Origin of the sequence: Xanthomonas sp. CFBP 8443 (assembly GCF_025666195.1) — a bacterium.
GTDB lineage: Bacteria > Pseudomonadota > Gammaproteobacteria > Xanthomonadales > Xanthomonadaceae > Xanthomonas_A.
Genome location: NZ_CP102592.1, coordinates 2340908 through 2456250, shown reverse-complemented (window position 1 = coordinate 2456250; position 115343 = coordinate 2340908). Strand labels below are relative to the sequence as shown.

The 115343-nt window shown below is 68.8% G+C and carries 84 protein-coding genes (2 of these 84 running past the window's edge); 53 read left to right on the top strand and 31 right to left on the bottom strand.

All coding sequences use genetic code 11. The features are described from left to right. The 38 genes from NUG20_RS10440 to NUG20_RS10245 form a co-directional block, all read left to right on the top strand. Positions 1–953, top strand: the final stretch of a protein-coding gene (locus NUG20_RS10440; protein WP_263398241.1) for a ligand-binding sensor domain-containing diguanylate cyclase. The gene continues 1993 nt to the left of window position 1, outside the view; only the last 953 of its 2946 coding nucleotides appear in the window; its start codon lies off the left edge, out of view; the stop codon is at positions 951–953. 182 nt (positions 954–1135) lie between these two features. Then, a complete protein-coding gene (gene flhB / locus NUG20_RS10435; RefSeq protein WP_263398240.1) occupies positions 1136–2266 on the top strand; it encodes a flagellar biosynthesis protein FlhB in 1131 nt (376 codons plus the stop codon). 17 nt (positions 2267–2283) lie between these two features. After that, positions 2284–4347 carry a flagellar biosynthesis protein FlhA gene (gene flhA, locus NUG20_RS10430; RefSeq protein WP_263398453.1) on the top strand — a complete coding sequence of 688 codons (2064 nt, stop codon included), beginning with the start codon at positions 2284–2286 and terminating at the stop codon, positions 4345–4347. Between the two features lie 189 nt (positions 4348–4536). After that, complete coding sequence (flhF, locus tag NUG20_RS10425) at positions 4537–6189, top strand: flagellar biosynthesis GTPase FlhF (RefSeq protein ID WP_263398239.1); 1653 nt, start codon at positions 4537–4539, stop codon at positions 6187–6189. Continuing rightward, positions 6176–7060, top strand: coding sequence for a MinD/ParA family ATP-binding protein (locus NUG20_RS10420; protein ID WP_263398238.1), 885 nt, complete (start codon positions 6176–6178; stop codon positions 7058–7060). Before flhF ends, NUG20_RS10420 begins: the two co-directional genes overlap by 14 nt. After that, on the top strand, positions 7057–7806 hold the full coding sequence (locus tag NUG20_RS10415) for an RNA polymerase sigma factor FliA (protein ID WP_263398237.1): 750 nt from the start codon (positions 7057–7059) through the stop codon (positions 7804–7806). The genes NUG20_RS10420 and NUG20_RS10415 overlap by 4 nt, the downstream gene beginning before the upstream one ends. A 17-nt stretch (positions 7807–7823) precedes the next feature. Next, positions 7824–8216, top strand: coding sequence for a chemotaxis response regulator CheY (gene cheY, locus NUG20_RS10410; protein ID WP_010341542.1), 393 nt, complete (start codon positions 7824–7826; stop codon positions 8214–8216). After that, on the top strand, positions 8216–8824 hold the full coding sequence (locus NUG20_RS10405; RefSeq protein ID WP_263398236.1) for a protein phosphatase CheZ: 609 nt from the start codon (positions 8216–8218) through the stop codon (positions 8822–8824). The genes cheY and NUG20_RS10405 overlap by 1 nt, the downstream gene beginning before the upstream one ends. Positions 8825–8828: 4 nt before the next feature. Further along, on the top strand, positions 8829–10565 hold the full coding sequence (locus NUG20_RS10400; protein WP_263398235.1) for a chemotaxis protein CheA: 1737 nt from the start codon (positions 8829–8831) through the stop codon (positions 10563–10565). 343 nt (positions 10566–10908) lie between these two features. Beyond that, a complete protein-coding gene (locus tag NUG20_RS10395) occupies positions 10909–11649 on the top strand; it encodes a flagellar motor protein (protein ID WP_263398234.1) in 741 nt (246 codons plus the stop codon). Positions 11650–11659: 10 nt separating this feature from the next. Next, on the top strand, positions 11660–12664 hold the full coding sequence (motD, locus tag NUG20_RS10390) for a flagellar motor protein MotD (protein ID WP_263398233.1): 1005 nt from the start codon (positions 11660–11662) through the stop codon (positions 12662–12664). Then, complete coding sequence (locus tag NUG20_RS10385) at positions 12664–13446, top strand: ParA family protein (protein ID WP_263398232.1); 783 nt, start codon at positions 12664–12666, stop codon at positions 13444–13446. The genes motD and NUG20_RS10385 overlap by 1 nt, the downstream gene beginning before the upstream one ends. After that, on the top strand, positions 13443–14810 hold the full coding sequence (locus NUG20_RS10380) for a chemotaxis protein CheW (protein ID WP_263398231.1): 1368 nt from the start codon (positions 13443–13445) through the stop codon (positions 14808–14810). The genes NUG20_RS10385 and NUG20_RS10380 overlap by 4 nt, the downstream gene beginning before the upstream one ends. Positions 14811–15080: 270 nt before the next feature. Continuing rightward, positions 15081–15389, top strand: coding sequence for an STAS domain-containing protein (locus tag NUG20_RS10375; protein ID WP_263398230.1), 309 nt, complete (start codon positions 15081–15083; stop codon positions 15387–15389). Then, positions 15386–15751 carry a response regulator gene (locus tag NUG20_RS10370; RefSeq protein WP_263109418.1) on the top strand — a complete coding sequence of 122 codons (366 nt, stop codon included), beginning with the start codon at positions 15386–15388 and terminating at the stop codon, positions 15749–15751. The genes NUG20_RS10375 and NUG20_RS10370 overlap by 4 nt, the downstream gene beginning before the upstream one ends. 34 nt (positions 15752–15785) lie before the next feature. Further along, complete coding sequence (locus NUG20_RS10365) at positions 15786–17786, top strand: chemotaxis protein CheA (protein WP_263398229.1); 2001 nt, start codon at positions 15786–15788, stop codon at positions 17784–17786. A 378-nt stretch (positions 17787–18164) separates the two neighbouring features. Continuing rightward, a complete protein-coding gene (locus tag NUG20_RS10360; protein ID WP_263398228.1) occupies positions 18165–20288 on the top strand; it encodes a methyl-accepting chemotaxis protein in 2124 nt (707 codons plus the stop codon). A 394-nt stretch (positions 20289–20682) separates the two neighbouring features. Then, entirely contained in the window at positions 20683–22893 is a 2211-nt protein-coding gene (locus NUG20_RS21850; protein ID WP_286038046.1) for a methyl-accepting chemotaxis protein, read from the top strand. A gap of 205 nt (positions 22894–23098) precedes the next feature. Beyond that, complete coding sequence (locus NUG20_RS10345; protein ID WP_263398227.1) at positions 23099–25762, top strand: methyl-accepting chemotaxis protein; 2664 nt, start codon at positions 23099–23101, stop codon at positions 25760–25762. 316 nt (positions 25763–26078) lie between these two features. Then, on the top strand, positions 26079–26843 hold the full coding sequence (locus NUG20_RS10340; protein ID WP_263398226.1) for a transporter: 765 nt from the start codon (positions 26079–26081) through the stop codon (positions 26841–26843). A 14-nt stretch (positions 26844–26857) separates the two neighbouring features. Beyond that, entirely contained in the window at positions 26858–29218 is a 2361-nt protein-coding gene (locus NUG20_RS10335; protein ID WP_263398225.1) for a methyl-accepting chemotaxis protein, read from the top strand. A gap of 237 nt (positions 29219–29455) precedes the next feature. Continuing rightward, positions 29456–31699 (top strand): methyl-accepting chemotaxis protein, encoded by a 2244-nt coding sequence (locus tag NUG20_RS10325; RefSeq protein WP_286038047.1) that lies wholly within the window; start codon positions 29456–29458, stop codon positions 31697–31699. A gap of 786 nt (positions 31700–32485) precedes the next feature. Continuing rightward, positions 32486–34723, top strand: coding sequence for a methyl-accepting chemotaxis protein (locus NUG20_RS10320; RefSeq protein ID WP_263398224.1), 2238 nt, complete (start codon positions 32486–32488; stop codon positions 34721–34723). A gap of 473 nt (positions 34724–35196) precedes the next feature. Then, positions 35197–37788, top strand: coding sequence for a methyl-accepting chemotaxis protein (locus tag NUG20_RS10315; RefSeq protein WP_263398223.1), 2592 nt, complete (start codon positions 35197–35199; stop codon positions 37786–37788). A gap of 422 nt (positions 37789–38210) precedes the next feature. Further along, a complete protein-coding gene (locus NUG20_RS10310; RefSeq protein WP_263398222.1) occupies positions 38211–38711 on the top strand; it encodes a hypothetical protein in 501 nt (166 codons plus the stop codon). Continuing rightward, the gene (locus NUG20_RS10305; protein ID WP_263398221.1) at positions 38708–40915 is read left to right on the top strand and encodes a methyl-accepting chemotaxis protein; all 2208 of its coding nucleotides are present in this window, start codon (positions 38708–38710) and stop codon (positions 40913–40915) included. The genes NUG20_RS10310 and NUG20_RS10305 overlap by 4 nt, the downstream gene beginning before the upstream one ends. 61 nt (positions 40916–40976) lie before the next feature. Beyond that, positions 40977–41759, top strand: coding sequence for a flagellar brake protein (locus NUG20_RS10300; RefSeq protein ID WP_263398220.1), 783 nt, complete (start codon positions 40977–40979; stop codon positions 41757–41759). A gap of 256 nt (positions 41760–42015) precedes the next feature. Continuing rightward, complete coding sequence (locus NUG20_RS10295; protein ID WP_206258023.1) at positions 42016–42507, top strand: chemotaxis protein CheW; 492 nt, start codon at positions 42016–42018, stop codon at positions 42505–42507. Positions 42508–42690: 183 nt separating this feature from the next. Further along, positions 42691–43071, top strand: a complete 381-nt coding sequence (locus NUG20_RS10290; RefSeq protein ID WP_263398219.1) for a hypothetical protein — start codon at positions 42691–42693, stop codon at positions 43069–43071. 101 nt (positions 43072–43172) lie between these two features. Beyond that, positions 43173–45560, top strand: coding sequence for a methyl-accepting chemotaxis protein (locus NUG20_RS10285; protein WP_263398218.1), 2388 nt, complete (start codon positions 43173–43175; stop codon positions 45558–45560). 181 nt (positions 45561–45741) lie between these two features. Next, a complete protein-coding gene (locus NUG20_RS10280; RefSeq protein ID WP_263398217.1) occupies positions 45742–48009 on the top strand; it encodes a methyl-accepting chemotaxis protein in 2268 nt (755 codons plus the stop codon). 170 nt (positions 48010–48179) lie between these two features. Continuing rightward, on the top strand, positions 48180–48749 hold the full coding sequence (locus tag NUG20_RS10275) for an MCP four helix bundle domain-containing protein (RefSeq protein ID WP_263398216.1): 570 nt from the start codon (positions 48180–48182) through the stop codon (positions 48747–48749). A 57-nt stretch (positions 48750–48806) separates the two neighbouring features. After that, positions 48807–51053 (top strand): methyl-accepting chemotaxis protein, encoded by a 2247-nt coding sequence (locus tag NUG20_RS10270; protein WP_263398215.1) that lies wholly within the window; start codon positions 48807–48809, stop codon positions 51051–51053. 90 nt (positions 51054–51143) lie between these two features. Next, entirely contained in the window at positions 51144–52010 is an 867-nt protein-coding gene (locus tag NUG20_RS10265; protein ID WP_263398214.1) for a CheR family methyltransferase, read from the top strand. Continuing rightward, positions 52007–52609, top strand: coding sequence for a chemoreceptor glutamine deamidase CheD (gene cheD / locus NUG20_RS10260; protein WP_263398213.1), 603 nt, complete (start codon positions 52007–52009; stop codon positions 52607–52609). Before NUG20_RS10265 ends, cheD begins: the two co-directional genes overlap by 4 nt. Beyond that, the gene (locus tag NUG20_RS10255) at positions 52606–53682 is read left to right on the top strand and encodes a protein-glutamate methylesterase/protein-glutamine glutaminase (protein WP_263398212.1); all 1077 of its coding nucleotides are present in this window, start codon (positions 52606–52608) and stop codon (positions 53680–53682) included. Before cheD ends, NUG20_RS10255 begins: the two co-directional genes overlap by 4 nt. 185 nt (positions 53683–53867) lie before the next feature. Then, positions 53868–56510 (top strand): sensor domain-containing protein, encoded by a 2643-nt coding sequence (locus NUG20_RS10250; RefSeq protein WP_263398211.1) that lies wholly within the window; start codon positions 53868–53870, stop codon positions 56508–56510. Between the two features lie 56 nt (positions 56511–56566). After that, a complete protein-coding gene (locus NUG20_RS10245) occupies positions 56567–59488 on the top strand; it encodes a ligand-binding sensor domain-containing diguanylate cyclase (protein ID WP_263398210.1) in 2922 nt (973 codons plus the stop codon). Positions 59489–60058: 570 nt separating this feature from the next. Here the strand turns inward: NUG20_RS10245 and acnB are convergent. From acnB to NUG20_RS10230, 3 genes are read right to left on the bottom strand one after another with little or no spacing between them, the layout of a single operon-like run. Then, positions 60059–62650, bottom strand: coding sequence for a bifunctional aconitate hydratase 2/2-methylisocitrate dehydratase (acnB, locus tag NUG20_RS10240; protein ID WP_263398209.1), 2592 nt, complete (start codon positions 62648–62650; stop codon positions 60059–60061). Between the two features lie 52 nt (positions 62651–62702). Beyond that, positions 62703–63110, bottom strand: a complete 408-nt coding sequence (locus NUG20_RS10235; protein ID WP_263398208.1) for a type II toxin-antitoxin system VapC family toxin — start codon at positions 63108–63110, stop codon at positions 62703–62705. Beyond that, entirely contained in the window at positions 63107–63364 is a 258-nt protein-coding gene (locus NUG20_RS10230) for an AbrB/MazE/SpoVT family DNA-binding domain-containing protein (RefSeq protein ID WP_263398207.1), read from the bottom strand. Before NUG20_RS10230 ends, NUG20_RS10235 begins: the two co-directional genes overlap by 4 nt. A 147-nt stretch (positions 63365–63511) precedes the next feature. On the opposite strand from NUG20_RS10230, the gene acnA reads away from it, so the two are divergent. Next, positions 63512–66280 carry an aconitate hydratase AcnA gene (gene acnA / locus NUG20_RS10225; protein ID WP_263398206.1) on the top strand — a complete coding sequence of 923 codons (2769 nt, stop codon included), beginning with the start codon at positions 63512–63514 and terminating at the stop codon, positions 66278–66280. 181 nt (positions 66281–66461) lie between these two features. On the opposite strand, the gene NUG20_RS10220 is transcribed toward acnA, so the two are convergent. Further along, positions 66462–66884, bottom strand: coding sequence for a nuclear transport factor 2 family protein (locus NUG20_RS10220; RefSeq protein WP_263398450.1), 423 nt, complete (start codon positions 66882–66884; stop codon positions 66462–66464). Between the two features lie 119 nt (positions 66885–67003). Between NUG20_RS10220 and NUG20_RS10215 the strand changes: the two genes are divergently transcribed. Together NUG20_RS10215 and NUG20_RS10210 are read left to right on the top strand one after the other, a co-directional pair. Then, the gene (locus tag NUG20_RS10215) at positions 67004–68686 is read left to right on the top strand and encodes a fatty acyl-CoA ligase RpfB (protein WP_263398205.1); all 1683 of its coding nucleotides are present in this window, start codon (positions 67004–67006) and stop codon (positions 68684–68686) included. A gap of 155 nt (positions 68687–68841) precedes the next feature. Then, the gene (locus NUG20_RS10210; protein WP_263398204.1) at positions 68842–69711 is read left to right on the top strand and encodes a crotonase/enoyl-CoA hydratase family protein; all 870 of its coding nucleotides are present in this window, start codon (positions 68842–68844) and stop codon (positions 69709–69711) included. Between the two features lie 62 nt (positions 69712–69773). Here the strand turns inward: NUG20_RS10210 and NUG20_RS10205 are convergent, their stop codons facing one another. The 19 genes from NUG20_RS10205 to NUG20_RS10115 form a co-directional block, all read right to left on the bottom strand. Continuing rightward, positions 69774–71936, bottom strand: coding sequence for an ATP-binding protein (locus tag NUG20_RS10205; RefSeq protein ID WP_263398203.1), 2163 nt, complete (start codon positions 71934–71936; stop codon positions 69774–69776). 1 nt (position 71937) lies between these two features. Beyond that, a complete protein-coding gene (locus tag NUG20_RS10200; RefSeq protein WP_263398202.1) occupies positions 71938–73074 on the bottom strand; it encodes a cyclic di-GMP phosphodiesterase response regulator RpfG in 1137 nt (378 codons plus the stop codon). A gap of 165 nt (positions 73075–73239) precedes the next feature. Then, positions 73240–74757 carry a lysine--tRNA ligase gene (lysS, locus tag NUG20_RS10195; RefSeq protein ID WP_263398201.1) on the bottom strand — a complete coding sequence of 506 codons (1518 nt, stop codon included), beginning with the start codon at positions 74755–74757 and terminating at the stop codon, positions 73240–73242. Between the two features lie 97 nt (positions 74758–74854). Continuing rightward, positions 74855–75980, bottom strand: a protein-coding gene (gene prfB / locus NUG20_RS10190; protein WP_263398200.1) for a peptide chain release factor 2 whose coding sequence is annotated in 2 segments (ribosomal slippage) — positions 74855–75904 and positions 75906–75980 — 1125 coding nt in all. Because the reading frame shifts where the segments join, the coding sequence is not laid out codon by codon here. 115 nt (positions 75981–76095) lie between these two features. After that, entirely contained in the window at positions 76096–76992 is an 897-nt protein-coding gene (locus NUG20_RS10185; protein ID WP_263398199.1) for a LytTR family DNA-binding domain-containing protein, read from the bottom strand. Positions 76993–77043: 51 nt separating this feature from the next. Continuing rightward, a complete protein-coding gene (locus NUG20_RS10180) occupies positions 77044–79980 on the bottom strand; it encodes a DUF2135 domain-containing protein (protein WP_263398198.1) in 2937 nt (978 codons plus the stop codon). Between the two features lie 1063 nt (positions 79981–81043). Next, complete coding sequence (recJ, locus tag NUG20_RS10175; RefSeq protein ID WP_263398197.1) at positions 81044–82774, bottom strand: single-stranded-DNA-specific exonuclease RecJ; 1731 nt, start codon at positions 82772–82774, stop codon at positions 81044–81046. Further along, positions 82771–83691: a phosphoglycerate mutase gene (locus tag NUG20_RS10170; RefSeq protein ID WP_263398196.1), complete on the bottom strand. Its 921-nt coding sequence runs from the start codon at positions 83689–83691 to the stop codon at positions 82771–82773. Before NUG20_RS10170 ends, recJ begins: the two co-directional genes overlap by 4 nt. Before the next feature lie 4 nt (positions 83692–83695). Continuing rightward, positions 83696–84160, bottom strand: coding sequence for a transcription elongation factor GreA (gene greA, locus NUG20_RS10165; protein ID WP_170867603.1), 465 nt, complete (start codon positions 84158–84160; stop codon positions 83696–83698). Positions 84161–84168: 8 nt separating this feature from the next. Further along, on the bottom strand, positions 84169–87411 hold the full coding sequence (carB, locus tag NUG20_RS10160) for a carbamoyl-phosphate synthase large subunit (RefSeq protein WP_263398195.1): 3243 nt from the start codon (positions 87409–87411) through the stop codon (positions 84169–84171). 1 nt (position 87412) lies between these two features. Then, positions 87413–87817 carry a four helix bundle protein gene (locus tag NUG20_RS10155; RefSeq protein ID WP_263398194.1) on the bottom strand — a complete coding sequence of 135 codons (405 nt, stop codon included), beginning with the start codon at positions 87815–87817 and terminating at the stop codon, positions 87413–87415. Further along, complete coding sequence (carA, locus tag NUG20_RS10150) at positions 87814–88968, bottom strand: glutamine-hydrolyzing carbamoyl-phosphate synthase small subunit (protein WP_263398193.1); 1155 nt, start codon at positions 88966–88968, stop codon at positions 87814–87816. The genes NUG20_RS10155 and carA overlap by 4 nt, the downstream gene beginning before the upstream one ends. Before the next feature lie 161 nt (positions 88969–89129). Continuing rightward, positions 89130–89846, bottom strand: a complete 717-nt coding sequence (gene dapB / locus NUG20_RS10145) for a 4-hydroxy-tetrahydrodipicolinate reductase (RefSeq protein WP_263398192.1) — start codon at positions 89844–89846, stop codon at positions 89130–89132. Positions 89847–90273: 427 nt separating this feature from the next. After that, positions 90274–90984: an MOSC domain-containing protein gene (locus NUG20_RS10140; protein WP_263398191.1), complete on the bottom strand. Its 711-nt coding sequence runs from the start codon at positions 90982–90984 to the stop codon at positions 90274–90276. Between the two features lie 22 nt (positions 90985–91006). After that, positions 91007–92215, bottom strand: a complete 1209-nt coding sequence (locus NUG20_RS10135) for an aminotransferase-like domain-containing protein (RefSeq protein ID WP_263398190.1) — start codon at positions 92213–92215, stop codon at positions 91007–91009. A gap of 216 nt (positions 92216–92431) precedes the next feature. Continuing rightward, on the bottom strand, positions 92432–92803 hold the full coding sequence (locus NUG20_RS10130; protein WP_263398189.1) for a hypothetical protein: 372 nt from the start codon (positions 92801–92803) through the stop codon (positions 92432–92434). A gap of 5 nt (positions 92804–92808) precedes the next feature. After that, the gene (locus NUG20_RS10125; RefSeq protein WP_263398188.1) at positions 92809–93069 is read right to left on the bottom strand and encodes a DUF6587 family protein; all 261 of its coding nucleotides are present in this window, start codon (positions 93067–93069) and stop codon (positions 92809–92811) included. Between the two features lie 3 nt (positions 93070–93072). After that, complete coding sequence (locus NUG20_RS10120) at positions 93073–94932, bottom strand: ferrous iron transporter B (protein WP_263398187.1); 1860 nt, start codon at positions 94930–94932, stop codon at positions 93073–93075. After that, a complete protein-coding gene (locus NUG20_RS10115) occupies positions 94929–95174 on the bottom strand; it encodes a FeoA family protein (protein WP_263398186.1) in 246 nt (81 codons plus the stop codon). Before NUG20_RS10115 ends, NUG20_RS10120 begins: the two co-directional genes overlap by 4 nt. Positions 95175–95298: 124 nt before the next feature. On the opposite strand from NUG20_RS10115, the gene NUG20_RS10110 reads away from it, so the two are divergent. From NUG20_RS10110 to NUG20_RS10085, 6 genes are all read left to right on the top strand, one after another. Continuing rightward, entirely contained in the window at positions 95299–96087 is a 789-nt protein-coding gene (locus NUG20_RS10110) for an enoyl-CoA hydratase-related protein (RefSeq protein WP_263398185.1), read from the top strand. After that, positions 96084–96485, top strand: a complete 402-nt coding sequence (locus NUG20_RS10105) for a VOC family protein (RefSeq protein ID WP_263398184.1) — start codon at positions 96084–96086, stop codon at positions 96483–96485. Before NUG20_RS10110 ends, NUG20_RS10105 begins: the two co-directional genes overlap by 4 nt. A gap of 169 nt (positions 96486–96654) precedes the next feature. Then, positions 96655–97548, top strand: coding sequence for a hydroxymethylglutaryl-CoA lyase (locus NUG20_RS10100; protein ID WP_263398183.1), 894 nt, complete (start codon positions 96655–96657; stop codon positions 97546–97548). A gap of 289 nt (positions 97549–97837) precedes the next feature. Beyond that, positions 97838–98608, top strand: coding sequence for an SDR family oxidoreductase (locus NUG20_RS10095; protein WP_263398182.1), 771 nt, complete (start codon positions 97838–97840; stop codon positions 98606–98608). Positions 98609–98720: 112 nt separating this feature from the next. Next, a complete protein-coding gene (gene yeiP, locus NUG20_RS10090) occupies positions 98721–99287 on the top strand; it encodes an elongation factor P-like protein YeiP (RefSeq protein ID WP_263398181.1) in 567 nt (188 codons plus the stop codon). A gap of 4 nt (positions 99288–99291) precedes the next feature. Further along, entirely contained in the window at positions 99292–99681 is a 390-nt protein-coding gene (locus tag NUG20_RS10085) for a hypothetical protein (RefSeq protein ID WP_263398180.1), read from the top strand. Positions 99682–100240: 559 nt separating this feature from the next. Here NUG20_RS10085 and NUG20_RS10080 read toward each other — a convergent pair. From NUG20_RS10080 to NUG20_RS10070, 3 genes are all read right to left on the bottom strand, one after another. Then, positions 100241–102289, bottom strand: coding sequence for an Lnb N-terminal periplasmic domain-containing protein (locus NUG20_RS10080; protein WP_263398179.1), 2049 nt, complete (start codon positions 102287–102289; stop codon positions 100241–100243). Further along, positions 102286–102603, bottom strand: a complete 318-nt coding sequence (locus NUG20_RS10075) for a DUF2388 domain-containing protein (RefSeq protein WP_263398178.1) — start codon at positions 102601–102603, stop codon at positions 102286–102288. The genes NUG20_RS10080 and NUG20_RS10075 overlap by 4 nt, the downstream gene beginning before the upstream one ends. 113 nt (positions 102604–102716) lie before the next feature. Continuing rightward, a complete protein-coding gene (locus NUG20_RS10070; RefSeq protein WP_263398177.1) occupies positions 102717–104105 on the bottom strand; it encodes a D-2-hydroxyglutarate dehydrogenase in 1389 nt (462 codons plus the stop codon). A gap of 310 nt (positions 104106–104415) precedes the next feature. Between NUG20_RS10070 and serA the strand changes: the two genes are divergently transcribed. Beyond that, positions 104416–105657, top strand: coding sequence for a phosphoglycerate dehydrogenase (gene serA, locus NUG20_RS10065; RefSeq protein ID WP_263398176.1), 1242 nt, complete (start codon positions 104416–104418; stop codon positions 105655–105657). A gap of 198 nt (positions 105658–105855) precedes the next feature. On the opposite strand, the gene NUG20_RS10060 is transcribed toward serA, so the two are convergent. After that, positions 105856–106137, bottom strand: coding sequence for a hypothetical protein (locus tag NUG20_RS10060; RefSeq protein WP_263398175.1), 282 nt, complete (start codon positions 106135–106137; stop codon positions 105856–105858). Between the two features lie 109 nt (positions 106138–106246). Continuing rightward, a complete protein-coding gene (locus tag NUG20_RS10055; protein ID WP_263398174.1) occupies positions 106247–106798 on the bottom strand; it encodes an NUDIX hydrolase in 552 nt (183 codons plus the stop codon). A 170-nt stretch (positions 106799–106968) separates the two neighbouring features. On the opposite strand from NUG20_RS10055, the gene NUG20_RS10050 reads away from it, so the two are divergent. From NUG20_RS10050 to mtnC, 5 genes are all read left to right on the top strand, one after another. Further along, entirely contained in the window at positions 106969–108441 is a 1473-nt protein-coding gene (locus NUG20_RS10050; RefSeq protein ID WP_263398173.1) for an amino acid permease, read from the top strand. 95 nt (positions 108442–108536) lie between these two features. Then, on the top strand, positions 108537–109973 hold the full coding sequence (locus NUG20_RS10045) for an amino acid permease (protein ID WP_263398172.1): 1437 nt from the start codon (positions 108537–108539) through the stop codon (positions 109971–109973). A 9-nt stretch (positions 109974–109982) separates the two neighbouring features. Continuing rightward, entirely contained in the window at positions 109983–110624 is a 642-nt protein-coding gene (locus NUG20_RS10040; protein WP_263398171.1) for a methylthioribulose 1-phosphate dehydratase, read from the top strand. Positions 110625–110731: 107 nt separating this feature from the next. Continuing rightward, positions 110732–111298 (top strand): 1,2-dihydroxy-3-keto-5-methylthiopentene dioxygenase, encoded by a 567-nt coding sequence (locus tag NUG20_RS10035; RefSeq protein WP_263398170.1) that lies wholly within the window; start codon positions 110732–110734, stop codon positions 111296–111298. Positions 111299–111301: 3 nt separating this feature from the next. Then, a complete protein-coding gene (mtnC, locus tag NUG20_RS10030) occupies positions 111302–112000 on the top strand; it encodes an acireductone synthase (protein WP_263398169.1) in 699 nt (232 codons plus the stop codon). 70 nt (positions 112001–112070) lie between these two features. On the opposite strand, the gene NUG20_RS10025 is transcribed toward mtnC, so the two are convergent. The 3 genes from NUG20_RS10025 to NUG20_RS10015 form a co-directional block, all read right to left on the bottom strand. Continuing rightward, on the bottom strand, positions 112071–113498 hold the full coding sequence (locus NUG20_RS10025; protein WP_263398168.1) for a glycoside hydrolase family 47 protein: 1428 nt from the start codon (positions 113496–113498) through the stop codon (positions 112071–112073). 184 nt (positions 113499–113682) lie between these two features. Next, positions 113683–114726, bottom strand: a complete 1044-nt coding sequence (locus NUG20_RS10020) for a LacI family DNA-binding transcriptional regulator (RefSeq protein ID WP_263398449.1) — start codon at positions 114724–114726, stop codon at positions 113683–113685. 105 nt (positions 114727–114831) lie between these two features. Beyond that, positions 114832–115343, bottom strand: partial view of a GH92 family glycosyl hydrolase gene (locus NUG20_RS10015; protein ID WP_263398167.1) — the 3' end only. The gene runs 1963 nt beyond the window's last position; only the last 512 of its 2475 coding nucleotides appear in the window; its start codon lies off the right edge, out of view; it ends in the stop codon at positions 114832–114834.

The window sequence follows — 115343 nt, the reverse complement described above, 5'->3', positions numbered from 1 at the left end:
GCCATCCGATCGCCGCCGGCGCGCGACTGCCCTGGAGCGAGGAGCCGCTGCACATCGAAGTGGCCTCGCCGAACCTCTACGACGACCGCAACCGGGTCTCGTTCCGCTATCGCTTCCAGGGCGCGCACACGCGCTGGATCCACACCCCCAACTTCGAGATCGAGCACCCGCCGCTGGCGCCGGGCGACTACGTGTTCGAGATCCAGATGCTCGATGCCTACCGGCGCAGCGCCTCGGCGCCGACCCGGGTGGCGTTCTCGGTGGCGCCGGTGTGGTGGCGCAGCCAGGCCATGCTGGCGCTGTACGCGCTGCTCGGCGGCGGGCTGGCGATCGCCGCGCTGCACTGGCGCGAGCGCCGCCTGCGCCAGCGCCAGCGCGAACTGGCCGACCTGGTCGCGCTGCGCACTCAGGAGCTGGAACACGACAAGCGCGAGCTGGAGATCGCCCGCGCCGCGCTGGCGGTGAAGGCCTCGCACGACTCCCTGACCGGCCTGCTCAACCGCGCCGGCATCCTCGATGCACTGGCCGCGCAGATGCAGCGCAGCCAGGCCGAGGGCCAGCCGCTGGCGGTGGCGATGATCGACCTGGACCATTTCAAGCGCATCAACGACGCGCACGGCCACCTGGTCGGCGACGCGGTGCTGATCAAGGTCGCGCGGCGCCTGAACGCCAACCTGCGCGGCTCGGACCTGATCGGCCGCTACGGCGGCGAGGAACTGCTGGGCGTGCTGCCGGGCCTGCCGATCCCGTCGCAGGAGCGGCTGCAGCACCTGCGCAGCGCGATCGGCAGCCGGCCCTTGCAGATCGGCACGCAGCAGCTGGCCGTCACCGCCTCGATCGGCGTGGCCTGGTACCGCCCGGGCGAAAGCCTGCAGCAACTGCTGACCCGCGCCGACGAGGCCCTGTACCGGGCCAAGCACCTGGGCCGCAACCGGGTCGAACTGCAGCAGTAGCGCTTGCGCTTGTCCTGCCGGCCGGCCGCGCAGGCCGGCATCCGCGCGGTGCGGCGGCAGCGCCATGCCGTAGGCCGTGCGCGCGGCGGCACGCAACAGCACAGCGCCCGCCAGGCCGCGACGAACGGAACGGTCCTTGCAAGAGGCTGGGTCGAACCCCCTGCCCGGCTCGTCCCACCGCCATGTCCGAAAACGAAGAAGGCACCGAAAAGACCGAACAACCTACCGAAAAACGGCTGCGCCAAGCGCGCGAGCAGGGCAACATCCCGCGCTCGCGCGAACTGGCCACGGCGGCGGTGTTCAGCGCCGGCATCTTCGCGTTGATGGGCATGTCCGGCTCGCTGACGGCCGGCGCGGTGAACTGGATGAAGGGCGCGCTGCGCCCGGACCCGAGCCTGTACGGGCACCCCGACGCCCTGTTCGGCCACTTCGGCGAGCTGCTGCTGGGGCTGCTGTGGGTGGCGCTGCCGCTGGTCGGCATCTGCCTGGCGGCCGGCTTCGTCGCGCCGATCCTGATGGGCAGCCTGCGCTTCTCCGGCAGCGCGTTGGTGCCCAAGCTCGAGCGGCTCAACCCGATGGCCGGGCTGACCCGGCTGTACGGCATGGAGAGCCTGGCCGAGCTGTTCAAGTCGATCCTGCGCATGGGCTTCGTCGGCGGCGCCGCCGCCCTGTGCATCTCCAACAACGTGGACGGCCTGCGCAACCTGATGCGGCAGCCGCTGGAACAGGCCATCGGCGACGGCCTGGGCTTCACCCTGCGCCTGCTGCTGTACACCGCCGGCGCGCTGGCGCTGCTGGCCGCGATCGACGCGCCGTACCAGAAGTGGAACCACATCCGCAAATTGATGATGACCCGCGACGAAGTGCGCCGGGAAATGAAGGAGAGCGAGGGCAGCCCGGAGGTCAAGGGCCGCATCCGGCAGATGCAGATGCAGCTGTCGCAGCGGCGGATGATGGAGGCGGTGCCCAGCGCCGACGTGGTGGTGGTCAACCCCACCCACTACGCGGTGGCGCTCAAGTACGAGGGCGGGCGCATGCGCGCGCCGACCGTGGTCGCCAAGGGCGTGGACGAGCTGGCCTTCCGCATCCGCGAGATCGGCGAGCAGCACCGCGTCGCAGTGGTGTCTGCGCCACCTTTGGCACGCGCCTTGTATCGGGAAGGGGAACTCGGCAAGGAAATTCCCGTGAGACTGTATTCGGCGGTGGCGCAGATCCTCTCCTACGTGTACCAGCTGCGCGCCTGGCGCACTGGCCCGATGCCGCCGCTGCCGCCGCTGGAGGTCGATGAATTCGCCCCCGGGAGCAAGCCATGAGCCAGCCGGCCGCGCAGATGAACACGCGCAAGATGATGGACATGATCAAGCACGGCCTGGGCGCGCCGGTGATCGTGATGGCGATGCTGGCGATGGTGGTGGTGCCGCTGGCCGCGCCGGTGCTGGACGCCCTGTTCACCTTCAACATCGCGATCTCGCTGATGGTGCTGCTGGCCGTGGTCTACGTGAAGCGGCCGCTGGAGTTCAGCATCTTCCCGATCGTGCTGCTGATGACCACGATGCTGCGCCTGGCGCTGAACGTGGCCTCCACCCGCGTGATCCTGATCAACGGCCAGGACGGCCACGGCGCCGCCGGCAAGGTCATCGAGGCCTTCGGCGAGTTCGTGATCGGCGGCAACTACGCGGTCGGCATCGTGGTGTTCGCGATCCTGACCATCATCAACTTCGTGGTCATCACCAAGGGCGCCGGGCGCGTGTCGGAAGTGACCGCGCGCTTCATCCTCGACGCCATGCCCGGCAAGCAGATGGCGATCGACGCCGACCTCAACGCCGGCCTGCTGACCCGCGAGGAAGCCAAGGCCCGGCGCGAGGAGGTCCGCGAGGAAGCGGACTTCTATGGCTCGATGGACGGCGCCAGCAAGTTCATCCGCGGCGACGCCATCGCCGGCATCCTGATCCTGTTCATCAACCTCATCGGCGGCATGGCGGTCGGCGTCCTGCAGCACGGCATGCCGGTCGCCCAGGCCGCGTCCACCTATACGCTGCTGTCGATCGGCGACGGCCTGGTCGCGCAGCTGCCGGCGCTGCTGGTGTCCTCGGCGGTGGCGATGCTGGTCACCCGCGCTTCGCGCTCGCAGGACATGGGCGCCTCGATGATGGGCCAGGTGTTCGGCCAGCACAAAGCGCTGGCGGTGGCCGCGGCGATCATGGGCCTGGTCGGCCTGGTCCCGGGCATGCCCAACGTCGCTTTCTTGACGCTGGCGCTGATCCTGGGCCTGCTGGCCTGGAAGATGTGGAAGCGCAGCCTGCTGCCGGAAGAGGCCACGCCCGATCCGGTGCAGCAGGCGGCCAGCGCCGGCGCGCAGGCCAATGCCGAACTGGGCTGGGACGAACTGCGCCCGATCGATCCGCTGGGCCTGGAGGTCGGCTACCGGCTGATCCCGCTGGTGGACAAGGCCCAGGGCGGCGAGCTGATGGCGCGGATCAAGGGCGTGCGGCGCAAGCTGACCCAGGACATCGGCTTCCTGATACCGCCGGTGCACATCCGCGACAACCTGGAATTGCCGGCGAACGCCTACCGCCTGCTGGTGCACGGGGTGCCGGTGGCCACCGCCGACATCCATCCGGACCGCGCACTGGCGCTGGACCCGGGCGGCGCGCTGGGCAAGATCGACGGCATCGCCGGCAAGGACCCCGCCTTCGGCCTGGACGCCATCTGGATCCAGCCGCACCAGCGCGCCCAGGCCGAGACCATGGGCTACACCGTGGTCGACCCGGCCACGGTGATCGCCACCCACCTGTCGCACCTGATCCGCGAACACGCCCCGGAACTGCTCGGCCACGAGGAAGTGCAGCAATTGCTGGCCACCCTGGCCAAGAGCGCGCCGAAGCTGGTCGAGGACCTCACCCCCAAGGCGCTGCCGCTGTCGGTGGTGGTGCGCGTGCTGCAGAACCTGCTGATCGAGAAGATCCCGGTGCGGCAGCTGCGCAAGATCGTCGAGGCGCTGGTCGAACAGGCCCCGCAGAGTCAGGAACCCGGCGTACTCACCGCCGCGGTGCGCAATGCGCTGGGCAGGTTCATCGTCCAGGAAATCGCCGGCATGTCCGCCGAACTGCCGGTGTTCACCCTGGCCCCGCAATTGGAACGTGTCTTGCAAGACTCTACCCAAGGCAACGGTGCCGCGCTGGAACCCGGCCTGGCCGAGCGACTGCACCAGAGCCTGGCCGAATGCGTCAGCAAGCAGGAAGCGCGCAACGAACCGGCCGTGGTGCTGGTCCCGGCGCAGGTCCGCGCCGCGCTGGCCAGGCTGGTCCGCCACAGCGTCCCCTCGCTGTCGGTGCTGTCCTACAGCGAAGTACCGGAAGACAAGCGGCTGAAGTTGGTGGGAACGATTAGTTGATGGATTGCCGGGACCGGGGACCGGGGACCAGGGACCCGGAAAAGCGAAGAGCGACACAGCGGTACCGACGCAACGATTGGATGGTTAGGCACTTATGAACTTGGCAGCACATAGGCAATCGCTGGGCACCGGGACATCGGCTCTTGCCGGGTCCCTGGTCCCCGGTCCCCGGTCCCGGAGAACTCACGCATGAAAATCAAACGCTTCGTAGCCCCCGACATGCGCACCGCGTTCCGCATGGTGCGCGACGAGCACGGCCCGGATGCGGTGATCCTGTCCAACCGTCGCACCGACGAGGGCATCGAGATCGTCGCCGCCAGCAACTACGACGAGGCGCTGGTGCAGCAGGCGCTGGACGCGGTGCGGCCGGACGAGACGGCGCGGCTGCCGGTGTCGGCCGCCAACCCGGCGCCGCGTGCGGCCAAGGCCGGCGCCGCAGGCAACTCGGCGATGGCGATGATGGCCGCGATCAGCGACCGCCGCGCGCCGGCCGCCAGCCCGGCGACGGCGGCGCAGGCCGCCCCGGCGCGGCCGCTGACCCAGCCGGCCGCGATCGCCGCCTCGGCGATGCCGGCCGGCGCGGCGACCCCGCCGAGCCGACCCGCCGCCGCACCGCGTGCCCCGGCCCCGGCCGCGGCCCAGGCGCCTGCCGAATTCCGCATTCCCGAGGACGTGTTCCGCAACGCGCCGATCAGCGTGCCGATGCCGAGCCCGTTCGCCGCCCCGGCCGCCGCTGCCGAAGCGGCCGCCAGCGCCGCGGCGGTGCCGAGCTGGCTCGAAAACATCGCCGCGGTGTCGCTGACCCCGGCGGCGCCGGTCGCAGCGGCCGCCGCGTCGGCCGCGGCCACCACGGCGCCGGCAGCGGCAGCCGCCAGCGCCGGGATCCCGGCGCCGGCCACGCTGACGCCGGTGCCGAGTTTCCCGGCCGTGCAGAACGACGAACAATTGACTCAGCTGCGCGACGAACTGGCGCTGATGCGGCAGATGATCGAGCGCGAGATGAACCGGCTCACCGACGAACGCCTGCGCGGCTCGCCGGTACGCGCCCAGGCGCTGGAGCTGATGGACGACTACGGCTTCGACAGCGGCCTGACCCGCGACGTGGTCATGCAGATCCCCGCCGACCTGGAGCTGCACCGCGGCCGCGGGCTGATGCTGGGGCTGCTGTCCAAGCGCCTGCCGATCGCCCCGCTGGACCCGATCGAGGAAGGCGGCGTGATCGCCCTGATCGGCCCCACCGGCGCCGGCAAGACCACCACCATCGCCAAGCTGGCCTCGCGCTTCCTGGAACGCCACGCCGCCCGCGACGTGGCCCTGGTCACCACCGACACCATCCGCGTCGGCGGCCGCGAACAGCTGCACAGCTATGGCCGCCAGCTCGGCATCGCCGTGCACGAGGCCGACAGCGACGCCGCCCTGCAGCAGCTGCTGGAGCGCCTGCGCGACTACAAACTGGTGCTGATCGACACCGCCGGCATGGGCCAGCGCGACCGCGCGCTGGTCGCGCAGCTGCACTGGCTGCGCGCCTCGCGAGTGGTCCGGTCCTTGCTAGTACTCCCTGCCAACGCGCATTTCTCCGACCTGGACGAGGTGGTGCGCCGGTTCGCCGGCGCCGATCCGCAGGGGGTGATCTTGACCAAGCTGGATGAAACCGGGCGTTTTGGCAGTGCTCTGTCGGTGGTCGCAGACCACCGGCTTCCCATCACCTGGGTGACCGATGGTCAGCGCGTGCCGGACGACCTGCACCGCGCCAACGCCGCCAGCCTGGTATTGCGCCTTGAAGATTTGCGGCGCGCTGCCGATAAGCCCTGTACTCCGGAGCAGAACCATGCCGTCGCGTGATTACGCCAATCTGACCAATGCCTTCCCCCTGTCGGCCACCCGCAGCGAACCGCTCGGCCCGGTGCGTACCATCGCCGTGACCGGCGGCAAGGGCGGCGTCGGCAAGACCAACATCTCGGTCAACCTGTCGATGGCGCTGGCCGACATGGGCAAGCGCACCCTGCTGCTGGACGCCGACCTGGGCCTGGCTAACGTCGACGTGGTGCTCGGGCTGACCCCCAAGTTCACCCTTGGCGACCTGGTAGCCGGCCGCTGCACGCTGGAAGAGGTGATCATCGACATGCCCAACGGCCTGATGGTGGTGCCCGCCGCCTCCGGCCGCCGGCACATGGCCGAGCTGCCGCCGGCCCAGCACGTCGGCCTGGTCAACGTGTTCTCCGAGCTGCAGCGCGAGCTGGACGTGATGGTCATCGACACCGCCGCCGGCATCACCGACAGCGTGCTGACCTTCTGCCAGGCCGCGCAGGACGCGGTGGTGGTGGTCTGCGACGAGCCGGCCTCGATCACCGACGCCTACGCGCTGATCAAGGTGCTGTCGCGCGAACGCGGCGTGGACCGGGTGCAGATCGTCGCCAACATGGTCCGCGACCTCAACGAAGGCCGCCTGCTGTACGACAAGCTGAGCCGGGTCTGCGAGAAGTTCCTCGGCGACGTGTCGCTGAACTACCTGGGCTGCGTGCCGCAGGACGACTGGCTGCGCCTGGCGGTGCAGCGCCAGCAGCCGGTGGTCAAGGCCTACCCGTCCAGCCCGTCGGCGCAGGCGATCGCCGAGATCGCCCGGCGCACCGCGCGCTGGCAGGCGCCGACCGCACCGCGCGGCAACGTCGAGTTCTTCGTCGAACGGATCATCCAGCGGGGGGTCGCCGCATGAACGTCGCCGCCCAATACCGCGCCGTGCAGCGCAACAGCTCCAACGACTACATCGCCCAGCACTCGGACCTGGTGCGGCGCATCGCCCACCACCTGGCCGCGCGGCTGCCGGCCAGCGTCGAGATCGACGACCTGATCCAGGCCGGCATGATCGGCCTGATCGAGGCCTCGCGCAGCTACGACGCCGACCAGGGCGCCTCGTTCGAGACCTACGCCTCGATCCGCATCCGCGGCTCGATGATCGACGAGATCCGCCGCGGCGACTGGGTGCCGCGCTCGGTGCACCGCCGCGCCCGCGACGCCGCCTCGGCGATCCGCAAGATCGAGCAGAGCACCGGCCGCGCCGCCGCCGCCAACGAAGTGGCCGCGGCGATGGACATGCCGCTTCCCGAATACCTGCGCTTGATGGAAGATGCCGCGCGCGGCCAGGTGCTGAGCCTGGAATCGCGGGTCGAGGACCACGGCGAGCTGGACACCATCGCCAAGGGCGGGCCCAATCCGCAGCAGATGCTGGAACGCAGCGAATTCGGCCGCGAGCTGGGCAAGGCGATCGCGCAGTTGCCCGAACGCGAGCAGCTGGTGCTGTCGCTGTACTACGAACAGGAATTGAACCTGAAGGAAATCGGCGCGGTGCTCGGTGTCAGCGAGTCGCGCGTCTGCCAGATCCACGGCCAGGCCACGGTACGGTTGCGCGGGCGCTTGAAAGCGTTCGAAGCGGCCGACGCCGGCCTGGAAGACGAAGAATAAGACCCAAGGAGTTAGCGGTGAACAAGAACATGCGGATTTTGATCGTGGACGATTTCTCGACGATGCGGCGCATCGTCAAGAACCTGCTCGGCGATCTCGGCTTCACCAACACTGCAGAGGCCGAAGACGGCAACAGTGCATTGGCTGCACTGCGCTCGGCACCGTTCGAGTTCGTGGTCACCGACTGGAACATGCCCGGCATGACCGGCATCGACCTGCTGCGCAACATCCGCGCCGACGACAAGCTCAAGCACCTGCCGGTGCTGATGGTGACCGCCGAGGCCAAGCGCGAGCAGATCATCGAGGCGGCGCAGTGCGGCGTGAACGGCTACATCATCAAGCCGTTCACCGCGCAGACCCTGCAGGAAAAGCTGGGCAAGATCTTCGAGCGCCTGGGAGCGACCGCCTGATGGAAGCCACCGCCGAACGCAGCGCCCTGATCGAACGCCTGCAAGGTGCGCTGGACGCACTGGAAAAAGGCGACGAAGCCGGCTGGCGCAAGGAAATCGACACGCTCGCCGCCTGGCGCACGCGGCCGATGATGCAGGGCCTGAGCCGGCTGGCGCGCGACCTGGGCCAGGCGCTCGGCGAACTGCCGACCGTGCCCACCGAGGCCGGCGAGCTGGACGATGCCTGCTCGCGCCTGGACCACGTGGTGGCGATGACCGAAGAGGCCAGCCACCGCACCCTGGACCTGGCCGAGGAATGCCGCGCGCTGGCCGAACAGCTGCGCGCCGGCGGGCTGACCGGCGACCAGGGCGAGATCCTCGACAAGATCCGCCACAACCTCACCGAGATGGCCCTGGCGCAGAGCTTTCAGGACCTGACCGGGCAGATCATCCGCCGCGTCGCGACCATCGTGCGCCGCGTCCACGAAGGCTTCGGCGCGCTCGGCCTGCCGCCGAAGGAAGACAAGAAACCCGACGGCAGCCTGGCCGGCCCCGCACTGGCCGGACTGGACCGTCACGGCGTGTCGCAGAACGACGCCGACGACCTGCTGTCCGGACTGGGATTGTAATTTTATGAGCGCCGTACCCGACGACATCGCTGCCGACTTCATCATCGAAGCCCAGGAAATCCTGGACCGGCTCGGCGAGCAGCTGGTGTCGCTGGAGCAGGCGCCCGAGGACAGCGACCAGCTCAACGCGGTGTTCCGCGGCTTCCACACGCTCAAGGGCGGCGCCGGCTTCCTGGCGATCAACGCCATGGTCGAGCTGTGCCACGCCGCCGAGGACACCCTGGGCCAGGCCCGCGCCGGCCAGGCCACGTTGCAGGCGCGGCACTTCGACGCCGCGCAGCAGTCGCTGGACTACCTGCAATCGATGCTCGACGCGTTCGGCAGCGGCAACGAGCCGCCGCGCGCGCCGCAGCAGTTGATCGCGCAGTTCGCGACCAGCGGCGAAGAGACCGCCGCACCCAGCGCCAAGGCCGCTGCGGTCGCCGCGCCGGCAGCGGCCGCGGGCGGCAACAGCGAGATGATCGACGACGACGAATTCGAAGCGTTGCTCGACCAGTTGCACGGCGGTGCCGCACCGGCCGCGCTGCCGGTACCGGCCGCCGCGCCGCGGCCGGCACCCAGCGCCAAGCCCGCCGGCGCGCCGGCCAAGGCCGCCGAACCCGAACACACCGTGCGCGTGGACACCAAGCGCCTGGACGCGATCGTCAACCTGATCGGCGAACTGGTGCTGTCGCGCAACCGGCTCAAGACCCTGCGCGTGCGCCTGCGCGACGAGGAACTGGACCGCGCGGTCAGCAGCCTGGACATCGCCACCGCGCGCCTGCAGTCGGCGGTGATGCGCACCCGCATGCAGCCGGTCGGCAAGGTGTTCTCGCGCTTCCCGAAGGTGGCGCGCGACGTCGCCCGCTCCCTCAACAAGGAAGTGGACCTGGAACTGATCGGCGCCGAAACCGAACTGGACCGCAACCTGGTCGAGGCGCTGGCCGATCCGCTGGTGCACCTGGTGCGCAACGCGATCGACCACGGCATCGAAACCCCGGCGCTGCGCGAGGCCACCGGCAAGCCGCGCGGCGGCCACGTGCGCCTGTCGGCGCAGCAGGAAGGCGACTACGTCAGCATCGAGGTGCAGGACGACGGTGCCGGCATCGACCCCGAACGCCTGCGCCAGAAAGCGCGCGAGAAGGGCCTGATCGATCCGGAAGCCGCCGCGCGCCTGACCACCGAGGAATGCCTGCACCTGGTGTTCCTGCCCGGCTTCTCGACCAAGTCCGAAGTCACCGACATCTCCGGCCGCGGCGTCGGCATGGACGTGGTGCAGTCGCGCATCCGCGAACTCAGCGGGCAGATCCAGATCCAGTCCGAACTGGGCCGCGGCAGCCGCTTCCTGATCCGCGTGCCGCTGACCCTGGCGATCCTGCCGACCCTGCTGGTGCAGGCCGGCGACACCGTCTATGCGCTGCCGCTGGCGCGCGTGGTGGAAGTGCTGCACGCGCCGAGCCGCTCGCTGGGCTGGTTCGACGGCCGCGCCGTGCTCGACCGGCAATCGCACACCCTGCCGCTGGTCGACCTGCGCCAGTGGCTGAACATCGAGGCGCCGCAATTGCCGCTGCTCACCGTGGTGGTGCTGCAGGCCGGCGAATCGCGCATGGGCCTGGTCGTGGATCAGGTCCGCGGCCGCGAGGAAGTGGTGATCAAACCGCTGCCGCGCGCCCTGCGCGGCCTGCCCGGCTACGCCGGCGCGACCCTGATCGGCGACGGCCGACTGGCGCTGATCCTGGATGTGGATGGGTTGAAGAGCTGAGGACTCGGGACTCGGGACTCGGGACTCGGGACTCGGGACTCGGGACTCGGGACTCGGGACTCGGGACTCGGGATGATGTCCCGGGCCAAATCGCTGTCAAGCGATTTGATGAAAAAAGTGCCGATTTTTCTGAAGAAAAAGCGGCTTTTTTTTAACCCAGCCGCTTTTCTGTAGGAGGGGCTTCAGCCCCGACGCCGTACCGATAACGCCTCGGGGCTGAAGCCCCTCCCACAGAAAAGCAAAAACGCAGCGCACTCGCGACCACCCTCCGAGTCCCGGGTGCCCAGTCCCGAGTCCCGAGCTCCACCATCAAGTCCCTCCCCCATCTGCCGATAGATCCTGCATGGACAAACTCAGTCTCATCGGTCTGCTGTTGGCGATCGCCTCGCTGGTCGGCGGCAGCATCCTCAAGGGCGCCGGCATTTCGGCGCTGTGGTCGCCGGCCGCGTTCGTGATCGTGATCGTCGGCACCGTCGCCGCGATCCTGGTGCACACGCCGCCGGCGGTGTTCCGGCGCGCGTTCCAGATCGCCAAGTGGATCCTGCATCCGCCGGCCAGCGATCGGCAGCAGCTGCTGCAGCAGATCGTGGAGTGGAGCAACATCGCCCGCCGCCAGGGCCTGCTCGGGCTGGAGAACCAGGTCCAGCACCAGAGCGACCCGTTCGTGCGCAAGGGCCTGCAGATGCTGGTCGACGGCGTGGAGCCGGAGTCGATCCGGCACATGCTGGAGATCGACCTCGACGGCCAGGAGCACTGTGACCTGGCCGCGGCCAAGGTGTTCGAAGGCATGGGCATCTACGCGCCGACGCTGGGCATCATCGGCGCGGTGCTGGGCCTGATCGCGGTGATGAAGAACCTGGCCGACCCGAGCAAGCTCGGCCACGGCATCGCCGCCGCGTTCACCGCCACCATCTACGGCATCGCCTCGGCCAACCTGCTGTTCCTGCCGATGGCCAGCAAGCTCAAGAGTGTGATCAAGCACAGCAGCGGCGAGCGCGAAATGATCATCGAAGGGCTCATCGCCATCGCCCAGGGCGAGAACCCGCGCAACATCGAATCGAAGCTGGCCGGCTTCTTGCATTGACCCGACCACTATGGCCCGCAAGCGTCAGCACGAAGATCACGTCAACCATGAGGCATGGGCCATCCCCTATGCCGATCTGATGACGTTGCTGCTCGCCTTCTTCGTGGTGATGTACGCGCTGTCCACGGTCAACGAGGCCAAGTACCGGGTCATGGCCGACGCGATGAGCACCGCCTTCGGCGGCGCGCCGCGGACGATGAGCCCGGTGCAGGTCGGCGAGCGCCTGATGCAGGGCCAGGGCGGCGCGCGTCCGACCCCGATCAAGTCCAGCCCGGCGCTGTCCCTGCCCGACCCGAACCGGCTGCCGTCGGCCTCGCCGCTGCGCGCGGCCGACGCGCTGCGCAACGAAGAACAACTGCGGCGCGCGCAGCGCCAGCTCGACGGCATCGCCGCCCGGCTCGGCGCCGCCCTGGCGCCGCTGATCGACAAGAAGCTGATCAGCGTGCGCCATGCTGGGCTGTGGATCGAAGTGGAGATCAACAGCGACATCCTGTTCGGCTCCGGCTCCGCGTCGCTGGACCACAGCGCCCGCGCTACCCTGACGCAACTGGCGCAGGTGCTGGTGCCGGTGCCCAACGGCGTGCGCGTGGAGGGCTATACCGACAACAGCCCGATCGCCACCTTGCAGTTCCCGTCCAACTGGGAGCTGTCGGCGGCGCGCGCGGCCAGCGTGGTGCACCTGTTCGCCGACCAGGGCCTGCAGCCGTCGCGGCTGTCGATGATCGGCTACGGCGAGTTCCGCCCGCTCGCCGACAACGACAGCCAGGCCGGCCGCAACGCCAACCGCCGCGTGGTGCTGGTGATCCTGGCCGATGCCGGCGGCGCCGAGGCCGACAGCCTCGACGCCGGCCGCGGCACCGCGCCCGTCGCCGCGGCGGCCGGTACTCCGTCGCCGCAAGACCGATTCAGCAGTGCCGGCACCGCGCCGGCGTCCCCGATCCAACCCGCCGCGGCGGCTGCCGGCGCTGCCGGCGGGCCCCGCGCCGTACCTGCCGCAATTGAAGGAGTGAACTGATGCGCATCTGGGCGATTGCCAACCAGAAGGGTGGCGTGGGCAAGACCACGACCACGCTGGCGCTGGGCCGCGGCCTGGCCATGCTCGGCCACCGGGTGCTGATGCTGGATCTCGATCCGCACGCCTCGCTGACCCGCGCCTTCGACGTGCCGCAGGACCCGCCGCCGAGCGGCGTGCTCGACCTGTTCGCGACCCCGCCGGGCGACCTGGCGTCGCTGGCCCACAACAGCCCCATCGACCGCCTCAGCTACGTCTGCGGGCAGACCGCGCTGGCCACGCTGGAGCGGCGCAGCGCCAACCAGCCCGGGCTCGGCCTGGCGCTGCAACAGGCCATGGCCCGCCACGTCGGCCAGCACGACTACATCCTGCTCGATTGCCCGCCGACCCTGGGCCTGCTGATGATCAACGCGCTGGCCGCGGCCGACCGGGTGATCATCCCGACCCAGGCCGAACCGCTCGCGCTGCACGGCCTGGCCAGCATGGTCCGCACCGTGGACATGGTCGAGCGCTCGCGCCGCCGGCCCCTGCCCGCCTCGATCCTGCCGACCCTGTTCGACAAGCGCACCCGCGCCGGCAACGACAGCCTGCGGCACATGCAGGACAGCTACGGCGAGCGGGTCTGGGAAGACGCGATCCCGGTCGACACCAAGATCTGCAACGTCAAGGCCTTGACGGTCGCCGGCGTGCCCGGCGACTACCCCGGCCGCGGCCTGGCCGCCTACCGCCGCGCGCTGGAATGGCTGATCGCCAGCGACGCCACGCCGATGGAGCAGGCCGCATGAACACGCCCGGCGTGATCGACGACTATCTGGAAGGCCTGCTGCACGACGTGATCGCCGAAGAGCAGAACGCCGAACGGCTGGCAGCGCTGGCCGCGGCCAGCGCCGCGCCGACGCCGACGCCGGCGCCGCAAGCGGAACCGGTCGCCGAGGCGCCCGCAGCGGCCGGCCCTACACCTGAAGAAATCGCCGCCGCGGTGCTGGCCGAAGCCGATTCCGATCCGGCCCTGGCCGGGATCATGTCGCAGCAGGCGCCGAAACCTGCGCCGGCCGGTCCCACCCCGGAAGAAATCGCCGCCGCGGTGCTGGCCGAAGCCGATTCCGATCCGGCCCTGGCCGGCATCATGTCGCAACAGGCACCGAAACCTGCGCCGGCCGGCCCCACCCCGGAAGAAATCGCCGCCGCGGTGCTGGCCGAAGCCGATTCCGATCCGGCCCTGGCCGGCATCATGTCGCAACAGGCGCCGAAGCCCGCGCCGGCCGGCCCCACCCCGGAAGAAATCGCTGCCGCGGTCCTGGCCGAAGCCGATTCCGATCCGGCCCTGGCCGGCATCATGTCGCAGCAGGCACCGAAGCCTGCCGTGGCCGGCCCCACTCCGGAAGAGATCGCCGCCGCGGTGCTGGCCGAAGCCGATTCCGACCCGGCCCTGGCCGGCATCATGTCGCAGCAGGCGCAGCCCGACGCCGAGCGCCAGGCCGACCTGGAAGTGGTCGCGGCGATGGAGATGGAACGCGCCGTCACCACGCCGCGCAACCTGGCCGCCGAGGACGATGCCGCCGAAGCGCGTGCGATCAAGCGCGCGCCGATGGCGGTGCCGCCGGAGCGTCGCGCCGAGGCCGAGCGCGCACTGGCCGGCGGAGCCTCGCGCTTGCCGCCCAACCTGGAGGCGTTCATGGCCCCGAGCGCGGCGCACGAAGCCTCCCCGCACCAGCGCCGCGCGCCGGACCGCAGCACCCGCTGGCTGCGCCTGCGCTGCGGCGAACAGGCCTACGCGCTGGAACTGCTGAAGGTGCAGGAAGTGGTGCTGCCGGTGCCGCTGTTGGCACTGCGCGGCACCCCGACCGCGATGCTGGGGATCATGAACCTGCGTGGCCAGGTGGTGCCGGTGATCGACCTGGGCATCCATCTGGGCGCCGCGCCGATCGAGATGGACATGCTCACCCGGGTGGTGGTGCTGGAAGAGAACGGCGAGACCCTGGGCCTGCGCGTGTCCGCGGTCGAGGACGTGGCCAGCCTCACCGACCAGCAGATCGAGCCGCCGGACAACGCCCGCATCTGCCGCATCTCCAACCATCTGTTCCGCGGCGTGGCGCGGCTGGGGGCGCAGCCGATGATCCTGCTCGACGCCGAGCAGCTGCTGCACTGACGCGCCCGACGCGTCGCCGCCGGCAAGGCTCCTCGCCCGCGCCTCGGTGCGCGCGCGGGCACCAGGAACCCAGCAAACGCAGCGCGTGCGGCGAGGTCGCCACGGCGGCGTCCAGGCTCGCCGCGGACCGCCATGGCGCCGCCGCATGCCCCGCGCGCCGCGGCCCGGCCGCGCGGCGACTGCCAACCCCGCAGCATTTTCCCGATGCGCCGCTAAAGCTTCCCGCGCATTGGCCGTTATCTGCCCTAGAACCATTCGTGCGGAGCAATGATGAGCACAGTCACCCTTGGCGAAGATCTCGGCATCGAGACCAGCGCCGACCTGAAACAACGGCTGACCCCGTTCCTGGCGTCGGACGACGAGCTGCGGCTGGACGCCGGCGAGGTCCGCCGCATCCACACCGCGTCCGTACAGGTGCTGTGCGCATTCGTCGATGCACGTCGCCAGGACGGCAAACGCACCGTGTTCGACGCCTGCAACGACACGTTCCGCGATGCGGCACGCCTACTGGGGGTCAGCGAATCGCTGGGCCTTCCTGCAACCTCTGACAACCTGAAATCTGTGGAGAACGCCGCATGAGCGCACGTATCTTGGTGGTGGACGATTCGGCGTCGATGCGCCAGATGGTCGCCTTTGCCCTTACCTCGGCCGGTTTCGCGGTGGAGGAAGCCGAAGACGGCCAGGTCGCCCTCGGCCGCGCGCAGGGCCAGCGCTTCAACGCGGTGGTGACCGACGTCAACATGCCGAACATGGACGGCATCTCGCTGATCCGCGCGCTGCGCCAGCTGCCGGACTACAAGTTCACGCCGATGCTGATGCTGACCACCGAGTCGGCGGCGGACAAGAAGTCCGAAGGCAAGGCCGCCGGCGCCACCGGTTGGCTGGTCAAGCCGTTCAACCCGGAACAGCTGATCGCCACCGTCCAGAAAGTCCTGGGCTGATTCCTTTCCACCCCTTTTTCCGGATTCCCCGCCCATGAGCATGGACCTGCAACGTTTCCACGCCACCTTCTTCGAGGAAAGCCGCGAAGGGCTGGACGCGATGGAAGCCGGATTGCTGTCGCTGGAAGAAGGCAACCGCGATCCCGAAGTGATCAACTCGGTGTTCCGCGCCGCGCACTCGATCAAGGGCGGCGCCGCCACCTTCGGCTTCGAGGCGATGGCCGGGCTGACCCACGTGCTGGAGACGCTGCTCGACGAGCTGCGCTCGGGCAAGCGCGAAGTGGAAGCGCACGCGATCGATGCGATCCTGGGCTCGGTGGACGTGCTGCGCGCGCTGCTGCGCGAAGCCGAGCACGGCACCCTGGCCGATCCGGTCGCGGTCAAGGCCGTGCACGACCGCCTGCAGCAGGCCCTGAACGGCACCGCCGCCGCCGCGCCCGCGGCGACCCCGGCCGCCAACCAGCCGGCCGAGCCGGAAGCCTGGCAGATCGGCTTCACCCCCGCGCCGTCGCTGTTCATGAGCGGCAACGACCCGCTGCGCATCATCCGCGAACTCGAACACCTCGGCCCGCTGCAGATCGCCTGCCGCAGCGGCCGCCTGCCCGGCTTCAACGACCTCGACCCGCTCGAGGCCTACCTGGCGTGGGACCTGGGCCTGGTCGCCAAGGTGCCGCGCAGCGCGATCGAGGACACCTTCGCCTGGGTGATCGACGATTGCGAACTGGACATCCGCGCGGTGCCGCCGCCGAGCCTGGCCAGCGCGCCGGCACCGGTGCTGGCGCAGGCTCCGGCCAGCGCCACCGCCGCACCGGCCGCCGCCGTGGCCGCCAATGCGCCGGCCGGCAATGCCGCCGCCGCGCACGAAGCGGAAAGCTCGATCCGGGTCAGCGTCGACAAGGTCGATGCGCTGATCAACCTGGTCGGCGAACTGGTCATTACCCAGGCCATGCTCAAGCAGGTCTCCGGCGATCTCGACCCGGCCCATGCCGAACGCCTGTTCGCCGGCCTGGACCTGCTCGAACGCAACACCCGCGACCTGCAGGAAGCGGTGATCGGCGTGCGCATGCTGCCGGTGGATGCGGTGTTCCGCCGCTTCCCGCGCCTGGTCCGCGACCTGTCCAGCCGCCTCGGCAAGCAGGTGCGGCTGCGCACCATCGGCGAAGGCACCGAGCTGGACAAGGGCCTGATCGAGAAGATCGCCGATCCGCTGGTGCACCTGGTGCGCAATTCGATCGACCACGGCCTGGAAATGCCCGAAGCGCGCCGCGCCGCCGGCAAGGACGAGACCGGCACCATCACCCTGGCCGCCTCGCACCAGGGCGGGCACATCGTCATCGAAGTCAGCGACGACGGCGCCGGCCTGAACCGCGAGCGGATCCTGGCCAAGGCCGCCGAGCGCGGCCTGAGCGTGCCGGACAACCCGACCGACGCGCAGGTGTGGGACCTGATCTTCGCCCCGGGCTTCTCCACCGCCGACGCGGTCACTGACCTGTCCGGCCGTGGCGTGGGCATGGACGTGGTCCGCCGCAACATCCAGGGCCTGGGCGGCGAAGTGCAGCTGGAAAGCAATTCCGGCCGCGGTACCCGCGTGCTGATCCGGCTGCCGCTGACCCTGGCGATCCTGGACGGCATGACCGTGTCGGTCGCCGGCGAAACCCTGATCCTGCCGCTGGCCTACGTGCTCGAGGCGCTGCAGCCGCAGCCCGACGACATCCGCACCATGGCCGGCGAAGGCCGCGTGCTGCGGGTCCGCGGCGAGTACCTGCCGATCCTCTCGCTCAGCGACTCCTACGGCTACGGCCGCACCGAGCAGGCCGAGCCGCTGGTGGTGGTGGTGGAAGCCGACGGCCAGAAGATCGCGCTGGAAGTGGACGAACTGGTCGGCCAGCAGCAGGTGGTGGTCAAGAACATCGAGAACAACTACCGGCGCATCGGCGGCATCTCCGGCGCCACCATCCTCGGCGACGGCCGCGTCGCGCTGATCGTGGACATCGGCGGACTGGTGCGCTCGCTGCGGGTACCGCAGGCCGCCTGATCGCTCCTCCCACCGCGCCGCGCATCGCGCGGTCAGCAAGGAAAACCGAGCCCCGGCAGCGATGCCGGGGCTTTCTTTTTTTGGATGCCGTGCCTTAGCCCCTCTCCCAGCGGGAGAGGGGTTGGGGTGAGGGTACGGCGCGAAAGCGTCTCGCTGAAGCGGATGCGCGAGGCTGCGCTCGCCAAAGGGCCGCGACACAACCCGACGACGCATCGCAACCGGATGCCGGTCCGCAGGTGGATCCCAAAACAGGGCTGAACGATTAAAGATCCCGGCAGCGCCGCCGCTACGAAGTAGACAAATCGTGGCGAAAGTCACAATTTCAAATAAATACTATTGCGAAATGAATCGAATCGAACATTCAACGGAGCCAACCAAATGAACGCATTTCTACAGCGCTACAGCGTTGGCAATCGACTTTCCGCCGCATTCGGCATCCTGATCCTGATTTCCGGCATGTTGGTCGCCGCCGGGTTGTTCGCGATGTCCGGCGCGCGCAAGCAGCTGGACGGCATCGTCAACTCCAACATCCAGAAGATCAACCTGTCCAACAGCATGCTGGACGCCAATTCCGCCATCCTGGGCGCATTGGGAACCTACGCGATGCAGGTCGGCGAAACCGAAGCCGAAAAGGCCCTGGCGCTGATCCAGAGCGAACGCGCTCACTACGACCAGGAGCGCGCCAAGCTCTACGCGATGCCGACCAACGAGGCAGGCAAGCGCACGCGCGCGGAGATCGAACAATTGCTGGAGACGGCAAGGCCGCTCAACAACGCGGTGATCGACGCGGTCAAGGCCGGCGACTACGCCCTGGCGCAGAAGATTTTCCACGAAAAGTCGCGGCCCGCCACGCTTGCATGGCAAGCCAAGATCCGCAGCAACGTCGTCCTGCAGAACGAACTCAGCCAGGAAGCCTATGCGACCGCGATCGCGCATACCGACCGCGGCCGCAGGATGCTGATCGGCGGCGGCATCGCCGCGGTCCTGGCCAGCAGCCTGCTGGCGTGGCTGATCACCCGCAGCCTGACCCAGCCGCTGAACCGCGCCACCCGCGCCGCCGAGGCGATCGCAGAGGGTCGCCTGGACAACAACGTGCATACCGACGCGCGCGACGAGCCGGGCCGCCTGCTCAACGCGATGGACCGGATGCAGACGCAGTTGCAACGCTTCTCCCGCGAGACCGCGCAGATGATCGAATTGCATGCGGACAAGGACATGACCCATCGCATGCCGCAGGACTTCCCCGGCGTGTACGGCGAGCTGAGCCAGGGCATCAACACGATGATGTTCGAGCACCTGGATGCGATCGTCGACGCGATCGCGGTGCTCAACGAGTACGCCAACGGCGACCTGCGCCGCGACGCGCGGCGCCTGCCCGGCAGCCGTGCTGTACTGCACGAATCCATGGATGCGGCCAAGGCCAGCCTGCTGGCGATCAACACCGAGATCAAGCGCCTGGCCGCCGCGGCCGCTGCCGGCGATTTCAGCGCCCGCGGCGATGCGGCGCACTTCCAGCACGATTTCCGGCTGATGGTGCAAGGCCTCAACGCGATGATGGAAGTCAGCGACCATAACCTGGGAAAACTGTCGGCGCTGCTGCAAGCCATCGCCGCCGGCGACCTGACCGCACGCATGCGCGGCGAGTTCCAGGGCGTGTTCGCGACCATGCGCGACGACGCCAACGCCACCGCCGATCAGTTGACCGGCATCGTCGGCCGCATCCAGACCGCCGCAGTCAGCATCAATGCGGCCGCCACCGAGATCGCCACCGGCAACGACGACCTGTCGCGCCGCACCGAGCAGCAGGCGGCCAGCCTGGAAGAAACCGCCGCGTCGATGGAAGAGCTGACTTCCACCGTGAAGCAGAACGCAGAGCATGCGCGCCAGGCCAACCAGCTGGCGGTCGGCGCGGCGGCTGTCGCCTCGCAGGGCGGCCAGGTGGTCGCCCAGGTGGTGAGCACGATGAGCGGCATCGAGACCTCGTCCAAGAAGATAGCCGACATCATCTCGGTGATCGACGGCATCGCCTTCCAGACCAATATCCTGGCGCTCAACGCCGCGGTGGAAGCCGCGCGTGCCGGCGAACAGGGCCGCGGTTTCGCGGTCGTCGCCAGCGAGGTGCGCACCCTGGCCCAGCGCTCGGCCGGCGCGGCCAAGGAAATCAAGGGCTTGATCGACGAGTCGGTGACGCGCGTCGCCGAAGGGGCGACCTTGGTCCAGCAGGCGGGTCAGACCATGACCGAGATCGTGTCTTCGGTGCAGCGCGTGACCGACATCATGAGCGAGATCTCGGCCGCTTCGCAGGAGCAGTACGCGGGCATCGAGCAGGTCAACCAGACCGTGACCCAGATGGACGAGGCCACCCAGCAGAACGCCGCGCTGGTCGAGGAAGCCACTGCCGCCGCGCGCTCGATGGAGGACCAGGCCGGGCAGCTCACCGAGGCGGTGGCGGTCTTCAAGATCGAGCCGAGCAACGCCGCGGCGACACGCCGGGCCGCGTAGTGCGCCGGCACAGCCGGCGCGGCCAGAATCTGCGGAGACGACAAAGATCCAGGTCAAGCCGCGCGTAACGCTCCGACATGACAGCAAAGGGCCGCGACTTCCGCGGCCCTTTGCTTTGCGACGCGAAAGCCGGCTGCCTACATTGCCATGTCGGCTCATCGCTCGCGACAACTGTGGAATACAGGCGACAGGTCGAGGGCGACGGGCGACCCAGGCGTGACCTTCTCCAACGTATCTACCCGCCGGGTTCGCACATCTCCATTGGCCACGCCTATCTATCGGCGTCTAAAAATAGATTGAACTTAACGATGTCCCGGCCGTTACAGAGGACATGGATGCCACGCCACGTGGCCTCCGCCTATCCATAGCCATTCCTCTCAGCTCCGGGATCACGATGAAGACCAAGAATCTGCCCCTGTCTACGCAACTCGCCCTGGGCTTCGGCGCCGTCGTGCTGGTGCTGCTCATCGTCGGGGCGATCAGCCTGCGCAGCCAGTTCCAGCTCAACGACGCGGTCGCCATCAACGAACACACCTTCAAGGTGCTCGCCACCGGCGAACTGATGCAGGCCAATGCGCTGAACGTACAGACCAGCACCCGCGGCTATCTGCTGTCCAGCAACAAGGACTATCTGCAGCCGTTCGCCCTCGGCCAGGCCGGCTTCGAAAAGAACTTCGCCGAAGCCAAGCGCCTGACCGCGGACAACCCGCGGCAGCAGGCGCGCCTGGCGCAGCTGCAGACCGTGTATCAGGAGTTTCTGCAGATCGAGCAGCGGATCATCGCCCTGCGCGAGCGTCCCGATAGCCAGGAACAGGTCCTGTCCGGGTTCGCCGAAGGCCGCGACCGCAAGACGATGGGGGAGATCCGTTCACTGCTGAGCGCGTTCGCCGATGAGGAAAGCGGCTTGCTGGTCAAGCGCAGCCAACAGCTGGAGATCGTACGCGCGCAAGGCAAATGGTCGGTGCTGCTCGGCAGCCTGATCGCGGTCCTGGTCGCGGTGGGCATGTGCCTGCTGATCCGCCGCCAGTTGCTCAAGCGCCTGGGCCTGGCGATCGGCGTCGCCGATGCCATCGCCGCGGGCAAGCTGGACAACCACATCGATGCCCAGTCGCGCGACGAGACCGGACGCCTGCTGGCCAGCATGAGCACCATGCAGACCCAGTTGCGCGACGTCCTGGCGGCGCAGACGGAAATGGCGCAGCGCCACGAGGCCGGCCAGATCAGCTTCCGCATGGACGAAACCGCGTTTCCCGGCGACTACGGACGCATGGTCCGCGACAGCAACGCGCTGGTCGCGGCGCATATCGCGGTGAAGATGCGCCTGGTGCAGATCATGGGCCGTTACGCGATCGGCGACCTCAGCGAGGACATGGACCGGCTGCCCGGCGAGAAGGCCGTGCTGGCGCAGACCATGGACACGGTCAAGCAGAACCTGACCGCGATGAACGGCCAGATCAACCAACTCGCCTCCGCCGCGGCGTCCGGCGACTTCAGCGTGCGCGGCGACGCGCAGCGCTTCCAGTACGACTTCCGCGCCATGGTCGACAGCCTCAACCGGTTGATGGGTACCGCCGACGGCAATCTCCAATCGCTGTCCACGGTGCTGAAGGCGATCGCCGCCGGCGACCTGACCGCGCGCATGCACGGCGAGTTCAACGGCGTGTTCGCCAGAATGCGCGACGACGCCAATGCCACCGCCGAACAGTTGGGCGACATCGTCGGCCGGATCCAGACTGCGGCGGTCAGCATCAACGGCGCGGCCAGCGAGATCGCTGCCGGCAACGACGACCTGTCGCGGCGTACCGAGCAGCAGGCGGCCAGCCTGGAAGAAACCGCGGCCTCGATGGAAGAACTGACGTCCACCGTCAAGCAGAATGCCGAACACGCGCGCCAGGCCGATCAACTCGCGGTCGGCGCAGCCGCCGTCGCCTCGCAAGGCGGCGCGGTGGTCGGCCAGGTGGTGACCACGATGAGCGGCATCCAGGCATCCTCCAGGAAGATCGCCGACATCATCTCGGTGATCGACGGCATCGCCTTCCAGACCAACATCCTGGCGCTCAACGCCGCGGTGGAAGCGGCGCGTGCCGGCGAACAGGGCCGCGGTTTCGCCGTGGTCGCCTCGGAAGTGCGTACCCTCGCCCAGCGCTCGGCCGGCGCGGCCAAGGAGATCAAGGGTCTGATCGACGAGTCGGTCACCCGCGTCGCCGAAGGCACGGTGCTGGTCGATCAGGCCGGCCGCACCATGCAGGAAATCGTGGCCTCGGTGCAGCGCGTGACCGACATCATGGGCGAGATCTCCGCCGCCTCGCAGGAACAGTATGCCGGCATCGAGCAAGTCAACCAGACCGTGAACCAGATGGACGAGAGCACCCAGCAGAACGCCGCGCTGGTCGAGGAAGCCAGCGCCGCCGCGCACGCGATGGAAGAACAGGCCGGCCAGCTGCTCGGGGCCGTGGCGGTGTTCAAGATCGAGGCGACCGACACCGTGGCGCCGGTCCGCCCTACCCTGCGCGGCGTGCCGGCTTCGCCTGCGCACGTGCGCGTGGCGCAGGCATCGCGGGGGGCAGCCGTAGCCGGCAGCGCAACGCAATGGCGGGAATTCTGAACCCGGGCATCCGCTCCGCATAGCGTCATTCCGATCGGCCGCACCCCTGCGGCCGATTCAATTTGCGCGACACGCTGCCGATAAGAACCCAGACGCAGACAGCACAGACGCTGCGTCGCGCCAGCGATCGACGCCGCCAATCCAGCATCGCCGGCGTGCGCACCGGTCTGCGGGCGCTCCCCACTTCCGCCAGCCGATGAATGCCATGAGCCCGACTCCAGCCTCCCGCTCCACCAGTGTCGCGACCCGCCTGATGCTCGGCGTGGCGGCGATCGCCGTATTCTGCTTCGGCGTCACCGCCGCGATCATCTACGTGCGCAGCAGCGATACGCTGCTGGCCTCGGCCAAGACCGGCATGACCGAGACCGCGCACCTGGAAGCGCAGCGCATTTCCAGCGACGTCGGCGCGGCCTTCGTTTCCAACCAGGTCTTCGCCAACAGCCTGCTGGCGCAGCGCCACCACGACAGGATGCGCGAGACGTTCAGCGAGGTCGTGCTGCGCGAACTGCGCCAGCACCCGGACTGGACCGGCCTGGGCACGCTGTGGGAACCGCAGGCGTTCGACGGCAAGGACACCGCCTACAGCGACGCCGAAGGCCACGACGCCAGCGGCCGCTACATGGTGTATTGGGCCTGGCAGGGCGACAAGCAGGTGCGCGAGCCGCTGCGCGACTACGACGTGCCCGGCGTAGGCGACTGGTACCTGAAGGCGCGCCAGCAGCACCGCCCGACCGTGGTCGAGCCCTACGTGTACGAGATCGGCGGCACCAAGGTGCTGATGACCACGTTGACCACGCCGATCATGGAGGACGGCAAGTTCCTCGGCATCATCAATACCGATTTCGGCCTGGACAAGCTGCAGCAGCGCCTGGCCAAGCTGCGCCCGCTCGGCGAAGGCCACGTGCGCCTGCTGTCGCCGGGCGGCGCGGTCATCGCCGATCGCGATGCGGCCCTGGTCGGCAAGAAACTGGAAGACCCGGGCACGCGCGCGTTGCTGGCCGACATCGCCAAGGGCCAGAACGTGACCCGCGAAGTCGCCGATGCGCAGACCGGCGCCACCGATGTCGAGGTCTATGTGCCGTTGCAGATCGGCCAGGCGCAGGAGCGCTTCGCGTTGGGCGTGGTGGTCCCGCGCACGGTGCTGATGGCGCAGGCGCGCTCGCTGCTGTGGACCATCATCGCGGTCGGCCTGTGCGCGGCGCTGCTGCTCAGCGGCGGCCTCTACCTCCTGTTGCGGCGGCTGGTGGTCAAGCCGCTGGCCGATGCCGTCGAGGTCTCCGGCGCGGTCGCTGCCGGGCGCCTGGACAGCCGCATCCAGTACCCGCGCAACGACGAGCTGGGCCGGCTGTTCGGCGCGCTGCAGCGCATGCAGCAACAGCTGCGCGCGGTGCTCGATGCGCAGAAGGAAATGGCGCAGCGCCACGACGCCGGCCAGACCAGCTACCGCATGGACGAGGCCGCGTTCCCCGGCGACTACGGGCGCATGGTCCACGACAGCAACGCGCTCGCTGCCTCGCACATCGCGGTCACCCTGCGCCTGGCGCAGATCATGGGCCGCTATGCGATCGGCGACTTCAGCGAGGACATGGACCGGCTGCCCGGCGAGAAGGCGGTACTGACCGAGACCATGGATACGGTCAAGCAGAACCTCAGCGACATGAACCGCGAGATCAACCGGCTCGCTTCCGCCGCGGCCGCCGGTGATTTCAGCGTGCGCGGCGACGCGCAGCGCTTCCAGTACGACTTCCGCGCCATGGTCGACAGCCTCAACCAGCTGATGGCCACCGCCGACGGCAACCTCGACGCGCTGTCCAAGCTGCTGCAGGCCATCGCCGCCGGCGACCTGACCGCACGCATGCACGGCGAGTTCAACGGCGTGTTCGCGCGGATGCGCGACGATGCCAATGCCACCGCCGAACAGCTGGCCGGCATCGTCGGCCGCATCCAGACCGCGGCGGTCAGCATCAACGGCGCGGCCAGCGAGATTGCCGCCGGAAACGACGACCTGTCGCGGCGCACCGAGCAGCAGGCGGCAAGCCTGGAGGAAACTGCCGCGTCGATGGAGGAACTGACCTCCACCGTCAAGCAGAACGCCGAGCACGCGCGCCAGGCCAACCAGTTGGCGGTCGGCGCCGCGGCGGTCGCCTCGCAGGGTGGCGACGTGGTGAGCCAGGTGGTGACCACGATGAGCGGCATCGAGACCTCGTCGAAGAAGATCGCCGACATCATCTCGGTGATCGACGGCATCGCCTTCCAGACCAACATCCTCGCGCTCAACGCCGCGGTGGAAGCGGCGCGTGCCGGCGAACAGGGCCGCGGCTTTGCGGTCGTCGCCAGCGAGGTGCGTACCCTCGCCCAGCGCTCGGCCGGCGCGGCCAAGGAGATCAAGGGCCTGATCGACGAGTCGGTGACCCGGGTCAGCGAAGGCTCGGTGCTGGTCGGCCAGGCCGGCCAGACCATGCAGGAGATCGTGGCGTCGGTGCAACGCGTCACCGACATCATGGGCGAGATCTCGGCCGCCTCGCAGGAGCAGTACGCCGGCATCGAGCAGGTCAACCAGACCGTCACCCAGATGGACGAGGCCACCCAGCAGAACGCCGCCCTGGTCGAGGAAGCCACCGCGGCCGCGCGCTCGATGGAAGAACAGGCCGGACAGCTCACCGCGACCGTGGCCTTGTTCAAGCTCGACAACACGCTCGCCTCCTCCGTGGCAGCCGTGGCCAGGCCCGGCATCGCGGACGCCACGCCGAACGCAAAAGCACCTGCTGCGAAAACCAGGAGCACGCCGGCCAAGCGCAACCAGGCGCCGATACGCGCGGTGCCGAGCACGCCGGCAAGCGCCAACGAGGCGCAATGGCACGAGTTCTGAGCGGCTGATTCGGCGCGTTCCCGCATCGCGCCGGGAACGCGCCGTTACGACATGCGCAGCACCGTCGCCGCCCGCACAGCATGTTGCGGCGCGACAACGACGCGATGCCGAGCGCTGCTCGATTGGCTTTTCGATGTCCGCTCCAAGCCACTGGTCGGACACGTTTAAAGAAAACCCGGACGGGGCCGTTAGCTTGAAGACATTCTGCTAGCTGCATCACGAAGCGCGACAGCCGGCCGAACGCACCATGCGGCCAGTCGGCGGACAGGGCAGCCAAGCACCTGCGTTTCAGGATTGACCGTTCATGGGGATCGCAATGAAGCCTATCGTTCTCGCCAGCTGCCTGACCTTGTTCGGCATCGCCAGCCTCGCTCACGCCGAAGAGGATCCGATCGCCACCGATCGCCCTGACTTCGTCGAATCCAGCCTCACCGTCGGCGACCGCCGGCTGCAGGTGGAGACCAGCGTTGCCTGGGAGCGCGATGGCGATGTCGATGGCTACTCCACGCCCACCCTGTTCCGCTACGGCCTCGGCCCGACCTGGGAACTGCGCCTGGAAACCGACGGCTGGCAGCAGTTCGATGCGCCAGGCGGGGCCGACGTCTCCGGCTTCGCCGACGTTTCGCTCGGGATCAAGCACCACCTGGCCAGTTCCGACGACGGCAGCGCCTCGCTGGCCTGGCTGCTGCACGTGGACCTGCCCAGCGGCGCGCGCGCCCTGCGCGGCCATGGCGCGCGGCCATCGTTCCGGCTGGTCGCCGAATGGGACCTCAGCGAGACGCTCTCGGCCGGAGTGATGCCCGGCGTGATCTGGGACGACGACGGCGACGGCCATCGCTACGCCGCCGGCATCTTCGGCGTCGTGGTCGGCAAGGCATGGACCGAACACAGCCGCTCGTTCGTCGAACTGGCGTTGCCGCAGATCGCCAACAGCGACGACGGCGGCACCATCGCCCTGCTCGACGTCGGCTCGGCCTGGTTGCTGAGCAACGACGTGCAGCTGGACGCGGTCTACAGCTACGGTCTCAACGACCGTTCGCCGGATCACGCGCTCGGCGTGGGCCTGTCCCTCCGCTTCTGAACCAGGCGACGCCGATGAAGATCATGCACATGCTCGCAATCCTGGTGCTGGTGGCGGTGCTCGCGCTGCTCGCGCTGGGCGGCGTCGGCTACAGCGCACAGCACGGGTTGCTAAGCGCGGTCGCCGCGCAGGTCACCTCCTCCGATGCGCTGCGCAACCACATGCAGGCGGACATGATGCACGACGCCTTGCGCGGCGACGTCACCACCGCGCTGCTGGCCGGCTCGCGGCAGGACGACGCCGGCATCAAGGCCGCGCGCGCCTCGCTGGTCGAGCACGCGGCGGAGTTCCGCCAGGCCCTGGCCGACAGCCGCAAACTGCCGCTGGATCCCAGCTTGCGCACCGAGCTGGAGGCGGTCGCGCCCGCCCTGCAGAGCTACATCGCCGCCGCGGACCAGGTGGTGACCCTGGTCGAAGCGCAGGGGGACAGCGCCGCCGCCTATGCCGCCTTCAGCGAGAGCTTCGAACAGCTCGAGACGCGCATGGGCGCGATCAGCGAACACATCCTGGGGTTGAACCAGGCCAGCCGCAGCGCCGCCGAACAGCACAGCCGCCGCGCCACCTGGCAGCAGGCCAGCGCGGTGGTGCTGGCCGTGCTGTGCCTGGGCCTGGCCGCGGTCTGGATCCTGCGCTCGGTGTCGCGCCTGCTCGGCGGCGAGCCGCGCGTGGCGATGGCCGCCGCGCAGCACATCGCCGAAGGCCGCCTGGACCAGCCGATCCCGGTCGCGGCCAAGCACGCGCACAGCCTGATGGCGGCGCTGGCGCGGATGCAGCGCGAACTGCGCGAACGGATCGAACGCGAGCGCAGCGTCGCCGCCGAGAACCTGCGCATCCGCACCGCGCTGGACAACGCCTCGACCGGCATGTACATCGCCGATCCCGACCTGACCATCGTCTACGCCAATGGCGCGCTGCAGAAACTGCTGCACACCTATGCTGACGACATCCGCGCCTGCGCGCCGGCCTTCGATGGTTCGGCGGCCGTGATCGGCCAGTCGGTGTCGCTGCTGGAAGTGGGCAATTCGCAGGACGCGGAGATTTACCAGCGGCTCGACCGCCAGGGCGCGGCACAGCGCGAAGTGCGTTACCGCGGCGCCTGCATCTCCCAGGAGATTTCCGCGATCCGCAACGAGGCCGGCGCCCACGTCGGATTCGTCTGCGAATGGCGCGACCGCACCGCCGAGGCCAAGGTCGAAGTGGAAGTGGCCGAAGTCGTGCGCAGCGCCGCCGCCGGCGACCTGTCCCAGCGCATCGACAGCGACGGCAAGCAGGGCTTCTTCCTGTTGCTGGCGCAGCAGCTCAACGGCCTGCTCGACGCCAACGCGGTCAGCATCGCCGAAGTCTCGCGCCTGCTCAGCGCGCTGGCCGACGGCGACCTGGGCGCGCGCATGCGCGGCGAGTTCCATGGCGTGTTCGCCCGCATGCGCGACGACGCCAACGCCACCGCCGAACGGCTCGCCGGCATCGTCGGCCGCATCCAGGAAGCCAGCGGCAACATCCACACCGCCGCCAGCGAGATCGCGCAAGGCAACAGCGACCTGTCGCACCGCACCGAGCAGCAGGCCACCAGCCTGGAGCAGACCGCGGCGTCGATGGAAGAGCTGACCTCCACCGTCAAGCAGAACGCCGAACACGCGCGCCAGGCCAACCAGCTGGCGGTGGGCGCGGCGGCTGTCGCCTCGCAGGGCGGCGAGGTGGTCGCCCAGGTGGTGACCACGATGAGCGGCATCGAGACTTCGTCCAAGAAGATCGCCGACATCATCTCGGTGATCGACGGCATCGCCTTCCAGACCAATATCCTGGCGCTCAACGCCGCGGTGGAAGCCGCGCGCGCCGGCGAACAGGGCCGTGGCTTCGCGGTTGTCGCCAGCGAGGTGCGTACCCTCGCCCAGCGCTCGGCCAATGCCGCCAAGGAGATCAAGGGCCTGATCGACGAGTCGGTCGGCCGCGTCGCCCAGGGCTCGGTGCTGGTCAACCGCGCCGGCCAGACCATGCAGGAAATCGTGTCCTCGGTGCAGCGCGTCACCGACATCATCGGCGAGATCTCCGCCGCCTCGCAGGAGCAGTCGCAGGGCATCGAGCAGGTCAACCGCACCGTGACCCAGATGGACGAAACCACCCAGCAGAACGCTGCGCTGGTGGAAGAAGCCACCGCCGCGGCACGCTCGATGGAAGAGCAGTCGGCGCAGCTGAGCGATGCGGTCGCGGTGTTCCGGCTGGTCCAGGACACCACCGCCCGCAAGGCCGGCGTCTCCGCGCTTTCTGCGCTCCCGGCGCACCATGCCGCGGTTGCCGAACCCGCGCGGCGAAGCCACGCCCAGGCGGACGCGCAAGCCATCGCCGATGCGATCGATGCGCAATGGCAGACATCCTGACCCTGCAGAAAGACAATCGTTCAGGTCGGCGCCCCGCCCTGAGCCCAACGTCCCATCCATAACTGCCCAGCCGCGCCGATACAACATTCAGGCGAAGGCATAGAACGTTGCAACGCAGTCGAGTCCCTTTCCTTCATTCGCCTACCGCCACGTCGCGTCGTTCCAGGCAACGCCTCTCCGCAGAGGCGTTGCGCACTGGAGCGACATCGCCATCTCCGGTAACCAATGAGGTCAGCCATGAACTCGCTATTGCAACGCTACAACGTCGGACGCCGCCTGGCCGCGGCCTTCGGCCTGTTGATCCTGCTGTCCGTCCTGCTGGTCGCAGCGGGCCTGTCGTCGATGTCCAGCGCCCGCAAGCAGTTGGACGGCATCGTCAAGACGAACATGGAAAAGATCCGCCTGTCGTCGGAGATGCTGGACGCGAACTCGGGCATTGCCGTGGCCTTGCGCAACGCCACCATCGTCACCTCGCCCGAGGACAACCGCAAGGCGCTGGCCACCATCGCCGAGCAGCGCCAACGCTACAACGAAAGCCGCGACGCGCTGTATGCGACCGCGGCCAATGCCGAGGGCCAGAAGATTCGCGACACGATCAACGTGCGCCGCGAAAAGGCGCGCGTGCTGAACGATCGGGTCATGGCGCTTTCCGAGAGCAATCAGAACGCCCAGGCGCAGGCGCTGCTGATCAGCGAAGCCGGCCCGGCGATGGACAGCTGGCAGGACGCTATCCGCGCCAACGTCGCGATGCAGCGCAGGGTGAGCCAGCAGGCCTACGCTGCGGCCGTGACGGCGATGACGACCGGTCGCAACGCGTTGATCGCCGGCGGTATCGCGGTGGTGGTGATCAGCAGCCTGCTGGCCTGGCTGATCACCCGCAGCCTGACCCAGCCGCTGAGCCTGGCCACCCGCGTGGCCGAAAACATCGCTGCCGGCAAGCTGGACGACGAGATCCACAGCGACGCCCGCGACGAGACCGGCCGCCTGCTCGCCAGCATGAAGCGGATGCAGAGCCAGTTGCAGGCGGTGCTGACCGCGCAGCTGGAGATGGCCCGCCGCCACGACACCGGCCAGATCAGCTATCGCATGGATGCCGCGGCGTTCCCCGGCGAGTACGGGCGCATGGTCCACGACAGCAACGCTCTCGCTGCCTCGCACATCGCGGTGAAGCTGCGCCTGGCGCAGATCATGGGCCGCTATGCGATCGGCGACTTCAGCGAGGACATGGACCGCCTGCCCGGCGAAAAGGCGGTGCTGACCGAGACCATGGACACGGTCAAGCAGAATCTGACCGCGATGAACCGCGAGATCGGCCAGCTGGCCGGCGCCGCCGCGGCCGGCGATTTCAGCGTGCGCGGCGATGCGCAGCGCTTCCAGTACGACTTCCGCGCCATGGTCGATAGCCTCAACCAGTTGATGGCCACCGCCGACGGCAACCTCGACGCCCTGTCCAAGCTGCTGAAATCCATCGCCGCCGGCGACCTGACCGCACGCATGCACGGCGAGTTCCAGGGCGTGTTCGCGCGGATGCGCGACGACGCCAATGCCACCGCCGAGCAGCTGGCCGATATCGTCGGCCGGATCCAGACCGCGGCGGTCAGCATCAACGGTGCGGCCAGCGAGATCGCCGCCGGCAACGACGACCTGTCGCGGCGCACCGAACAGCAGGCGGCGAGCCTGGAGGAAACCGCCGCGTCGATGGAAGAACTGACTTCCACGGTGAAACAGAACGCCGAGCACGCGCGCCAGGCCAACCAGTTGGCGGTCGGCGCCGCGGCGGTGGCCTCGCAGGGTGGCGACGTGGTGAGCCAGGTGGTGAGCACGATGAGCGGCATCGAGACCTCCTCGAAGAAGATCGCCGACATCATCTCGGTCATCGACGGCATCGCCTTCCAGACCAACATCCTGGCCTTGAACGCCGCGGTGGAAGCGGCGCGCGCCGGCGAACAGGGCCGCGGTTTCGCGGTGGTCGCCAGCGAGGTGCGCACCCTCGCCCAGCGCTCGGCCGGTGCGGCCAAGGAGATCAAGGGATTGATCGACGAGTCGGTCACCCGCGTCGCCGAAGGCTCGGTGCTGGTCGACCAGGCTGGCCGCACGATGCAGGAAATCGTGGCCTCGGTGCAACGCGTCACCGACATCATGGGCGAGATCTCCGCCGCCTCGCAGGAACAATACGCGGGCATCGAACAGGTCAACCAGACCGTCACCCAGATGGACGAGACCACCCAGCAGAACGCCGCGCTGGTCGAGGAAGCCACTGCCGCGGCGCGCTCGATGGAAGAGCAGGCGGTGCAGCTGCGCAGCGCGGTCGCCGTGTTCAAGATCGACGCCACCGCCGCGTCGCACAAGCGCCCGGCCCCGGCTCCGGCCTCTGTCGCGGCCGTGGTCAAGGCACAGGTCGCCGCCGCGACGCGTGCGGTGCGCAACGCCCCCAAGCCGTCGGCCACCAGCAGCAACGACGCAAGCTGGCAGGAATTCTGAGCATTACGGTCGCCACGCCGCATGGCGTGGCGACCGCGCGTTCCTAGAAACGGTAGGCCCGGCCTGTCCTGAAAAGCATCGGCCTTGGAACATCCCGCCAGGTAGTTCATCGGCCGCGGCTTCCGCTCCGCAGCGCCGCTGTCCGGAGCCTGGCATCGCATTGGATGCGATCGCTCACCCATAGCGTCCATAGTTGCGAGCGATCAGCCTGGTGCGGCCCATCGGTCGCAGGCTCTAACACGGTCGGACATGGCCGCGCCCCTGGGACGCCACACAACGCCGGCGTGGCGTTACCTGCAACGATGCTCCGAAGAGACCGGCATCCCTCACATCGCTGCAATCGCACCGCTGAATGCACAGACCCACAGGCGTTGGCGAGCAGCACGCATTGCGATAAACCGAGGCATGAGAATCATTCTCGCGTCACGCGTAAACCCATGGGCTACGGGCGCCTCCAGCGATTCTGGGATCGCTATCGTGAACTGAACTTTTTTCCGATCGCGCCCTAAAGTCCGACCGGTCAATGCCGCTACAAGTCTCAGTATGGGAATTTGTCTAAAAAATACTACTAAAGTTTTAGCTTCTCCCTGTTAGGCGGTCGCTGCCCGACGCATCGACACCGCCCTGCGGCTAGGTGAACAGCACCAACGACTTCCACCTGTGTGTGCTTTCACGTCTGCCGGCTCCAGCGCCGCGTGGACCGCTCTCCCTGCCTGGCCCGCTGTCCCGCCGGCACCGCACCTACGTTCACAGTTCGATCGTCGTTCACCTGACCGGTACAGCCAAATGAAATCAAAAAATCTGACTATCTCCACGCAGCTCGCGCTCGGCTTCGGCGCCGTGGTGCTGGTCATGCTCATCGTCGGCGCCGTCAGCCTGAGCAGCCAATCCAAATTGAGCAAGGCGATGGAGATCAACGAGCATACCTACAAGGTGCTGGCGACCGGCGAAACGATGCAGGCGAACGCCCTGAATATCGAGACCGGCACGCGCGGCTACCTGCTGTCCGGCGACAAGAAGCATCTGCAGCCTTTCAACAATGGCCAGGCAGGATTCGAAAAGAGCTACGCCGAAGCCAAGCAGCTGACGGCGGACAACGCCGGGCAACAGCAACGCCTGGCCGGACTGGAAAAGGCCTACCAGCAGCTGCTGGCGGTCGAGAAGGACGCCATCGCACTGCGCGACACCGCCGCCAGTGCCGAGCAGGTCGTGCCCATGTTCCTGGAAGGCCGCGACCGCGCCGCGATGGCGGGCATCCGCTCGCTGCTCGGCGAGTTCTCCAACGAAGAGCGCACGCTGCTGATCAAGCGCGCCGCGGAGCTGGAGGCGGTGCGTGCCCGCGGCAAATGGTCGGTGCTGATCGGCAGCCTGATCGCGATCCTGGTCGCCGTGGGCATGGGCCTGATGATCCGCCGCCAGCTGCTCAAGCGCCTGGGCCAGGCCATCACGGTCGCCGACGCCATCGCTTCGGGCAAGCTCGACAACGCCATCGACACCCAGTCGCGCGACGAAACCGGCCGGCTGCTAATCAGCATGGACAAGATGCAGGGCCAGTTGCAGGCAGTCATGGCGGCGCAGACCGAGATGGCCAAGCGCCATGATGCCGGCCAGATCAGCTATCGCATGGACGCCAAGGCGTTCCCCGGCGAATACGGCCGCATGGTCCACGACAGCAACGAACTGGCCGCTTCGCACATCGCGGTCAAGATGCGCCTGGCGCAGATCATGGGCCGCTACGCGATCGGCGACTTCAACGACGACATGGACCGCCTGCCCGGCGAAAAAGCCGTGCTGACCGAAACCATGGACACGGTCAAGCAGAACCTGACCGCGATGAACCGCGAGATCGGTCAGCTGGCCACCGCTGCGGCCGCCGGCGACTTCAGCGTGCGCGGCGACGCGCAGCGCTTCCAGTACGACTTCCGCGCCATGGTCGACAGCCTCAACCAGCTGATGGCTACTGCCGACGGCAACCTGGAATCCTTGTCCACGCTGCTGCAGGCCATCGCTGCCGGCGACCTGACCGCGCGCATGAACGGCGAGTTCCAAGGCGTGTTCGCCAAGATGCGCGACGACGCCAACGCCACCTCGGAGCAACTGGCGGCCATCGTCGGCCGCATCCAGACCGCCGCACTGAGCATCAACAGCGCCTCCAGCGAGATCGCCACCGGCAACGACGACCTGTCGCGCCGCACCGAGCAGCAGGCGGCGAGCCTGGAAGAAACCGCCGCCTCGATGGAAGAGCTGACCTCCACCGTCAAGCAGAACGCCGAACACGCGCGTCAGGCCAACCAGCTCGCGGTCGGCGCGGCCTCGGTGGCTTCGCAGGGTGGCGAGGTGGTCGGCCAGGTGGTGACCACGATGAGCGGCATCGAGACCTCCTCGAAGAAGATCGCCGACATCATCTCGGTCATCGACGGCATCGCCTTCCAGACCAATATCCTGGCCTTGAATGCCGCGGTGGAAGCGGCGCGTGCCGGCGAACAGGGCCGCGGCTTCGCGGTCGTCGCCAGCGAGGTGCGTACCCTCGCCCAGCGCTCGGCCAATGCGGCCAAAGAAATCAAGAGCCTGATCGACGACTCGGTGAGTCAGGTGTCCAACGGCTCGGCGCTGGTGCGCCAGGCGGGCCAGACCATGACCGAGATCGTGTCCTCGGTGCAGCGCGTCACCGACATCATGGGCGAGATTTCGGCCGCCTCGCAGGAACAGTACGCCGGCATCGAGCAGGTCAACCAGACCGTCACCCAGATGGACGAGGCCACCCAGCAGAACGCCGCTCTGGTCGAGGAAGCCACCGCGGCCGCACGCTCGATGGAAGAGCAGGCACGCCAGCTCACCGAGACGGTCGCGGTGTTCAGGATCGACGATGCTCCCGTGAGCGCGAGCCGGCGCCAGGCGGCCAACGCACCGGCGGTGGTCGCCGTGGTCAAGGCGCAGGTGGCGGCGGCGACCCGCGCCGCGCGCAGCACTCCGCCCAAGCGCGTGGCCAGCACCGGCGGCGACACCAGCTGGCACGAGTTCTAAGCCAGCCGTCGCCAAGCCGACTCGGGCGTGGCGATCATGTTGAGGCGGCCGCAGCTTGGCCGCTTCTCCTCCGCGCAAACACACCGATCATGCGAATGCCGGCAGCCACGCTGCCGGTTGCCAATTGCGGGTTGCGGTTGCGGGCTAAAGCGGCTGCCGCGCCGGGCGGGCATTGCGCCAGTGGCGATAACGCAAGCACGCTGTAATGCCCCCATCACGCTCAGGCGACAAAGTCGATCGCCGGCTGGCGCGTACGTCGGCAACGCTTCAGCAATCCCGCAGGCGTGCCGCTAAAGCCTTACTTCCAAAACGTTACGCAGGCCGCCATCGCCATGGGACATCTTCCGACCGCGCTGGGACCGTCTGTCACGCTGCCATTGGCGGCCGTTCTGCAACGGCCGGCAGCGGATGCCCGACGCCTGCAGTCACGGACCGCCTGATCCGTCATCCACGATGACGCTCAGAGATTTTCCATGACCCCGTCCATCCATACAGCGTCCGACCATCCCCTTCCCTCCACCGGACCGCGCCGGCTGCTGCGTGGCTGGCACGATCTGGCCATCGCCAGGAAGCTCAGCATCATCGGCATCCTCGCCCTGCTCGGGCTGGTGATCCCGGTGTTGCTCTACCGCGACAAGCTCGACGAAAGCGTGGGCATCAGCCGCAACGAACTGCGCAGCTATGCACCACTGCACGAAATGTTGTCGCTGCTGGCTGCGCTGCAGGCGCAACGCGTCGAAACCGGCGCTGCCGCCGCAGCGTCGGCGCGGCGCGCGGACCGCGCCCTGACCGATCTGCAACGCAGCGTCGCCACGTTGCCCGGCTTCGAAAACAGTGCCAAGGCGCTGGCGCGCCTGCGCCAGGCGCTGACCGACGCGCAGGGCGACAGCGGCGCTGTCGCCGAGCAGGCTTCTGCCGCATTGGATGCGATGCGCGACGACAGCCAACTGGTCTATACCCCCTATGTGGAGAGCTACCACCTGGTCGTGGCCAGCCTGATCTACGGCCCCGATACCAGCGAGGCACTGACGCGCCTGGACGCGGCCGCCGATCCGTCCCAGGCCGCTGCGCAGACACCGGTGCTGCGCGAGCAGATCGCGCAGATCGCGCGCAACCATGCCAGGCTGCGCAACGAACTGGAAAAAGCGATCGGCCTGCTAGAGCAAGCGGATCCAGCGCTGGCCCAGGCCGTCGCCGGCGAGGCGGGCCGCGCCGACCAGGCCTTGCTGCAACTGTCCGCCGCGTTGGACAGCGGCGCGCCCGATGCCGACCGGCACTGGAACCGTGCGCTTGACGATTGGGGCCAGGCGCTGCAATCGCTGAGCACGACCTCGCTGCAAGCCCTGCAGCGCCAGTCGGCGCGGCACCTGGCGGACGCACGCAGCGCGATGTGGCGGACGATCGCCGGACTGAGCCTGCTGACACTGCTGATCATGGCCTTGTGTGTGCATACCCTGTCGGCATTGACCCGCAACGTACGCCGTGCCGCCGACGCCGCCGCGCAGATTGCGCAGGGGCGCCTGGACACCGCGATCGTGGTGTCCAGCCGCGACGAAAGCGGCCAATTGCTGGAAAACATGCGACAGATGCAGCAGCAGCTGCAGCATGTGCTGTCGGCGCAGGTCGAGATGGCGCAGCGCCACGAGGCTGGCCAGATCAGCTACCGCATGGACGAAAGCGCTTTTCCCGGCGAGTACGGGCGCATGATCCGCGACAGCAATGCGCTGGCCGCGGCGCATATCGCGGTCACGCTGCGTCTGGCGCAAATCGTAGGTCGGTACGCGATCGGCGACCTCAGCGAGGACATGGACCGACTGCCCGGCGAAAAAGCCGTGCTGGCCGAAACCATGGACACCGTCAAGCAGAACCTGACCGCGATGAACCGCGAGATCGGCCAGTTGGCCACCGCCGCGGCCGCCGGCGACTTCAGCGTGCGCGGCGACGCGCAGCGCTTCCAGTACGACTTCCGCGCCATGGTCGACAGCCTCAACCAACTGATGGCCACCGCCGACGGCAACCTCGACGCGCTGTCCAAGCTGCTGCAGGCCATCGCCGCCGGCGACCTGACCGCACGCATGCGCGGCGAGTTCCATGGCGTGTTCGCGACCATGCGCGACGACGCCAATGCCACCACCGCGCAACTGGCCGACATCGTCGGCCGCATCCAGACCGCGGCAGTCAGCATCAATGCCGCGTCCAGCGAGATCGCCACCGGCAACGACGACCTGTCGCGGCGCACCGAGCAGCAGGCGGCGAGCCTGGAAGAAACCGCTGCCTCGATGGAGGAACTGACCTCCACGGTGAAGCAGAATGCCGAACACGCGCGCCAGGCCAACCAGCTGGCGGTCGGCGCCGCGGCGGTTGCTTCGCAAGGCGGCGACGTGGTCAGCCAGGTGGTGACCACGATGAGCGGCATCGAAACCTCGTCGAAGAAGATCGCCGACATCATCAGCGTGATCGACGGCATCGCCTTCCAGACCAACATCCTGGCGCTCAACGCCGCGGTGGAAGCGGCACGCGCCGGCGAACAGGGCCGCGGTTTCGCGGTCGTCGCCAGCGAGGTACGTACCCTCGCCCAGCGCTCGGCCGGCGCGGCCAAGGAGATCAAGGGCCTGATTGACGAGTCGGTCACCCGGGTCAGCGAAGGCTCGGTGCTGGTCGGCCAGGCCGGCCAGACCATGCAGGAGATCGTGTCCTCGGTGCAGCGCGTCACCGACATCATGGGTGAGATCTCGGCCGCCTCGCAGGAACAGTACGCCGGCATCGAGCAGGTCAACCAGACCGTCACCCAGATGGACGAGGCCACCCAGCAGAACGCCGCCCTGGTCGAGGAAGCCACCGCCGCCGCGCGCTCGATGGAAGAACAGGCCGGGCAGCTCACCGAAACCGTCGCCCTGTTCAAGATCGATGCCGCCCCTGCCGCGCCGTCGCAGCGGCCCCGCCCCGCCCCGCTGTCCAAGGCGCCGGCGAGCGCACCGGCAGCGGCGACCAAGCGCAAGCCGCAGCCGGCGCGCGCCGGCCACGGTGGCGGGGCCGTGGCCGAGTCGCAGTGGCACGAGTTCTGACGGCGCCATGCCAGTACGCTGACCAGCATCGGCCGCGGAGCATTTCGCGGCCGATGTCGTTTTCGCCAACGCCGGCAACCGCGGTGGGCGGACCGGACGCAATGGCATAGCGCCAACGCCGGTCACGGCCTCCGGCATGGAATCGGAGATCCCCGCGCATAGCGGCACCTGCAGGCTGCCGCTCCGCCCAAGCTGCGCGCAAATCTGGGCGCTGCACCGGCATCGAATGCATACATCCAGGGCACGACCGACTCTCTTCGACCCTGTCGCTAATCGCCATGAGATTCCTCGCGTTACCTTACGCTTATGTGCAGGCAGGTAACGCATTTGCCTCGAAAGCGTCACCGATCCTAAAGCCCCACCCCTTCCCGTCGATAACGTGAAGAGCCGGTGAATGTCGGCGCATCGCCTGCCCGAATGCCATGTACGACGACGCCACCACCGCCGGAGGAAATTCTCCCCGTTCATCGTCCCTCCCCGTCGGTGCGGTGTTGCTCGCCTTGTGGGCGGCGTGGGCGGCGGCCAGCCTGGCGTTCCTCGGCAAGCCGCCGGCCACCGCCAGCGCCGAGGATATCCGCCGGCAATTGCAGGCATTCGTGTCCTCCATGCCGCCGCGCGGCCAGGCCGTGGCGTTCCAGTTGCGCGTGGCCGGATGCGGCTGCAAGCCGCGCGCACTGGCGTCTGCGCCGCCCGGCCTGCTCAGTATCGACCTGAGCGACAGGCCAGCACCCAAGGCTTTGCCGTATGCGCTGATCGTGTTCGGCGCCGACGACCGCCTGGTCTACGCCGGACCGTCGCAAATCGAAGGCTGCGGCGACGCCATCCCCGCCGCCTCGCTGGTCCCGCGTCTGCTCGCGGCCGGCGATGCGTCGCCGCTGGTCCTCTTTACCCACTGTGCATGCCCCAAGGAATTATCCGCATGAGCGCATCGAACACCCAGGGAAGCTTCCTCGTAGGCAACGAGCGCTACGTGTATCTGCAAAAACTGGCCGCGGAGGCCGACCGGCTGTTCCTGGCGGTGGCCGCGTTCGTCGGCATCGTCAGCCTGGCCGTCGCCTGGCGCCAGGGCGTATGGACGCCGTGGCTGGCGGTGACGCTGCCGACCCTGGCGGTCATCGCCCTGCAGGTGAAGCTCTACCCCGGCACGTTGCTGAGCCGCTGCACCGTGGCGCTGGGCTTGATGGTGCTGGCGGCGGTGCTGATCCAGCAGGCCGGCGGCATGACCGAGGTCCATTTCGGCGTGATCGTGCTGATCGCCTTGCTGCTGTACTACCGCGACTGGCGGCCGATCGTGGTCGCCTCCGCGGCCATCGCCGTCCACCACCTGCTGTTCTTCTGGCTGCAGCATCGCGGCCTGCCGCTGCGTGCGTTCGCGGCCGGCACAGGGATCAACATCCTGGCCATGCACGCGGGCTATGTGGTGGCCGAAGCCGGCGTCCTGGTGGCGATGGCCGTGCAGATGCGCAGGCAACTGCTGGACGTCGGCCACGACCCGCGCGACCTGTCGCTGCTGGCGCGCGCCATCGCCCGCCAGCAACCGCTGCCGGCCTCGATCCGCGGCCTGACCCTGCCGGAAGGCTCGATCGCCCATACCCTGGTGGTGGCCAGCGAGCAGCTGCTGAGCAGCCGCGAACAGGACGTGGAGGCCCAGCGCGAGAACCTGCGCATCCGCAGCGCGCTGGAGAACGTCACCGCCAACGTGATGATCGCCGATGCCGAGCGCAACATCGTCTACGTCAACAAGCCGCTGTCGCGCATGCTGCTGGCCGCGCAGGACGACCTGCGCCGCGATCTTCCCAGTTTCGATGCCAACGACCTGCTGACGCGCAACATCGACATCTTCCACAAACGGCCCGAGCACCAGGCCAAGCTGCTGGCGTCATTGCAGCAGACCCACACCGCGCAGATCCGGGTGGGCGGGCGCACCATGCGCCTGATCGTCAACCCGGTGCTCGACGGCGACGGCAACCGCCTCGGCTTCGTCGTGGAATGGGCCGACCGCACCGCCGAAGTGGCGGTGGAAGAGGAAATCGCCGGCATCGTGCGCAGTGCGGTCGCCGGCGACCTCGACGGCCGCGTGCGCCTGGACGACAAGCACGGCTTCCTGTTGCTGCTGGCCGAACAGATCAATGCCTTGCTGGAAGCCAGTTCCTCCGGCCTGGCGCATATCCAGCACATGCTGCAGGCGCTGGCCGAGGGCAACCTGTCCACCCGCATCGACGCCGACCTGCAGGGCGTCTACGCCGGCATGAAGGAACACGCCAACACCACCGCCGAACAACTGGCGACGATCGTGCGCCAGATCCAGGGCGCCTCGGATGCGATCAATACCGCCGCCGGCGAGATCGCCGCCGGCAACGACGACCTGTCGCGCCGCACCGAACAACAGGCCGCCAGCCTGGAAGAGACCGCCGCCTCGATGGAGGAACTGACCTCCACCGTGAAGCAGAACGCCGAACATGCGCGCCAGGCCAACCAGCTGGCGGTCGGCGCGGCGGCTGTCGCCTCGCAGGGCGGTCAGGTGGTCGCCCAGGTGGTGACCACGATGAGCGGCATCGAAACCTCGTCGAAGAAGATCGCCGACATCATCAGCGTGATCGACGGCATCGCCTTCCAGACCAATATCCTGGCGCTCAACGCCGCGGTGGAAGCGGCGCGTGCCGGCGAACAGGGCCGCGGCTTCGCAGTCGTCGCCAGCGAGGTACGCACCCTGGCCCAGCGCTCGGCCGGCGCGGCCAAGGAAATCAAGGGCCTGATCGACGAGTCGGTCGGCCGTGTCGCCGAAGGCTCGGCGCTGGTCGACCAGGCCGGCCGCACCATGCAGGAGATCGTGTCCTCGGTGCAGCGCGTCACCGACATCATGGGCGAGATCTCCGCCGCCTCGCAGGAGCAGTCCGCCGGCATCGAGCAGGTCAACCAGACCGTGACCCAGATGGACGAGGCCACCCAGCAGAACGCGGCCCTGGTCGAGGAAGCCACCGCCAACGCCCGCACGATGGAAGGCCAGGCCGGCGAGCTGGCGCGGGCGGTCGCCTCGTTCACCCTGGAGCGGCATCCGCAGGGCGGCGCGGGCGGCAACGTCGCCACATTACATCCAGGCTACAAAAAAGCCGGACACGGCCGATAGGATCGTGGGACGGGGCGAAAACGCATCGTTCCATCCCATTCCATCCTCCTCATTGCCCACTATGGCCGAAGGCATTCCCAGCGACTCCACCACGCCGTCTCCGCACGAGGCGACGGAACAGGACGACCGCTTCCTGCTGACCAACGCGCGGCAGATCCGGCAGTTGCTGCAATCGCTGATCAACCAGCGCTCGCAGGTCAGCGCGCATCCGGGCGGCCGCGACCACGCGTTCTCGACCGCGTTGCTGGAAGTGGACGAGCACTCCTTGCTGCTGGACCTGAGCGTCAACGAAGCCAACAACCGCCTGACCGAGCAGGCCGAGTACCTGCTGTGTTTCGCGCAGCTGGACAAGGTCCGCCTGCGCTTCCGCATCGCCGACCTGGAACTGGTCCGCAGCGACGAGGTTTCCGGCTTCCGCGCGCCGTTGCCCGACGCGCTGTACTACCTGCAGCGCCGCGAGCATTTCCGCCTGGAGACGCCGATCACCGAATCGCCGATGTGCGTCCTGCGGCTGAACGATGCCAGCCCGCCGGCCGAGCTGGTGCTGCGGATCATCGACATCAGCGCCGGTGGCGTGGCGGTGGCGCTGTTGCCCGGCCAGCCATTGCCGCAGAGCCAGCAGAGCTACCCGCACTGCGTGCTGCAACTGCCCGACGCCGATGCGATCCCGCTGACCCTGCAGGTGTGCAACATGCATCCGCACAAGCTGGCCAACGGCCAGGACACGCTGCGGGTGGGACTGCGCTTCGCCGACCTGCCGCGCGGCGCCGATGCGGCGATCCAGCGCTACATCTTCCGCATCGAACGCCAGCGCAGCGCCCGCAAGAGCGGCGTGCTGTCCTGAGGAGCGCTTCGACCTCGCCCTGACCGCACCCGGCACCCCCTGTAGGAGCGGCTTCAGCCGCGACCGGACAGTACCGGTAAGGCTCGGTCGCGGCTGCAGCCGCTCCTACAGGCCATGTCGTCCGCATCGAACACCCAGGCCGTCGGGCCGGTTGCAGCACCACTAAAGTTCCGCCCCGCCACGCCGATCTAGTGCAAGAGCCGCATTTCCGCTTCCCGCCATCCCTCCGCAATTCCGTGCGCACCAGGAGCACACGATGAACGACAAGAACACCTCCGCCTCCGGTGCCACCGGCGGCGAATTCCTCAGCTTCACCCTCGGCGAAGAGCACTACGGCGTCGATATCCTGAAAGTGCAGGAAATCCGCGGTTACGACTCGGTCACCCGGGTGCCGGACGCTCCGGAATACATCAAGGGCGTGATCAACCTGCGCGGCACCATCGTGCCGGTGATCGACCTGCGCCTGAAGCTGCGCCTGAAGGAAGCGCGCTACGACGCCTTCACCGTGATGATCGTGCTCAATGTCGAGGACCGCGTGGTCGGCATCGTCGTGGACAGCGTCTCCGACGTGATCCCGCTGAACGAGGAGCAGATCCGGCCGACGCCCGAGTTCGGCGCCGCGGTGGACACCCGCTTCATCTCCGGCATCGGCACCCAGGACGACAAGATGCTGATCCTGCTGGACATCGAGACGCTGCTGGACAGCGCCGACCTGAGCCAGCAGGCGCACGTCGACGAAGCCGCCTGAGCCTCCGCCGCCGCACTGCACGCACTTCCCTGACCCGCCGCTCACCGGCGGGTTTTTTTTCGGAAATGCGAACTGCTTATCACTTGCAACGATCAAGTTCGTCGTTACCACGCCGATAGCTGATACGTGGCCCGACGCAGCACCGGGCCGACCCATTTGCCCACCCTAAAGGAGTTGTCCCCCATGAAGCCGAACTTCCCCCTGCTGCTGGTCCTGCTGCTTGCCGCCAGCCCGAGCGCCTTCGCCCAATCGCAGCAGATGATCCCGCCGGAGATGGCGTCGCGCTTCGTCGGCAAGGACGGCATGGTCTGCGGCAAGGTCGAAAAGGCCAAGTACGCGCAGAACTCCGAAGGCGAGCCGACCTTCCTGTACATGGGCGGCATGTTCCCGCGCCACACCTTCTCCGCGCGCATCGCCGGCGCCGACCGCGGCAAGTTCGGCTTCGCGCCGGAGAGCCTGGAAGGCAAGGACGTGTGCGTGATCGGCAAGATCGAACGCGACAGCTCGCGCGCCGAGATCCAGGTCAGCGCGCCGTCCAGCCTGAAGCTGGCCACGATCAAGTAAGACGAAGCGTCGCCACGCCGGAGCCCATGCGCTTCGGCATGGCGGCGCTTTTGTTTTTCTGGTGATTCGCCGCCGTCGTCGAACCAAGGGGAAATGCGTTCATGCAGTGGATAAAGAATCTGAACCTGATGCCGAAGCTGATGCTGGCATTCGGCCTGGTGCTGGCATTGATGGTCATTCAGGGGCTGGCCGCGTATTCGGGCCTGAATTCGCTCGATGCCGTCACCAACACCCTCTCCAACCGGACCATACCCAGCGTCCGCGCCGGCGGGGACATCCGCGGCATCCTGGGCGAGTACCGCAGCGCGGCCTACCAGAGCCTGATTCGCAGCAGCGACACGGTCAAGAAGGAAGCGGAAACGCGCAAGGTCGTGCTGAACAAGCAGATGGACGAGATCATCGCCAAGTATCCAGCGATGATCAGCACCCCCCAGGAACGGAAGATCTACGAGCGCACCGTCGCCGACTGGAAGAAGGCGCTGGCCTCCTACAAGTCCGTCGACGAGATGGTGCAGCTGGACCTGGGTGACGATGCGATCGACACCTTCACCGGCGAGACCCGGACCCTGCACAACAAGGTCGTGGACGACGTGATCGCATTGATCGCGCAGAACAATCTCCAGGCCGAGGCCGCCGCGAAGGCTGCCACCAGCACCTACACCAAGGCATCGGCCACACTGGTGGTGTGCCTGTTGATCGGCATCGCCGGTGCGGTCGGCATGGCCTGGCTGTTCGGGCGCATGCTGCGTAACAACGTGGGCAGTGCGGTCAAGGTCGCCACCGAAGTCGCCAGCGGCAAACTCGATGGCCATATCGACGCCAGCGGCCAGGACGAGATCGGCGAACTGATGCAGGCGCTCAAGCGCATGCAGCAGGACCTGCGCGAGCGCACCGAGCGCGACGCGGCGGTGGCCGCCGAGAACCTGCGCATCCGCACCGCGCTGGACAACTCCTCCACCGGCATGTTCATCGCCGACCTGGACTACAACATCGTCTACGCGAACCCGTCGATGCAGGGCATCGTCGACAAGTACGCCGACGAGATCCACAACGTCGCCCCCGCCTTCGACTCGAGCATGCCGCTGGTCGGCTCCTCGCTGACGGTGCTGGAGCACGGCAATCTGATCGACACCCGCACCGTGGCCGCGATCGAGAAACAGGGCACCGCCGAACGCGAGATGGCGTACGGCCATGCGCGCATCGCGCAGATCATCTCCAGCATCCGCGACGCGCACGGCAGCCATGTCGGGTTCGTCTGCGAATCGCGCGACCGCACCGTCGAGGCCCAGGTCGAAGAGGAAGTGGCCAGGATCGTGCAGGCCGCCGCCGACGGCGACCTGTCCGGCCGCGTGGCCACCGACGGCAAGCAGGGCTTCTTCCTGCAGCTGGCGCAGCAGCTCAACGGCCTGTTGCAGGCCAACGGCGACAGCATCGGCGAAGTCTCCAAGCTGCTGACCGCGCTGTCGCAAGGCGACCTGACCGCGCGCATGCACGGCGAGTTCCACGGCGTGTTCGCGACCATGCGCGACGACGCCAACGCCACCGCCGAGCAACTGGCCGGCATCGTCGGCCGCATCCAGACCGCCGCAGTCTCGATCAATGCCGCCGCCGGCGAAATCGCCGCCGGCAACGACGACCTGTCGCGGCGCACCGAGCAGCAGGCCGCCAACCTGGAAGAGACCGCCGCGTCGATGGAGGAGCTGACCTCCACGGTCAAGCAGAACGCCGAACACGCACGCCAGGCCAACCAGCTCGCGGTCGGCGCCGCCGCCGTCGCCTCGCAGGGCGGCGAGGTGGTCGGCAAGGTGGTGACCACGATGAGCGGCATCGAGACCTCCTCGAAGAAGATCGCCGACATCATCAGCGTGATCGACGGCATCGCCTTCCAGACCAACATCCTGGCCTTGAATGCTGCCGTGGAAGCGGCGCGTGCCGGCGAGCAGGGCCGCGGCTTCGCGGTGGTCGCCAGCGAGGTGCGCACCCTCGCCCAGCGCTCGGCCAACGCCGCCAAGGAGATCAAGGGCCTGATCGATGCGTCGGTCGGCCAGGTCGCCAACGGCTCGGCGCTGGTGCGCCAGGCGGGCCAGACCATGCAGGAGATCGTGTCCTCGGTGCAGCGCGTCACCGACATCATGAGCGAAATCGCCGCGGCCTCGCAGGAACAGTCGGCCGGCATCGAGCAGGTCAACCAGACCGTCACCCAGATGGACGAAACCACCCAGCAGAACGCCGCGCTGGTGGAAGAAGCCACCGCGGCGGCGCGCTCGATGGAAGAGCAGGCAGGACAGCTGACCGAGGCGGTCTCGATCTTCCGCCTGGAGCAGTCTGCGCTCAGCGCACCGGTGGCCAAGCAGGCGCCGGCGCAGGTGCATCCGATCCGCCCGGCGGCGAAAAAGCCGGTCGCGGTGGCATCGAGCAAGCCGGCTCCGGCCGCGCGCAGCAAGAAGTCCGAGCCGGCCCTGGCCGATTCGGACTGGCAGGAGTTCTGAGGCGCCGGCCACGGCAGCTTCCGGCACTTCCCGATCCCCGGCCTCGCGCCGGGGATTTTTTTTGCGCAATGCATTGCCCGGTGATGGCTAGGTCCGTGCGTTCAGGACCGCGACGGCGCATGTCTCAACTTTGTGACATCTGCGCCGCTAAGACTTTCGAGACAATCCGAAGGCCTATTCCATGTCGTACACCTCGCTCGTTGCCCGCCTGTCGGATCTGCCGCTGCGCCGCAAGTTCGTCTGGCAGACCCTGCTGCTGGGCGGCGGCATCGTCCTGCTGGCGATCATCGCCGCGCGCATGCAGTACGTGGATATCCGCAACACCCGCGAGCAGGCGCTGAAGAGCCAGATCGAACTGGCGCTGGGCGTGGTGCAGGCCTATGCGGCCAAAGCCGAGGCCGGGCAGATGCCGCTGGCCGACGCGCAGCGCACCGCGCTAGCCACGCTCGAATCGATGCGCGCCCGCGACGGCGTGGACTATTTCTACGTGCACGACATGCGCCCGACCATGCTGATGCACCCGACCCGCCACGACCTGGTCGGCAAGGACCTCGGCGGCGTGCTGAGCGCCGACGGCAAGCCGATCTTCCGCCAGTTCGTCACCGCGGCGGCGGCCGGCGGCGGCTATGTGGACTATCTGTGGCCCAAGCCCGGCAACGAGGAGCCGGTCGAGAAGGTGTCCTACAACGCGCCGTTCAAGCCCTGGAACTGGGTCATCGGCACCGGCGTGTACATGGACGACGTGCAGGCGCAGGCGCTGCTGTTCACCGGCGTGATGACCGTGGCCGGCGGCGTGCTGGTGCTGATCACCTTCGGCATCAACTGGCTGATCGGCAGCTCGGTGCTGGTGCCGGTCGCGCGCACGCTGCAGGCGATCCGCGCGGTCTCCAGGGGCGACCTCAGCGTACGCATCGACAATCCCGGACGCGACGAGACCGGGCAGATGCTGCGCGCCACCGGCGAGATGATCCAGATGCTGGAGCGTTTCTCCAGCGAGACGGCGAAGATGGCGCTGCTGCATGCGGACAAGGACATGACGCATCGCATGCCGCAGGACTTCCCCGGCGTGTACGGCGAGCTGAGCCAGGGCATCAACACGATGATGTTCGAGCACCTGGATGCGATCGTCGATGCGATCGCGGTGCTCAACGAGTACGCCAACGGCGACCTGCGCCGCGACGCGCGGCGCCTGCCCGGCAGCCGCGCGGTGCTGCACGAATCGATGGACGCGGCCAAGGCCAGCCTGCTGGCGATCAACACCGAGATCAAGCGCCTGGCCGCGGCGGCCGCCGCCGGCGACTTCAGCGCCCGCGGCGATGCGGCGCACTTCCAGCACGACTTCCGGCTGATGGTGCAGGACCTCAACGCGATGATGGAGGTCAGCGACCGCAACCTGGGCCAGCTGTCCACCCTGCTGCAGGCCATCGCCGCCGGCGACCTAGGCGTGCGCATGCAGGGCGAGTTCAACGGCGTGTTCGCCAAGATGCGCGACGACGCCAACGCCACCGCCGATCAGCTCGCCGATATCGTCGGCCGCATCCAGACCGCGGCGCTGAGCATCAATACCGCGACCACCGAGATCGCCGCCGGCAACGACGACCTGTCGCGGCGTACCGAGCAGCAGGCGGCCAGCCTGGAAGAAACCGCTGCCTCGATGGAGGAACTGACCTCCACGGTGAAGCAGAACGCCGAGCATGCGCGCCAGGCCAACCAGCTGGCGGTCGGCGCCGCGGCGGTCGCCTCGCAGGGCGGCGATGTGGTGAGCCAGGTGGTGACCACGATGAGCGGCATCGAGACCTCCTCGAAGAAGATCGCCGACATCATCTCGGTGATCGACGGCATCGCCTTCCAGACCAACATCCTGGCGCTCAACGCCGCGGTGGAAGCGGCGCGTGCCGGCGAACAGGGCCGCGGCTTCGCCGTGGTCGCCAGCGAGGTGCGTACCCTCGCCCAGCGCTCCGCCGGCGCGGCCAAGGAGATCAAGGGCCTGATCGACGAGTCGGTGACCCGGGTCAGCGAAGGCTCGGTGCTGGTCGGCAAGGCTGGCCAGACCATGCAGGAGATCGTGTCCTCGGTGCAGCGCGTCACCGACATCATGGGCGAGATCTCCGCTGCCTCGCAGGAGCAGTCGGCCGGCATCGAGCAGGTCAACCAGACCGTCACCCAGATGGACGAGGCCACCCAGCAGAACGCCGCACTGGTCGAGGAAGCCAGCGCATCTGCACGGGCGCTGGAGGAAGAAGCCCGCCGGCTGGGCGACGCTGCGGCCGTATTCCGGCTCGGCGGCGCCCCAGGCTTGGCCGCGCCGGCACGTGCCGCGGCGACCGCACCTGCCCATGCCGCCTCGCGGCCTGCCCCGTCGCGGCCGGCCGCGGCCAAGCCGGCCCGGCCCGCCGTGCCGGCGGCGGCCTCGCATGCGACGGCCGAAACCGACTGGGCCACGTTCTGAATCGTGGCGGTTTCCCAAGGCCGGGAACCGCATTGGCATCCCAGTTGCAAGGAAGCACTGGACAGGACGGCTCAAGCGATGCGCTTGGCCGTCGATATCTGATCAACGACGCTGGAATGCAATGCACTGTTGCGCGCCTGTCGTCACCGTCGCCACTTCGGGAGCATGAGATGCCACGCTATACCGATCTGAAATCGTCCCTGCTCGCCTCGCTGCTGTGCGTCCTCGGCTGCGCCGTGATGATCGGCGTGGCGCAACTGGGCACCCGCTCGCTCGACGACTCGCGTGAACACCTGCTGCGCCTGCAGACCCGACAGGCGCCATCGGCCATGGCCCTGCGCGAACTGCGTGCGCACCTGGCGGAACTGCGGCTGTACCAGCTGTCCTTGGTCGCCGCGACCGGCAATGCCGCCGACGTGGCCGACTACGACCGGCGCATCGAGCAATCGCTGCGCGGTGCGCGCCGGCAGCTGGCGCTGTACACCGCCACCGTGCCGAGCGGCGAGGAGCGCCGCCACTTCGCCCAGGTCCAGACCGAGCTGGATGCCTACCTGCAAGTGCACCGGCAGCTCAGTGCGGCAGTGCATGCCGGCGACCGCGATCGCGCCAGACAGCTGTCCACGCAGCAGGCGCTGCCACTGCGTCGGGCACTGTTCGCCGATCTGCTGGAACTGGACCGCATCAACGCCCTGCACGCCTTGGACACGGACGCCGCGGCGCGCGCCTACGCCGCGCGCTAACTGGCCGCCGCACCAGCATCGTCACCATCTTCGACAACCGTCCGCACGGAAACGTCCATGAACTTCTTCAAGCAACTGAAAATCCGCGACAAGCTGATCTTCGCCTTCGCCGTGACCACGCTGCTGACCGTGATCCTGGGCGTCTTCACCTATTCGCGGACCACCTTGGCGATGTCCGAACTGCGACGCATCGAAGTCGACTGGGTGCCGGCGACCCAGGCGCTGGCCGAAGTCCGCGCGCAGCTGGGCGAGTTCCGCACCTACGAACTGGCGCAGATCGCGCGTGCCGGCGACCCGGAGGCGGTGGCCGACTATTTCAAGCGCATGCAGAAGGTGCGCACCGAAGTGGCGAAGAACCAGGCCATCATCGAGAAGGTGATGCTGGAACCCGAGCAGGTGAAGATGTATGCCGGCGTCAAGGAAAAGCTGGATGGCTACCTGCACGCCAACACCTTGATGGGCGACGCCTTGCGCGCCGGCGACGTGGCGGGCGCGCAGGCCGTTTCCGACAAGCAGTCGCGGCCGCTGCGGCGCGAGCTGTTCGAGCGGATCGTGGCGTTGACCGACTACAACATCGCGCAGCTGAACCGGGAAATGGAAGTCGCCAACCGGCAGCTGTCGCACACCAAGGTGCTGATCCTGGGCCTGCTCGGCCTGGCCGTCCTGGTCGCCTCCAGCGTCGGCTGGCTGATCTCGCGCAGCATCGCGCAACAGCTGAATGCCGCGCGGCAACTGTCGCAGGCCATCGCCCGTGGCGAGCTGGACAGCGCCGTGCGCACGCGCTCCAACGACGAGATCGGCCAGCTGATGGGCGACATGCTCGACATGCGCGGCCGCATCCGCGAGGTGATCGACGCGCAGAACCAGATGGCGCAGCGCCATGAACAGGGCACGATCAGCTATCGCATGGACGAGAGCGCGTTCCCCGGCGACTACGGGCAGATGGTCAAGGCCACCAACGACTTGGTCGCCTCGCACGTGGCGGTGAAACTGCGCCTGGTGCAGATCATCCAGCGCTATGCGATCGGCGACCTGGCCGAGGACATGGACCGCCTGCCCGGCGAGAAGGCGGTGCTGACCGATGCGATGGACACGGCCAAGGCCAACCTGATGGCGATGAACGTGCAGGTCAAGCAGCTGGCCGAAGCCGCCGCCGCCGGCGACTTCAGCGCCCGCGGCGACGCCACGCATTTCCAGTACGACTTCCGCGCGATGGTGCAGAACCTCAACGCGATGATGGAAGTCAGCGACCACACGCTCGGCGAACTGTCCCAGCTGCTGCAGGCCATCGCCGCCGGCGATCTGAGCGTGCGCATGCGCGGAGAGTTCAACGGCGTGTTCGCCAGGATGCGCGACGACGCCAATGCCACCGCCGAGCAGCTGGCCGGCATCGTCGGCCGCATCCAGACCGCAGCCGCCAGCATCAACGTCGCCTCGTCGGAAATCGCCGCCGGCAACGACGACCTGTCGCGGCGCACCGAACAGCAGGCGGCCAGCCTGGAAGAGACCGCCGCCTCGATGGAGGAACTGACCTCCACCGTGAAGCAGAACGCCGAGCACGCGCGCCAGGCCAACCAGCTCGCGGTCGGCGCCGCGGCGGTTGCTTCGCAGGGCGGCGACGTGGTGAGCCAGGTGGTGACCACGATGAGCGGCATCGAGACCTCGTCGAAGAAGATCGCCGACATCATCTCGGTCATCGACGGCATCGCGTTTCAGACCAACATCCTCGCGCTCAACGCCGCGGTGGAAGCCGCGCGTGCTGGCGAACAGGGCCGCGGTTTCGCTGTGGTCGCCAGCGAGGTGCGCACCCTCGCCCAGCGCTCGGCCGGCGCAGCCAAGGAGATCAAGGGCCTGATCGACGAGTCGGTCACCCGGGTCAGCGAAGGTTCGGTGCTGGTCGGCAAGGCCGGCCAGACCATGCAGGAGATCGTGTCCTCGGTGCAACGCGTCACCGACATCATGGGCGAGATCTCCGCTGCCTCGCAGGAACAGTCTGCCGGTATCGAGCAGGTCAACCAGACCGTGACCCAGATGGACGAGGCCACCCAGCAGAACGCTGCGCTGGTCGAGGAAGCCACCGCCGCCGCGCGCACGCTGCAGACCCAGGCCAACCAGCTCAGCGCCACCGTCGCCGAGTTCAAGCTGGATCCGCACGCCAGCGCGCCGGCGCCTGCCGCACCTGCCGCGCTGGCGGCACCGCTGCGGGCCAAGCCCAGGCCGGCGGCGCCCGCGCCGCGTCCTGTGCCGCGCCAGCGCAGCGCGGCGAGCGCCATTGCCGCCGAGGGCCAGTGGCAGGAGTTCTGATCCCGCGGCGGCGCAGGCCGCGGCTCCTTCCGGCGTCAATTTCGCTCGGCGCCGGCCGATAACCCGTTAGACCGATCACCGCTGCGAGCCATGGCCACTCCAACGTCCTCCCTGCCCCATCCCGGTTCCGACAATCGCGATTTCGAATTCAGCGATCGCGACTTCAAGCGGGTCTGCGACCTGATCTACCAGAAGGCGGGCATCGCGCTGGCGCCGGCCAAGCGCGACATGGTCTATGGCCGCCTGTCGCGGCGCCTGCGCACGCTGGGCCTGCGCTCGTTCCGCGAGTACCTGGACTGGCTGGAGCGCGACGGCGGCGACGAGTGGGAAGCCTTCACCAACGCGCTGACCACCAACCTGACCTCGTTCTTCCGCGAGCCGCACCACTTCGAGCGCCTGCGCGAGGAACTGCAGAAGCACGCCGCCTCGGCGCCGGTAAAGATCTGGTCCTGCGCCGCCTCCACCGGCGAGGAACCCTACTCGCTGGCGATCACCGCCTGCGAGGCGTTCGGCACGCTGACCCCGCCGGTGCGGATCCTGGCCACCGACGTGGATACCCAGGTGCTGGCCACCGCTTCGCGCGGCGTGTACGCGGTCGACCGCATCTCCAGCCTGGATCCGGCGCTCAAGCGCAAGTACTTCCAGCGCGGCAGCGGCGCCAACGAAGGCCAGTGCCGGGTGCTGCCGGCGCTGCGCGACCTGCTCGAGTTCCGCCAGTTGAACCTGCTGGAACCGCGCTACGACGTCAGCGGCCCGTACCTGGCGCTGTTCTGCCGCAACGTGATGATCTATTTCGACAAGCCGACCCAGCGCGGCATCCTGTCGCGGCTGATCCCGCACCTGGACGACGAAGGCATGCTCTACACCGGCCATTCGGAGAACTACCTGCATGCGGCCGACCTGATCCAGCCCTGCGGCCGCACCCTGTACCGACGCGCCGCCAAGGCACGCGCATGAGTGCCGCCACGATGGTCGCGGATCAGGTGATGCGCTACCACGACACCCGCTTCCAGACGGTCGCGGCCAAGCTGCTGCCGACCCAGTACCTGGTGGTGGACGACGACACCGCGCTGACCACCATCCTCGGCTCGTGCGTGGCCGCCTGCATCCGCGATCCGCTGCTGAAGATCGGCGGCATGAACCACTTCATGCTGCCCGACGGCCAGGCTGGCGACGGCGCGCCGGCGCGCTACGGCAGCTACGCGATGGAAGTGCTGATCAACGACCTGCTCAAGCGCGGCGCCAGCCGCGGCCGCCTAGAAGCCAAGGTGTTCGGCGGCGGCAACGTGCTCAGGGGCTTCACCAACAACCCGGTCGGTACCCGCAACGCCGAGTTCGTGCTGAACTACCTCAAGGCCGAACACATCCCAGTGCTGGCCGAAGACCTGCGCGGCATCCATCCGCGCAAGATCTGGTTTTTCCCCACCACCGGCCGCGTGGTCGTGCAGCGCCTGCCGCACGCGCACGAGGAAGCCGAAGTCGCCGCCGCCGAATCGGCGGTACGTGCCCGTCTCGCCAAAGCGCCGGTCACCGGCGCCGTGGAGTTGTTCGAATGACTGCAGAAAATCCTTGCCGCGTGCTGATCGTGGACGACTCGGCGGTCGTGCGGCAGATGCTGACCGAGATCCTGTCGCGCGCGCCCGGCATCGAGGTGGTCGGCTCGGCCGCCGATCCGATCCTGGCCCGCGAGAAGATCAAGCGGCTGAATCCGGACGTGATCACCCTGGACGTGGAAATGCCGCGCATGGACGGCCTGGCGTTCCTGGAAAACCTGATGCGGCTGCGGCCCACGCCGGTGGTGATGATCTCCTCGCTGACCGAACGCGGCGCCGACACCACGCTGCAGGCGCTGGCGCTGGGCGCGGTCGACTTCATCTCCAAGCCCAAGCTGGACGTGGCGCGCGGCCTGGAGGAATACGCCGAGGAAATCGTCGGCAAGGTCAAGGCCGCGGCCAAGGCCAAGGTCCGCGCGCTCGACCGCCCGGCCGCCGCGCCGCGGCCCGGCGGCAACGTGGTGCTGCCCAGCACCGCGTCCACGCTGAAGTTCCGCACCACCGACCGGCTGATCGCGATCGGCGCCTCCGCCGGCGGCACCGAGGCGCTGCGCGTGGTGCTGGAAGGCATGCCGGCCGACGCGCCGGCGGTGGTGATGACCCAGCATCTGCCCGCCGGCTTCAGCACCGCCTTCGCCGATCGTCTCAACCGGCACTCGGCGATGGCGGTGCGCGAAGCCAGCGAAGGCGAAGCGATCCTGCCCGGCCACGCCTACCTGCCGCCCGGCGGCAAGCACCTGCAGGTGGTCCGCGACGGGGCGCGCTGGCGCTGCAAGATCGATGACGGCCCGCCGGTCAACCGGCACAAGCCGGCGGTGGACGTGCTGTTCCAGTCGGTGGCGCGCAACGCCGGCGCCAACGCGATCGGCGCAGTACTGACCGGTATGGGCGACGACGGCGCGCGCGGCCTGCTGGAAATGCTGCAGGCCGGCGCCAGCACGCTGGTGCAGGACGAGGCCACCAGCGTAGTCTGGGGCATGCCCGGCACCGCGTTCCGGCTCGGCGCCGCACAGGAAGTGCTGCCGCTGGACCGCATCGCCGAGCGCCTGATCGCGTTGTCCAGCCAGGCGCGCTAGGCTCTGTCGACGCGACTGGGTGGGGCCACGCGTACCTGGACGTGCGGGCAAGCAACAACGAGGGGAACCTATGTCGATCAGCGAGTCAGCGATGACACCGTCCCATGCGCGTCCGCGTACGCCCCCTCGGCGTGCCGTGCGCGCCGCCCAGCCCGCCACACGTCGCGCGAGCGGGCGCTGACGCCATGCCGCACCAGCGCGGCCGCACACCGATCGCATCCAGCGGCGCCGGCGCGGCGTCGGTCCCGGGCGCGCTGGCCCTGTCCGAGCAGGCGCTGCTGAACTGCCTGCAGCAGGCGCCCGACGGCGTAGTGGTGATCGACGCCGACGCGCGCATCCTCGCCTTCAACCGCACGGCCGAAGCGCTGTGGGGCCTGTCCCAGGCCCAGGTGCTGGGGCGTTCGCTCGGCGAACTGGTGAGCAACGACACGCGGGTGGGCTTCCTGGCCCGCTGCCTGCAGCAAGGCACCCGCACGCCCGGCGACAGCCACGAACTGCAGTTGCCCGGCAACGACGGCATGCAGCGCTGGGTGGCGGTGAGCGCGACCACGGTGCCGCAGGAGCACGGGCCGCTGCACGTGGTGTTCGTGCGCGACATCAGCGCCGAACGCGGGCGCGACGCCAAGATGCGGCTGCTGTCGCTGGCGCTGGACCGCAGCGACAACGCGATCGTGGTCTGCGACCCGCAGCTGACCATCCTCTACGTCAACGCCGGCTTCGTGCAGATGTTCGGCTATGCCGCCGCCGACGTGCGCGGGCGCCTGCCGAGCAAGGTGCTGCCCGGCCCCGGCACCGACATGCAGGTGGTCCGGCAGATCCGCGAGCGCGTGGTCGGCGGCCAGGGCCACCAGGCCGATCTGCTGGTCTATCGCAAGGACGGCTCGCCGCTGTGGACCACGATCGTGGCCAATCCGATCGCCGACGAGGACGGCGGCATCCAGCATTACGTGCTGTCGTTCACCGACATCACCCACAGCAAGATGCACGAGATCCTGCACAAGAACGTGCTCGATGCGCTGGTCCGCGAACAGCCGCTGGTCGACGTGGCCGCGCTGATCTGCAACGAGGTCGAGCGCATCGCCCCGCAGGTGATCGCTTCGATCATCAGCGTCGATGGCGATGGACTGCTGCACCCGCTGGCCTCGCCGAGCCTGCCGACCTCGTTCAACGCGGCGGTCGAGGGCCTGCGCATCGGCCCCGCCGCCGGCGCCTGCGGCACCGCGATCTGGCGCGGCAAGCAGGTACTGGTGCACGACACCGGCACCGACCCGGTGTTCGCCGACCATCGTGCGCTGATGGCGCAGTTGGGCCTGCGCAGCTGCGTGGCCAGCCCGATCAAGTCCAGCGGCGGGCGCGTGCTCGGCAGCTTCGCGCTGTACTACCGCGAGGTATGCGAGCCGCCGGCCTGGCACCTGCGGCTGATCGAGCTGTGCCTGCACCTGTGCGCGCTGGCGCTGGAGCGCGAGCAGACCAAGGCGCGCGTGCACCAGCTGGCGTTCTACGATTCGTTGACCGGCCTGCCCAACCGGGTGATGTTCAGCGCCCGCGCCGAGCAGGCGCTGGCCGCCGCCGAGTACCACGAGTTTCCGGTGGCGATCCTGTTCGTCGACATCGACCGCTTCAAGCGGGTCAACGAGACCCAGGGCCACGCCTCCGGCGACGGCCTGCTGCGCGACATCGCCCGGCGCCTGGGCGAGACCCTGGGCGCGGCCGACCTGATCGGCCGCCAGGCCGGCGACGAGTTCGTGCTGATGCTGCCGCAATGCGGCGCCGAGCAGGCGGCCGGGGTGGCCGAGCGCCTGTTGCTGGCGCTGGCCGAGCCGCTGGTGGTCGGACATGTGACCCTGCACCCGGGCGCCAGCATCGGCGTGGCGATGTTCCCCGACGACGGCCGCGACATCGAGACCCTGCTGCGCCATGCCGACCTGGCCATGTACCGGGCCAAGAACGAAGGCGGCGGCAGCTTCCGCTTCTTCAGCGCCGACATGAACCGCATGGCGCAGGAACGCGTGGCGATGGAGACCGCGCTGCGCGAAGCGCTGCGCCGCGACCAGCTGCAACTGCACTACCAGCCGCAACTGCGCAGCCAGCCGCCGTACGCGCTGTACGGTGTGGAAGCGCTGTTGCGCTGGCAGCACCCGCACCTGGGCGACATCTCGCCGGGGCGCTTCGTGCCGATGGCCGAGGAATGCGGGCTGATCGACGAACTCGGCCACTGGGTGCTGCGCCAGGCCTGCCGGCAGATGGCCGACTGGCGCCTGCGCGGCGTGCCGGTGCCGCGCGTGGCGGTCAACCTGTCGGCCAGCAACTTCGCCGACGCGCAGTTGCCCGCGCGCGTGGCGCAGATGCTCAGCGCGCACGCGCTGGCGCCCAGCGACCTGGCGCTGGAGATGACCGAGAGCGTCATGCTGTCCAACGCACCGGCGGTGCTGGCCAATCTGCGTCAACTGCAAGCCAGCGGCGTGCGCCTGTCGCTGGACGATTTCGGCACCGGCTATTCCAGCCTCAGCCACCTGCACCAGTTGCCGGTCAACGAACTCAAGCTGGACATGAGCTTCGTGCGCGACCTGGAACACAGCGAAACCGCACGCGCGCTGACCACCTCGGTGCTGCGCATCGGCGAGAGCCTGCGCCTGCATACCGTCGCCGAAGGCGTCGAGACCGAGGCGCAGCGGGCGTTCCTGGCCGCGCTCGGCTGCGACGTGCTGCAGGGTTTCCTGTTCGCCCCGGCGTTGCCGGGAGCGACCCTGGAACGCTGGCTCGACGCGCACCTGGCCGGCGCAGGTGCGCAGACACCGCCGGCCGACTCCGGCGGCGCCACGCCATAGCGGGTTGCGGCACAGATATTGCTTGATCCGGATCACTTTTTCATCGCTCTCGCGCAATGCCGATCCGCTTCCTGCTGTCGCTGCTGTTGCTGTCCGCCAGTGCCGCGCTCGCCGCGCAGACGCTGCGCCCTGCCTATCCCGAGGTCGTGCGCCGCTTCTCCACCGACGACGGCCTGCCGCAGAATTCGGTGAACGCGATCGTGCAGGATCGCGACGGCTTCCTGTGGCTTGGCACCTTCGGCGGACTGGCGCGCTTCGACGGCAGCGACTTCAGCGTCTACCGCAGCCTGGCCGACAGCGGCCCGTCCAGCGACCGGATCCTGCAGCTGTTCGAGGACGCGCGCGGCCAGCTGTGGATCGGCAGCGAGGACGCCGGGGTCAGCGTCTATCGCGACGGCCGCTTCCTGCGCCTGGACGTGTGCGGCGGCCGCTGCCTGATCCGACGCTTCGTCGCCGCCGCCGACCACAGCGTGTGGGTGCTGAGCAGCGCCGGCGCGTACCGGATCGACCCGCGCACGCTGCGCACCCTCGAACACCATCCGCAGGCGCTGGACATGGCTGCCGCGCTCGGTGGCGACGCGCAGCTCTATCTGGGTGGGCAAGGCCTGTGGCGGCTGCGCCGCGGGCAGCGCCAGGCGGTGCCGCTGCCGGCCGGGGAAACCCGGATCAATTCCCTTTTCAGCGAAGGCAGCGTGCTGTGGGTGGGCGCCGGCGGCGCCCTGCACCGCTACGACACGGTGCGCCGGCAATGGCTGCCGCAGCCGGCGCCGGTGCGCGGCGCGCAGGCGCTGGCCCGCGATGCGCAGCAACGCCTGTGGGCGCTGGATGTCGACGGCCGGGTGTTCCGCGACGACGACGATGGCGCCGGGCTGCGCCCGCTGGCGACCCCGGCGCTGCCGGCGGCGCACAGCCTGCTCAACGATCGCGACGGCAACCTGTGGCTGGGCAGCAACGCGCGCGGCCTGCTGCGCATCGCGCGCTCGCGCATCGGCCTGCTCAACGATCCGCAGCAGGGCATGGACCTGCCCGGCCTGCCGGTGATCGGCGACGGCAGCGGCGGCCTGTGGCTGGGCACCGTCTGCGGCGGCCTGCGGCACTGGGATGCGCCCAGCGGGCGCCTGCGCAGTTGGTCGCTGCAACGCACGCTCGGCAACGAGTGCGTGTGGTCGCTGCACCGCGACGAGGCCGGCGGACTGTGGATCGGCACAGTGGACGGCCGCGTCGGCTATCTGGCGCCGGACGCGCAGGACGACCGCGCGGCGCGCGACAGCGACGACTACCGCAGCCAGGCGCTGCGGCTGATCGCGCATTGGCCGGACCAGTTGCCGATCCGCGCCCTGTACCGTACCGCCAAGAACAAGCTGCTGGTCGCCAGCGGCCACGGCGTCTATGCCATCGCGGTCGGCGCTGGCGGCGAGACCGGCACGCCGCAGGCCATTCCCGGGCTGCCCGGCAGCGTCACCCTGATCCAGCCTGCGCAGCAGGGCGGGCTGTGGCTGGCCGGCGGCGAAGGCGTGGTGCGCTGGCGGCGGCAGCGGGTGGTGGAACGCTGGGGCACCGCCAACGGCCTGTCCAGCCGCTTCGTGCGCTCGCTGTACGAGCAGCCCGACGGTACCTTGTGGATCGGCACCTACGGCGGCGGGCTCAACCGCATCGCCGGCGGCCGCGTGCAGCGCTTCGATCGCGGCAGCGGCCTGTTCGACGACGTGGTCTCGTGCATGGTCGCCGACGCGCAGGGCGGGCTGTGGCTCAGCGGCAACCGCGGCATTTCGCTGCTGCCGCCGGAGCAACTGGCCAAGGCCGCCAGCGGCAGCCAGGAGCTGAGCGCGATCGGCTTTTCCGAAAGCGACGGCCTGGAGCCGGCCGAAACCAACGGCGGCGGCCAGCCGGCATGCCTGCGCGACAGCGCCGGTAAGCTGTGGTTCCCGCTGATTTCCGGCTTCGCCGAGATCGATCCGCTGGCGCTCGGCCGCCGCCGCGCGCAGGCGCCGCCGGTGCGCATCCAGTCGCTCGCCGTCGGCGGCCGCAGCGTGCCGCTGGCGACGGAACTGCGCCTGCCGCCGCACAGCCACGACATCGAAGTGGAGTTCACCGCGATCAACCTCAGCGCGCCGGAAAAGACCCGCTTCCGCTACCGCCTGACGCGTCCCGGGCAGGACCCGGCCTGGACCGACATCGGCGCACAGCGCAGCCTGCACTTCCCGCTGCTGCCGTGGGAGGACAGCACGCTGGAGATCATCGCGCGCAGCGACACCGGCGCCTGGTCGGCCGCGCCGGCAAGGCTGCGCTTCCGGCAGCCGTCGCCGTGGTACCTGTCGCCGCTGAGCTGGGGTGCGGCGGTGCTGTCGCTGGTTGCCGCGCTGCTGCTCGGCTGGCGCGTCCACGGCTACCGGCTGCGCCGTCACCGCGACCTGCTGGCGCGACTGGTGCGCACGCGCACCCACGAACTGGAGCAGGCCAACCGCCGCCTCGCCGACCAGGCGCAGCGCGATCCGGTCACCGGCATCGCCAACCACCGCCATTTCGTCGAAAGCCAGCAGCGCTTGTGGGAGCAGATGCAGGCGCAGCAGCGGCCGTTGTCGCTGCTGATGATCGACATCGACGAGTTCAAGCGCTTCAACGACCACTACGGCCATCTGGCCGGCGACGACTGCCTGCGCACGGTCGCCCTGGCGATGGCGGCGCAACTGCGCGAGGACGGCGTGCTGGCGCGCTACGGCGGCGAGGAATTCGTGGCGCTGCTGCCCGGCTGCGATACCGCCGCCGCGCTCGCCGTCGGCGAACGCCTGCGCCAGGCGGTACTGGACTGCGCGGTGCTGCACGCACCGGACGCCAGCCATCGGCTGGTGACCGTCAGCGTCGGCTGCGCCAGCAAATGGCCGAGCGCCAACCTGTCGAGCACGCGCCTGACCGACCGCGCCGACCAGGCCCTGTACCGGGCCAAGGAAAACGGCCGCAACCGGGTGGAAGCCGCCTGAGTGGCTTTGTACTAGCGAACAAGTGTTGATGTCGCCAAGCATCCTGCGGGGCGGTTTCAGGCGCAGCGGAGACTCGCCAGATTGGTGCAGTCGGGACTGAAGTCCCTCCCACAACTGCCGCCACGCTGCCGTCCTGCGCTGGCGAACCCTCGCGCCACCAAGCTCTCCCTCCCCTGTAGGAGCGACTTCAGTCGCGACAGACGCCGCGGAGAACTGGAATTGGTGCAGCCGGCGTTGAGCTCTGCCCACACACACGCCGGCACGTCGCCGTCCTGCGTTGGCGAACCATCGCCTCGCCAAGCTTCCCTGTGGGAGCGACTTCAGTCGCGACGAACGAAGCGGCGCGACTTGCCGCGCCAGGATCGCGTCAGGACCGACGATCCGCCGCACAGACGTCCGCAAGCGCACGCGCGCGCTTGCACGGACCGTTCTGCACGACCCCGGACCAACCAAACCCACCCGCGACCGGCCAGAACGCACATCGCGGCGGCACAGCGCCACCGGCGCACGCCGCAAACGAAAAAGCCCGGCATCGCCGGGCTTTTTCGTTACAGCGCTCGACCGCCAGGATCAGGCGGCGACCGTATCGGCCACGTCCTGGTATTCCTGGATCTGGTCGAAGTTCATGTAGCGGTAGATCTGCTCGCCGCTGGTCTTGATCACGCCCACGTCGGCCATGTACTCGTCCTTGGTCGGGATGCGGCCCAGGCGCGAACAGATCGCCGCCAGTTCCGCCGAGCCCAAATAGACGTTGGTGTTGCGGCCCAGCCGGTTGGGGAAGTTGCGGGTGGAGGTGGAGAACACCGTGGCGCCCTCGCGCGCCTGCGCCTGGTTGCCCATGCACAGCGAGCAGCCCGGCATCTCCATGCGCGCGCCGGCCGCGCCGAAGGTGCCGTAGTGGCCTTCCTTGGTCAGCTCGGAGGCGTCCATCTTGGTCGGCGGCGCGACCCACAGGCGGGTCGGGATGTCGCGCTTGCCTTCCAGCAGCTTGGCCGCGGCGCGGAAGTGGCCGATGTTGGTCATGCACGAGCCGATGAACACTTCGTCGATCGCCGCGCCGGCGACTTCGGACAGCGTCTTGACGTCGTCCGGATCGTTCGGGCACGCCACGATCGGCTCGTGGATGTCGGCCAGGTCGATCTCGATCACCGCGGCGTACTCGGCATCGGCATCGGGCTCGAGCAGCTGCGGATCGGCCAGCCACTCTTCCATCTTCTTGATGCGGCGGCCCAGGGTGCGCGCATCGGCGTAGCCTTCGGCGATCATCCAGCGCAGCAGGGTGATGTTGCTGGTGAGGTACTCGACGATCGGTTCCTTGTTCAGGCGCACGCTGCAGCCGGCGGCGGAGCGCTCGGCCGAGGCGTCGGACAGTTCGAACGCCTGCTCCACCTTCAAGTTCGGCAAGCCTTCGATCTCCAGGATGCGGCCGGAGAAGATGTTCTTCTTGCCCTGCTTGGCGACGGTCAGCAGGCCGTCCTTGATCGCGTACAGCGGGATCGCGTTGACCAGATCGCGCAGGGTCACGCCCGGCTGCATCTCGCCCTTGAAGCGCACCAGCACGCTCTCCGGCATGTCCAGCGGCATCACGCCGGTGGCCGCGGCGAAGGCGACCAGGCCGGAGCCGGCCGGGAACGAGATGCCGATCGGGAAGCGGGTGTGCGAGTCGCCGCCGGTGCCGACGGTGTCGGGCAGCAGCATGCGGTTGAGCCAGCTGTGGATCACGCCGTCGCCCGGACGCAGCGACACGCCGCCGCGGGTGGAGATGAACTCCGGCAGGGTGTGGTGGGTCTTGACGTCGACCGGCTTCGGATACGCGGCGGTGTGGCAGAACGACTGCATCACCAGGTCGGCGGAGAAGCCCAGGCAGGCCAGGTCCTTCAGCTCGTCGCGGGTCATCGGCCCGGTGGTGTCCTGCGAACCCACCGAGGTCATCTTCGGTTCGCAGTAGGTGCCCGGACGCATGCCCTTGCCTTCCGGCAGGCCGCAGGCGCGGCCGACCATCTTCTGCGCCAGCGAGAAGCCCTTGCCGGTATCGGCGGGCACCATCGGCAGGCGGAACAGGTCCGAGGCCGGCAGGCCCAGGAACTCGCGCGCCTTGGCGGTCAGGCCGCGGCCGACGATCAGCGGGATGCGGCCACCGGCACGCACTTCGTCGAACAGCACGTCCGACTTCATCGCGAATTCGGCGATCACCTGGCCGTTCTTCAGCGCCTTGCCGTCGTACGGACGCAGCTCGACCACGTCGCCGTGCTCCATCTGCGACACGTCCAGCTCGATCGGCAGCGCGCCGGCGTCTTCCATCGTGTTGTAGAAGATCGGCGCGATCTTTGAACCCAGGCACACGCCGCCGAAACGCTTGTTGGGGATGTACGGGATGTCCTCACCGGTCCACCACAGCACCGAGTTGGTCGCCGACTTGCGGCTGGAACCGGTACCGACCACGTCGCCGACGTAGGCGACCAGGTGGCCCTTGGCCTTGAGCTCGGCGATGGCCTGGATCGGGCCGCGCTTGCCGTCCTCCTCCGGCTGGAACGCGGCGCCGTCGCGCTTGTTCTTCAGCATCGCCAGCGCGTGCATGGGGATGTCCGGGCGCGTGGTCGCGTCCGGCGCCGGCGACAGGTCGTCGGTGTTGGTCTCGCCCGGCACCTTGAACACGGTGACGGTCAGGCTCTGCGGCACTTCCGGCTTGCTGGTGAACCACTCGGCATCGGCCCAGCTCTGCAGCACCGCCTTGGCGTGCGCGTTGCCGGCCTCGGCCTTTTCCTGCACGTCGTGGAACGCATCGAAGATCAGCAGGGTGTGCTTCAGGCCTTCGGCGGCGACCGCGCCGAGCTCGGCGTTGTCCAGCAGCTCGATCAGCGGATGGATGTTGTAGCCGCCGAGCATGGTGCCGAGCAGCTCGGTGGCGCGGGTCGGACTGATCAGCGCGCTCTTCTCGGTGCCGAAGGCGAGCGCGGCCAGGTACGAGGCCTTGACCTTGGCGGCGTCGTCGACGCCGGCCGGCACGCGCTGGCTCAGCAGCTCGACCAGGAACGCCTCCTCGCCGGCCGGCGGCTGCTTCAGCAGCTCGATGACCTCGGCGGTCTGCTGCGCGCTCAGCGGCAGCGGCGGGATTCCGAGCGCGGCGCGCTCTGCGACGTGGTGGCGGTAGGCTTCCAACATGCGGGTTCTCCGGGAATTTCGGTGGGGATGAGCGGTAAGCGGATGCGCGGCGTCAGGCGGCCGGCTTGGGCACGATGATCTTCAGGCCCTTGAAGTAGTCGCGGAAAAAGCCGTCGTCGCGGGTGATCAGGCCGTCGCATTGCAGCAGCGCATGGGCACCGATCAGGAAATCGGCCACCACCCGCTCGCGCTTGCCGCCGCGGGCGCGGAAGCGGCGCTGCATCTCGCCGGCGCGCAACGCCGACTTGGCCTCCAGCGCGTTGAAGCGGATGCTCATGTCCTCCAGCACCGACAGCGCCTCGGCGCCGTCGCGCAGCGCGCTGCACACCTCGGCCAGGACGATGTCGCACACCACCACCGGGCCGGTGCTCAGGCACTGGCGCAGGCAGGCTTCGGTGGCGTCGGCCTGCGGGCCGTCGGCCAGCAGGTCCACCAGCACGGACGAGTCGATCGCGATCATGCCTTGGTGTCGGGCTCGAACGGATCGCCCGGCGCACGGCCGCGGATCGCGCGCATCGCCTCGTCGGTGCTGGCGAAGCCGTCGAGCTTGAAGCGGCCGCGCGCGCGCGAGATCGCATCGTCCACGCTCTTGCGCAGGATGATGCGGCCGCCGTCCAGCTCCACCTTCAGGATGGTGCCCTTGCTCAGGCCCAGCGCATCGCGCACGGCCTTGGGCAAGGTGATCTGACCGCGCTCGGCGACGGTGGCTTCCATGGTGGCCTCCACAAGGTATGCACGAATTTTACATACTTGAAGCGTCATACTCAAGCCCGCATACAGCGCCGGTAACACCCTCCATACACACTGAATGGGTCAGAATGACCGCAGTCCCTACAGCCGCGACGCCATAGGAGTTCCGTGATGAGCGATTCCTTCTCCACCCGTACCTCGCTCGAGGTCAACGGCAAACGCTACGCCTACTACAGCCTGCCCAAGCTCGCCGAGCGCTTCGACATCGGCCGCCTGCCCTACTCGCTGAAGATCCTGCTGGAAAACCTGCTGCGCCACGAAGACGGCGGCGTGACCGTGGGCAAGGACCACATCGAGGCGGTGGCCAAGTGGGACCCCAAGGCCGAGCCGGACACCGAGATCGCGTTCATGCCGGCGCGGGTGGTGCTGCAGGACTTCACCGGCGTGCCGTGCGTGGTCGACCTGGCGGCGATGCGCGATGCGGTGGTCAAGCTCGGCGGGCGCCCGGAGCAGATCAATCCGCTGATTCCTTCGGAACTGGTGATCGACCATTCGGTGCAGGTGGACGTGTTCGGCAAGGCCGACGCGCTCGACCTCAACGGCAAGATCGAATTCCAGCGCAACATGGAACGCTACGGCTTCCTGCGCTGGGGCCAGAAGGCGTTCGACAACTTCAAGGTGGTGCCGCCTAACACCGGCATCGTGCACCAGGTCAACCTGGAACACCTGGCGCGGGTGGTGATGACCGCCGAGCGCGACGGCGAAGCGATCGCGTATCCGGACACGGTGTTCGGCACCGACAGCCATACCACCATGATCAACGGCATCGGCGTGCTCGGCTGGGGCGTGGGCGGCATCGAGGCCGAAGCGGCGATGCTCGGCCAGCCCTCGTCGATGCTGATCCCGCAGGTGGTCGGCTTCAAGCTGACCGGCAGGCTGCCCGAAGGCGCCACCGCCACCGACCTGGTGCTGACGGTGACGCAGATGCTGCGCAAGCACGGCGTGGTCGGCAAGTTCGTCGAGTTCTTCGGCGACGGCCTGCAGCACCTGCCGCTGGCCGACCGCGCCACCATCGGCAACATGGCCCCGGAGTACGGCGCCACCTGCGGCATCTTCCCGGTCGACGCCGAATCGCTGACCTACCTGCGCCTGTCCGGGCGCAGCGAGGAGCAGATCGCGCTGGTCGAGGCCTATGCCAAGGCGCAGGGCCTGTGGCACGACGCCGACACCGCGCACGCCGCCTACAGCGCCACGCTGGAGCTGGACATGGCCGAGGTCAAGCCGTCGCTGGCCGGGCCCAAGCGCCCGCAGGACCGGGTGCTGCTGGAAGACATGCAGCGCAATTTCCGCGACAACCTGGTGCCGTTCGCCGAAGCGCGGCACAAGCGCCGCAGCGACCTGAAGCAGGAAGACCGGCTCAAGAACGAAGGCGGCGGCGGCACCGCGGTCGGCGCCAAGGCCTCGCAGGCCGAGACCGCCGAAGACAGCGGCGGCGGCTGGCAGCTGCGCGACGGCTCGGTGGTGATCGCCGCGATCACCTCCTGCACCAACACCTCCAACCCGGCGGTGATGCTCGGCGCCGGATTGCTGGCGCGCAACGCCGTGGCCAAGGGCCTGAAGGCGCAGCCGTGGGTCAAGACCTCGCTCGGGCCGGGCTCGCTGGTGGTCACCGACTACCTGAAGAAGGCCGGGGTGATGAACGACCTGGAAAAACTGGGCTTCTACGTGGTCGGCTACGGCTGCACCACCTGCATCGGCAATTCCGGCCCGCTGCCGGAGGACGTGTCGGCGGCGATCGCCAGGGACGACCTGGTGGTGGCCTCGGTGCTGTCGGGCAACCGCAACTTCGAAGGCCGCGTGCACCCGGAAGTGAAGATGAACTACCTGGCCTCGCCGCCGCTGGTGGTCGCCTACGCCATCGCCGGCACCACCGACATCGACCTGAGCCGCGATCCGCTCGGCATCGGCAACGACGGCCAGCCGGTGTACCTGCGCGACATCTGGCCGAGCAACAAGGAAATCGGCGACAGCATCGCCGCCACCGTCGGCCCGGAGATGTTCAAGCAGAACTACGCCGACGTGTTCAAGGGCGACAGCCGCTGGGCCGCGATCGCCTCACCCGACGGCGAGCTGTACGCCTGGGACGCCGCCTCCACCTACATCAAGAACCCGCCCTACTTCGACGGCATGACCATGCAGGTCGGCACCGTCGACGACGTGCACGGCGCGCGCGTGCTCGGCCTGTTCGGCGACTCGATCACCACCGACCACATCTCCCCGGCCGGCAACATCAAGAAGGATTCGCCGGCGGGCCGCTTCCTGCAGGAACGCGGCGTGCAGCCGGCCGACTTCAACAGCTACGGCAGCCGCCGCGGCAACGACGACGTGATGGTGCGCGGCACCTTCGCCAACATCCGCATCAAGAACCTGATGTTCGGCGGCGAGGAAGGCGGCAACACCCTGTACCGCGGCCCGGACGGCGCGCAGCCGGAGAAGCTGGCGATCTACGACGCGGCGATGAAGTACAAGGCCGACGGCGTGCCGCTGGTGGTCGTGGCCGGCAAGGAATACGGCACCGGTTCCTCGCGCGACTGGGCGGCCAAGGGCACCAACCTGCTCGGGGTCAAGGCGGTGATCGCCGAGAGCTTCGAGCGTATCCACCGCTCCAACCTGGTCGGCATGGGCGTGCTGCCGCTGCAGTTCCTGGACAACGAGAACGCGCAGTCGCTGGGCCTGGACGGCTCGGAGGTGTTCGACATCACCGGGCTGCAGGACGGCGCCAGCAAGCGCGCCACCGTCGATGCCAAGAAGGCCGACGGCAGCGTCAAGCAGTTCCAGGTCAAGGTGCTGCTGCTGACGCCCAAGGAAGTGGAGTACTTCAAGCACGGCGGCCTGCTGCAATACGTGCTGCGCCAGCTGGCGGCGCGCAAGGCCGCCTGAGGCTGCAGCCGCGCGCGGCGTCCTGCACGGGCGCCGCGCGCGTTCATGCAAAAGCGTGTGGCCGTGCACGATCCGGCACGGGCACGGCGTTCGACGTGGGGCTCCGGTTACATCGATGGCGAATGCGCCCTGTTCTTGCAATGGGGCGATAACCGTCAGCGCACACGCACACTTTGCGTCGCTACGGTGCCGCGCTCCATTGCGCATGCCGCAACCGCCACTGGCCATCCTGCTCGCGCCAGCCCGTGACCACCGCATAGCGCTGCATCCGCTCCGGCAATAGACGTCCGTCGCCGCCGCTGACCACCGCATCGAAATGCACCGTGGCGTCGCTGCCCTGCAACTGGATCGACAGCGGCCCGGTGCTCACGCCGATCCGCGCGTTGGCCAGGAATTGCGCGCGCAACAGGTTGTGCAGCGCAACACGATCCATCCCCGCCTCGCCGACGAAATCGTCGGCCACCGCCGCCATCGCGTCGCGCGGCCGGCGTTCCTCCACCGCCGCCTGCATGGCGGCCATGTCCTTGCGCAGCCGCTGTTCCGCCGAATCGCGCTGGCAGCCGAGCAACGCCAGCGCCATCGCACACCCCCATCCCCACGCCATTGCCTGTCGCACCGGATTCTCCTCGGTTTCGCCTTTTCCATGCGGAACGGTATCCTGCCACTCGCCACGCCGCAGCGTTGCGTCGGCGTGCGGCAGCATTCCACACGAGGGGGGAGTACATGAGTCAGGAACGTCCGTGGTTGCAGAGTTATCCGGCCGGCATTCCCGCCGAGATCGACGTCAATGAGTACCGATCCGTCGCAGCGGTGTTCGAAACTTCCGTCGCCAAGTTCGGCGACCGCCCGGCCTACAGCAACTTCGGCAAGACCCTGACCTACCGCGAGGCCGGCGAACTGGCCCGGCATTTCGCCGCCTACCTGCTCGGCGAGTTGCAGCTCAAGAAGGGCGACCGCGTCGCGCTGATGATGCCCAACTGCCTGCAGTACCCGATCGCCACCTTCGGCGTGCTGCTGGCCGGCATGACCGTGGTCAACGTCAATCCGCTGTACACGCCGCGCGAACTGCGCCACCAGCTGATCGATTCTGGCGCCAGCGCGATCGTGGTGATCGACAACTTCGGCAAGACCGTGCAGGAAGTGCTGGCCGACACCCCGCTCAAGCAGGTCATCACCACCGGCCTGGGCGACATGCTCGGCTTCCCGAAGGGCGCGCTGGTCAACTTCGTGCTGAAGTACGTCAAGAAGCTGGTGCCCGACTACGACATCCCCAACGCGGTGCGCTTCCGCGACACGCTCACCCTGGGCCGCCTGCACACGCTGCCGCAGCTGGACATCGACCCGGACGACATCGCCTTCCTGCAGTACACCGGCGGCACCACCGGGGTGGCCAAGGGCGCGATGCTGACCCACCGCAACCTGGTCGCGAACATGCTGCAGGCCGGCGCCTGGATCGCCGCGTCCGGCAAGCTGGAGGAAGGCAAGGAAGTCATCATCACCGCGCTGCCGCTGTACCACATCTTCGCGCTGACCGCGAACGGCCTGGTGTTCATGAAGCTCGGCGGCCTCAACCACCTGATCAGCAATCCGCGCGACATGCCCGGCTTCGTCAAGGAGTTGCAGAAGACCCGCTTCACCGCCTTCACCGGGGTCAACACGTTGTTCAACGGCCTGCTCAACACGCCCGGCTTCGACAAGGTGGACTTCTCGGCGCTGAAGTTCACCCTGGGCGGCGGCATGGCGGTGCAGCGCGCCGTGGCCGAGCGCTGGAAGCAGGTGACCGGAGTGACCCTGGTCGAGGCCTACGGGCTGACCGAGACCTCGCCCGCGGCCTGCATCAACCCGCTGACGCTGCAGGAATACAACGGCGCCATCGGCTTGCCGATCCCGTCCACCGACGCCTGCGTCAAGGACGACCAGGGCCAGACCCTGGCGCCCGGCGAGGTCGGCGAGCTATGCATCAAGGGGCCGCAGGTGATGAAGGGCTACTGGCGGCGCCCGGAGGAGACCGCCGGCGCCGTCGATGCCGACGGCTGGCTGCACACCGGCGACATGGCGCGGATGGATCCGCAGGGCTTCTTCTACATCGTCGACCGCAAGAAGGACATGATCCTGGTCTCCGGCTTCAACGTGTACCCGAACGAGGTCGAGGACGTGATCGCGATGATGCCCGGCGTGCTGGAAGTGGCCGCGGTCGGGGTGCCGGACGAGAAATCCGGCGAAGTGGTCAAGGTGGTCATCGTCAAGAAGGACCCGAACCTCACCGCCGAGGACGTCAAGGCCCACGCCCGCGCCAACCTGACCGGCTACAAGCACCCGCGCATCGTCGAGTTCCGCAAGGAACTGCCCAAGACCAATGTCGGCAAGATCCTGCGGCGGGAGCTGCGCGACAACCAGCCGCAGTGATCCGCGCGGTACGGCAGGCGCCGGCTTAGCGCCTGCCGTACCAAGGCTTTCGCCAGACGCTGAGGTCAAAGCTCCAGGTGTAGCATCGCCCGGGTGGAATCGCACTCGCCCGCTGCGCCACGTCATCTCGCGGGCGTTCTTCCGAGAACCCTGCCATGAGCATGATCGACACGCTGCCCCGTACCCGCTCCTACTCCACCATCCGCGTCGATTCGGACGGCGCCGACGACAGCCATTGGCTGTACATGCATGCAGGCCAGCAGCCCGGCACCCGCCCTTGCTTCCAAAGCCAGATGCTTGACGACGTACTGGCTGCACTCAGTGCGCTCACGACCCAACAACATCATCAGCGCAAGAGCGCGCTAAAGCATCTGGTGATCGCGTCCGACGCCAATGTCTTCAACCTAGGCGGCGATCTTGCGCTTTTTTCCGACCTGATCCGTAGACAAGACCGCAATCAATTGCTCAGCTACGCACATCGTTGCGTAAGTGGCGTCCATCAACTGCATCGGGGACTGGCTGGAGACGTGCGAACGATTGCACTTCTGCAAGGCGATGCATTGGGCGGCGGCCTGGAGATCGCGCTAGCGTGCCATACCATCGTCGCCGAAGAAGGCGTCATGATGGGCCTACCAGAAGCGATTTTTGACCTGTTCCCTGGCATGGGCGCCTATTCGTTCCTATGCAAGCGGATGCCTGCGCACCTGGCCGAGAAAATCATCTTGGAGGGAAATCTCTACAGCAGCGAGCAGATGCATGCGATGGGGGTCGTCGACGTACTGGTTCCCAAGAATCAAGGTAAGGAGGCGGTAAGAAACCTTATCCGCACGCAACGACGAAGCCAGCACTCGTATCTGGCAATGAACACCGCACGCAATCTGGTGCAGCCTGTGACCCTCCAGGAGTTGAAGGCCGTTACCGAGGTATGGGTGGACTCTGCCCTGGCGCTGGACGAAAAATCGCTCCGCACCATGGATCGGCTAGTGCGCGCACAAACGCGGCGTTTACAGGACGTGGCGGCCTGACCAGGGAAAACGCCGGTGGCCAGGGGGCCGGCCCGGCTTAATGCCGGGCTCTACCGAGGAAGCTAGCGACTTTTCCCTTCGTCGGACGCGGCGCTTCGGCGAGCGCGCAAGTCCAGCGCTTCGCGACCCTCGGTCAGCCCGGCATTGAGCGCCATCAGCCGTTGCCGCCACTCGCTGCGCATCTGCCATTCCGCCATTTGCATCAGTTCGCCCCCAAGGCTGGCCAGCTTCACCAGGCCCAGGTTGCTCGCCACACCCTTGATCGCATGCGCGTGCTCGCGCAGACGCTCCCAGTGTTCGGCCTGGCCAGCAACCTGCATTCCGCCAAGGCAACCTTCTGCGTCGTTGAGGCATTGCGAGATGAACTCGCGTTCGAAGCCGTCGCCCATGCCGAGACCGGCGAGTTCATCGAGCACAGACGGATCCAGCACCCCGTCGAACGATGACGCGGCCGGTCGCGCCGACGGTTCGCCGGTGCCGCGCAGCCTGCCATCGGTGGCGATGTCGGTCAGCGTATCCAGCAACCGGTTCGCCACCACCGGCTTGGCCAGGAAGGTATGCGCGCCGGCCTGCTCGCAGCGCCGGATCGATTCGGGCGTGACATCGGCGCTGAGCACCACCACCGGCGTGCGCGGCCCGCCGGCCTGCATCACCCGCAGCTGCTTGAGCATGTCCAGCCCGCTCATGCCCGGCATATGTAGATCGACGATCACCGCGTCGAATTCGCTTTCGGCCAGCGCATCGAGCACCGCCTCGGCGCCATCGACGCAGATCGCCCGGTGGCCCGCCTTCTGCAACATGCGCTGCAGCACCATGCGATTGGCGGCGTGGTCGTCGGCGACCAGAATGCGCATGCCGCGGACTCGCGCGCGATGGCGCAGGAACGGGTCCGAAAACGCGATGACGTTGCCGGCCTGTTCAGATGCCTCGGATACCTCAGAGACCTGTACGGTCGCCGAGAGCGATGCACCCGCGTCGAATGGCAGGTCGAACCAGAAACGGCTGCCGCGCGGCGGGTTTTCCTGATAGCCGATACTTCCTCCCATCGACTCGACCAGGCCTTTGGCGATCGTGGTCCCCAACCCCGTACCTTCGTAGCGCCGGGCCAATCCCACATCAGCTTGCTCGAACGCATCGAACAGTCGCGAGCGCATCGCCGAGGGCACGCCGATTCCGGTGTCGATAATGTCGAAACTGAGCCAAATCTGCTCATTTTCGGTCTTCAGCATGCGCACACGAACGTCGATGCGGCCCAACTCGGTGAACTTGATCGCGTTACCGGCCAGATTCAACAAAACCTGCCGCAAGTGCCCCACATCGCCGGACAGACTGTCCGGCACGTCAGGCGCAACATCGACGTGGTATCCGATCGTTTTGGCGCGCGCTTGCGGCTGCAGGATCAACCCGATCTGGTCGATCGCTTCACGCAACGAAAACTCGCTCTTGTCGATCCGGACCTTTCCAGCTTCGATCGCGGAAATGTCCAGCACTTCCTCGACCAACGAGAGCAGGCTGCGAGCGGACGCCTGGATGGTCCCCACGCACTCGCGCTGCTCGGCATCGAGCTTGGTCGTCGACAACAGTTCGGTCATGCCCGACAGGCCATTGAGCGGGGTCCGGAACTCATGGCTCATGTTGGCCAGAAACCGACTCTTCGCCTCGTTGGCGCGCTGCGCCTCCTTGGTGGCGCTGGTCAATTGCCGAAGCAGGCCGGAAAGGTACAACGGTACCGCCAGCAGGCCGATCACCAAGCCAATGCCCAGGCCGACATTTTCTCGCCAATACGGCGTTACCCACACCGTGGTGCCGAAGCTGAGCACCCCCATGGCGACCGCCAGGTACAAGTAACTGTTGCCATAGCGCAATCCGTTACCCACCGTCACCCACATCACCACCACGTACATCCAGGCCAGCGGTTCGCCCATGCCGACCATTGCGCAGGCGATCAGCCCATAGTCGGCGATCATGCCGATGATGCGTCGCAAATCGGACCGTTCCGGCCGCCATAGCAGCCACATCACCACCGCCAGCGAAAGCACCAACCCGGACGAAACGACGCCGACCACTTCCAGATATTGCCGCAGCGGCAGCGTAGCGCGCGGGCCCGGCAACAGAACATAGCTGAGAATGATCGAGATCAACACGATACGCACCAGTGCCTGTGCGTGCTCGCTGTCGGTACGGTTCGAAAGTCGATGTCGGAACCAGGCGATCGCTGACGTCACGTCACACCCCCGGCCGGACCGACGCCGTCGAGAATTTCTCGCAGATCATGTGCAGCTGCTCGCGCCCGCGGAACAGCGCGTCGACGCAGCGCGGGTCGAACAGGCGGCCGCGTTGCGCGTAGAGGTAGGCGAGGGTCGCGTCCATGGTCCATGCTTCCTTGTAGGGACGCGGCGAGATCAGCGCGTCGAAGACGTCGGCGACCGCGACGATCCGCGCTTCCAGCGGGATCGCTTCGCCGACCAGCCCGTCGGGGTAACCGCTGCCATCGTACCGCTCATGGTGGCGCAGCGCGATCAGCGCGCCGACCTGGATGAAGCGGTTCTGGCTGCCGCTGAGCAGTTCGTAGCCGATGCGCGGGTGCATGCGCATCACCGCCATCTCCTCCTCGTTGAGCTTGCCGGGCTTGAGCAGCACCGCATCGGGAATGGCGATCTTGCCCATGTCGTGCAGGCTCGCCGCCATTTCGATGACCCGCACCTCGTCTTCGGACAGGCCGAGCTGCTCGGCGATCAGGCCGGCCACGTGCGCCATCCGCTCCAGGTAGGCGCTGGTCCCGGCATCGCGGTACTCGATCGCCCGCGCCAGCCGCGACAGGGTTTCGCGCTCGCGCTCCTCGACTTCGCGCATGCTGGCCAGCAGGCGCTGCTCCAGCGACATCGCGCGCTGCTTGATGTTCTCGCTCTGCAGCCGCAGCTGCAGCAGGTTGTGGCAGCGCGCGCGCAGTTCGCGCGGGCGGATCGGCTTGACCAGGAAGTCGATGACACCGGCTTCCAGCGCGGCCTGGCGGATCGGCTCGTCGCCGACCACGGTGATCAGGATGATCGGGATGTCGCGATGCTTGGGCTGGCGCCGCAACCGGCGCGCGAATTCCAGCCCGTCCATGCCGGGCATGCGGTAGTCGAGCAGCAACAGGTCGACCTTGCCGGCCTCGCACCAGGCCAGTGCAGCCTGCGAGTCGCCGAAGTCGCGCACGGTCAGTTCCGGGGCGACGTCCTCGATCACGTGGCGCAGCATCGTGCGCGCGGACGTCTGATCGTCGACGATGACGATGTTCAAGCGATTGTCCGTCCCCTCCGCCCAGTCCGGGCGGTCCCCGCTGGAGGATACTCCGGACAGGCTCATGCTGGCACCTTGCATCTGCGACCCTCCCGCCCACGCGTACCGGGCTGCTGAGACAACAACGGGAAACGCTCCGGTGCCGGCCACGCCGACCCGCACGCCTCACTTCAGCCGGCGTGCCAACCGCCTGCCTGCCGACGCCCGATACAAGAACCGCGCCAGGGCCGCATCGCCCTGGTTAGATTAAGCCTCCGGACGCATGTACGGAAACAGCAGCACGTCACGGATCGAGTTGCTGCCAGTCAGCAACATTACCAGCCGGTCGATGCCGATGCCCAGGCCGCCGGTCGGCGGCAGACCGACTTCCAGGGCGCGGATGTAGTCGGCGTCGAAGTGCATGGCCTCGTCGTCGCCACCCTCCTTCGCCGCCACCTGGGCCTGGAACCGGGCCGCCTGGTCTTCCGGATCGTTGAGCTCGGAGAAGCCGTTGGCGATCTCCTTGCCGTTGATGAACAGCTCGAAGCGGTCGGTGTAGCCCGGCTCAGTGTCGCTGGAACGGGCCAGCGGCGACACCTCGACCGGGTGGTCGGTGATGAAGGTCGGCTGGATCAGGGTGTGCTCGACGGTGGCCTCGAAGATCTCCAGCAGCAGCTTGCCCCAGCCGTAGGACGGCTTGGTGCGGATTTTCAGCCGCTCGCAGTGGCGCAGCAGGGCGTCGCGGTCGGTGCAGTCGGCGGCGCTGATCTGCGGATTGTGGTGGCGCACCGCCTCGTCCATGCGCCAGCGGCGGAATGCTGGCGCCAGATCGATGTCGGCGCCGTCCCAGTGCACCTGGGTGGTGCCGAGCACCTCCTGGGCCACGTCGCGGATCACGTTCTCGGTCAGGTCCATCACCTCGTGGTACGTGGCGTAGGCCTCGTACAGCTCCATCATGGTGAATTCTGGATTGTGCCGGGTACTGACGCCTTCGTTGCGGAAGTTGCGGTTGATCTCGTAGACGCGTTCCAGGCCGCCGACCACCAGCCGCTTCAGGTACAGCTCCGGCGCCACGCGCAGGTACAGGTCCAGGTCCAGCGCATTGTGGTGGGTGGTGAACGGCTTGGCGGTGGCGCCGCCGGGAATGTAATGCATCATCGGCGTCTCCACTTCCAGGAAGCGGCGCGCGTCCAGCCAGGCGCGCATCGCGCGGATGATCTTGGAGCGCTTGACGAACACTTCGCGCGCCTCCGGCGACACGATCAGGTCGACGTAGCGCTGGCGATAGCGCTGCTCCACGTCGGACAGGCCGTGCCATTTGTCCGGCAGCGGGCGCAGCGCCTTGGTCAGCAGCCGCAGCGCGGTCGCCTTGACCGACAGCTCGCCGGTCTTGGTGCGGGTCAGCCCGCCCTCCACGCCAATGATGTCGCCGATGTCCCAGCCCTTGAACGCGTCGTAGGCCGCGCCCAGCGCGTTGGCCTGCAGGAACAGCTGGATGCGTCCGGATTCGTCCTGCAGCTGCACGAAGCTGGCCTTGCCCATCACCCGCTTGGCCAGCAGGCGCCCGGCCAGGCGCAGGCTGCGGCCTTCGGCCTCCAGCGCCTCGGCGCTCCAGCGCTCGGCGTCGGCGAACTCGGCCTGCAGGTCGCCGGCGAAGTCGTGGCGGCGGAAATCGTTCGGATAGGCCACACCCTGCGCGCGCAACGCTCCCAGCTTGGCGCGGCGTTCGGCGATGAGGCCGTTCTCGTCGGCGGGAAGGGACGGCGCGGGGGTCTGCTCGGTCATGGGAATGGGTACGCGGAGAAGAAGGGAGAGGATGCAGCAGATGCGGGTGCCGCGCCGCATGGCCGGCCTCCGCCACGGCGGGGCGGAGGCCGACGGTTCAGGCGTCGCTGCGTTTGGCGCCGACTTCCAGGCCGGACTTGAGGCTGGCCTCGACGAATTCGTCCAGGTCGCCGTCCAGCACCTTCTGCGTGTCGGTGCGTTCGATGCCGGTGCGCAGGTCCTTGATCCGGCTCTGGTCGAGCACGTAGTTGCGGATCTGGCTGCCCCAGCCGATGTCCGACTTGGTCGCCTCGACCGCATCGCGCTCGGCGTTGCGCTTCTGGATCTCCAGCTCGTACAGCTTGGCGGCGAGCATCTTCATCGCGTTGTCGCGGTTCTGGTGCTGGCTGCGCCCGGTCTGGCAGGCCACGACGATGTTGGTCGGGATGTGGGTGATGCGCACCGCCGACTCGGTCTTGTTGACGTGCTGGCCGCCGGCGCCGGAGGAGCGGTAGACGTCGGTGCGCAGGTCGGCCGGGTTGATGTCGATGTCGATGTTGTCGTCCACTTCCGGCGACACGAACACCGAGGTGAAGCTGGTGTGGCGGCGGTTGTCCGAATCGAACGGCGACTTGCGCACCAGCCGGTGCACGCCGGTCTCGGTCTTCAGCCAGCCGTAGGCGAAATCGCCTTCCACGCGCAGCGTGGCCGACTTGATGCCGGCCACTTCGCCGCCGGACACTTCCATCAACTCGGTCTTCCAGCCGCGCGACTCGCACCAGCGCAGGTACATGCGCAGCAGGATCTCGGCCCAGTCCTGCGCCTCGGTGCCGCCGGCGCCGGCCTGGATGTCGACGAAGGCGTTGCTGGCGTCCATCTGCCCGGAGAACATGCGCTGGAATTCCAGCTTCTCCACGTGCGCCTGGAAGCGCTCGACATCGGCGACCACCGCCAGCGCGGTGTCCTCGTCGTCCTCGCTCTCGGCCAGTTCAAGGAACTCCAGCGCCTCGTTCAGCCCGTCGAGCACGCTGGCGATGCCGCCGACGGTCTTCTCCAGATTGGAGCGCTCGCGGCCCAGGCCCTGGGCGCGCTCGGGGTCGTTCCAGACATCGGGATTTTCCAGTTCCCGGGTGACTTCCTCCAGGCGTTCTTTCTTGACGTCGTAGTCAAAGAAACCCCCGGAGCGACAGCACCCGATCGGACAGATCGGCGATGCGGTGGCGGATGGGATTGAGTTCGATCATGGCGGCATTCCGACAAACGGCAGACAAGAGCGCGATTCTAGCAATTCCGGTCTGGCAATTCCGGCCGCCGCGCCCCAGCGCGCCGGCGGCCCGCCCAGCCCGAGCGCCGCGCCGATCACTCGGCGAGCGCGGCCTCGCCCTCCCCGGCCGCCGCGCGCAGGGCGGCGCGGTAGCGGCGGCTGCACGGGACATGGCTGCCGTCGCGCAGGTGCACGCGCGCCTCGCCCGCATCCAGCGGCTCGATCGAGACCACGCACGCCAGGTTGACCATGTAGCTGCGGTGGATGCGCACGAACCGCGCCGGATCGAGCCTGGCCTCGATCGCGGCCATGGTGCTGCGCAGCGGGTAGTCGTGGCCGCGCACGCGCAGGTTGACGTAGTTGCCCGAGGCCTGCAGCCACTCGATGTCGGCGGCGGCGACCAGGAAATCGCGGCCGAGCTTGCGCACCAGGAAGCGCTCGGGACGCTCCAGCGACTCCACCGGCGGGCCTTCGTCGGGCGCGCCGAGCAAGGCCGCCTCGCCCTGCCAGCGGCGCAGCAGGAAGCGGTACATCTCCACACACAGCAGCATCGAGGCCAGGCTGCGCACGTCCTTCAGGTATTCGTAGGCCAGCCCCTGCGGCCAGGGCCCGAAGTCGTAGTGCAGGCCCTGCAGGCGATAGACCACGCTGCGGATCGCGACCATGCCCAGCACGTGCAGCACCGACAGCGCGACGCTGCCCAGTAGGTACGCCGGCAACCGGCGCCGCCAGTTGTCCCAGTGCAGCGGATAGCGCCGGGTCAGCAGCACCAGCAGCGGCACGATCAGCAGGAACACCAGGCCGCTGGACCATTCCCACAACGCCGGCTCCCACGCGGCGAAGTGCAGCCCGGTACGGCGGATGTCGATCAGCACGGTGATGCTGTTGGCGATGCCGTTGACCAGGGTCAGCGCGACCCAGAAGCCGATCTCGAAGCTGCGGCGCCACGGCAGGAAACGGGAGTAGACGCTGGGGCTTGGCGATTCGGACATGCCGCATTTTAACGCGCCGGCCATCGGGCGATGGCCGGCGCGGCGGCGCTGTCAGCGCACCTCGAACTCGCCGACCAGGATCGTGTCCTTCTTGTCCTTCAGCCGCAGTGTCACCTGCTGGTCGCGCTGCGTGGCGCCGCCCCAGCCGGTGCTCAGCTGCAGGTGCAAGGTAGTCGCGCCAGTGACCAGTGGCTGACGGTCGCCGAAGAAGTTCGCCTCCACCTTGTACTTGCCCGGCTTGGCCCGGCGCAGCGAGAACTCTTCCGGCCCGTAGCCGCCGGTCAAGTCCTGCGACAGCTGCCCGCCCTGGTAGGTCGAACGGTGCGCGTAGTAGCAACGCTCGCCGTTGGGATCGGTCACCCACAGGTCCATGTCGCTGTTGTCGCTGTCCCAGTTCAGCACCACGCGCAGGTCCAGCGGCAGGTTGCGCAGCAGGCGCGGGTCGACGAAACCGGTCTGCAGCGGGCGCGGCGCCCGCGCCACGATCGCGTTCAACTCGTTCAAGGCGATCAGTGCCACCCCATCGAAGCGCGGATCCCAATCGCGCGCGACCACCTGGTACAGCTGCTCGATCGCGGCCTGCTCGTCGCCCGCCGCGGCCTGGGCCAGGCCCAGATCGCGGAAGCTCTGCGGCTCCTCCTCGCCCAGCCGCAGCACCTGCTCGAACACCGGCACCGCCAGGTCCGCCCTGCCCGCCTGCAGCAACCGGTAGCCGAGCACGCGCAGCACGTGGCGGTTCTCCAGCTGCAGCTCGGCCAGGTTGGACAGCACGCGCAGCGCCAGGTCGCGCTGGCCGCGTTCGAACAGCACGTCGGCTACGTCCAGGTAGAACGCCACGCTGTCGGCATGCGCCGCACGCTCGCTCAGGTACAGCGGATAGAGCGCATCCGGCGCCGCAGCGCGCAGGCGCCGGGCGTACGGCGAGTCCGGCTGCCAGGGCTGCAAGGCCAGCGAGATCGTGGTGGGCGCGGACGCGCCGACACGCGCATAGGCGTCCGTCGCGTCGCCATCCGATGCCGCGACCGCGCCGCTGACGGCCACCGCCTCCAGCGCCGCAGACTCTGCCACCTGCATCGGCGCGGCGGGTGCCGGCGGCGGCGCCATGGCCATCGCCGGCGCGGGCCGCGAAACGCCGTCGCGCCGCTGCAGGCGGGCATCGCCCTGCTCGCCTTGCGGCTTGGCCTGCGGCGGTGCGTTCTTCGGGAACGTGCGCTGCCACCAAGCGATGCGCTGCGCGAACTCCCCGGCGACGTGGTCGATACGTTGCTTGCGCTGTTCGCCCTGTTCCTGCTGGCGCTGCGCCTGCGCGCGTGCGACCGCCTCGCGCAGCGCCGGCGGCGGCGCGATCGCATAGCGCACGTAGTCGTCGACGTTCTCCAGCACCAGCAGCGAGGTGTCGGCGCTGACCAGCCCGAAGCGGCTGGCCAGTTGCAGGCGGCGCTCGGCGTTGCCGAGCGGATCGGCGGCCAGGCTGCGCAGCATGGCCCGCGCCCAGGCGCCCGGCACCAGATCGCCCGGTACTTCGCTGGCGCCGCGCAACGGCAGACGCAGCCGGCGCGTGCTGGAGGCGGTGGCGATCTCCAGTTGCAGCGTCGCAGTGTCGGCAAGCAGGCGACCGGCGATCCGCAGGTAGCCGTCGTCGGCATGGCGGGAGTCGGCGACCAGGTCGGCGACGCCCTCGCCCTGCAGCGCGACCAGTTCGCCGCCGCGCTGCAGCAGCCGCTCGCTGGCCTGCCGCACGCCTTGCATGCCATGCAATTCGATCAAGCGGCCGCCGCGTGCTTCCGCCGACGCCGCCAAGCGCGCGGCATCGGCATGGGCGCCGGCCGACTCGACCGCGTACAGGCGCTGGCCCGGCGCCAGCGCCGGCAAGGCCTGCGCACCGTAGTTGCCGAGGCCATCGCTGAACAACAGATACTCCTGCACCTCCGCCGCCGGCCGCCAATCGCCCAACGCGCTGGCGCCGTCCGGCTGCAGGCCCTGCAGCGTCGCCTGCAACGCGCTCCAGTCGCCGTCGCGGACCTGGAAGCGGCGTGGCGCCTCGGCACGGTCGCGCAGCACGACCAGATCCACCTGCGCGTTGCCGACCGCGGCGAAATAGCGCTGCAGCAAGGCCAGCTCGGCGGGGATGTCGCGCTGCCGCGCCGAACCGGACGCGTCCCACAGCAGGCCGATGCGCTGCGGCAGCGGGCGCGCGCCATGCACATCGGCGATCGGCACCAGCGCCTGGAAATAGCGCTGGCCGTCATGGCTGCCGACCGCCACGCGCGGATCGTTGCTCGCGCGCAACGACAGCACCAGTTCCTTCGGCAGTTGGGTTGGCGTTCCGGACCACGCCGCCGCATAGCCGCCGGGCGTCGGCAGCAGGCGCAGGCCGGCCGGCAGCGCCGCGGCATCGACCGCTGCTGCCTGCGTGCTCAGCTGCAAGCGCAGCGACTGCGCGCTGGCCGCATAGCCCAGCGGCAGGCGCCACTGCCAGCCCGCCGCAGTGCGTGCCAGCGATTCGCGATAGACCAGGCGCACGCGGCGGCTGCCGTGCGCGGGGATCGGATACAGCCGCAGTTGGAACTGATTGCCCGCGGTCTGCTCGACCAGGCCGGGGTCCACGCCGCGCCGTTCGATCGCCTCGAACACCTGGCGTCCGCGCGCCTTGGGCACCGGCACCGCATCGCGCATCTGTCCGTCGATGTCCAGCGCGAAACCGCTGATCTGCTGCCCGTCGCGCAGCGGGAACGCCAGTTGCCCTTCCAGCACGCGCGCGTTGGGATTGAAGAACACCAGTTCCACCGTGGTCTCGGCCAGGCCGGCCGCCGCATGCGCGCTCACCGTCGCCGAGCGCAGTTCGACCGGGCGCTCGCCTCGGTCGGTCTTCAGTAGCGGGGCGAGAAGGTGCTGCGTTGGCGCGGTTTGCGCCCAGGCCGGTGCGGCGATGGCCAACAACACCGAGAACAACAGCAAGCACAGGCCTTTGCGCGCGACGTACGGCATGGATCACTCCTTGATGGGACGGTATAGCTTGAACGTCCGGTGCGGCGCTGTGGGGTTAGCCAGAATCTTCGCGCGGTGTGCTTGGGTCTCTGAGCCTTGCATCGATGCGGCTGATCCTATCTTTACCCAGCCGTCTTTGAGGGGAGAGCGGCTAGCGGCCGTTCCCTTCTCCCATCGGGACCATGGCCCCCCTTTCGGGGGAAGGTGCCCCGAAGGAGCGGATGAGGGTACGGGCGCAGCCTCGTGCACCCAACTCAGCGAGCCGCTTTCGCGCCGTACCCTCACCCCAACCCCTCTCCCGAGGGGAGAGGGGCTATGCGCGCTCGGCTGTTCCCTTCTCCCATCGGGAGAAGGTGCCCCGAAGGGGCGGATGAGGGTACGGGCGCAGCCTCGTGCGCCCAAACACAGCGAGTCGCTTCGCGCCGTACTCTCACCCCAACCCCTCTCCCGAGGGGAGAGGGGCTATGCACGCTCGGCTGTTCCCTTCTCCCACCGGGAGAAGGTGGCCCGCAGGGCCGGATGAGGGTACGGGCGCAGCCTCGTGCACCCAACTCAGCGAGCCGCTTTCGCGCCGTACCCTCACCCCAACCCCTCTCCCGAGGGGAGAGGGGCTATGCACGCTCGGCTGTTCCCTTCTCCCACCGGGAGAAGGTGCCCCCCAGGGGCGGATGAGGGTACGGGCGCAGCCTCGTGCACCCAAACACAGCGAGTCGCTTTCGCGCCGTACCCTCACCCCAACCCCTCTCCCGAGGGGAGAGGGGCTATGCGCGCTCGGCTGTTCCCTTCTCCCATCGGGAGAAGGTGCCCCGAAGGGGCGGATGAGGGTACGGGCGCAGCCTCGTGCGCCCAAACACAGCGAGTCGCTTCGCGCCGTACCCTCTCCCCAACCCCTCTCCCGAGGGGAGAGGGGCTAGACGGTCCCTTCTCCCGTCGGGAGAAGGTGCCCCGCAGGGGCGGATGAGGGTGCGGGCGCAGCCTCGTGCGGCCAAACACAGCGAGTCGCTTCGCGCCGTACCCTCTCCCCAACCCCTCTCCCAGAGGGAGAGGGGCTAAGGACGCTGGATCAGTCCGACAGGCTCCGGCAGTGCTCCACCATCAGCTGTACCGCTTCGCCGCCGCGATAGTCGTCGGCGACCAAACGGTAGGCGATGTGCACGCGGCGGCCGGGTTCGTCGCCGCGCCAGCCGTTGAAGTGGATCGCGTTCAGCGGCTCGTTGCGGCCGGCGCAGCGCAGGCTGAACTTGAGGTGGCGCTCCTTCAGCACGCGCCACTGCACGACCTCGAACTCGCCGTCGAACAGCGGCTCGGGGAAGCCCTGCCCCCACGGCCCGGCCAGGCGCAAGGCCTCGGCATGGCGATGGTCCAGCTCGTGCGCATCCAGCGCGCCGTCGCTGAGCAGTTCGGCCTGCAGCAGCGTCGCGTCCAGGCTGGCCAGCGCATGGTCGCGGAACAGTTGTTCGAACTCGGCCAGCGCGTCCTGGCGCAGACTCAATCCCGCGGCCATCGCATGGCCGCCGAATTTTTCCATCAAGCCTGGCCGGCGCGCCTCCACCGCCGCCATCGCGTCGCGGATATGGAAGCCGGGAATCGAGCGGGCCGAGCCGCGCAACTGGTCGCTGCCCGGCTCGGCCGGGGCGAAGGCGATCACCGGGCGATGCAGCCGGTCCTTCATCTTCGAAGCGACCAGGCCGATCACGCCCGGATGCCATTGTGCATCGAACAGGCACACCGCCACCGGCGGCGCATCCGGCGCGGCCAGCAAGGCCTGCGCCACGGTGGCCTCGGCCTCGTCGGTCATCTGCTGCTGCACGGCGCGGCGCTCGCCGTTGATCTGTTCCAGCGTGGCGGCAATCTCGCGCGCCTGCCGCGGGTCGTCGCACAGCAGCAGTTCGATGCCCAGCGCCATGTCCTCGAGCCGGCCGGCCGCGTTGAGCCGCGGCGCCAGCGCGAAGCCGATGTCGCTGGCGCTGAGCCGCGCCGGATCGCGGCCGCTGGCCTCGATCAAGGCGCGCAGGCCGACGCAGCCGTCGCCGCGCTGCAGGCGGCGCAGCCCGGCCGACACCAGCGCGCGGTTGTTGGCGTCCAACGGCACCAGGTCGGCGACGGTGCCGACCGCGACCAGGTCCAGCAGCACGGTCAGGTCCGGCACCTGCGCCGCGAACGCGCCGCGCTCGCGCAGGTGCCGGCGCAAGGCCAGCAACACGTAGAAGATCACCCCGACGCCGGCCAGCATCTTGCTCGGGAACGCGTCGCCGGCCAGGTTCGGATCGACGATCGCGTCGGCCGGCGGCAACAGGCTGCCCGGCAGGTGGTGATCGGTGACCAGCACCTGCCAGCCCAGCGCCTTGGCCGCGGCGACGCCGGCATGGCAGGCGATGCCGTGGTCGACGGTGACCAGCAGGTCGGGCTGCAGCGGCGCCAGTTCGGCGACCAGCGCCGGCGACAGGCCGTAGCCGTGCACCATGCGGTTCGGCACCGCATGCAGCACCTGCGCGGCGCCGAGCAGGCGCAGCCCGCGCACCGCCACCGCGCAGGCGGTGGCGCCATCGCAGTCGAAGTCGCCGACCACCAGGATGCGCTTGCCCGCAGCGATCGCGTCGGCCAGCAGCGCCACCGCCGCGCCGATGCCGCTCAGCGCGTCCGGCGGCAGCAACTGCGCCAGTTTCGGCTGCGCCAGCGCGGCGTCGTGCGCGCCGCGCGCGGTGTAGATGCGGCGCAGCAGCGGCAGCACGGCCTCCGTCCACGGCCCGCCCTCGGCGGCCGGCCGCCGGGTGATGCGCAGCAGCGGGCTCATGCGTCCAGGCGCGCCAGCGGCCGCCGCCAGAAGCGCCAACGCTGTTCGCGCTCGATCCGGAAACGCACCCCATCCTCGAAATCCAGCAGCAGTTGCTGCAGTTCGCCCAGGCGCAGCGCCTCGAGCAGCGGCTGCATCACCTCGCCGACGAACTGCTCGGGCGCGCGCAGCTGGCGCAGGTCGACCAGCGCATCGACGCGCGGCGTTTGCTCGGCGTCGATCCCGGCGGCCTGGGCCAGCGCGCGCAGCAGCGGCTCGCGGCTGCGCACCTGCGCGTGCGCGGTGCTCACCGAGGCCGGCAACGCGCCGCCGCCCCAGAACCACAGCGAGTTGATCGCGGGCTGGCCGCGCGCAGCGCGTTCGCGGTTCCACGGATGCTGGTGCAGCACGATCTGCGCTTCGGTCAGCAGCGCACGCCAGCGGCGCGCACCCTCGCCCTGCGGCAGATGGTCGAACAGATCCGCGCCGAGCACCTGCGCCGGCGCGGCGAAATCGGGCAGCGCGCTGCCCGGCTCCAGCCGCAGATACCAGCGGGTGGCTTCGGCGGCGTCCAGCGCCAGGCCGGCCTCGGCGAACGTCTCCTGCAGCGCCGGCAGCAGCGCGGCCAGGTCGATGGCATCGATCGCGAGCATGTCGCCATGCGCCATCAACCGCGCGCCCTGCATGTCCGGCACCACGTAGGCCGGATCGGCGCGCAGCCACACCGCGTCGCCGGCGTCGCCGGCATCCAGCTGCCGGGTCAGCGCGGCCACCGGCCATTGCCCGGGCGGCAGCACGAAATGGCGGCGCAACTGCGCCTCCGAACCGGCGTCCAGGCGCTCGCGCTGGGCACGGCCGAACGCGCGCGCCACCTCGCCGGTCAGGCCCGATCCGGCCAGGCGCGCCCGCTCCGGCAACAGCAAGGTGGCGACGGCCACGGCGTCAGCCGACGTATTCGACGCTGACGATCTCGTACTCGCGGCGCCCGGCCGGGGCATCGATACTGACGCTGTCGCCTTCCAGCTTGCCGATCAGCGCGCGCGCCAGCGGCGAGGAGATCGCGATCAGCCCCAGCTTGATGTCCGCTTCCAGATCGCCGACCAGCTGGTAGCGCTTCTCTTCGTCGTTTTCCACGTCGGCCAGGGTCACGGTCGCGCCGAACACCACCTTGCTGCCGACCGCCAGCTTGCTGACGTCGATGATCTCGGCGTGCGACAGCTCGCTCTCCAGCTGCTTGATGCGGCCTTCGATGAAGCTCTGCTGCTCGCGCGCGGCGTGGTATTCGGCGTTTTCCTTCAGGTCGCCGTGCGCGCGCGCCTCGGCGATCGCGGCGATGACCTGCGGCCGCTTGACCGACTTCAACTGGTCCAGTTCCTCGCGCAAACGCAGCGCGCCTTGCATGGTGATCGGGGCTCTCACGCTTCCAGCTCCTTGTGCAGTTCCTGCAGCGCCCAGACCGGGCCGGTGCCGCGGAATTCCAATGAATGCACCAGCGCACGCGCGCCGGCGACGGTGGTCGAATAGGTGACGCGCTGCTGCAGGGCTTCGCGCCGGATCGAGAACGAATCGGAGATCGCCGCACGGCCCTCGGTGGTGTTGACGATATACACGATTTCGCCGTTCTTGATCAGGTCGACGATGTGCGGGCGGCCCTCGGCGACCTTGTTGATCTGGTCGCACTGCAGGCCGTGCTGGCGCAGCCACGCGCAGGTGCCGCTGGTCGCCACCAGGGTGTAGCCGCGCTCGACCAGCGCCTGCGCCACCGGCAGCACGCGCTGCTTGTCCGGGTCGCGCACCGACAGGAACGCCTTACCCAGCGGCGGCGCCTTGATCCCGCCGGCTTCCTGCGCGCGCGCGAACGCGGCGCCGAAGCTGCGGCCCACGCCCATCACCTCGCCGGTGGAGCGCATCTCCGGGCCGAGGATCGGGTCCACGCCCTGGAACTTGGCGAACGGGAAGATCGCCTCCTTCACCGAGTAGTAGTCGGGCACGATCTCCTTCAGCGCGCCCTGCTCGGCCAGGGTCTTGCCGGCCATGCAGCGCGCGGCGATCTTGGCCAGCGCCATGCCGGTGGCCTTGGACACGAACGGCACCGTGCGCGAGGCGCGCGGGTTCACTTCCAGCAGGAACACTATGTCGTCGCCGGCCTCGTCCACCTGCACCGCGAACTGGGTGTTCATCAGCCCAACCACGTTCAGGCCCTTGGCCAGCATCACCACCTGGCGGCGCAGTTCGGCCTGGGTCTTGGCCGACAGCGAATACGGCGGCAGCGAGCACGAGGAATCGCCCGAATGCACGCCGGCTTCCTCGATGTGCTCCATCACCCCGCCGATCAGCACGTGGCCGTCCTTGTCCGCGATGATGTCCACGTCCACTTCCACCGCGTTGTCGAGGAAGCGGTCGAGCAGCACCGGCGAATCGTTGGAGACCTTGACCGCGTCGCGCACGTAGCGCGCCAGGTCCGATTCGCCGTAGACGATCTCCATCGCGCGGCCGCCGAGCACGTAGCTCGGGCGCACCACCAGCGGATAGCCGATCTCGCGCGCCAGCACCAGCGCTTCCTCGGCGTTGCGCGCGATGCGGTTCGGCGGCTGCTTCAGGCCGAGCTTGTCGACCAGTTGCTGGAAGCGCTCGCGGTCCTCGGCCAGGTCGATCGAGTCCGGGCTGGTGCCGATCACCGGCACGCCGTTGGCCTCCAGCGCGCGCGCCAGCTTCAGCGGGGTCTGCCCGCCGTACTGCACGATCACGCCCTTGGGCTGCTCCAGTTCGACGATCTCCAGCACGTCTTCCAGGGTCAGCGGCTCGAAGTACAGGCGATCGGAGGTGTCGTAGTCGGTGGACACGGTCTCCGGATTGCAGTTGACCATGATGGTTTCATAGCCATCCTCGCGCAGCGCCAGCGCCGCGTGCACGCAGCAGTAGTCGAACTCGATGCCCTGGCCGATGCGGTTGGGGCCGCCGCCGAGGATCATGATCTTGTCGCGGTTGCTCGGCTTGGCCTCGCACTCGTCCTCGTAGGTCGAATACAGGTAGGCGGTGTCGGTGGCGAATTCGGCCGCGCACGAGTCCACCCGCTTGTACACCGGGCGCACCTTGTGCGCGCGGCGCAGCGCGCGCAGCGCGGCCTCGTTGGTGCCGCACAGCTCGGCCAGGCGCGCGTCGGAGAAGCCGGCGCGCTTGAGCTTGCGCAGCCGCGCGGCGTCCAGCGAGCCCAGGCCGTCGGCGGCCAGCTGCTTCTCCTGCGCGACCAGGTCCTCGATCTGGTCCAGGAACCACGGATCGATGAACGACAGCGCATGCACCTGCTCCACGCTCATGCCGGCACGGAACGCGTCGGCGACGTAGAACAGGCGCTCCGGACCGGGCGCCTTCAGCTCGCGCTTGAGTGCGGCCATGTCGTCCTCGCTGCCCAGGTCCAGGCCGGTCGGGTCGAGCCCGATCTTGCCGGTTTCCAGGCCGCGCAGCGCCTTCTGCAGCGATTCGGAGAAGGTGCGGCCCATCGCCATCACCTCGCCCACCGACTTCATCTGCGTGGTCAGGCGCGCATCGGCCTGCGGGAACTTCTCGAACGCAAAGCGCGGGATCTTGGTCACCACGTAGTCGATCGATGGCTCGAACGAGGCCGGGGTCAGGCCGCCGGTGATCTCGTTCTTCAGTTCGTCCAGGGTGTAGCCGACCGCCAGCTTGGCCGCGACCTTGGCGATCGGGAAGCCGGTGGCCTTGGAGGCCAGCGCCGAGGAGCGCGACACGCGCGGGTTCATCTCGATGACGACCACGCGGCCGGTCTGCGCGTTGATGCCGAACTGCACGTTGGAGCCGCCGGTGTCCACGCCGATCTTGCGCAGCACCGCGATCGAGGCGTCGCGCAGGCGCTGGTATTCCTTGTCGGTCAGGGTCTGCGCCGGCGCCACGGTGATCGAGTCGCCGGTGTGCACGCCCATCGGGTCCAGGTTCTCGATCGAGCAGACGATGATGCAGTTGTCCGCGGTGTCGCGGACCACTTCCATCTCGAACTCCTTCCAGCCCAGCACCGACTCTTCGACCAGCACTTCGCTGGTCGGCGACAGCTCCAGGCCGCGGCCGACGATCTCGATCAGCTCCTCGCGGTTGTAGGCGATGCCGCCGCCGCTGCCGCCGAGGGTGAAGCTGGGGCGGATGATGGTCGGGTAGCCGACCCGGGTCTGGATCTCCAGCGCTTCCTCGAGGGTGTGCGCGACTGCCGCCTTCGGGCACTCCAGGCCGATCTCGCCCATCGCCACGCGGAACAGCTCGCGGTCCTCGGCCATCATGATCGCCTCGCGCTTGGCGCCGATCAGCTCCACGCCGTACTTTTCCAGCACGCCGTGATCGGCCAGGTCCAGCGCGCAGTTCAGCGCGGTCTGCCCGCCCATGGTCGGCAGCAGCGCGTCGGGCTTTTCCTTGGCGATGATCTTCTCGACCGTCTGCCAGTTGATCGGCTCGATGTACACGGCGTCGGCCATGTTCGGGTCGGTCATGATCGTGGCCGGGTTGCTGTTGACCAGCACCACGCGGTAGCCCTCGTCGCGCAGCGCCTTGCACGCCTGCGCGCCGGAGTAGTCGAACTCGCAGGCCTGGCCGATGACGATCGGGCCGGCGCCGATGATGAGGATGGTTTTTAGATCGGTGCGCTTGGGCATGTCAGCTCCGGGACCGGGGACCGGGGACCAGGGACCCGGTTTCCAGCCGTTGATTAAGTGAATAGTGCAATTTGTGCAGCATTTTGCCGACCCGCTCGGCGATATCCATGACGATATCCACCGCCTGCGCATCGGCCAGCGAGAGTTCGGCGGCCAACGTCAGCTGCGTCTGTAGCTCTGCGATCGAACCGCGTGCCATCGAGACGAAGCGGGCGTAGTCACGCGTCGATGCGCGCGCATTGCCCTCGGCGATGTTGGATGGCACCGAGACGGCAGCGCGTTGCAGCTGCGAAGTGAGTCCATAACGCTCTTCTTTCGGGAAATCCGCGGTCAATATGTAGACCGCCTTGGCAAGCTCGATGGACAGTCGCCATACGTCGAGTTCTCTGAAATGCGAAGGGCTCAAGCCCTCGCCTCCCGGTCCCCGGTCCCCGGTCCCCGGTCCCGCATCAACGCAGTGAAGCGATCGAACAACGGCGCCACGTCGCGCGGGCCCGGCGAGGCTTCCGGGTGGCCCTGGAAGCTGAAGGCCGGCGCGTCGGTCAGTTCGATGCCCTGGTTGGTGCCGTCGAACAGCGAGCGGTGGGTCACCCGCACATTGGCCGGCAGCGACGCTTCGTCGACCGCGAAACCGTGGTTCTGCGAGGTGATCATCACCCGGCCGCTGTCCAGGTCCTGCACCGGATGGTTGGCGCCGTGGTGGCCGTGGCCCATCTTCAGCGTCTGCGCGCCGGCGGCCAGCGCCAGCAGCTGGTGGCCCAGGCAGATGCCGAAGGTCGGGATCTTCCTGTCCACGAACTGCTTGATCGCGGCGATCGCGTAGTCGCACGGCGCCGGATCGCCGGGGCCGTTGGACAGGAACACGCCGTCCGGGTTCATCGCCAGCACCTCGGCGGCGGGCGTCTGCGCCGGCACCACGGTGACCTCGCAGCCGCGCTCGGCGAGCATGCGCAGGATGTTGAGCTTCACCCCGTAGTCGTAGGCGACAACCTTGTACTTCGGCGCCGCCTGGGCGAACGCGTTGCTGTCCAGGTCGAGTTGGCCGTCGCGCCACGGGTAGGCCTTGTCGGTGGACACCACCTTGGCCAGGTCCATGCCCTTCAGGCCCGGGAACTTGCGCGCCGCTTCCAGCGCCGTGTCCACGTTCACTTCGCCGGCCATCACTGCGCCATTCTGCGATCCCTTCTCGCGCAGGATGCGGGTCAGCTTGCGGGTATCGATGCCGGCGATGGCGACCACGCCGCGCTGGATCAGCCAGTCCGGCAGCGACACCTGGCTGCGCCAGCTGCTGGGGCGGCGCGGCACGTCGCGCACGATCAGGCCGGCCGACCAGACCTGGGCGGCCTCATCGTCCTGGTCGGTGCAACCGGTGTTGCCGATGTGCGGATAGGTCAGGGTGACCAGCTGGCGGGCGTAGGACGGATCGGTCACGATCTCCTGATAGCCGGTCATCGCGGTGTTGAACACCACTTCGCCGACGGACAGGCCAGTGGCGCCTACGGATTCGCCCTCGAACACGGTGCCGTCTTCAAGGACAAGGATTGCGGGTTGAGTCACGGGGTTCGCCTTGGGGAGAGAGGAACCCTGCCCCACCAACTTGCGGCTGCAAGAAACCGCGAACTCGGCGCTTCTCCGGGTCCGTGGCGATGGGTAACAGGCGAGCGAGAATTGTACCGGCGCGGACCTGTCCGCGCCAGACGTTTATGTGAAAGCGCCGTTCAGCCGAGCAGATCGCGCAGCCGGTAGGCCCCGGGCGCGCGGCCCGGCAGGCGCGCGGCGGCGTGCAGCGCGCCGCGGGCGAAGATGTCGCGGTTGCTGGCGCGGTGCACCAGCTCCACCCGCTCGCCTAGCCCGGCGAACTGCACCAGGTGCTCGCCGACGATGTCGCCGGCGCGCAGGCTGGCGTAGCGCGGCTGCGCGCCGCCGTGCGCGGCCGCCTCGCCCAGGGTCAGCGCGGTGCCGGACGGCGCGTCCTGCTTGTGCACGTGGTGCGATTCGACGATGTCGCAGTCCCAGCCCGGCAGCGCCGCGGCGGCGCGTTCCACCAGATCGTTCAGCACCGCCACACCGAGACTGAAGTTCGACGCCCAGATCAGCGGGATGCGCGCCGCCGCGTCGGTCAATGCCTGGCGCTGCGTGTCGTCCAGCCCGGTGGTGCCGGACACCAGCGCCGCACCGCGCGCCACGCACAGCGCCAGCACCGGGTCGAAGCCCTGCGGCAGGCTGAAATCGATCGCCACGTCGAACGCCGGCGCTGCGTTCAGTTCGGCCGCGGCGAAGTACGGCACCCCGTCGACCACCCGCTGCGCCGGCGCACGCCGGATCACCGCCGCCGCCACCTGCAACGCAGGCTCCTGCGCAGCCAGCCGCAACAGCGCCTGGCCCATGCGGCCGGACGCACCATGAATCAACACACGCACGGGGGAAGTCGTCATCGGCACAAGGCTAGCGGTTTGTCGCGATGGGCGACAGGGGTGTTGCGGTGTGGTTTTGATCGGCCGGCGGAAACCGCTTGAGCGTTGATGGCATGCGAAGCCGGACGGCCACTGCTTCGCTCGTCGCGACTGAAGTCGCTCCCACAGGGATCTGCGGCCGGCGTGCCGTTCCACTGCAGGTCGGTCCACTGTAAGAGGGCTTCAGCCCGGCTCCATTCGCAACCGGCAGATCTGCCGCTTCGTTCGTCGCGGCTGAAGCCGCTCCTACAGGGGCTTGCGGCCGGCTCGCTGGGTGCACTGTTGGAGGGACTTCAGTCCCGACGGCCATCCGAAGCCGGCAGGCCCATCGCTGCGCTCGTCGCGACTGAAGTCGCTCCCACAAGGACTTTCGATCAGTTGGCTACCTGCGCTGCAGAAAGGGCGCGCCCTACTCGGCCGCCGGTTGTCCCAGCAGGCGCTTGTTCCAGCATTCGACCTCGCGCTGGGCCAGGCGCCGTTCGAACAGCAGGCGCCAGTTCGGCACCAGCGGCAGGGCCAGCACCTGTTCCAGTTGCGCCGGATCCACCTCGCGCCGATACAGCAGCTGGATCAACCGAGCCAGCGACCAGGCCGGATACGGCCGCTCCAGCAGGGTCAGGCGGTCGCCGGCGGCGACCTCGCCCGGCTGCAGCACGCGGTAGTACCAGCCGGTGCGGCCGCTTTCCTGCACGCGCCGCGCCAGCGTGGGCACGCCGAAGCGGTCCGACAGCTTCCAGCACGGCTGCCGCGACTGCGAGACCTCGACCAGCGCCGTGCCCAGCCGCAGCCTGTCGCCCAGGCACAGGTCGGCCTCGGTGGCGCCGTGCGTGCTGAGGTTCTCGCCGAACGCGCCGGGCGCGTCCAGCAGGGCGTGCCCGCCCAGTTCCTGGCGCCAGGCCGTGTAGTGGTCGCGCGGATAATGGTGCAGCGCCTTGTCCGGGCCGCCGTGCACGCGGCGGTCGCCCTGTTCGTCCAGTTCCAGGCCTTCCACACCGATCTGCAGCCGTCCCGGCAACGGCTGCTTGGCGATGGCGCTGCGGCTGCCGGGCCGGGTGAAGTCCTGCGCACGGCCGACCAGCACCGCCTCCACGCCCAGGTCCAGGGCCGCAGCTGCGGTCATGCGCGTGCGCCGGGATGCCGCATCAGGCCGCAGCGCCGCGGTGCGCGGCGACCTCGGCCTGCAGCAGTTCGCCGAGGATGCGCACGCCGGCATCGATCCGCTCTTCCGGCACGGTCACGAACGACAGGCGCAAGGTGTTGCGTTGCGGCTCGACCGCATAGAACGGCGCGCCCGGCACGAAGGCGACGTTGCGTTCGATCGCCTTGGCCAGCAGCGCGCCACCGTCCATGCCCACGGGCAGTTCGACCCAGATGAACATGCCGCCGGCCGGACGGTTCCAGCGCACCTGCGACGGGAAGTACTTCCCCAGCGCCGTCAGCATCTGCTGGCAACGGCTCGCGTACAGGCTGCGGATGCCGGGAATGTGCGCATCCAGGAAGCCGTCCTGCACCGCCTCGTAGACGATGCGCTGGCTGAACGAGGGCGTATGCAGGTCCGCCGCCTGCTTGGCCTGCACCAGCTTGGCGTGCACCGCTTCGGGCGCGATCACGAAGCCCAGGCGCAGGCCCGGCGCCAGCACCTTGGAAAACGAGCCCATGTAGATGACGCCGTCTGGATGCATCGACAGCAGGCTGGGCAGCGTGTCGCCGCTGTAGCACAGCTCGCCATACGGATCGTCCTCGACGATCGGCACGCCGGCGGCGGCGGCGCGCGCGACCAGCGCCTGGCGCCGGTGCAGCGGCAGGCGCCGCCCGGTCGGATTCTGGAAGTTCGGCAGGCAATACATGAAGCGCGCGCCGGCCAGCTGCGCGTCGTCCAGCGCATCCACCACCAGCCCGTCGTCGTCCGACGCCATCGCCGCGAAGGCCGGCTGGAACAGCGAGAAGGCCTGCAGCGCCCCCAGGTAGCTCGGCGTCTCCACCAGCACCTTGCTGCTTTCGTCGATGAACACCTTGCCGAGCAGGTCCAGGCCCTGCTGCGAGCCAGTGGTGATCAGCACCTGGCTGGGGCGGATGCTGGCGCCGTCGCGGCTCAGGCGCGCCGCCACCCATTCGCGCAGCGGCAGATAGCCTTCGGTCGGGCCGTACTGCAGCGCCGCCTGCGGCGCCTCGCGCAGGACCTTGTCGCAGGCGTACTGCATGCGCGCGATCGGAAACGTGTCCGGCGACGGCAACCCGCCGGCGAAGGAGATCACCTCCGGGCGTTCGGTGACCTTGAGGATTTCGCGGATCGCCGAACTGGTCAGCGCCTGCGCACGGCGGGAAAGCTGGAAGGAGGTCGTCATCGGCATAGGATAATCGCGGGCGTGCCGGTGCGCATGCGCCGCGACGCCGGGCGCGATCTGAAACGCACAGGTCCGACGAACACCACGCGCATCAGCGAGCCTGCCAGGCGCCCAGGCATCCTCGCACGCATGCGCGGCATCCTTCATCGGCAGGCACGGCGCGCCCGCAGCCAGCCGCATGCCGTCACCCGCATTGCGGGCACGGCGGCCGGACGCCGCCGCTCACGCCTGGCGCGCGGCCTGCTGCAGTCGCCGCAACGCGTCGTGCGCATACAGCCGCACGTCCGACACCGGCGGCAACGGTGGCGCGAACAGGGTCTCGTCCAGCTGCAGGATCGGCCCGTAGACGACCGTCGTCTGCGCCCCGAGCGTGCACAGGCCGCGCAGCACGGTCAGCCGATAGCCCTGGCCCTGGTAATAGCAGGTGCCGCCATCGGCCGGCACCGGCGCCTCGGCGTCGATCAACGCGTAGCGCGGGACCCCACCGGCCGCCACCACGCGAAAGTCCGCGGCGGCCTGATTCAGGGCATCGCGCTGCGCTGGCGCCAGCGCCTGCAGCTCGATGCCCGGGAATACAGCGTCCAATGCCGTCATGTGGCTCAATGCCGCCGCGGCGGTGCCGGACCGCAACTGTCGCAGCCGCCGCACGCACCGGCGCCGCCGCTGGCCGCAGGCGCGATCTTGCGGCCCAGCGCCTGCAACCAGGACGCGCGGTTTGGCTTGAGCAGGCGCAAGGCGATGGCGCTGCGCAGTTTGCGCGCGGTGCCGGGAAACTGCTTCTTCAGCACCACCCACGCGCTGAGCAGCACCGCCAGCGCGATCACGACGTACTGCAGCAGCAGCGACATGGACGTGGACATGGCTCAGCCGGCTCCCAGCGCCACCGCGATCTGATAGGTGACCAGCGAGGCCAGGTAAGCCAGCGCGAACAGGTAGAACGCGGCGAAGCTCATCTGCTTCCACGAGTTGGTCTCGCGCTTGATCGTGGCCAGCGTGGAGATGCACATCGGCGCGTAGATGTACCAGACCAGCAGCGACAGCGCCGTGGCCAGCGACCAGCCATTGTGGATCAGCGGCGACAGCGCCTGCGCGGCGGCATCGTCGTCGACTTCCGACAGCGCGTACACCGTGGCCAGCGACGCCACTGCCACTTCGCGCGCGGCCAGGCCGGGGATCAGCGCGATGCAGATCTGCCAGTTGAAGCCCAGCGGCGCGAACACCGTGGTCATCGCGTGGCCGATGCGGCCGGCGAAGCTGTAGTCGATCGCCGGCAGCGTGGCGTTGGCCGGCGCCGCCGGGAACGACAGCAGGAACCACAGCAGGATGGTCAGCGCCAGGATGATGCCGCCGACGCGCTTGAGGAAGATCGCCGCGCGCTCCCACAGGCCCAGCGCCAGGTCGCGCAGGTGCGGCACGCGGTACGAGGGCAGTTCCAGCAGCAGCGGATGCTCGCCCTTGTCGCGGCGCCATTTCTTCATCGTCCACGACACCGCCAGCGCACTGGCGATCGCGGCGAAATACAGCCCGAACAGCACCAGCCCCTGCTGGTTGAACACCCCCCAGACCTGCTTCTGCGGGATGAACGCGCCGATCAGCAGCGCGTACACCGGCAGCCGTGCCGAGCAGGTCATCAGCGGCGCGACCAGGATCGTGGCCAGGCGGTCGCGCGGGTCCTGGATGCTGCGCGTGGACATGATCCCGGGCACCGCGCAGGCGAAGCTGGACAGCAGCGGGATGAACGAGCGCCCGGACAGCCCGGCGGCGGCCATCATGCGGTCGAGCAGGAACGCCGCGCGCGGCAGGTAGCCCGATTCCTCCAGCGCCAGGATGAAGGCGAACAGGATCAGGATCTGCGGCAGGAAGATCACCACCCCGCCGAGGCCGGCGATGATGCCGTCGACCAGCAGGCTGTTGAGCGGCCCCGCCGGCAAGGTGCTGCCGACCCAGGCGCCGAGCGCCTTGCTGCCGCCGTCGATCAGCTCCATCAATGGCGCGGCCCAGGCATACACTGCCTGGAAGATCAGGAACATCACCACCGCCAGGGTCAGCAGCCCGGCGACCGGGTGCAGCAGCCAGCGGTCCAGCGCGTCGTCGATGCGCGAGGTGCGGGTCGGCATCGATACCGCCGCGGCGAGGATGCGCCGCACCTGCTGGTGGTAGTCGCCCTGCCCTTCGGCCGGCGCCACCGCCGGCGGCAGCGCCGGGGCCAGCGCGTCGAGCCGCTCGACCAGCGCCCTGGCGCCGTTGCGGCGCACCGCCACGGTTTCGATCACCGGCACGCCGAGCGCGTCTTCCAGCGCCTGGCGGTCGATGCGGATGCCGCGGCGCTGCGCGGCATCGACCATGTTCAGCGCCACCAGCATCGGCTTGCCCAGCTCGCGCAGCTCCAGCGCGAAGCGCAGGTGCAGGCGCAGATTGGTGGCATCGACCACGCACACCAGCACGTCCGGCGCCGGCTCGCCCGGATAGAAGCCGCGGCACAGGTCGCGGGTGATCGCCTCGTCCAGGCTGGCCGGCTGCAGGCTGTAGGCGCCGGGCAGGTCGAGCACCGCGAACTCGCGCCCGGACGGGGCGCGGAAGCGGCCTTCCTTGCGCTCGACGGTGACCCCGGCGTAGTTGGCCACCTTCTGCTTGCTGCCGGTGAGCTGGTTGAACAGCGCGGTCTTGCCGCAGTTCGGATTGCCGACCAGCGCCAGCCGCAGCGGCACCGCGTTCGCGCTCATGGCTGCGCCTCGGCGCGGACCTGCACCCGCGCCGCCTCGCTGCGGCGCAGGGCGAAGCGCGTATAGCCGACCTGCACCAGCAACGGTTCGCCGCCGACGGGGCCACTCGCCAGCACCTGCACCTGCTCGCCGGCGACGAAGCCCAGCTCGCGCAGGCGCCGCGCGATGGCGTCGTTGGGCTGGCGGTCGTGCACGGTTTCGACGAGGGCGGTGCTGCGCAAGGGCATATCGGACAACGTCACTGAACGTTCCGGCGATAAGAATGGTTATCAATTGTAGCACCGCCGCATCGCGTCATGGCGCCGCCGGCGCGGCCCGCTATCATGTCCGTATGGCTGCCGTTACCCCTTCGTACGAGACTCGCCGATGAGCGATGCACTGCTGCTGGAACGCTCGGGCAAGGTCCTGACGTTGCGGCTGAACCGACCCGAGGTCCGCAATGCGTTCGACGCCGCGCTGATCGCGCAGCTGACCGCAGCGCTGCAGCAGGCCGGCACCGATCCGAAGGTCAAGGTGGTGGTGCTGGCCGGCGCCGGGCCCGCGTTCTCGGCCGGTGCCGACCTGCAATGGATGCGCTCGATGGCCAATGCCAGCGAGGCCGAGAACCTGGCCGACGCGCTGGCGCTGGCGCAGCTGATGCGCACCCTCGACGAGCTGCCCAAGCCGACCGTGGCGCGGGTGCATGGTGCGACCTTCGGCGGCGCGGTCGGGCTGGTGGCCTGCTGCGACATCGCCGTGGCCGCCACCGACGCCCGCTTCGCGCTCAGCGAGAGCCGCCTGGGCCTGTTGCCGGCGGTGATCTCGCCCTACGTGATCGCCGCGATCGGCGCGCGCCAGGCGCGGCGCTGGTTCGCCAGCGCCGAGGCGTTCGACGCGGCCACCGCCACCCAGATCGGCCTAGTGCACCAGACGGTGGCGCCGGCCGCGCTGGACGCGGCGGTGCAGCGCCAGGTGGAACTGCTCGGCCAGGCCGGCCCGCTCGCCGCCGCCGGCGCCAAGGCGCTGGTGCGCCGGGTCGCCGCGGGCGGCGACAGCGCCACGCTGGACCGCGACAACGCCGCGCTGATCGCGCGGCTGCGGGTCTCGGCCGAAGGCCAGGAAGGACTCAGCGCGTTCCTGGACAAGCGCGACCCGAACTGGGTGGGATTCTGGTGAGCCCGCTCGACCACATCGGCCTGCGCTGCGTCGAGTTGGAGCGCAGCCTGGCTTTCTATCGCGCCGCGCTGGCCGCGCTCGGGCTGGACATCGTGATGGAGGTGAGCGCAGAGCAGACCGGCGACCGCCGCCACATCGGCTTCGGCCGCGACGGCAAACCCAGCGTCTGGCTGACCGATGGCGCCACCAGCGCCGTCGGCGCGCTGCATCTGGCCTTCGTCGCCGGCGACCGCGCCCAGGTGGATGCGTTCCATCGCGCCGGGCTGGCCGCCGGCGGTCGCGACAATGGCGCGCCCGGGCTGCGGCCGCATTACCACCCCAATTACTACGGCGCCTTCCTGCTGGATCCGGACGGGCACAACATCGAGGCCGTCTGCCACCGGCCGGCGGGCGCCTGAGGCCTCGCCCGGTGGCCACCGTACTTCGCCCAGCCTGCGCCGTTCACGCAACGGCGCCCAGCCATTCGCTCCAAGGATCGCCCGTGACCGCCGATTCGCCGCTTCCGCCCTGCCTCGCGCGCCATGCCCAGCCGGCATCGGCGTGCGCGCCGCGCCACCGTCATAGCCGATGAACGACTTCGTCCGCCTGGTGGAAGTCGGGCCGCGCGACGGCCTGCAGAACGAGAAGGCCTGGGTCGCCACCGCCGACAAGATCGAACTGATCGCGCAGCTGTCGCGTACCGGCCTGCGCAGCATCGAGGCGACCAGCTTCGTCAGCCCGAAGTGGGTGCCGCAGCTGGCCGACGCGGCCGAGGTCTATGCCGGCATCGTGCCGGCGCCGGGCGTGGACTATCCGGTGCTGGTGCCGAACCTGCAGGGCTACGAGCGCGCCGCGGCGGTCGGCGTGCGCGAGGTCGCGGTGTTCACCGCCGCCTCGGAGACCTTCAACCGCACCAACACCAATGCCGGCATCGACGAATCGCTGGCGCGCTTCGCCCCGGTGCTGGCGCGCGCCGCGGCCGACGGGGTCAAGGTGCGCGGCTACGTCTCCACCGTGCTCGGCTGCCCCTACCAGGGCGCGGTGCCGCTGACCGACGTGGTGCGGGTGGCGCGGCAACTGCACGCGATGGGCTGCTACGAGATCTCGCTGGGCGACACCATCGGCGTCGGCACCCCGACCAAGGCGCGGGCGATGCTGCGCGCGGTCGCCGCCGAGCTGCCGATGGCGGCGCTGGCGGTGCATTTCCACGACACCTATGGCCAGGCCCTGGCCAACATCGCCGCGTGCCTGGAAGAAGGCGTGCGCGTGGTCGATGCGGCGGTGTCCGGCGCCGGCGGCTGCCCCTACGCCAAGGGCGCCAGCGGCAACGTGGCCAGCGAGGACGTGGTCTACCTGCTGCACGGCAGCGGCGTGGACACCGGCATCGACCTGGATGCGCTGGCCGCGACCGGGCGCTGGCTGGCGCAGAAACTCGGCCGGCCGAACGGCAGCAAGGTCGGCCAGGCGCTGGCGGCGGCGTAACCGCAAGCCATCGGCGCCGCGGGCGCGCCGCATCAGCAGCGCCCTTCTTCGCGCGCTCTTCCTGTACCCCCGCCATTTGCCGTGCATGCACAGCGAGGCGATCCAGCCGGTTCGCGCGGTCGCCAACGCCGAACCGAGCAGCACGCTTGCTCCGCTCGACCGTGCCAACAGCGCTGGTAACAACGAGGCCTTCCCGAGAAACCTTCTTCGGGTCCCTGGTCCCCGGTCCCGGTCGCCCGCCTTCAGGCGCGTCAGCTAAAATGCGCCCTTTCCTGGGAGGGAACACCCAATGCAGCTTGCCGATATCCGCGCGGTGGTCACCGGCGGCGTTTCCGGACTCGGCCTGGCGGTCGCGCAACGCATCGTCGCCGACGGCGGCAAGGTCGCGCTGTTCGACCTCAACGACGACAAGGGCGCGGCCGCGGTCGCCGCGCTCGGCGCAGCGCAGGCGCGCTATTTCCGCACCGACGTCAGCGACGAGGCGCAGGTCGCGTCGCAGCTCGGCGCCGCGCGCGACTTCCTCGGCGGGCTCAACGCCGCGATCAACTGCGCCGGCATCCTCGGCGCCGGCCGAGTGCTCGGCAAGGAAGCGCCGATGGCGCTGGCCACGTTCCAGGGCACGGTGATGGTCAACCTGGTCGGCAGCTTCAACGTCGCCAAGGCCGCCGCCGACCTGATGCAGCACAACGCGCCGGGCGAGGACGGCGAGCGCGGCGCGATCGTCAACACCGCCAGCGTCGCCGCCTACGAAGGCCAGATCGGCCAGGCCGCCTATGCCGCATCCAAGGGCGGCGTGGTGGCGATGACCCTGCCGATGGCACGCGAACTGGCGCGCTTCGGCATCCGCGTCAACACCGTCGCCCCTGGCATCTTCTGGACCCCGATGGTGGACGGCATGCCCGAGGTGGTGCAGCAGTCGCTGGCCGCGTCGATCCCGTTCCCGCCGCGACTCGGCCGCCCGGAGGAATTCGCCGACACGGTGATGTTCCTGCTGCGCAACCGCTATCTCAACGGCGAGGTCATTCGTCTCGACGGCGCGGTACGCTTGGCGCCCAAGTAACCGGGATTCGTGATTCGGGATTGGGGATTCGTAAAGCGCCCCGCCCCCTTCGCCCCCCGCCCTGCTCTTTACCAATCCCGAATCTCCAATCCCCAATCCCGGCTCCAAACCCATGAAAGCCAACGAAATCAAGAAAGGCAACGTCGTCGAGTACAACAACGGCGTCTATCAGATCCGCGACATCGAACGCAGCTCGCCGCAGGGCCGCGGCGGCAACGTGCGCTTCCGCTTCGTGATGTACAGCGTGCCGGGCGGCAACAAGCTCGACGCCAGCTTCGACGGCGACGACGACCTGCGCGAGGTCGAACTGACCCGCCACCAGGCCACCTTCTCGTATAAGGACGGCGACGCGTTCGTGTTCCTGGACGACGAGGACTACACCCCGTACACGCTCGACGCCGACGTGATCGGCGACGACGCCGGCTACATCACCGAGGGCCTGACCGGCATCTACGTGCAGGTCATCGACGACCAGCCGGTGGCGGTGCAGCTGCCGCAGAGCGTGACCCTGGAAGTGGTGGAGACCCCGCCGGAGCTGAAGGGCGGCACCGCGACCAAGCGGCCGAAGCCGGCCAAGCTCAATACCGGGCTGGAGATCATGGTGCCGGAGTACATCGGCAACGGCGAGCGCGTGCTGGTCAACACCACCACCGGCGAGTTCGCCGGGCGTGCGGACTGAGCGCATGCGAACACCCCGCGAGCTCGCCCTGGTGGCGCTGCTGACGCTGCCGGGCCTGATGTCCGGCGCCGACGCGGCCGCACCGGCGGGCGCGCCGGCGGCCAAGGCCGCCTGCGCCATTCCCGCGGACGTGGATCCCGAGCACCACGCCGGCTTCTGCGCCATGCCGCAGGACGTGCGCGCGTTCGTCGCGCGCCAGGACGTCTGCAACCACTTCGCCGGCGAAGAGCCCTACGACGCGGCGCGCCGCCGCGAACTGGAACGGGCGATCGCGAAGTACTGCGACGGCAACGAAGCGGCCTGGACCAAGCTGCGCGCGCAGTACCGCCAGGACCCGGCGCGCACCGCATGGCTGAACCGCTACGGCGAGGACGCCGGCCTCGACCTGCCGTAGCGGCGGCGGCCGGCTTCGGAAAGGGAGGGCTGGCATTGAGCCCTCCTACACCGCATCGATCAGCTCGCAAAAAGTTCTTGTAGGCGCGACTGCAGTCGCGACGAACGAAGCGGCACACCTACCGCCCACGGATTCGGTCGGGGCTGAAGCCCCTCCTACAGTGCACCCAGCCAGCTCGCCGCAAGCCTTGGCAGGAGCGGCTTCAGCCGCGACGAACGGAGCAGCACTCCTACCGCCCATGGATTCGGTCGGGGCTGAAGCCCCTCCTACAGTGCACCCAGCCAGCTCGCCGCAAGCCTTGGTAGGAGCGGCTTCAGCCGCGACGAACGAAGCGGCACACCTACCGCCCTTGGATTCGGTCGGGACTGAAGCCCCTCCTACAGTGCACCCAGTCGGTTCGCTGCAAGCCTTGGTAGGAGCGGCTTCAGCCGCGACGAACGGAGCGGCACACCTGCCGGTCTCGGATTCGGTCGGGGCTAAAGCCATTCCTATCCGTGCACCCAGCCAGCCCGCCGCAAGCTCTTTGTGGGAGCGACTTCAGTCGCGACGAACGGAGCCGTCATTTCTCCGCCGCAGGCTGCAACACCGACGGCGACACCAGCTGCAACCCGCCGCCGTCGCGATTGAGTTCGCGCAGACGCATGCCCAGCGCGGCCAGGTTCGCATCGATCTGCTGCAGTTCCGCGCGCAGCGGTGGCGGCAGCAAGGCGTGCAGCCGCGCCTGCAACGCGGCGCCCTCGCTGTGCAACGCGTCGATCCGCGCCTGCCCCTGGCGCTGCAGCCAGTCGCGCTCCTGCGCCTGCGGCAGGCCATAGCCGGGCTGACCCTGCAGCAGCGTCGACGGTTGGCTCAACAGGCCTTGCTGCGCCAGCACCGCGCGGACGGCTGCGGCCGCCTTCTGGCTCTCGTCGGCAGCGGACGCGTCAGTGACCGGAGCGGCGGCACCGGCAGTGGCGGCAATACCGGCACCTGCACCTGCACCTGCACCTGCATCAGCACCAGCACCAGCACCAGCACCGGCATCGGCACCGCCATCGACACCAGCATCGATGCCAGCACCGCCAGCGTGCGCCTCAGGCATGCGCGCTCCTGCCAGATAGCGTCGCTTCAACACATCGCGCCCGCGCTGCTCCTGGCGCCGGCGCGCGGCATTCTCCAGCAGCAGCAATGCGGCGCTGGCGCGCAGGTCGCCGCGCTGCAGCCACGGTGCGCGCTGCGCCGCCGGCAGGTCCAGCCAGGCGTGCGCGGTGCGCGCCGGCAACGCCAGTTGCGCGCGTGCGACCGCGAACATCGCCGCGTAGTGCGCGCTCGCCGGTACGAAGTAGTAGCCCTGGCGCGCCGCGGCGTCGGCATCGTCCAGCACCCGAGTGTCGGCGATGCCGGCGCGGGCCAGGCGCCGCAGCAGGCCGGTCGGGCTGATCCCGGCCAGGCGCGCGCCGGCCAGCCGCGGCACGCCGTCGTGCAGCAGCTTGTAGATCTCCACCGCGCAGTTGTTGCTGAGGAAGTAGTAACGGCCGTCGTAGCTCCAGTGCAGCTGCGCGGCGCGTTCCAGCAACGCGGCGATCTCGTCCGGCGCCAGCCGCAGCGGAATCGACTGCAGCCCGCGCAGCTGCACCTGGGTGTATTCGTCCACCACCTGGCGCAGCGGCAGCACGAACAGCCGCGACGGATACGAGCCGACCAGGCCGCGCACGCTGGAGATCTGCACATCGTCGACGAAGGCGCGGAACGACAGCACCTTGTGATACGCCAGGTCCAGGCGGCAATCGGGACCGGGCGTGCGCCCCGGCGCGCAGATCACCAGCCGCAGCATGCTGTGGCCCCAATGGCTCATCGGCTGCGCATTGCCTTCGGCCAGCAGGTAGTCCACGGCGTAGACCCGCGCCGGATCCAGCTGCAGCAGCGCCGCCTCGTCGGCCAGCGGATCCTGCAGATAGACCAGACCAGGGGCGCAGGCCGACGCCGGCGGCGACCAGTCCAGGCGCTGCGCGAAATACCGCGCCAGCGCCGGGCGCCGGCACGCGTAGTCCGGATCCAGCAGGAAATGTTCCAGGTTGACCGCGACGAATTCCGCCGGAGACGCCAGTTCGTACCGGTCCGGGCTGCGCTCGCTGAAGGCGTTGTCTCCCAAGCGCAGGCCCAGCCGCATCGGGCTGACCTGCCAGCCGGCCAGATCCAGCAGGCGCGGATCCGACGACAGCCGGCCCGCCGCGGAGCGGTCGTAGAAATGCGCCAGTTCGTGCAGCAGCGCGGCGATCGCCGGCCGCGTCGCCGCGCCGGCACCGTCATCGCCACCTGCAACAGGACGCGCCATCCATGCGCGCAGCAGTGCCTTGTTCAACAGCAGTCGCCGCGCCTGCGCCCTGCCATGCACCTGCGCCGGCAGGTCGTCACGCCATTGCAGCGCCAGCGGCGCATCGATCGCCGCCACCCAGGCCGGCGGCAGCTTCGGCAGCACCGCATCGAGCAGCGCCTGGCTGGCCGCGCGCTCGGGCGCGCTCAGGCCACTCGCATCCACCTGCAACTGCAAGGCCTGCGCGGGCACTGCGCAGGCCAGCCACAGCAGCGCCAGCCACGCCAGCCGGCGCCGCGGCCGGCGCGGTCTCACAGCGCCAGGATGGCCTGCGCCAGTTGCAGGTCGCTGGCCTGCTGCGCCTGCGGGTTGCGCTCGCGCAGCACGCGCAGCGCCGCTTCCAGCTGCGCGCCGCGGATGCGGCCGGCGCTGGCGACGAAGCCGGCCGCGTCGTCGCGCGCCTGCAGCACCAGCTTGTCGTCGCCGGAGCTGCTGTCCGAAGACGCGGAACTGCCGGCAGAGCCGGCCGAGGCCGAACCGGCGGAACTGCCGGCGAAGCTGGAGGCCTGCGCGAGCGCGGGGAGGGTCAGGATCAACAGCAGGGCGCAGCGCGCGGTCACTCGGTTCATCGCATCGGTTCCAACGGGATCAGGGAAGAAGCGTGGCAGTCGCCGCGCCGGCATAGCCTAGCCGGCCGCCGGCGCGAGCGCGAGCGCCCGCACCACGCGCGGCGCTAGACGGCTCAGGGATCGAACAGCTTGCCCGGGTTGAGCAGCCCGGCCGGGTCGAACACGCGCTTGACCGCGCGCATCAGCGCGATCTCCTCGGCGCTGCGGGTGCTGTCCAGATACGGCTTCTTGACCAGGCCGATGCCGTGTTCGGCGGAGATGCTGCCGCCATGCTCGGCCAGCACCTGCGCCAGCAGCTTGGTGACCTGTTCGCAGGCGGCGATGAAATCGGCGTCGGCGGTGGCATCGGGCTTGAGCACGTTGATGTGCAGGTTGCCGTCGCCGATATGGCCGAACCAGACCACGTCGAACTGCGGATAGGCCGCGCCGAGCAGCGCCTGGGTCTGCGCCAGGAACGCCGGCATCGCCGAGATCCGCACCGACACGTCGTTCTTGTACGGCTTGTAGCGCGCCAGCGCCTCGGTGATGCCTTCGCGCAGGCGCCACAGCTGCGCCGCCTGCGCATCGCTCTGGCTGATCACCCCGTCCAGCACCCAGCCCTGCTCCATGCACGCCTCGAACGCGGCCAGCGCCGCGGCTTCCTGCGCCTCGTCGCCGCTGGCGTACTCGGTGACCACGTAGTACGGATAGACCGTGTCGAACGGCGCCTGCGCGCCATGCGCCAGCACGTGCTGCAGCGCGCGGTCGGTGAAGAATTCGAACGCCTCCAGCTGCAGTCGGCCGCGGAACGCGGCGAACACCTGCATCAGTACTTCGAACGAGGGCAGCGCCAGCAGCATCACGTTGCTCGGCGGCGGCGGGTCGGTCAGCCGCAGCGTGGCCTCCACGACGATGCCGAGGGTGCCTTCCGAGCCGATCAGCAACTGGCGGAAATCGTAGCCGCTGGAATTCTTGATCAGCCCGCGGTTGAGCTCGAGCAGCTCGCCGCTGCCGGTCACCACCTTGAGCCCGGCGATCCATTCGCGGGTATTGCCGTAGCGGATCACGCGGATGCCGCCGGCATTGGTGGCGATGTTGCCGCCGATCGAACACGAGCCGCGTGCGGCGAAGTCCACCGGGTACACCAACCCATGCTCGCGCGCCGCGTTGTGCACCGCCTCCAGCGCCATGCCGGCCTGCACGGTGAGGGTGCGATCGACCGCATCGAACGCCAGCGCCTTGTTCATCCGCTCCAGGCTCAGCACCAGTTCGCCGTGCGCGGCCACCGCGCCGCCGGACAGGCCGGTGCGGCCGCCGGAAGGCACCACCGCCACCGCGTGGTCGTTGGCCCAACGCAGCACCGCCTGCACCTCCTGCACCGTCGACGGCAGCGCGATCGCCAGCGGCGCCGGCGTCCAGCGCCGGGTCCAGTCGCGGCCGTAGTGTTCCAGGTCGGCGGGATCGGTCTTCAGGCGCAAGCCGGGAACGGCGTGCGTAAGGGCATCCAGGCGCGGGTCGGTCATCGGCTCAAAGGTCGGGGCGAAGGCAAGCGTTCAAGCGTGCCAGCGTTGGCTGGCGGCGTCTAGTTGGGCACGGGACTTGGGACTTGGGACTCGGGACAGGGGACTCGGAAAAGCGGCACCACCTGCATGAAGCCAGGCAACACCGTCAGCCTACGCACCCTACGAGTCCCGAGTCCCGGGTCCCGAACAGATGCATCTGAAACCTTCGCCAGCGTTGCGTCTACGCCATCCCGGCATCCTATTGCGGCGCACCAAAGCGCGGACGCATCTGGCATAGTGACCGCCCTCTCGCCATCGCACCGTTGCCGCAATGTCGCCCAAGAAAACCTCGTTTCCGAAGCAGGATATCCGCGTGCTGCTGCTCGAAGGCATCAGCCAGACCGCCATCGACGTGTTCCGCGCCGCCGGCTATTCGCAGATCGAACTGCACGCCAAGTCGCTGCCGGAAGAGGAACTGAAGGCGCGCATCGCCGAGGCGCACATCGTCGGCATCCGCTCGCGCACCCAGCTCAGCGCCGAAGTGCTGGCGCAGGCCAAGCGCCTGATCGCGGTCGGCTGCTTCTGCATCGGCACCAACCAGGTGGACCTGGACGCGGCCGAACTGGCCGGCATCCCGGTGTTCAACGCGCCCTACTCCAATACCCGCAGCGTCGCCGAACTGGTCATCGCCGAGGCGATCCTGCTGCTGCGCGGCATTCCGCAGAAGAACGCCGAGTGCCACCGCGGCGGCTGGTCGAAGTCGGCCGCCGGCAGCCACGAGACCCGCGGCAAGGTGCTGGGCATCGTCGGCTACGGCCATATCGGCACCCAGGTCGGCGTGCTGGCCGAATCGCTGGGCATGCAGGTGATCTTCCACGACATCGAAGCCAAGCTGTCGCTGGGCAACGCGCGCGCGGCGACCGACCTGGACGACCTGCTGGCGCGTTCGGACGTGGTGACCCTGCACGTGCCGGAAACGGCGGCGACCAAGGACATGATCGGTGCGGCGCAGATCGCGCAGATGAAGCCGGGCGCGCACCTGATCAACGCCTCGCGCGGCACCGTGATCGACATCGCCGCGCTCGACGCGGCGCTGACCTCCGGCCACATCGGCGGCGCGGCGGTGGACGTGTTCCCGGTCGAGCCCAAGGGCAACGGCGACCTGTTCGAATCGCCGCTGGCCGCGCACGACAACGTGATCCTGACCCCGCACGTGGGCGGCAGCACGCTGGAAGCGCAGGACAACATCGGCGTAGAGGTGGCCGCGAAGCTGGTGCGCTACAGCGACAACGGCAGCACCCTGTCGGCGGTGAACTTCCCCGAAGTGACCCTGCCCGAGCACGCCGAGAGCCTGCGCCTGCTGCACATCCACCGCAACGTGCCGGGCGTGCTGTCGCAGATCAACGAACTGTTCTCGCGCCACAACGTCAACATCGACGGCCAGTTCCTGCGCACCGACCCCAAGGTCGGCTACGTGGTGATCGACGTGGCCGCCAGCGAGGAACTGGCCGGCGTACTGAAGGACGAGCTGGGGCAGATTGCGGGGACGTTGCGGACGCGGGTTCTTTACTGAGCCCGGGACTGGGGACTCGGGACCCGGGACTCGGAACAGCGGCGACGCCAGCGAGTCCGTTCTCCGACTGCGATCAGGCTTGGATGGATTGCGGTGACGCAAACGCACGAACGCTTGAGAGGCAAGAAACAAGCGCGGAAAAGCAGATCACGCGACCCACGCTCTTCCGAGTCCCGAGTCCCGAGTCCCCAGTCCCGATCAAGGCTGCAACTCCCCGCGCAACCCTTCGCTCAACAGATAGTCGTCGGCCTTCAGGTACCAGCGCTCCGGGCCGGTGGTGACCGCCTCCATGTACAGGCCGCCGCTGTCTTCGCGCGGCGGGCGCTGCAGGCTGACGATCGCCACGCCATGCGGCGGTCCGCTCAACGCCAGCAGCGCACGCTGCACGGTGCGCGCCAGTTCGGCCGAATCCATCCGGTCGTCGACCGGGCGGAAGGCCAGGCGATAGGTGAACGAAGCAGCGGTGCGGGACATGGGCATGGACAGGCAACGGGCGCCCAAGGGTACCCAATCCCGCCATGCCCGCCCAGCCGGCGGCGCACACGCAGCGCCCGGACCAGCCGGTCCGGAAGCGCCGGTCACCGGCGCATCAGCGGTCGCTGCGCGCCACCCACTTGCCGGCCATCCGCCGCAACGACGGATCCAGGTCCGGCTCGGCCAGCAGCTCGGCGATCGAACGCCAGGCCAGGGCCAGCGATTCGGCGCTGACCGCGAACGTCTCGTCGGCGCCGGCGCGGACCACGTAGCGCGCGTCGAAGTGCCAGTGCCCGGGCACCTCCTTGCGCTCAGGGATCCAATGCCGGTCCAGGTCGAACAGTTCGCCGTCCTCCAAGGCCAGCCCGGGCAGCCCCGACTCCTCCTCGGCCTCCTTCAGCGCCACAAGCGCCAGGTCGCGGTCGCCGTCGGCGTGCCCGCCCAGCTGCAGCCAGCGCTGCAGCTTGCGGTGGTGGGTCAGCAGGGTGCGCGCGCCGTCGGCGCTGACCAGCCAGGCCGAACCGGTGAAGTGGCCGTCCAGGCGCGCACGCACGAAGGGGTCGTGCGCGTCGTCCAGCAGCGCCAGGAATTGCGCCGCAACCTCGGCCTCCTGCGGCCAACGGGCGGCATAGGCCTGCAACTGGCGGCGCAGGGAGAGGTCCGGCATGGGGGGTTCTCGCGATCGGGGGCGGCCATTATCGCCGCCGACGGTGCAGCGCGGCTTGTGGCAGCGGTCCGGCTTTGGCATGGTACGACGCTTGCGTGGCCCGCTTGGGCCTAGCGCACCATCTTTACCGGGGCACGACAGTCCCGATCGCCACCCAGGGGATCCACCGCATGCTGAAGTCTCTGTTGAGGGTCAAGCCGATCGAACCGGCCGGGCACGTCGATGCCGGCGAACCGTTCGAAGGCAGCCTGGAAGGCGAAGCCACGCTGAAACGGACCCTCACCGCCAAGCACCTGATCATGCTCGGCATCGGCGCGGTGATCGGCGCGGGCATCTTCGTGCTGACCGGCCAGGCCGCGGCCAACCACGCCGGCCCGGCGGTGATGCTGTCGTTCGTGTTCGCCGGCATCGCCTGCGCCTTCGCCGGCCTGTGCTACGCCGAGTTCGCGGCGATGATGCCGGTCTCCGGCAGCGCCTACTCCTACTCCTACACCACCCTGGGCGAAGGCGTGGCCTGGTTCATCGGTTGGTGCCTGGTGCTGGAATACCTGTTCGCCGGCTCCAGCGTCGCGGTCGGCTGGTCGGCCTACCTGATCAGTTTCCTGACCGGCACCCTGGGGCTGCCGTTCCCGGCGGAACTGGCCGGCGCGCCGCTGGCCTGGAACGGCGACACCTTCGTCGCCTCCGGCAGCATCGTCAACCTGCCGGCGGTGCTGATCGTGGTCGCGGTCAGCGCGCTGTGCTACGTCGGCGTCACCCAGTCGGCGTTCGCCAACGCCATCGTGGTGGCGATCAAGGTCCTGGTGATCTGCCTGTTCGTCGGCTTCGGCGTATCCCACGTCGATCCGGCCAACTGGCACCCGTTCATCCCCGAGAACACCGGGCCGGGCGAGTTCGGCTGGAGCGGCATCTTCCGCGCCGCCTCGATCGTGTTCTTTTCCTACATCGGCTTCGATGCGGTCTCCACCTCCGCCGGCGAAACCAAGGACCCGCAGCGCAACATGCCGATCGGCATCCTGGTGTCGCTGGCGGTGTGCACGGTCATCTACATCATCGTCTGCGCGGTGCTGACCGGCCTGCTGCCCTACACCCAGCTCGGCACCGCCAAGCCGGTCGCCACCGCGCTGGAACACTATCCGAGCCTGGCCTGGCTGAAGACCGCGGTGGAGATCGGCGCCATCGCCGGCCTGTCCTCGGTGGTGCTGGTGATGCTGATGGCGCAGCCGCGCATCTTCTACACCATGGCCCGCGACGGCCTGCTGCCGAAGCTGTTCGGCAAGGTCCACCGCAAGTTCCACACGCCCTACGTCGGCACCATCTTCGTCGGCGTGGTCGCCGCGCTGCTGGCCGGGCTGATCCCGCTGGACGTGCTTGGCGAACTGGTGTCGATGGGCACCCTGCTCGCCTTCGCCACGGTCTGCATCGGGGTGATGGTGCTGCGCTTCACCAAGCCCGACCTGCCGCGCCCGTTCCGGGTGCCGCTGGCGATGGTGATCTGTCCGCTCGGCGCGCTGGCCTGCCTGTTCCTGTTCTTCCAGGCGTTCCAGGAGCACTGGAAGGTGTTCGTCGGCTGGACCGTGATCGGCCTGTTCATCTATTTCGGCTACGGCATCCGCCACAGCCGCCTGGCCACCAAAGCCTGATCCGTCCCCCCGCAGACCGGCGCCTAGCGCCGGTCTGCGCGTTCGCACCTTCTTCTCTTCGTCCATCGCGCGCAGCGCCAGGCTGGAACCGCTCCATGTTCAAACAACTCTGGGCCACCAAACACCCCCACGCCGCCCACGAGGATGCCGGCGGCCTGGGCCTGCAGCGCGCGCTCGGCCCCTGGGGCCTGACCGCGCTGGGCATCGGCGCGGTGATCGGCGGCGGCATCTTCGTCATCACCGGGCAGGCCGCGGCCAACCACGCCGGCCCGGCGATCATGCTCTCGTTCGTGCTGGCCGCGCTGTGCTGCGCGTTCTGCGCGCTGGCCTATGCCGAATTCGCGGCGATGGTGCCGGTCTCCGGCAGCGCCTACACCTACACCTACGCCACCTTCGGCGAACTGGCAGCCTGGTTCATCGGCTGGATGCTGGTACTGGAATACGGCGTGTCGGCCTCGGCGGTGGCGGTGAGCTGGACCGGCTATTTCCTGAGCCTGCTCGACCATTTCGGCATCCACCTGCCCGCGGCGCTGGTCAACGCGCCACTGGACGGCAAACTGCAACGCACCGGCGCCATCGCCAACCTGCCCGCGGCCGGCATCGTGCTGCTGCTGACCTGGCTGTGCTATGTCGGCATCCGCAAGTCGTCGGCGATGAACATGGCGATGGTGGTGCTGAAGACCGGGCTGATCCTGCTGGTGATCGCGGTCGGCTGGAAGTACGTGGACACCGCCAACTGGCACCCGTTCATCCCGGCCAACGAAGGCCCGGGCAAGTACGGCATGGAAGGCGTGCTGCGCGGCGCGGCGATGGTGTTCTTCGCCTACATCGGCTTCGAGGCGGTGTCGGTGGCGGCGCAGGAATCGCACCGGCCGCAGCGCGACCTGCCGATCGGCATGATCCTGTCGCTGGTGATCTGCACCGTGCTGTACATCGCCATGGCCGCGGTGATGACCGGGCTGGTGCCCTACACCCTGCTGGGCACCGACGAGCCGGTGGTGACCGCGGTGGGCGCGCACCCGCAGCTGGCCTGGCTGCGGGTGGTGGTGGAGATCGGCGCGCTGATCGGCCTGTCCTCGGTGGTGCTGGTGATGATCATCGGCCAGCCGCGGATCTTCATGATCATCGCCCGCGACGGGCTGCTGCCGCCGGTGTTCACCAAGATCCACCCCAAATACCGCACCCCGCACGTCAATACGGTGATCACCGGTATCGGCATCGCGCTGCTGGCGGCGCTGTTCCCGCTGGACGTGCTCGGCGAGCTGACCTCGATGGGCACGCTGATCGCCTTCGCCGCGGTCTGCGCCGGGGTGCTGATCCTGCGCCGCACCCAGCCGGACCTGCCGCGCCCGTTCCGCATCCCGTTCGTCTGGCCGATCTGCATCGCCGGCGTACTCAGCTGCATGGCGCTGCTGTCGGCGATGACCGCGCACAACTGGCTGCTGATGGGCGGCTGGACCGTGCTCGGCCTGCTCATCTATTTCGGCTACGGCTTCCGCCACAGCCGTCTGCGTGCCACACAGCCTCGCTAGAATAGGGGCATGAACGCACAGCCCTACGATACCGAACGCCTGCGCACGCTGGCCCAGCTGCTGATCGGCAACATCCGCGAACTGTCGACGGCCGGCTGGACCCCGGCCACCAGCAGCAATTTCTCGCACCGGCTCGACGCGGCGCATGCCGCGATCACCGTGTCCGGCCGCGACAAGGGCCGGCTGGTCGAAGCCGACATCATGGTGGTGGACTTCGACGGCAAGGCCGTCGGCAGCGAGCACCGGCCCTCGGCCGAGACCCTGCTGCACACCCAGCTGTACCGCCGCTTCCCGGAGGTCGGCTGCGTGCTGCACACGCACTCGCCGGTGCAGACCATCGCCTCGCGGCTGTACGCCGGCGCCGGCCATGTGCGCCTGGAAGGCTACGAGTTGCTGAAGGCGCTGCACGGCAACCAGACCCACGAGACCGCGGTGGACCTGCCGGTGTTCGCCAACACCCAGGACATGACCGTGCTGGCCGCGCAGGTGGACGCGTTGCTGGACCGTGCCCCGCTGTGGGGCTACCTGATCGACGGCCACGGCCTGTACGCCTGGGGCCGCGACATGGCCGAGGCGCGCCGCCACCTGGAAGCCATCGAGTTCCTGCTGCATTGCGAACTGGAACTGCGCAAGCTGCGCGCAACCGGCTGAGCCATTTCCCCAGCGGCGCCCGCGCGACAGCGTTCCAGCGCCGCAACGGCGGCTTACCCGCCAGCTGCTACCCTTTTCCTCCCTCCACGACGCCCTCGCCCGCCGCCATGAGCCGACTCCGCATCTTCGCCGAAACCACTCCCGACGCGCCGCTGTTCGACAGCCGCGATGGCGACGCGATCGCCGCCGAGCTGCGCACGATCGGCGTCACCTTCGAGCGCTGGCAGGCCGACCAGCCGATCGAGGCCGGCGCCACCCCGGAAGCGGTGATGGCCGCCTACAAGAGCGACATCGACCGGCTGGTGGCCGCGCACGGCTTCAAGACCGTGGACGTGGTCAGCATCGCGCCGGACCACCCGCAGCGCGAGGAGATGCGCAGGAAGTTCCTCGAGGAGCATTTCCACAAGGAGGACGAAGTGCGCTTCTTCGTCGCCGGCTCGGGCCTGTTCACCCTGCACGTGGACGGCAAGGTCTACGAGATCGAATGCGTGCAGAACGACCTGATCGCGGTGCCGGACGGCACCCACCACTGGTTCGACATGGGCCCGGAGCCGCGCTTCGTCGCGATCCGCTTCTTCACCGAGCCGGACGGCTGGGTCGGCCATTTCACCGGCACCGACATTGCCCAGCGCTTCCCGCGCTACGAAGCGTCGCTGCGCGGCGAGGCGACCTGAGCGATGAGCGAATCCCGGGTGATTCTGACCGACATCGAAGGCACCACCAGCAGCATTTCCTTCGTCAAGGACGTGCTGTTTCCCTATGCGCGCCGCGCCCTGCCCGGCTTCGTGCGCGAACACGGCCAGCAGCCGCAGGTGCGGCAGTGGCTGGACGCGGTGGCGACCGAATGCGGCGGCATCTGCAGCGACGAGGTGATCGCGGAGACCTTGCAGGGCTGGATCGACCAGGACCGCAAGCACACCGCGCTGAAGGCGCTGCAGGGCATGATCTGGGAAACCGGCTACCGCGACGGCGACTACCGCGCGCACTTCTATCCGGAAGTGGCGGCGGTGATGCAGGGCTGGCACGCGGCCGGCATGCCGCTGTACGTGTACTCGTCCGGCTCGGTGCCGGCGCAGAAGCAGTTCTTCGGCTATAGCGAAGCCGGCGACCTGACCGGGCTGGTCTCGGGCTGGTTCGACACCGAGATCGGCGGCAAGCGCGAGGCCGACAGCTACCGCAACATCGTCGCCGCGATCGGCGTGCCCGCCGCGCAGATCGTGTTCCTGTCCGACGTGGTCGAAGAGCTGGACGCCGCGCGCGACGCCGGGCTGCAGACCCGCCTGCTCGACCGCCTGGAGGACTACCCGCAACCGCGCACCGGGCAGGCCACGCACGGCCATGCGCGCGCGGAGAATTTCCAGCAGATCGCGCTCTGAGCCGAGCGCTGCGCGGCCGGCCGATCTGGCCGGCGAGCGGCGGGCCGGCCAGCGCCGGCAGCGGCGGCGCCTACCAGGTCCGCCGCAGCGGGTGCGCCTCGGTGTTGAACACCACGCGGTCGAACTGCAGCGCGCTGGCCGGCGCGAACAGCAGGTAGTAGTACTTGAAGGTCTCGGCGAACAAGAAGCTTTCCATCGAGTCCTTCTTCTGCTTGCTGCGCACGTCCTGCAATGCGGCGAACCCGTGCTCGGTGCGCGTGTGGCGCACGAAGTCCTCGAAGAACACCTTGCCCATGCCGCGGTAGCGCGCATCGCCGGTGTAGCGGTACAGGTAGTACGCCGATTCGACGATCTCCGGACGCAGCGCGTAGCCGGGCGAGCCGACCTTCATCGTGGCGTAGTCCAGCGATTCGGGTTCGATGCCGTGCAGCCGCCACATCTTCAGCCCCGACTCTTGCAAGCGTTTGGCCCGCTCCAGGTCGCCGCCGAGCGCGAGCATGCCCGGCATGAAGGCGTCGAGCGCGCCGTAGACGGTGCGCGTGCGCTTGCCGGTGTGCATGTCGGCGTGGCCGTACCACAGCTCGCCTTCGCGCACCTCGTCGGCCAGGTGCGCGTTGACCGGGCCGATGCTCTGCTCCCACATGCGCTTGCAGTCCGGATCGTCGAACAGCTTCCAGCACTTGAGCAGGTACTCGTAGTACGAGTCGATGCCGCCGGCGATGGAGCTGTCCGGGTTGGTCCACTTGCCGGTCTCCACGTCGATGTTCAAGCCGACCAGCCCGACCTTGGAACGCCGGTTGAAGGTTTCCACCAGCGCGCGCTTGGCCTTGTCGTAGTACACCGGGTTGCCGGTCAGCTTGCTCAGCGTGCCGAACTCCAGCAGCAGCGTGCCGGTCTCGGCCGGGTTGCTGACCGTGCCGCTCACCTTGCCGGTACGCAGGTTGACGTGGGTGTACGGCAGGCCGGTCGGGCTGTCGAACACCGGCAACAGGCGCTTGCCCAGGTCCTCGGCCAGGGCAAGCAAGCGCGCATCGCCGGTCATCTGGTGGGCCGAGAGCAGCCCGCCGAGCAGGCGGATGGTGATCTCGAAGTTCTGCACGTCCATGTCGCGGTCGAACGAGAGCTGGGTGACGATCAGCTCGCGCGCTTCGGCCGCTTCCTTGTCCAGGCCGAGCAGCAGCAGCGTATCCAGCGCATCCACCGGCGACATCAGCAGCGGCGCCTGGTACCAGTCGTGCGGCGTGCCGCTGATCGGCTTGAGATCGTCGTGGCCCTTGGCGTAGCGCATGTAGCCCTGCCACGCGTGGCGGGTCTGTTCGCGGACCTGCTCGGCCAGGCGCGCGGCTTCCTTGTCGTCCACCGCGGGCACCGGCGCGAGCGCGGCGGCGGACGTGGCCGGGGCCGCCTCGCGCGCCGGCGGTGCAGCGCTGGCGCAGGCGGACGATGCCAGCAACAGGGCGCTGGCCAGGGAGGCAAAGGGAATGGCTCGCATCGTCATGGTCGGGTCCTCGGGTGGAAAACGGTGTGGGCAGCGCAACGCCGGTCGCGGCTGCGGCGCAGTGCGGGCACAGCGGTGCAGATGTCCGCGCAGCGCCGCGGCTGCGGTCTGTGGCGTCTGTCGACAGGCGCGGCGCGGGAACCGCGGCGCGACGCGCGCAGCGTTCGCGCCGGTGGCGCCGATCTCAGGCGGCGGGAGCGCCGCTGCTCTCGCGAATGCACAGCCGCACCGGCGCGACGGTGCGCTGCGGCGCGGCCTGCGGATGCTCCAGGCGCTGCAGCAGCAGTTCCGCCGCCTGCCGCCCGCGCGCGCGCGGATCCACGGTCAGCGTGGTCAGCGACGGCGAGGCCACCGCGGCCTCGGAGATATCGTCGAATCCGGTGACCGCGAACGCGCGCCCCGGCTGCACCCCGCGCCGGGCCAGGCCCAGCATCAAGCCCAGCGCGACGCTGTCGTTGTAGCAGACCGCCGCGGTCGGCACGGCGGCCTGCGCGAACAGCTCGCCGGTCCGCGCAGCGGCATCCAGGCGGCTGGGCGCCGATTCGATCATCCACTCCGGCTGCAGCGGCATGCCGGCCTCCTGCAGCGCCTGCGCATAGCCGCGGCGGCGCTGGTCGCAGGAACTGGAGGCGGCATGGCCGCCGAAGAAGGCGATGCGCCGGTGCCCGCGTTCGAGCAGATGGCGGGTGGCCAGGTAGGCGCCCTGCTGGTTGTCCAGGGTGAGGAAATCCCACTCCGCACCGGCCAGCTCGCGGTTGAACAGCAGCACGTTCGCCTGGCCCAGCACCTGCCGCAGTTGCGCGGTGTCGCTGCCTTCGGCCGGCGACAGGATCAGGCCGGCCGGGGTGTGCTCCATCAACGTGGCCAGCACCGCCTGCTGGCGCTGCGGCGATTCGCCGGTGCTGCCGAGCAGGGTCACGTAGCCCTTGCCGCCCAGCGCCTCGTCCACGCCGGCGGCGAATTCGGCGAAGAACGGATTGGACAGGTCGTTGATCACCAGCGCCACGCTGGAGGAGGTGCGCCGGCGCAGGTTGGCCGCGCCGCGGTTGTAGACGTAGCGCTGGCGCTGCAGTTCCGCTTCCACCCGTGCGCGCGTGTGCACGTTCACCAGCGGGCTGCCGCGCAGCACCAGCGAGACGGTCGCGCGCGACACGCCGATCGCATTGGCGATGTCGGTCACGGTGACCGCGCGTGCGCCCTTGCCGGCGGGAGGGGTGTTGTCGTTCATCGGGTCGACAGGACTCTTCGGCATGGCGCAAGCCTAAACGATCGAACCGCCGGCGTTGCGCGCCGGTGCCGCGCCGCGGTTGCCGCAGGCCGGCATGCGCGCCGCTCATTCCAGCGTCGCGCCGGGGGTGGCGCAGAACGAGGCCGGCAACGCGTCGGCGTGCGTGCCCCAGCCGGCCTGCGGCGCCTTCGCGCCGAGCGCGAAGGCGATGTCGCCGCCCTCGCGCAGATGTGCCCAGTCCAGCCACACCGGCGCATGCGCGCGGCCATCGACCCGCACCTGCTGGATGTACTGCAGCTGGCGGCCGTCGGCGCCGGGCGCGGTCACGGTCAGCGTCTTGCCCGCGCCGAGATCGACCTCGGCGCGCGCGAAGCGCGGCGTGTGCAGCAGGAACTGGCCGCTGCCCGGCACCGCCGGGTACAGGCCGAGCGCGCTGAACAGGTACCAGGCCGACATCGTGCCCAGGTCGTCGTTGCCGGTGACGCCGTTGGGCGCATTGGTGAACAACTGCTGCGCGGCACGCACCACGGTCGCCGTCTTCCACGGCTGCCCGATCAGCGTGTACATCCACGGCGCGTGCAGGTCCGGCTCGTTGTTCGGGTTGTAGCGGAACTGGT

Excerpts from the sequence above, each read along its gene's own strand:
- NUG20_RS10235 (WP_263398208.1), bottom strand. The coding sequence starts at position 63,110 with ATGATCGCGATCGACTCGTCCGTGCTGGTGGACCTGCTGGCCGACGGC.
- NUG20_RS10135 (WP_263398190.1), bottom strand. The coding sequence starts at position 92,215 with ATGCCGATGACGACCTCCTTCCAGCTTTCCCGCCGTGCGCAGGCGCTG.
- NUG20_RS10335 (WP_263398225.1), top strand. The coding sequence starts at position 26,858 with ATGAAGATCATGCACATGCTCGCAATCCTGGTGCTGGTGGCGGTGCTC.
- NUG20_RS10180 (WP_263398198.1), bottom strand. The coding sequence starts at position 79,980 with ATGCCGTACGTCGCGCGCAAAGGCCTGTGCTTGCTGTTGTTCTCGGTG.
- NUG20_RS10400 (WP_263398235.1), top strand. The coding sequence starts at position 8,829 with ATGAGCGCCGTACCCGACGACATCGCTGCCGACTTCATCATCGAAGCC.
- NUG20_RS10375 (WP_263398230.1), top strand. The coding sequence starts at position 15,081 with ATGAGCACAGTCACCCTTGGCGAAGATCTCGGCATCGAGACCAGCGCC.
- NUG20_RS10380 (WP_263398231.1), top strand. The coding sequence starts at position 13,443 with ATGAACACGCCCGGCGTGATCGACGACTATCTGGAAGGCCTGCTGCAC.
- NUG20_RS10305 (WP_263398221.1), top strand. The coding sequence starts at position 38,708 with ATGAGCGCATCGAACACCCAGGGAAGCTTCCTCGTAGGCAACGAGCGC.
- serA (WP_263398176.1), top strand. The coding sequence starts at position 104,416 with ATGTCGCCCAAGAAAACCTCGTTTCCGAAGCAGGATATCCGCGTGCTG.
- NUG20_RS10360 (WP_263398228.1), top strand. The coding sequence starts at position 18,165 with ATGAACGCATTTCTACAGCGCTACAGCGTTGGCAATCGACTTTCCGCC.
- NUG20_RS10020 (WP_263398449.1), bottom strand. The coding sequence starts at position 114,726 with ATGAACGACAACACCCCTCCCGCCGGCAAGGGCGCACGCGCGGTCACC.
- NUG20_RS10035 (WP_263398170.1), top strand. The coding sequence starts at position 110,732 with ATGAGCCGACTCCGCATCTTCGCCGAAACCACTCCCGACGCGCCGCTG.
- mtnC (WP_263398169.1), top strand. The coding sequence starts at position 111,302 with ATGAGCGAATCCCGGGTGATTCTGACCGACATCGAAGGCACCACCAGC.
- NUG20_RS10125 (WP_263398188.1), bottom strand. The coding sequence starts at position 93,069 with ATGTCCACGTCCATGTCGCTGCTGCTGCAGTACGTCGTGATCGCGCTG.
- NUG20_RS10045 (WP_263398172.1), top strand. The coding sequence starts at position 108,537 with ATGTTCAAACAACTCTGGGCCACCAAACACCCCCACGCCGCCCACGAG.
- cheD (WP_263398213.1), top strand. The coding sequence starts at position 52,007 with ATGAGTGCCGCCACGATGGTCGCGGATCAGGTGATGCGCTACCACGAC.
- NUG20_RS10385 (WP_263398232.1), top strand. The coding sequence starts at position 12,664 with ATGCGCATCTGGGCGATTGCCAACCAGAAGGGTGGCGTGGGCAAGACC.
- NUG20_RS10185 (WP_263398199.1), bottom strand. The coding sequence starts at position 76,992 with ATGTCCGAATCGCCAAGCCCCAGCGTCTACTCCCGTTTCCTGCCGTGG.
- NUG20_RS10040 (WP_263398171.1), top strand. The coding sequence starts at position 109,983 with ATGAACGCACAGCCCTACGATACCGAACGCCTGCGCACGCTGGCCCAG.
- NUG20_RS10245 (WP_263398210.1), top strand. The coding sequence starts at position 56,567 with ATGCCGATCCGCTTCCTGCTGTCGCTGCTGTTGCTGTCCGCCAGTGCC.
- NUG20_RS10275 (WP_263398216.1), top strand. The coding sequence starts at position 48,180 with ATGCCACGCTATACCGATCTGAAATCGTCCCTGCTCGCCTCGCTGCTG.
- NUG20_RS10325 (WP_286038047.1), top strand. The coding sequence starts at position 29,456 with ATGAACTCGCTATTGCAACGCTACAACGTCGGACGCCGCCTGGCCGCG.
- NUG20_RS10270 (WP_263398215.1), top strand. The coding sequence starts at position 48,807 with ATGAACTTCTTCAAGCAACTGAAAATCCGCGACAAGCTGATCTTCGCC.
- NUG20_RS10110 (WP_263398185.1), top strand. The coding sequence starts at position 95,299 with ATGAGCGATGCACTGCTGCTGGAACGCTCGGGCAAGGTCCTGACGTTG.
- NUG20_RS10075 (WP_263398178.1), bottom strand. The coding sequence starts at position 102,603 with ATGAACCGAGTGACCGCGCGCTGCGCCCTGCTGTTGATCCTGACCCTC.
- NUG20_RS10070 (WP_263398177.1), bottom strand. The coding sequence starts at position 104,105 with ATGACCGACCCGCGCCTGGATGCCCTTACGCACGCCGTTCCCGGCTTG.
- NUG20_RS10220 (WP_263398450.1), bottom strand. The coding sequence starts at position 66,884 with ATGGCGTGGGGATGGGGGTGTGCGATGGCGCTGGCGTTGCTCGGCTGC.
- flhA (WP_263398453.1), top strand. The coding sequence starts at position 2,284 with ATGAACACGCGCAAGATGATGGACATGATCAAGCACGGCCTGGGCGCG.
- NUG20_RS10300 (WP_263398220.1), top strand. The coding sequence starts at position 40,977 with ATGGCCGAAGGCATTCCCAGCGACTCCACCACGCCGTCTCCGCACGAG.
- NUG20_RS10095 (WP_263398182.1), top strand. The coding sequence starts at position 97,838 with ATGCAGCTTGCCGATATCCGCGCGGTGGTCACCGGCGGCGTTTCCGGA.
- NUG20_RS10340 (WP_263398226.1), top strand. The coding sequence starts at position 26,079 with ATGAAGCCTATCGTTCTCGCCAGCTGCCTGACCTTGTTCGGCATCGCC.
- flhB (WP_263398240.1), top strand. The coding sequence starts at position 1,136 with ATGTCCGAAAACGAAGAAGGCACCGAAAAGACCGAACAACCTACCGAA.
- NUG20_RS10310 (WP_263398222.1), top strand. The coding sequence starts at position 38,211 with ATGTACGACGACGCCACCACCGCCGGAGGAAATTCTCCCCGTTCATCG.
- NUG20_RS10285 (WP_263398218.1), top strand. The coding sequence starts at position 43,173 with ATGCAGTGGATAAAGAATCTGAACCTGATGCCGAAGCTGATGCTGGCA.
- NUG20_RS10395 (WP_263398234.1), top strand. The coding sequence starts at position 10,909 with ATGGACAAACTCAGTCTCATCGGTCTGCTGTTGGCGATCGCCTCGCTG.
- NUG20_RS10290 (WP_263398219.1), top strand. The coding sequence starts at position 42,691 with ATGAAGCCGAACTTCCCCCTGCTGCTGGTCCTGCTGCTTGCCGCCAGC.
- NUG20_RS10210 (WP_263398204.1), top strand. The coding sequence starts at position 68,842 with ATGAGCATGATCGACACGCTGCCCCGTACCCGCTCCTACTCCACCATC.
- NUG20_RS10295 (WP_206258023.1), top strand. The coding sequence starts at position 42,016 with ATGAACGACAAGAACACCTCCGCCTCCGGTGCCACCGGCGGCGAATTC.
- NUG20_RS10320 (WP_263398224.1), top strand. The coding sequence starts at position 32,486 with ATGAAATCAAAAAATCTGACTATCTCCACGCAGCTCGCGCTCGGCTTC.
- NUG20_RS10250 (WP_263398211.1), top strand. The coding sequence starts at position 53,868 with ATGCCGCACCAGCGCGGCCGCACACCGATCGCATCCAGCGGCGCCGGC.
- acnB (WP_263398209.1), bottom strand. The coding sequence starts at position 62,650 with ATGTTGGAAGCCTACCGCCACCACGTCGCAGAGCGCGCCGCGCTCGGA.
- NUG20_RS10265 (WP_263398214.1), top strand. The coding sequence starts at position 51,144 with ATGGCCACTCCAACGTCCTCCCTGCCCCATCCCGGTTCCGACAATCGC.
- recJ (WP_263398197.1), bottom strand. The coding sequence starts at position 82,774 with ATGAGCCCGCTGCTGCGCATCACCCGGCGGCCGGCCGCCGAGGGCGGG.
- NUG20_RS10025 (WP_263398168.1), bottom strand. The coding sequence starts at position 113,498 with ATGACGATGCGAGCCATTCCCTTTGCCTCCCTGGCCAGCGCCCTGTTG.
- NUG20_RS10405 (WP_263398236.1), top strand. The coding sequence starts at position 8,216 with ATGGAAGCCACCGCCGAACGCAGCGCCCTGATCGAACGCCTGCAAGGT.
- NUG20_RS10060 (WP_263398175.1), bottom strand. The coding sequence starts at position 106,137 with ATGCCCATGTCCCGCACCGCTGCTTCGTTCACCTATCGCCTGGCCTTC.
- flhF (WP_263398239.1), top strand. The coding sequence starts at position 4,537 with ATGAAAATCAAACGCTTCGTAGCCCCCGACATGCGCACCGCGTTCCGC.
- NUG20_RS10215 (WP_263398205.1), top strand. The coding sequence starts at position 67,004 with ATGAGTCAGGAACGTCCGTGGTTGCAGAGTTATCCGGCCGGCATTCCC.
- yeiP (WP_263398181.1), top strand. The coding sequence starts at position 98,721 with ATGAAAGCCAACGAAATCAAGAAAGGCAACGTCGTCGAGTACAACAAC.
- NUG20_RS10315 (WP_263398223.1), top strand. The coding sequence starts at position 35,197 with ATGACCCCGTCCATCCATACAGCGTCCGACCATCCCCTTCCCTCCACC.
- NUG20_RS10050 (WP_263398173.1), top strand. The coding sequence starts at position 106,969 with ATGCTGAAGTCTCTGTTGAGGGTCAAGCCGATCGAACCGGCCGGGCAC.
- NUG20_RS10140 (WP_263398191.1), bottom strand. The coding sequence starts at position 90,984 with ATGACCGCAGCTGCGGCCCTGGACCTGGGCGTGGAGGCGGTGCTGGTC.
- NUG20_RS10415 (WP_263398237.1), top strand. The coding sequence starts at position 7,057 with ATGAACGTCGCCGCCCAATACCGCGCCGTGCAGCGCAACAGCTCCAAC.
- NUG20_RS10085 (WP_263398180.1), top strand. The coding sequence starts at position 99,292 with ATGCGAACACCCCGCGAGCTCGCCCTGGTGGCGCTGCTGACGCTGCCG.
- lysS (WP_263398201.1), bottom strand. The coding sequence starts at position 74,757 with ATGACCGAGCAGACCCCCGCGCCGTCCCTTCCCGCCGACGAGAACGGC.
- carB (WP_263398195.1), bottom strand. The coding sequence starts at position 87,411 with ATGCCCAAGCGCACCGATCTAAAAACCATCCTCATCATCGGCGCCGGC.
- NUG20_RS10280 (WP_263398217.1), top strand. The coding sequence starts at position 45,742 with ATGTCGTACACCTCGCTCGTTGCCCGCCTGTCGGATCTGCCGCTGCGC.
- NUG20_RS10365 (WP_263398229.1), top strand. The coding sequence starts at position 15,786 with ATGAGCATGGACCTGCAACGTTTCCACGCCACCTTCTTCGAGGAAAGC.
- NUG20_RS10420 (WP_263398238.1), top strand. The coding sequence starts at position 6,176 with ATGCCGTCGCGTGATTACGCCAATCTGACCAATGCCTTCCCCCTGTCG.
- NUG20_RS10130 (WP_263398189.1), bottom strand. The coding sequence starts at position 92,803 with ATGACGGCATTGGACGCTGTATTCCCGGGCATCGAGCTGCAGGCGCTG.
- NUG20_RS10370 (WP_263109418.1), top strand. The coding sequence starts at position 15,386 with ATGAGCGCACGTATCTTGGTGGTGGACGATTCGGCGTCGATGCGCCAG.
- acnA (WP_263398206.1), top strand. The coding sequence starts at position 63,512 with ATGAGCGATTCCTTCTCCACCCGTACCTCGCTCGAGGTCAACGGCAAA.
- NUG20_RS10255 (WP_263398212.1), top strand. The coding sequence starts at position 52,606 with ATGACTGCAGAAAATCCTTGCCGCGTGCTGATCGTGGACGACTCGGCG.
- NUG20_RS10200 (WP_263398202.1), bottom strand. The coding sequence starts at position 73,074 with ATGCAAGGTGCCAGCATGAGCCTGTCCGGAGTATCCTCCAGCGGGGAC.
- NUG20_RS21850 (WP_286038046.1), top strand. The coding sequence starts at position 20,683 with ATGAAGACCAAGAATCTGCCCCTGTCTACGCAACTCGCCCTGGGCTTC.
- motD (WP_263398233.1), top strand. The coding sequence starts at position 11,660 with ATGGCCCGCAAGCGTCAGCACGAAGATCACGTCAACCATGAGGCATGG.
- NUG20_RS10120 (WP_263398187.1), bottom strand. The coding sequence starts at position 94,932 with ATGAGCGCGAACGCGGTGCCGCTGCGGCTGGCGCTGGTCGGCAATCCG.
- NUG20_RS10230 (WP_263398207.1), bottom strand. The coding sequence starts at position 63,364 with ATGGAAGCCACCGTCGCCGAGCGCGGTCAGATCACCTTGCCCAAGGCC.
- dapB (WP_263398192.1), bottom strand. The coding sequence starts at position 89,846 with ATGACGACTTCCCCCGTGCGTGTGTTGATTCATGGTGCGTCCGGCCGC.
- NUG20_RS10100 (WP_263398183.1), top strand. The coding sequence starts at position 96,655 with ATGAACGACTTCGTCCGCCTGGTGGAAGTCGGGCCGCGCGACGGCCTG.
- NUG20_RS10345 (WP_263398227.1), top strand. The coding sequence starts at position 23,099 with ATGAGCCCGACTCCAGCCTCCCGCTCCACCAGTGTCGCGACCCGCCTG.
- NUG20_RS10055 (WP_263398174.1), bottom strand. The coding sequence starts at position 106,798 with ATGCCGGACCTCTCCCTGCGCCGCCAGTTGCAGGCCTATGCCGCCCGT.